Genomic DNA, 107885 nt, shown 5'->3' on the forward strand with positions numbered 1-107885 from the left:
GCGACAATCCTGGAGGGTGATGTCTCGCTCGCGCCCGATGGCGGCCCCAGCGAGCTGGAACGGCGGTTGGCCAACCTGCGCCGGCTGCCCGAACGCGTCATCCTGCGTGACATCAAGGTTGGGATGCGCAGCGGTAGGCGGCTGGTCGTGATGCCCTTTGGCAAGACGATGGGGAGCCTTTATCCGTTCACACTTGAAGACAAGCTGGCGGCGATCACCGAGCCGTCGCCCTGGTATGAACCCGGTGGAACCTCCCCCTGGGGGCACCCGATCATTCCGCTGGAGATGGCCAGCGTGCTGATGAAGTACACGGACGAAACGCCGCCTTTTTGTGTACCTCAGCAGGTGGTTCGGCTGATCGCCGACCAGGAGATCCGGTATGTCGAGGGACCGCTCTTCGTCGGCCAGGCCTACGAGATCGACCAGGAAGTGATCGCCTTTTCAGGCAGCAGGCGCACTGAAAGCATGTGGATCCGGACCAGCCTGTATGAAGCGGGAACCGACCGGCTGGTGGCGGTCATGCTCATCAACGAGGCAAGCCTAAAGGAGACGCTCGCGGCCGCGGATCAGCCGCCGGCATAGGCCCTGCGGACCAGATCCCTGCCGCACAGTGCGCGGTCGGCCCGTCGCCGGCGATCCTTCCAGAGATCATGGCATAGGCATGATCGGCGATGTCGTGGGCGCGCTCGACCAATTGCTCCACCAGCAGGATCGCCGCACCGCGCTTCTTCAGCGTCAGCAGCACGTCGAACACTTCGTCGATGACGATCGGTGCCAGACCGAGAGAGGGTTCATCCAGCATGACAACCTTGGGCGAGCGCATCAGCGCCTAGCCGATAGCCAGCATCTGCTGCTACCCGCCAGACAGTGAGCCGGCCGGCAGGTTCGCCTTCTCGGCAAGACCGGAGACAGCGCATGGCCGTCCTCCAGCCGCGCCCTCTCTAGGCTTGTCAGCAGGAAGAGCATATCATTGCTGCCGATCGGCACTGGCGCTGCGGCAATCAAGCCGGCCACCGACGGGACGGAGAGGCACGGGCAGGTTGGTATCTTAGGCGCGAGCTACAGCGAACGGCCCTGCAGGTCGCCTTGGCCAAAGTTGAAGATGTTGGTCGGGCAGTGGACCATGTTGAAAGACGCGGTGACGAGGGTGTAGACCGCCACCATCGTGACGCGTTGTATGACAATTTCATCCGCGCCGGCTCTGCCCTTCCCGGATGGCGAAACCGGTCCGCATCACCGGCGCATTCGCATCAAGCCCCCGGTAATGACCGGACTCCGGCGTTCCAGAACGCTGCACCTGAAGGCGATGCGGTCCTCGCCTGCGTCCCATATCTCGGTGCGGATTGTCTCTCCCGGATAGACCGGTGCGGAAAAGCGGACTCGCATCGATTTGATCTTCGCGGGATCGTAGCTGCACACTGCTTTCAGCAGCGCGTGGCCCGCCACGCCGAACGTGCAGAGGCCGTGCAGGATCGGCATCGTGAAGCCGGCTCCAGCTGCGACCTCCGGCTCGGCATGCAGCGGATTGTCGTCGCCGTTGAGGCGGTAGAGCAGGGCCGCTTGCGGCAATGTCGGTAGGTCGACGATGTGGTCGGGTGTCCTGTCGGGCGTAGGATGCACGGGCGGCCGCGAGCCGCCCGGCCCGCCGAAGCCCCCGTCGGTGCGATTGAAGGCGGTTGCGTAGACCGAAGCGATGTGTTCGTTGGTCCGTGCATCGTATAGGTCGTTGCAGGTTGTGAGCAGCGAGCCCTTGCCGGGGCCCTTGTCGATGAGGCTCTCGACATGCATGCGCCCAACGATAGTGCCGGTCGCAGGCAGGGGGCGGTGCAGGACGATCTCTTCCTCGCCGTGCAGCGAGTTGGCCCAGTCGATCCCGGTGGCCGGATCCCGGATCCAGAAACCCGGTCCAGCCAAGACTGCGGCCATGGTCGGCAATGCCTGCAACCACGGTTCGTAGACAAATTTGAGTTCATCGCGCGACATCGGATCGGCGCCCAGCCCGATCCCCAACGCGTACAGCGCGGTATCCTTCCAGTCATAGCTCTGAACCTTCTCCGGAAAGTGCCAGTTGGCGAGCCTCTGTTGGTCGATGGTCATTTCGATAGAACCTTCCAAATGCCGGATGCGGTTGCCACCACCCGGTCCCCGACGAGGCAGGTGGAACGCATGAAGACGAGAGAGCGGGTCGACCTCACTACCTCGCAAACGACTTCGACGAACTCGCCGTGCTGCGCGCCGGAGATGAACTGGCAATCGAAGGCGACGGTGAAGAGTTGCTCGCCCTTGCGGGCGGCCTGCGCAGCATGGCCCATTCCGTCGTCGCAGAGCGTCATGATCATTCCGCCATGCGAGCGACGCTGCGTGTTGTCGTGTTTTTCCTCGACCACGAAACCCACGCGAAACCCGTCTTCGCCGGGCTTCATCCAGATCGGACCGACGTGATCGAGAAAGTTCGATGCGAGTGGACGGGTCCATCCCTGGGCTTCTAGCGAGGATGGAGCGCGCAAGGCAGGGGCAGTCTTGGGAGTGATTGACATGCGGTGCTTTATTGAGTTCTGCTAATTATATGATGGCGCAGTGTTGCCTGAGGTCTTCGTCTAGATGGACAGTCCGCCGGACACGGTGACAACCTGGCCACTGACGTAGTTCGATTCGGGAATGCAGAAGAGGTAGGCGCCGTCTGCCGCCTCCTCGGCAGTACCGATGCGACCCAGCGGGATCATCGCCTCGGTGTTTTCCTTGAACCTGCGCGACAGGCCGAGTTCAATTTCGTGCCCCTCAATGCGGACAACGTTGCCGCCGGTTTCGCGCAGCATGTTGAGCCGAGTTTCGATCAGGCCATAAGCGACGCAGTTGACGTTGACCTTGAGGCGCCCCCACTCTCGACACAGGGTCCGGGTGACGCCGATCAGTCCGGCCTTGGCGGTGGAATAGGCGAACTGCCCCGCAACGCCGCCCGTTCCAGCCATGGACGAGATGTTGACCACCTTGCGGAACACCTCCCGCCCTTCCGCCCTTTCGCGTTCATGCATTTGCCGGATTGGAGCGTGCGCGGCGCGCAGCAAGCGGAAAGGCGCCATGACATGCACCCTGAGCATAGCCTCCAATTGGGTGTCACTGGTTTGCGCCGCTGTGCCGAGCCAAGTATAGCCCGCATTGTTGACGATGATGTCGATGCCCCCGAAGCGCTGCAGGGCGAGGTCCACGAAGCTCTCGGCGAAGCCGTCCTCGGTGACGCTTCCGGCCAGTGTCGCAACCGTTCCGCCGCGCGTCTCGATCTCCGCGCCGGTCTCGGCCAGCGGCGCGGCATCCAAGTCGTTGATGACCAGATGCGCGCCTTCCGCGGCGAGCTTGAGGGCTAAAGCACGTCCGATCCCGCGCGCCCCGCCCGTGACGAGCGCAGTCTTTCCTGCCAGCTTGGGCACGTGCCATCTCCTGCGCTAATGAGTGGTCATCATTAACACGAGATGTGCTTGCGCCGTCAACCGCCCACGGCTTAGCTCCGCGTTACTGCACGCATTCTACGCATGCGTGAAAAAGCGGCACCTCCACGGGGGGAAGGCAACCTTCGCCTTACGAAGTTCTCGGCACGGTTCAGGAGGAGATCGGTTCTCGTGGGGCTTGTGCATGACGCCCGCTGCGAGGCGTTTCCTGCTGGCCTGGCGCGTGTAGAGCGTGGTCTGGTTTCGTCGTCCAACCGAAAATTGCCATCAACTCGTCGTCAGTCGCGCCGTTCTCAGCAGCGATCGTTGCGCCTGCCTTTCGCAGTCCGTGCATGGTGCAGTGGGACAGCTCGGCCTGGTCGCACCACTGGCGCATCTTGTTTCCGAGACCGTCGACGGAAAAAGGCCGTCCCCAGTCCGTGACCAGGAAAGCAAGGTCGCCTGTTTGCGTCGCGTCGATCGTCGTCTGCAGTTCGGAGAGCACGGGAATTTCGACGGTCACGCCAGATGAACCTGCCGTCTTTCCTGGCCTGATCTTCAGCCAGCCGTCCTTCACATGCCGGCGGCCGACGATGTCGATATCTGACAGGCGCAAGCCAGTGAAGAGGCCGAGGTGGAGAGCTAGGCGTGCCTTGCTTCCGGCCAGATGACGAGCCTCGTACTGCTCCACTTCAACGAGTGTCCACGTGTGGAAGCCCTCGCCAGCCTTGAGGCGCGAGATGCCGGTGCACGGGTTGAGCGCGACCAGTTGTGCGTCCATCGCCCATGCGAGCATGGCTGAGAGCGCCTTGACGACGTTGTTTTGCGCCCCGGGCGTATTCCTGATCACCCCAGCTCTCACAGAGGGTTTCGACCGGCAACTTCAGGCTTTCATGCAGGCGATCCGCACGGTCGAAAGCAGCGGAAACTACGGCGCTGTAGGCCCTACCCATCCCCGCTATGGCCGGGCGCTGGGTGGTTATCAGATCATGGAGGCCAACCTACCAGCGTGGTCGCAGCAGGCACTTGGCAGGTTCGTAAACGCTGGCGAGTTCCTGAAGGACGCGGCGCTGCAGGGCCTCATTGCGTCCAAGCAGATGGCGAAGCTGTTCCAGAAGTTCGGCAACTGGCACGATGTGGCGTCGGCTTGGCTCTCCGGTCGCTCCATGGCGGCGGCGGGGAATGCCAGCGACAGTCTCGGAACGACTGTTCGCGAATACGTCGCCAAGGTCAATTCCGCGATGGGGCAGATGTCCGACGCAGTGAAAACCGGCGCTACCGCGGGTACGCAGTGAGGCGTTGAGGGAGGGTTGATTAAAGCCGGACAGGAAGTCGCGGCATCGCAGGAGCGCAAGGCGGCGGCGGGTTCGGTCAGGCTGCATTCGGATTGCTCGGCGCTGGCCTCGGCGGCTTTTCGATGGGCTATCAGTCTGGCAACGCCGGCATGGGTGCGTTGGGCGGCGGCCTGCAGGGCTGGGGCGCTGGCGCGAGCATTGCCGCGACCCTCGGTATGACCAGCTTGGCGCTTCCTGTCATTGGCGCATTCATCGGCGCTGCGGCCGGCCTGATCGGCGCCATACTGGGTGCGCGCAAGAAGGTGAAGGCGGCGCAAAAAGAACTCGAAAAGCAGATGCATGCCATCGAGCAACTGCTGGCGGTTGGCGAGGGAAGGGGTGTCGGCAACAATCAGACGCGTCTCGACGACTATTTGACCGAGGTGAACAAGAGCCTGGAAAGCCCGCGACATGGACCTCGTGAAGAGGCTCCAGAACTCCTACCATCTCTACCTGACACGCCTGCGCACGGATTTCGAGAACGGTTTCGAGGGCATGTTGAATGCCTACCGTTCCGGCCGCGGCGAGGACGACCCCCACCTGCAGGGCCAGCGCGCGGTTGAGGAGATGCGCGAAGAGGTGCGCGGCCTCATCGCCGATGTGCGCTTCTTCGGGGAAGAGGCGGTCAATTCACCGCTCAACGAGACGAACAAGAAATGGTGGATCGACAATTACGGTCAGGAACGCTGGAGCAGGAAGTCGCTGACGCACGCGAAACGGCAGACCGGACACTCGCCGAGGTCACCGAGGCCGCCAAGCGGATGGCGCTGTCGTTCATCGGTGGCACGGAAAAGCTGACCGAGATGGACAGGCGGTGCTGTCGCTCGACGGCGCGGCCGATGCGATGAAGGTCGTTCTGCTCGAACTCGGAATGTCGGCCTTTGCGGCGGCCGAGGCGATTGAGAAGCAGCTGGATGGGACGCCTGAGACGAACCTGCGCTGGATCGGCCTGGTCGTCGACCACATCTTCCCGCACCGGGGCGACGAGGCGCTGTTCTGGGATAGATCGAACTGGCAGCCGCTCTGCCACGACGACCACGACATCGTAAAGCAGCGCGAGGAGCACGGGCGGGTGACAAACGGCAGTGACGCTAGGGGCGCCCGCTGGATCCCACCCACCCGTGGAATATGAGAGGCTGACTATTTCTTTTTCGATTCGCTCGAGCTCCCCGAACCGCCGCCCGAGGTCTTCGAACCGCTGCCCGAACCTTTCGAACCAGACGAACCGCTCTTGGATTCGCCGGACTTCTTGTCGCTGCTGCCTTTGGGTTTCTCTGCCATTGGTTTCCTCCAAGGGCCGCGAAATGGCGTTTCTGCCGGACCTCCACCGGCTGAGGGCCTTGATCGCCCTTCGCGCGTCGGCCGATGCCGTCGAGACGGCGGAAGCAGACCTAAACCGAGCGCTCCGCTAGCTCGGGATCAGGAGTCGCCGTCATTGGAGTTGCGGGCGGCGCGCGACCTCGCATGGCTGTGGGGCGAACGCGGCGAGAGGCTGCGCGCCCGCGATCTCCTCGCCCCGATCTATAGCTGGTTCACCGAAGGGTTCGCCATCCGGACCCGCAAGAGACAAAGCGTCTTATCTTAGGAAGAAGCGAGCCGTCGTTTTTGCGGAACGCTAGACGTGCACCTGCGGCTGTGACGGCTCTTTGCCGTTGGCAAATCGCGAGCGTTGCACGGGCTTTTAGATGGCCTTCGAAAGCACAGCCTCGCGAATGTCCACTCGAGGCGGTCCGCTAGGGGATCGAGCTGACACCTTGCCATTTGAAGCTGCCGATCAGGTCGGCGACCAGATTGCGGATTTCCTGCGCAACGATGGCGCTGGCGTCCGACGATTCTTCGGGCGGACGGGCATACAGGTAGTTGATCCGCTCGAGCCGGCAGTCGCGGATCGGAACGGCGGTCCATTGCGCCGAGTTCGCGCTGCCATGGATGTTCAGGGCGGAGCGTGGCTTGATCGTGCCGCCAACGCCGCGGCCTACGCATTGCATGAGAACCGAGAGCGAATCGATCTCGGCGACCGGCCGCACCTTCAGTTCGAGGCGTTCGAACTCGATGTCGATGCGCCGGCGAAGCCCGTGCGCGCGGCTGGGCAGAAGCAGCGGAATGTCGGCCACCTCTCGCAAGGTAATCCCCTCTTCGTCCTGCGGCAGCAACCGTGCATCCGGCGCATGGACGAAGAACAGCTCCTCGCACAGGAGAGGCAGATGCTGCCACCCAGGGATGGCCTCGGCCGAGAACAGGACCAGCAGGTCAAGCTCTCCGGCAAAGGCCTGCGTCTGCAAGTTGCCGCTCAGGCCTTCGACGAGGTTCAGCGTGATGCCGGGGTGGCTGCGCTGCAGGCGTTCGACGATAGGCACGCCCAGCTGGCAGTTGGTGGTCGGCGGAAGGCCGAGGATGACGTGGCCCGACACCTCGTCGCGGGTCTCCTGCGCGGCCAGAAGCGCGCGGTCGAACTGGCGAAGGATGAACTTCGCATGTCGGTATAGCGCGAGTCCCTTGGCCGTGACCGTCACTCCCCTGTTCGACCGCAGGAAAAGGGGTGCTCCGACCTCCTGTTCAAGCCGGGCAATCTGCTGGCTGAGAGCGGGCTGCGCCACGTTCAGCTGGCGCGAGGCCATCGAGACGCTGGCGCACTCGACGATGCTGGTAAAATACTTCAGTTGCCGCGCGTCCACCCGCCACCCCCCGTTTGGTCGTACCGACGACTGCAGGCTATTGAAATTCCTGCTGGCCAGATTTCCTTCTCTGGCGGTTTCCTCCCGGAATCAAGGCATTTCGAAACTCGCCCCGACGAGCATTCTCGTCCTGCCATACGCTAGCGTTATGGACCCCTCGCAAAACAGTATTTTCGCGTCGTGACGACGCCGGCTAGGACACCGAGCGAGGGCGGTCGCGGCGCGAGCCGTGTCGTCCGGAGCACGAACGGATACCGCCATGACGATCGAGCCTTTGATCCATGCCTTCGAAACGCCGGACCCAGATGGCCTGCCGGTGTGCGGTTCCCTTCTGGCCGAGGGCTGGGTGGCCGGAGATGGGCGGCGGACCGTGGTGCTGGACAAGTATCGCCTCGAGCCGATCGCGCAGGTGGCTGCCACCTCGGCCGCACAGATCGCCCGCATGATCGACGCTGCATCTGGCGCCCGGGCGAGCAATTCCCACAGTCCGCATGACCGTGGCCGCGTCCTGGAGGAGGCGGCCCGCCTGGTCGAAGCGAAGGCTGACGCCTTCCTGGCAGTCATGCAGGCCGAAACCGGCTATGCCACGAGCGATTGCCGCAACGAGATTGCGCGCTGCGTGCAGACGCTGCGCCTTTCGGCCGAGGAGGCGCGGCGCCTTTCCGGCGAGATGGTGCCGCTGGCCGGCGCGCCGGGGCAGGGCGGACGGCTCGGCTTCACCCTCCGGGTGCCAGTCGGCGTCGTGCTTGCGGTGACGCCCTTCAATGCGCCGCTGAACACGGTCGCGCACAAGATCGGTCCCGCCCTGGCGGCGGGCAACGCAGTGCTGCTGAAGCCCGCAAGCCAGACGCCGCGCACCGCCTGCCTTCTGGCGCAGTGCCTGGACGAGGCAGGGCTGGAGACGGGCCTGCTGCAGGTGTTCCATGGCGGGGGCGAGGCTGTCTCCACCGTGCTGGCCGATCCGCGGGTGCGTTTCATCGCCTTCACTGGCTCGACCGAGGTTGGGGCGAAGATCCAGGCGCAGGCCGGGCTGCGACGCACCCAGATGGAGCTCGGCTCGATCGCCTTCACGGTGCTGTGCGACGATGCCGACCTTGACTATGCGCTGCCCCGGGTCGTGGCGGCCGCCTATCGCAAGGCGGGACAGGTCTGTACCTCAATCCAGATCCTGCTGGTCGACGAGAGAATCCGCGCGGGCGTGACGGAACGACTTGCCGCCATGGTGGCGGAACTGCCGCATGGCGACCCCGCGGCGCCGGGCTGCTTTACGGGGCCCATGATCTCGCTGGCCGAGGCCGAGCGGGTCGAACGCTGGATCGCCGCAGCCGTGGAGGCGGGCGGGCGACTGCTCGCAGGGGGGCGGCGCGAGGGCGCAGTCGTGGCGCCGACGCTTCTGGCGGGCGTGCCGCGCCGCGCCGATGTCAGCTGCCGCGAGATTTTCGGGCCCGTGATGTGCATCGAGGGCTTCTCGACGATCGATGAGGCCATCGCCCGGGTGAACGCCACGCCCTACGGACTGGCGACGGGCCTGTTCACCAACCGGCTGGACACGGCGCTGCAGGCGGCGCGCCGGCTGGACGTCGGGGGCGTTCACATCAACGAAACCTCGTCCTCGCGCGTCGATCTCATGCCCTACGGCGGCACCAAGGACAGCGGCTTCGGCCGGGAGGGTCCGCGCGCCGCCATCCACGAGATGACCGAGGAGCGGGTGATCAGCCTTGCCCTGCCACAGAGGCTGGCAGGAGGCTGAGCCATCGCCCTCTACAGGGGGTGACCGCCACTTGCGGCGGCATAACGGGAGGAGACAGCAATGACGGACTTGATCAAGAACCGAAACCTTGCGCTGGGGCGGCCCAGCCGCCGCAGCGTGCTGCAGGGGCTCGGACTCGCCGCAGGTGGAATAGCGCTGGGGGCGCCGTTCGTCTCGCGCGCACAGGCGCAGGGAGGCCCCCTCGTATGGTACGGCACCCCGTCCGTGGAATCGATGGACGGCTGGGCCAAGCAGTTCCAGGCGGCCAAGGGCATTGCCGTGGAGACCTTCCGCGCCGGCAGCATCAAGCTGACCCAGAAGTTCGAGACGGAGCTGGCTGCGGGGCAGCTGCGCTGTTCGGTGATCGACAATGCTTCCGTCGGCATCTTCATGGACTGGGTCGATCGCGGGCTCATCGAAAAGTACGAAAGCCCCGAAGCTGCGGCCTATCCCGAAGACATCCGCGCCCCCGGCTTCTGGACCCCGGTAAAGGGGCTTTTGCCGCTGATCTCGTACAACCTGGACAGCATTCCCGCCGAGGAAGCTCCCAAAAAGTGGGAAGACATTCTCGACCCCAAATGGCGGGGCAAGATGGTCATCGCCGACGCCACGGAAAGCGGCTCGGCCATGCACTGGTTCGCCGCGATGATGAAGCATTTCGGCAAGGACTTCATGGTCGAACTGTCCAAGCAGGACGTGCTCATCCGCCAGAGCTCCGGCGCGGTGGCCGAGACCCTGACCTCAGGCGAGCGGCCGCTGTCGCCGATGAGCCTGGAGTACGCAAGTTTCGAGGCGATCGAGGCGGGCGCGAACCTGCAGCTGGTGATCCCGGAAGAAGGCGTGCCGATGACCTATGTCGTCATGGGCATTCCCAAGGGCGCGCCCAATCCGGAAGCCGGCAAGCAGTTTCTCGATTTCGCCCTGTCGGCCAAGGCGCAGGCCTGGTGGCAGCAGGAATTCCATACGCCGTCGATGCGTAACGATGCGGAGCCGATGAAGCACGCGCGCGGTTGGCGTCCGATCAGCGAGATCAAGCGCATCGCGTCCAGCGTCGACGACCTGCGCGACTTCCACGCCCGACAGTCCGAGCTTCTGGATACCTGGATCGAACTGTTCAAGTGATCCCCGCCGGACCCTGGGGTCCATCCTAGCCACGATCCCCGCGGCGGCCCGACAGGCCGCCGCAGCCTCTAGGAGCAATCCGATGGCTCTTGTCCAACAAGATTCCTTGCGGCCCGCGCGCAGAGCGGGACCTTTGCGCGGCCTGCTGGCGCGGCATCCGCTGCTGCCGGTCATGGTCCTGGCGCTGATGGTCCTGGCGGTGCTGGTGCTGTATCCCGCAGCCATCCTGATCCGGGATTCGCTGACCGGGCCGGAGGGGGAATTCACCCTGCGCTGGTATGCCGAAGCCTATTCGCGCACGCGCACGCTGACGGCGCTGTGGAATACGCTGATCATCGCCTCGGCCACCGCGCTGCTGGCAACCATCTTCGGCACGCTGATGGCCTGGGCCGTCGTGCGCACCGACATGCCGATGCGCCGACTGATAGAAGCCGCGGCGCTGGTCCCCTTCATCTCGACACCGTTCATCGGCGGTCTCGCCTGGATTCTGCTGGCCAGCCCCGAGACGGGGCTGATCAACCAGGCGTGGAAGGCTGTCACCGGTCTCGGGACGCCGCTATTCGACATCCACGGTCTCTGGGGCATCATCATGATCGAGGCCCTCTACGAGATGCCCTACGTCTTCCTGATCGTGGCCGGCGCGCTGCGATCGATGGACCCGACGCTGGAAGAAGCCTCGTTCGCCTCCGGCGCCGGTCTCACCCGCACGACGCTGCGCGTGACGCTGCCCGTAGTGATGCCGGCCATCATCGGCAGCGGCCTCCTCGTCTTCGTCCTGGCGGCCGAGCAGTTCGGCGTTCCGGCGGTGATCGGCGGGCCGGCGCGGATCACCGTGCTGACCACCGCGATCTGGGAAACCCAAGCCGTCTATCCGCCCCGCTACGGCCTTGGCTCGGCCCTGTCGATGACGCTTCTGGTCATCGCGATGATGGGGCTATGGGCGCAAAGGCGCATCCTGGGCGACCGCTCGTTCACCACGGTCGGCGGCAAGGGCGCGCGGCCGCGCCGCGTGGCGCTCGGACCCTGGCGGTGGGTCGCTCTGGCGCTCAGCCTCGGCTATCTCATCCTCTCGGTCGTGCTGCCCTACGCGACGATCATCCTGTCGTCGGTCCGCACGATCTGGACGCAGCATTTCGACCTGTCGCAGCTGACGCTGGAACATTACCGGTGGGTGCTGTTCGACTATCCGATGACGCAGCGGGCGATGCTGAACAGCCTGTTGCTGGCCACCGGTGGTGCGACCGTCGGCATACTGTTCTGTGCTGCGATCTCGTTCTTGGTTCAGCGCAGCCGGGTGCCGGGGCGGCGGGCGCTGGACTATCTGGCGGTGCTGCCCATGGCCTTTCCCGGCGTGGTGCTCGCCTATGCGCTGCTGCGCGCCTACATCACGCCGCCGCTGGTGCTGTACGGCACGATCTGGATCCTGATGATCGCCTATGTCACCCGCTACATCCCCTATGGCGTGCGGTCGACCTCGGCGACGCTGCTTCAGATCCATCCCGAGCTCGAGGAATCGTCGCTGTCGTCCGGCGCCAGCTGGTTCCAGACCTTCCGACGCGTGACGCTGCCGCTGCTGAAGCCAGGGCTGGTGGCGGGCTGGATCATGCTGTTCGTCTCGTTCATGCGCGAGCTCAGCGCCTCGGTCCTGCTCTACTCGCCGAGCAACGAGGTGCTGTCGGTCGCCATCTACGACCTGTGGGCACACGGCAACTTCCGCCCGCTGTCCGCGCTTGCGGTGATCCAGATCGTGCTGTGCCTGTTCATGCTGGTCCTGGTCAAGCGCCTGGCCCGGATCGACACCGACCTGAAAGTCTGAGGACAACATGACCCAACAGAACCCAAAAGCGCTGAAGGTCGAGGGGCTCGAAAAGTCCTATGGGGCGGTGCGCGTCGTCCGCGACGTCAGCTTCGAGGTGGAGCCGGGCGAGTTCCTGTCCCTGCTGGGGCCGAGCGGTTGCGGCAAGACCACGACATTGCGCTGCATCGCCGGCTTCGAACGGCCGGACGAGGGGCGCATCCTCTTCGGCGACACCGCCGTGACCGACATGGCCGCAGGAATATTCGTGCCGCCGAACCGGCGCGGCTTCGGCATGGTGTTCCAGTCCTACGCGGTCTGGCCGCACATGACTGTGGCCGACAACGTGGCCTATCCGCTTTCGGTCAAGGGCGGGATTGGGCGGTCCGAGATTGCCGGGCGCGTCGGTGCGGTGCTGGAGCTTGTCGGCCTGGGCGGACTTGATAAGCGCTATCCCAACCAGCTTTCGGGCGGTCAGCAGCAGCGCGTCGCACTGGCCCGCGCCCTGATCATGAAGCCGGGCGTGTTGCTGTTCGACGAGCCGCTGTCGAACCTGGACGCCAAGCTCCGCGAAAGGATGCGGTTCGAGCTGATCGAGCTGCAGCGCAAGATCGGCGTGCCGGCAGTCTTTGTCACCCACGACCAGGCGGAGGCCATGGTGATCAGCCGCAGGATCCTCGTGATGGACAAGGGCCGCATCGGCCAGATCGGCAGCCCGGCCGAGATCTATGAGCGGCCGCGCAGCCGCTATGTGGCCGATTTCGTGGGGCTGACGAATTTTTTCGACGTCACCGTGACGGGACCGGCTGGCCACAACCGGCATACCGTTTCCGGTTCGCTTGGCGCGATGGAGGCGAGCGCCGACGATCAGCCTGCGGCCGGAGAACGCCGGGCCCTGGCCGTGCGGCCCGAGCGGGTGCGCATGTCCAACACGGCGCCCGACGCGCCCAACGTGTTCGAGGCGGAGCTGGTGAGTTCCTACTTCCTCGGGCCATACAGCGAGTATTTCCTGACCGTTGCAGGTCAGACGCTGCGGGCGCAGGCGACCGAGCGCCTGGCCGCGGAGCCGGGTGAGGCGCTCTACGTCCACATGCCGCCCGAAGATTGCCTGCTGCTGGATGTGGGGGAATAAGAAAAAGGGGCCGGCAGCGGCCCCTTTCGTTTAGATCGATGCGGCGCGCCACATCACATTGATATGGCGACGCCGCCATCTACATGCCAGACAGCGCCGACGACGAAGCTGGCGATCGGCGAGGCAAGGAAGGTCACGACGGCCGCCACTTCCTCTGCCTTGCCCAGACGCCCCAGCGGGACCGTCCTGATCCGCTCGGCCACGACCTGATCGACGGTCTTGCCGGTCATCTCAGCCCACTTCTGCATGGTCTCTTCCTGGCGGTCGGTGTTGATCATGTGCGGCACCACGGTGTTGATGCCGATACCGCGCGGCGCGTACTGCGTGGCCAGCGCCTTCGACAGGCTGAGGACAGCCGCATTGTTCAAGTTCACCGGAATGGTGGTGACATGGGGCTGCCGCCCGCCCAGGCCGGCGATGTTCACCACCCGGCCCGAACCGCGCGCAGCCATCCGCGGCAGCACATGGCGCAGCGCACGGGCATAGCCGAAGAGCTTCTGCTCGAATATGCCGTCACGGAAGGCGTCTTCCTCCAGTTCGAGGAAGTCTGCGGGGGTGACTGTTGCGCCGGCATTCACCAGAATGTCCGGCACGCCCAGCCGCGCCTCGACCCGCTCCACCATCGCGCGCATGGCCTCGTCGTCGCGGAAATCGGCGGCCTCGGTCGTGACGCGGTCGCCATGGGCTTCCGCCAGGCGGGCGCGTGCCGATTCCAGCCGCCCGGGATCACGGGCCACCAACACGACGCGCGCGCCCTCGTTCAGGAGCGCCTTCGCGCAGGCATGGCCGACGCCACGGCTGCCTCCGGTGACAAGGGCCAGCTGGCCCGCCAGATTGAGGTCCACTTCAGTCTCTCCTTGCTGTCTTGGATGGCGACGCGGCTCAGACGCCGGCGAGAGCGTCGTTCAGGACGGCCGTGTCCGGCAATTCCGGCAGGCGCAGAAGCAATGCGGCGAGCCGTTGGGCCCGGTCGGCGCCGAACGCTGGCCCCGCCAGCGCGGCGCAGGCGTGGAACTTTTCCAGAAGATCGTCCCGGTTCATGCGCCGGTCTTCCTGCCACGCCGCCTTGGAACGTCTGGCGCTGAGCACTCGTCCATCGCGCAGGCTGACCTCGACGCGCGCCTCCCACTTGCCTTTCAGCGCAGGGTCGAGATTGACCGTGATGGCATCGGCCGCCGTGCGGGAGGCGGGGTCCAATGTGCGCTCCGGCGCCAGGTCCGCCAGCGAGAAGTTTTCGCGCGCGTGGATGGTGGAGAGGCAGTAGGACAGGTTGAACTGCGCATCCACCTCGGGATTGGCGCCCGGGCGGAAGGGGCGGCCGACCATGTCGACGACGAATTTCGAGCCGTGGACGGCGATCTGCGCCACATCGTCGGGTGCGAAACCGTTTTGCAGCTGGAGGTCGCGCAGCGCGTCCATCGCGGGCTGCGCCATGCCGCAGACCGGATAGCGCTTGAAGCACACATTGTCGATTTCGTAGCGACCGTTCAACGGCGCGTTCAGCGGGGCAGGATCGTAGTCGCCGCCCTCATAGAGGCGATAGTAGCCATACTTGCCCTCGAGCGGACGGGTCGCGCCCGTGACGCCGGCCTGCGCCAGCCAGGCCGCGCGCACGCCGGCTTCGGCCACAAGGCCCGGCTGCATGCGTTTCACCAGGCCGCCGTCCTCGATGCATTGCTGGTTGCCGCTGGCCTGGGCGTAGGACAGGCCCATGGCGCGGGCGATGCCCTCGGCATCCAGGCCGAGGAGCCGGCCCGCCACCGCCGCAGCCCCGAAGCCGGCCACCACAGCGCTCGGGTTCCAGCCGCGGAAGCCCGCGCTTCCGGTATAGCTGCCCGTCGCCCGCGCGAGGCGGCAGATCACCTCGGTCCCGGCGATGATCGCGGTCAGGATCTCGCGGCCGGTCAGGTCAGGCCGCGTTGCCGCAACGGCAAGGGCGGCCGGCACGACGACGATGCCGGAGTGAACCGGAAGGGAATCGTGCAGGTCGTCATATTCCAGCGCGTGCGCGGTGGACGAATTCACCAATGTTGCAGCGGGCGCGGACAGGCGCTGTCCCGTGGCCCAGACCGGCGCCACGCCGCTCGCCATGCCGTCCATGACCGTGCGCAACTCGGGAATGCCGGGCGCATGCACCCCGGCAAGGGCGGATCCCACGGTATCCAACGCCAGGTGCGCGGCCGCGCCGAGGGTGGCTTCGGGGATCTCGTCGGGGTCGAGGCCCCGGACAAGGCGCGCGAGGGCAAGTGTGGCGTCCAAGATTGTTTCTCCTGCGGGTAACGACGGGGCCGGCGTGCGCCGGCCCCGCGAAGATCATTTGGCGAGGTTGAACTTTTCGACTAGCGCCTGCATCTCCTTGGTCATCGCCCCGATCAGCTCGGCCGAGCGGGCGCTATCGTGGAAGACCGGCGGCGCGCCGCCTTCGTGCATTTCCTTCTGGTAGTCGGCGTTTTCGCTGACCTTGGCGCAGACGTCGGTCCAGTAGGACATGACTTCAGGCGCGGTGCCGGGCGGGGCGGCAAGGGCGCGGTAGCGCTCGGACACGATGTCGATGCCCAGTTCCTGGAAGGTCGGTACGTCGGGAATGGTCGGATCGCGCTCGGCGGCCGCGATGGCAAGCGTGCGCATTTTGCCCTTCTGGGCCACCGCGAAGATGGCGCCGGCGACCATCATGTCGGTCGTTCCGGCCAGCGTCCCCTGCAGCGCCTGCGAGCCGCCCGTGAAGGGCACCTGGGTGAACTTCACGCCTGCCTTGTCCTCGATGAGGAGGGTGGTCATGAAATCTGCGCCGAGCGTGCCGGTGTTGGCGGCCTTGACCTTCTCGGGGTTGGCCTTGGCGTGGTCGAGCAGATCCTGCAGCGTCTTGTGAGGGCTGTCCTCGCGCACCAGGAGAACGTCGGGCACCGCTGCGAAGATGCAGATGTGCTGGAACTGATCCAGCTTGTAGCCGGTGGCCGACGGCTTGGTCAGCACCGGGATCACGTTGAACGGAGGCGTCTCCAGCGTCAGCACGTAGCCGTCGGGCGTGGCGCGAACGAATTCGGCCCACCCGATGGTGCCTCCCCCACCCGGCTTGTTGACCACGACGACCGGCTGTCCCGCCAGTTTCTCGGCATATTTGCCGAAGGTGCGCATCGAGGTGTCGGCGCCGCCGCCCGGATCGAACGGCACGATCACCTCGATGGGGCGTTCGGGATAGTCCGCTCGGGCGGCAGTCGCGGCGGCCAGCGCGGCAATGCCGGCCAGCAGCACTGGGTGCAATCTGAAAGTCATTCTCTTCCTCCTCCGTTGGATGGTGGCGCTGGGCTGCCTGCCCTTCGCACAGTCCTGCGACGCTCCGTGGCGCTTCTTCGGACGCCACTTCACAAATGCGGCCTTATCGCCCTTCGCATATCAGCCGATATCCCATTTATTGATCCGCAATAGCACGATAATTGGGAGATGTGAAGACGACTCTTGGCTTGCTGGTCGCCGGTGGCACAATGGGGCAGCATCTTCTGGAGCATCCGCCGCGCTGGCCGGCTTTCTCAGCGAAAATGCATTCGCGATGCGCGCGTTGAAGGCTCCGATCGCAGAAAAGCGCTCGAATCTTTCTTGACAATCTCAATAGTGGCACTCATACGATCCAATAAATGGGAAATGCGCTGATGATCGTTCATCGCTCGCGCATCCCCAGGGCTTCATTCCCAAGAAGGGCTGCAGATGATCGTCGAAGAGCGCATTTATACCGTTCGGGCCACCATGACGGGGGCCTTCCTCAAGATCGTGGAGTCGGGCGGCTACGCCATCCAGTCCGAGCATCTGGGCAAGCCCTTCGGCTACTTCTCGACGGAGTTCGGGCCGCTGAACCAGATCGTCCACATGTGGCGCTACACCGACATGGAGGACCGGGCGCGGCGTCGGGCGGCGCTCGTCGCCGATCCGCGCTGGGCCCCGATCCGCGACCAGCTGTCGGCGCTGATTGTCAGCCAGGAGAACAAGCTGCTGATTCCGGCAAAGTTCGCGCCGGTGAACTGACCGAAACGGCCGCAATACCAGATAGAGTGGAGGAAAGCGGTGGAGACCGTAGCATTTTTCGGACTTGGCAACATGGGCGAGCCGATGGTCGCCAATCTCCTGGCCAAGGGGTTCGCAGTGCACATCGTGCAGCACCGTAGGCCAGACGCGGTGGAGCGCCTGCGCGGCGCGGGAGCCAAGGTGTTCCCCGACGCCGCTGCGGCGGCGCAGGGCGTGAAGCTGGTCATCCTCGCGCTTCCCGGGTCTGCCGAGTCGGAGGCGCTGCTGACTGGTCCCGGTGGACTGATCGAGGCGTTGCCGCACGGGGCGGTGGTGGTTGATTGCTCGACCGGCGAGCCGCCGGTAACGCGGCGGCAGGCAAAACTGCTGTCCGGGAAGGGCATCGGGCTGGTCGACGCCGGGCTGACCCGCGGCGTCGCCGGGGCGAAGCAGGGCAAGCTGGCCTATTTCATGGGCGGGACCGAGGCCGACATGGCCAAGGCGAAGCCAGCGCTGGACGCCATGGGCGACACCTTCTTCCATATGGGGCCGGTCGGTTCCGGGCACGAAGCCAAGAACCTGTCCAACGCGCTGAGCTATGCGACGGTCGCGCTGGCCTGCGAGACGCTGATCCTGGGGCGCAGCCTGGGCCTCGATCCAGCTCGCCTGCAGGAGGCGCTGATGGCGGGAGCCGGCAGCAAGGCGCTTGAAGCCTACGGCCCGCGCATCGTCAGCGGCGACTATGCGCCGGTCCGCGTGTCGATCGGCAATGCCTGCGCGCATCTCCAAACGACGGAGCACATCGTGCCCGAGGGCCTGGGCCTGAAGCTTCTACCGCAGGCGCTGCAATCCTATCGGCGGGCCGACGGCCAGGGGCTGGGCGGACAGGACATCTCGGCAATTGCCGAGCTCTGGCCCCGGAGCTGAGGCGCGGACATGGCCGTGATCGACTTCCGCCTGCGCCCGCCGGTCGGGGGCTACCTGGACATGCTGATGTATGCCAACGCCCCTCGTCGCGACCGGGCGACGCGGATGCACGGGATGGAGCCCGCTCCATCGGCCAGCAAGCAGTCGATCGACCTGCTGCTGGCAGACATGGACCGGGCCGGGGTGACGCTTGGCGTCATGGTCGGTCGCTCCTCGCGGGTCTACGGCTCGGTGTCGAACGAGGACCTCAAGCGGATCGCGGCGGACTATCCGGGGTGGTTCCTCGGCATCCCGGCGCTGGACCTGTCCGACTGGCGCGCGGCGCGGCGCCAGGTCGATCAGGCCGTGTCCGACGGCTTCCGCGCGATCGGCATGGAGCCGGGCGCGGCCGAGCAGCCACTTCATACGGACGACCGTCGCCTCTATCCGCTTTACGCCCGCATCGAGGAGGCCGGCTTGCCGGTGGTGCTGATGGCCGGCGGCGGGGCAGGGCCGGACCTTTCCTATACCGATCCGGTGCATGTCGACCGCGTGGCGGCCGATTTCCCCGATCTGCGAATCGTTATCACCCATGGCGGTTGGCCCTGGGTGCACCAGATCCTGCACGTCGCCTATCGTCGCCCGAACGTCTACCTGTCGCCCGACCAGTACATGGTCAACATGCCGGGGATGGCGGACTGGATCAGCGCGGCCGACGGCTTCCTTGCGGACCGGCTGATCTACGGAAGTTCGTATCCATTCCTGCCCGTCGACGCCTGCGCTGACTGGTTCCGCGCTCTGCCGATCCGGCCTGAGAACATGCGTCGTGTGATGCACGACAACGCCGCGCGCCTTCTCGGATTGTAACAGCAACCCCCGCATGCGGGGGTTGCCCATCGCATGGCAAATGGTGTGTTGTCTGGCGCGATTGCCCCCCGGGGCGCTGCATGAAACGGAGCGACGGAACGATGGCCCGGAAAGCGAAACCGGCTGATGGAGGAGATGCGAACGCGCTCATGGCGGCCGATCCCGAGTCGGCAACGGGCGAACTCTTCGCACCCAGCCCACATGACGGCCCGCTGGACCGGCGAGAGTTCGGCTCGGCCCTCGGGCGGGCGCTCGACATGCTGGAAACCGTACTGGAAACCGATGGTTCGCTGGGCATGCAGGAGATCTGCACCCGTCTCGACCTGCCCCGGCAGTCGGCGCACCGCATCCTCAACCAGTTGCTCGACCTGAAGCTTCTGCAGCGCCATGTGGCGCGAGAGCAATTCACCATCGGCCCGCGGCTGAAGGTCCTGTCGTTGAAGGCCAGTTTCAGTTCGCATCGCACCGGGCCTTGGCATGTGCTGTTGCAGGATCTCGCCATGAAGACCCGCGAGACCTGCCACCTCGGCATCCTCGATCAGGACAGGGTCCTCCTGATCGACCGCATCGAATCGGAATTCGCGCTGCGGGTGAACTCGGAAATCGGCCGCCGGCTGGAGCCGCATTCCTCGTCGATCGGAAAGCTGCTGATGGCGCACCTGCCCAGGGCGCGCCGGCAGGCCTTGCTGCAGAACGCCATGCCGCTCAAGCAGTACACGCCCTACACGCTGACCGATCTCGACGCGCTGGAAAAAGACTTCACCCAGATCCGCCGCCGTGGGTTCTCCTATTCCGACCAGGGCACGATGCTGGGCATGTTCAGCCTTGCCGCCCCCGTCAAGGACGCGCAGGGGCGGGTCATGGCCGGCGTGGGTGTGCAGGCCCCCTTCGTTCGCACCACGCTCGAACGCGGGCTCGAAGAGTTTGCTCCGACCCTGATGGACTGCGCCGCCCGCATGTCCGCCCTCCTGCAGCAGGAAGAAGCCGAAGCGGCCGCCAAACCGGTTTGATCCCGCCGTTTGGCGATCGCGACGCCCGGTCCTTGGCCGGGCTTTCAGGTGCAAGTATGCGTCGCCTATAAGTATTATATTTCCCGAAATAAGAATTGAATATTTGCGCAAAATGGGAAATGCGAATAATATCCGTGTGAAGGGCTTGGAGGAGACGAACCGATCCACCCGACAAATGGTTCGCGACAGGCTGGGCCAGATCCAGCCTCAACGGAGGGGAGCCGGCGCCCGGCTGACGCGCTGACGTAGGGCGGTTGCCTTGCGCGGCGGCAGGCGGGGAGCGCAGGCAGAAGACAACATGATCGATGCATTGCTTGAGGGATTGGCTGCGAACCTGCAGCTGACGAGCCTGACCGTGGTGCTGATCGGCACGCTGGCCGGAACGATCATCGGGGCATTGCCCGGACTTTCGGCGGTCAGCGGCGTGGCGCTGCTTTTGCCCTTCACCTTCACCATGGAGCCGGCCCAGGGCCTGATCATGCTCGCCTCGGTCTACATGGCCGCGGAATATGGGGGGTCGATCTCGGCCATCCTGATCAACACGCCCGGCACGTCAGGCGCGGCCTGTACGGTGCTGGACGGCTATCAGCTGACCCGCCAAGGCAAGGCGCGGCAGGCGCTGTATCTGTCGCTGTTCGCCGGCACCGTGGGCGGCCTGATCGGTGCGCTGGTGCTGATCTTCTTCACGCCCGCCCTCGCCGAAGCGTCTCTGCTGCTTGGTCCGCCCGAGATCTTCTGGATCGCGGTGGCGGGGCTGGCGCTGGTGGCAAGCTTGTCGGCAGGGCACGTGGTCAAGGGTCTGATCGGCGTGCTGATCGGCATCGGCATCACGCTGATCGGCCAGGATTTCACCACCGGCGAGATGCGCTATACCTTCGGCGATTACCGGCTGGCCGGCGGGATTCCGCTGGTGCCGATCCTCCTGGGGCTTTTCGCGGTCTCCAGCATCCTTGCCCTTCTCGAGCAGCCGAACCGCCCGGTGGCTCCGCTACCGCCTTCGCCGAATGCGCTGCGCGAGGCCTTGACGGCGATGCTGGGCATGAAACGGCTGACGGCCATCAGCGGCGTGATTGGCACCCTGGTCGGCATCCTTCCCGGCGCTGGCGCCTCGGTCAGCGCCTTTGTCGCCTACGCCCAGGCCAAGCGCATGTCGAAACGCCCCGAGCAGTTCGGCAAGGGCAGCTATGAAGGCGTCGTCGCGCCGGAGTCGGCCAACAACGCAGTGGTTGGCGGATCGATGGTGCCGCTGCTTGCGCTTGGCATCCCGGGGTCGGGTTCGGCAGCCGTGATGTTCGGCGCGCTGACCGTGCATGGCATCATCCCCGGCCCGCGGCTGTTCACCGAACGGGCCGACATAGTGAACGCATTCTCGGTCGGCCTCCTCTTCTCGGTGCTGGCGATGCTGATCCTCGGCCTGCTGACCATCCGCTGGTCCAGCCTGATCGTGAGGGCGCCCCGCAAGGCCATGATTCCGGGCGTGCTGATGCTGTCGGTCGTGGGCACTTATGGACTGTCGAACAATCTGCTCGACGTCTACGTCCTGCTGATCGCCGGCTTTCTGGGCTACTTCTTCGAAAAGCTGCATGTCGCGCCCGTCACCATCGCGCTGGGCGCCGTGCTGGGCCGCATCATGGAGGGCAGCTTCCAGCAGGCGGTCATCGTCGGCCGGGTCGAGTCCGGTTCGACGCTGATGTATTTCCTGTCGCGACCGATCTCCCTGGCGCTGATGGCGCTGGCGCTCTTCGTGCTGGTCTCGGGCGTGGCGCAGGCGCTGCGCAGCCGCAAGGCTGATGAAGGCGAGGTCGTGGCAGCCGGCCCGGACCGGGGGCCATCGGGACGCCAGCTGAACCTCGCGCTCGGCGCGGTGATCGTGGCGCTTGGCGTTGCCGTGCTGGCAGGGGCTACCGAATTCTCCGCGCAGTCCGGACTGTTCCCGCGGATCGTCGGCGTGGCGCTTGCGATTTGTGGCGCTGTCCAGCTGGCGACGGCCTTTCGTCCCGGCGAAGTTTCGGCGCAGGAGAAGCCTTTCGCCGAAGTGCCCTGGGTCCTTGCCGTCAGCATCGCGGCTGGTTGCGTGCTGGTGGCCTATGCGACCCCGCGGCTTGGCTACTACGAAGCCGCCTTCGTGTTCGTCGGCTTGGTCTACTGGGCGCTCTCGACGGGCGTCGCTTCGCGCCTGCACCGCATCGGCGCAAGCGTGGCGTTCGCCGCCGCCTTCGTCGCGCTGCTCTACATGGTCTTCGGGCTGGTGCTGCGGATACCCACGCCGCCGGGCCTGCTTCTGTGACCGGTCGGAGGCCGGCGGCCCCATCCCGCTCCCGGCTTCGAAACAGATAGCGATCGGCATTGCCCGATCATTCCAGTCGCGGTTTCTGGGCGCCGTTTCACGCCGGAGCCCGCCCGCCAATCAACGCACACATCTTTTTGGAAGGAGCCGTCGGATGTCGAAGAGGAAGGGAGGCGAGATCATCGCTTCGGGGTTGGTGAAGGAGGGGATCGACCATGTTTTCGGGATCTGCGGTCACGGGAACATCGGCCTTCTGGACTGTCTCTACGAAGTCCGCGACAAGGTTCGGCTGGTGTCTCCGCGGCATGAACAGACGGCTGTGCACATGGCGGACGGCTATTTCCGCGTGTCGCACCGACCTGCGGCCACGCTGACCTCGACGGGACCGGGCTCGGCCAACCAGATCATGGGCCTGGCGGTCGCGCAGACCGATTCGTCGGCGGTCCTGTCGATCACGGCCAACGTGCCCACCTCGCAGTTCAACCGCGGTCCGTTCCAGGAGCTGAACCAGCACAACCAGGCCGATTTCAACAACGTCGTCCGTCCGGTGGTGAAGCGCAGCTTCCAGCCTACGCGGGTCGAGATGCTGCCGCTGGCCATCCGCCAGGCCTGCTCGACGATGACCACAGGCCGGCCTGGACCGGTGAATCTCGATATCCCCTACAACCTGTTCCAGGAAAGCGCCGAAGTCGCCGACGAACCCGTGGGCAGCTCTTTCGGCCAGCGCCGCAGCGGGGCGAGCGGCGAGGACGTGAACACCGTGGCCGACTGGCTTTTGGCCGCCGAACGACCGGTTATCTTCGTGGGTCATGGCGTGGCGCTGTCCGAAGCGGGACGGGAGCTCACCGCGCTTGCCCACCGGTTGTCGGTGCCCGTCATCTCCAGCCCCAACGGCATGGGCACCATCGATATGAAGGACCCCTTGTCGCTGGGCTTCATCGGGCGCAACGGCGCCTATCAGGCCAATCAGGCCGGGCGCCACGCCGACCTTGTGTTGGCTGTCGGCGTTCGCTTCGATGACCGCTCGGCTTCGTCCTGGATACCGGGCTATTCGTGGAATTTCCCCACCACCCGTCTGGTTCATGTCGATCTGGACCATGCCGAGATCGGGCGGAACTACCGTCCGGATCTTGGCATCCTGGCCGATGCGCGCGCCTTCCTCCGCCAGATCCTCGCCGAGATGGACCGCCGTAGCGTCGGGCAAGGGGGCCGTCTGGCTGGCTGGCAAGCGCAGATCGCCGGCTGGCGGGCTGAGTGGGAGGCCTATCTTGCGCCCAACTGGGGCCAGCACTCTACTCCGATTTCGCCCTGGCGCATCGTCGAGGACTGTTTGAAGGTGCTGCCCGAGGACGCCATCCTGTCGCTGGATTCGGGCGTGCATCACAATTGGTACATGCAGTACTGGCAGGCGCGGCGGCCGCAGAGCATGTTGAACACCTGGGGCTATTCGGGGATGGGTTTTGGGCCTTCGTCGATCCTGGGCGCTAAGCTGGCCGCGCCGGACCGGGTTTGCGTCTCGGTCTGCGGCGACGGCGGCTTCACCATGGTGCCGCATGTTCTGTGCACGGCGGTGGAGTACGACATCCCGGTCGTGTGGGTGGTCTGGAACAATTTCGCCTGGGGCGCCATCCGCGACCTGCAGTACGCCTATTTCGACGGGCGCGAATACGGGACCGGCTTCTACCAGGGCGAGAACCGCGAGCCCTACAACCCGGATTTCGCAGTCTGGGCGCGGGCGGCGGGCGTGGCGGGCTTTACCGTTACGCGATCTGAGGATTTCGCGGCGACGCTGGAAGAGGCGATCCGCCTGAACCGCCCGGCGCTGATCGACGTCCATGTCGACGCGAACATCCGCCCCCCGGGAACGGGTTCCTGGGAACTCCCGCCCCTGAAGCCCAAAGAGCCCGTCTTCGGCAAGCCCTGGCGTCCCTGAAACCTGATGCTTGAAGGAAGGAAGGCCCGGGCAAGGGCCATCGGGCTGGCCGCGCTCGCGGCGACCATCCTCATCGGCGCCGCCGGTGGGGCGGGCGCTGGCCTCGCCGGCCTGCCTATCCCCTTCCTGCTGGGCTCTCTCATCGTCACCGCGGTGCTTGCTCTGGCAGGCGTCAAACCTCTCGGGCGCGCGGCCTACGTACCCCCGCAGTTGCGCTCGCTCGCCATGTCCGTGATCGGGGTATCGATCGGCGGGACGATCACGCCGCAGGTCGCCGGCCAGATCACCAACTGGGCGCCTACGCTTCTGGTGCTTCTGGTCTTTCTCCCGGTCACCCAGGCCGCGGGATATGGCCTCTTTCGATTGGGCGGCATCCCGCGGGCCGAAGCCTGGTTCGGCTCGGTTCCGGGCGGCGTCATCGAGAGCGTGCAGATGGCGGAGGAGGCGGGCGTCGAGACCCGCACCGTCATGGTGTTGCAGTTCCTGCGCCTGATCCTGTCGGTGATGGCGGTGCCGCTGATATTCATGGCGGTCACCGGCAATGCCGTCGGTTCAGCCGCCGGCGTACAGCTTCCTGGCGCGACGGACGACGCGGGATTGCCGAGGCTTGCCGCTCTTCTCGCCCTTGGCGGGCTCGGCGCATGGGGCGCAGGACGGTTGGGTCTTCCGGCTGCGCCGATGCTCGGGCCGATGCTGCTGTCCGCCCTGGCGCATGGTTTCGACATGCCGCTCTCGCACCCGCCCGGCTGGCTGATCGGCGCAACGCAGGTCGTGATCGGCTGCGCGTTGGGAGCGCGCTTTGCGGGTATCCCGCGTTCGGCGCTGTTCCGGGCCGCGGGCCTTGCGGTCGCCAATACGGCACTTTCGCTGTCGATCGCGCTGATGTTCGCGCTGGGGTTGCGGCCCTGGACCGACCAATCGCTGCAGGCCGTCTTTCTGGCTTACGCGCCCGGTGGATTGGCCGAGATGAGCCTCGTTGCGCTGAGCCTGCACATCGAAGTGGTTTTCGTCTCCATCCACCACCTCGCGCGCATCTCGCTCGCGGTAATGACGGCGCGGTTCGGCGCCGCCTTCCTCAAGCGCAGGCCGGGTTGACCGGGCATCGTCCCCGGTCTCCCGACCGGCGTCAACTCGAATGAAACTTCACCCCTACGAGCAGGATTGACCGCGAGAGAATCCGATCGTATCCAGATGTATACAAGAGGCCTGAGTGATGACCGAAACCTCCGATCCCAACCCGCAAGGCCAGATCGCCTATGCCCGCCTGATCGACGAGATCCGCCGGGGAAGCTTGCCGCCGGGCAGCCGGCTTCGCGAGACGGAACTGGCCGAACGGTTCGAAATTTCGCGCACTCCGATCCGCGAGGCGCTGCGGATGCTGGAGGCGGACGGGCTGGTGGTCCATCAGCCAAGGCTTGGCGCCGTGGTGCGCAGCCTCGACTACGCGGAGGTGATCGAACTCTATGAAATGCGCGCCGTGCTGGAAGGCACTGCTGCCCGGCTGGCCGCCCGCACCGCCTCCGACGTGGAGCTGGCGGACTTGCAGGCGCTGAACGAAGAGTTCGGCCAGGTCCTGCATGATCCGTCGCAATCAGCCGAGGTGAACCGTCAGTTCCACGCGGCGCTGATGAACGCCGCACGCAACCGGTTTCTGAGCAAGTCGGTGGCGGGGCTGGCCAAGACGATGTTCATCCTTGGCCGCTCGACCCTGATGGAGGCAGAGCGGGCCGAGGTGGCCTATGCCGAACATGCCCATGTCCTGGCCGCCCTGGCCGCTCGCGACGGGGTCGCTGCCGAGGCAGCCATGCGCGCGCATATCGAGGCTGCCCAGCGATCACGCCTGAAGGTGCTGCGCCTGCAGGAGCGGGAGGCCGAAGCCAGGTTGGAGATTTCAGATGGCGAATGACCTGCAGGGCCCCTGGGACGTGATCGTCGTGGGCGGGGGCAATGCCGCGCTTTGCGCGGCGATCACCGCAGCCGAGGCCGGCGCCCGCGTGCTGATCCTCGAGGGTGCGCCAAAGCCCTATCGCGGTGGCAACTCGCGCCACACCCGCAACTTTCGCTGCATGCACCGCGGGCCGCTGTCGGTCCTGACCGGCAGCTATGCCGAGGACGAGTATTTCGACGACCTGCTGCTGGTCACCAAGGGAAAGACGGACGAGGCACTGGCGCGCTTTGTCATCCGCAGCTCGGAGGAATGCCTGCCCTGGATGGAGGCGCATGGCGTGCGCTTCCAGCCCTCGCTGTCCGGCACGTTGAGCCTGTCGCGGACCAACGCCTTCTTCCTCGGCGGCGGCAAGGCGCTGGTCAATGCCTACTACAATATGGCGCAGGACCTTGGGGTGACGGTCGTCTACGAAGCGCAGGTTACCCACGTGGTGCTCGAGGGCGACAGGTTCACCCATGTCGAGGTTTCGGTCGCCAGTGGCCCGACGGAGTGCGTCTCCGGCAAGTCGGTGGTGCTGGCCTCGGGAGGGTTCCAGTCCGACGTCGACTGGCTGGCGCGCGCCTGGGGGCCGGCGGCGCGGAACTTCCTGATCCGCGGCACCCCCTACAATCGGGGCGTCGTGCTGCGCGACATGCTTGACCAGGGATGTGAAAGCGTCGGCGATCCGACACAGTGCCACGCCGTCGCCATCGACGGCAGGGCGCCGAAATACGACGGCGGCATCGTCACGCGGCTGGACTGCGTGCCGTTCGCCGTGGTGGTGAACAAGCACTGCGAACGCTTCTACGACGAAGGCGAAGATGTCTGGCCGAAGCGCTATGCGATCTGGGGCAGGCTGGTTGCGGCGCAGCCCGGTCAGGTTGGCTATGCGCTGATCGACGCCAAATCCTACAACCTCTTCATGCCGTCGGTATTTCCGCCGGTGAAAGCCGACACGATCGGGGAACTGGGCCAGAAGCTTGGCCTCGACCCGGCGAAACTGTCGGCGACCGTCGGCGCCTTCAATGACGCCTGCCGCCCCGGCAAGTTTCACCCGACCGAACGCGACGGCCTGGCGACCGAAGGCCTGACCCCTCCCAAGACCAACTGGGCCCGTCCGCTGGAGACGCCCCCCTTCTACGGCTACCAGCTGCGCCCCGGCGTGACCTTCACCTATCTGGGCCTGCGGGTGACGCAGGATGCGGCAGTGCAGACGCGGTCCGGCCCGCTGCGCAACGTCTGGGCGGCGGGAGAAATGATTGCGGGCTCCATTCTGGGGCAGGGCTACCTGGCCGGGTTCGGAATGACCATCGGTACGGTTTTCGGCCGCGTCGCGGGACGCCAGGCCGCCGCCCATGCCCTGACCAAGAAGGAAACACTTCGTGTCGCTTGACCTCTCTGCGCACCTGACCGCCACCGCCGAAGCGCGCCGCCAGATCGAGATCTGCAACGCCTGCCGCTATTGCGAAGGGTTCTGCGCGGTCTTTCCCGCAATGACCCGCGAAAAGGCCTTTGCTGACGGCGACCTCACGCACCTGGCGAACCTGTGCCACAACTGCCGGGGATGCTACTATTCCTGCCAGTACACGGAGCCCCACGAGTTTGCGCTGAACATTCCGGCAGCCCTCGCCGAAGTGCGACAGGAAAGCTGGGAGCGGCTGGTCGGACCCGCTGCGTTCTCGCGTGCCTTCCATGAAAACGGGGTGGCCATGGCGGGGGCCATGGTTCTGGGCATCGCGGCCCTGTTCGGCCTGATAGCCACGTTGCCCGAGGGGGAGGGCGCGGGCTTCTACGCCTTCATGTCCCACAACGCCATGGTCGCGCTGTTCCTGCCGGCGTTCCTTCTGCCGCTGGCTGCCGTCGGGGTCGGTGTCGGCCGCTACTGGCGCGAGGTCGGCGCTGGACGCGCGACCCTGGGTGACCTGACAGCGGCGCTGCTGGCGGCGGGGCGGATGAAGAACCTCTCGGGCGGCCAGGGCCAAGGCTGCAACTTCGAGCGCGAGGACCGCTATTCCGACGCCCGGCGTCATTGCCATCAGGCGGTGATGTGGGGATTCCTGCTGTGCTTCGCCGCAACGTCGACGGCCACGCTGATGCATTATCTCCTGGCCTGGCCCGCTCCCTATCCGCCGCTCAGCCCTCCCAAGCTGCTGGGTGTCCCGGGCGGGGTGCTCATGGTGGCCGGCGCGCTGGGTCTCGTCTGGCTGAAGACCCGCGCCGACCGTGCGCTTGGCGCCGCCCGCGTCTGGGGTGGGGAAATGGCCTTCATCCTGCTCCTGGCCTTCGTCGCCGCATCGGGCCTTGCGCTTTATGCCGTCTCCGGGACTGCGGCCGTTCCAGTGCTTCTGGCCCTCCACCTCGGCAGCGTGCTGACCTTGTTCCTATTGCTGCCCTACACCAAGATGGTGCACGGCTTCTTCCGCCTCGCGGCGCTAGTCGCGGAAGAAGCGATGAAGCGCAGGACCCCCGTCAGTTCAGGAGGCGAGTAGCCACAGGGACGCCGGGCCGAACCGCATTGACTGCGGAGAAACGTACCGGCGTCGCCCACGGTACCTGCTGCGAGGCGACATGGGCGGCGGCGCCGTTCCCTCACACCACCGCCGGGCCGTCGTCCTGTCCGCACCAAGACGACGCGATCGCAATGCGCAGCCGGCTTCGATCGCAAATCCCGATGAACTCAATCGTCCAATTTCGTTGGATCGCGGAAGAAAAATGATCCTAACACTCGGGAGCAAAAGAGAACGAGGAGCGGCACGGCGTCAGGCTCTTCGAGCGGACCGGCCGCAGGATCGTGCTGACCGGCGAGGGCAGGCTGTTCCTGCCGAAGGCCGCGGCAGCCTTGGTCAGCGCACGCAGCGCCGAGCAGATGCTGGATGATCTGAGCGGCACCGCGCTCGGCTCGATCGCCATATACAGCAGCCAGACCATCGCCACCCAGTGGCTCCCGCGCCGCCTGGTGGTCCTTTGGCGACGCCTATCCCAGGATCACGCTCGGCTTGCATGTCGGCAATACGGAACAATGCGTCGCCGCCGTGCAGGGCGGCACCTGCGACATTGCGTTCATCGAGGCGACCGTTCACACGCCCGCTCTGGAACAAACCGTCGTGGGCAGCGATCGGTTGTGCCTCGTAGCAGGAACCCGGCATCCGTGGCGCGACCGGACACCACTCAGTTTCCGCGAACTGGCCGGTTCGCAAAGGATCCTTCGCGAAGCCGGGTCCGGAACCCGCAGCACGTTCGAGGCCGCGCTGGAAGCGAACGGGCTGTCGCTGAAGGATCTGAACATTTTTCTGGAACTGCCGTCGAACGAGGCAATTTGCGCGGCGATCGGCGAAACAGATCTCTTGTCGGTCGTGTCGCGGTTGGTGGCCGAACCTACATCCTCGCCGGCCGACTGGCGGAGCTTCCGCTGCCCGTCGCAGAGCGGCCATTCTACATGATCCGCAACCCTGCCCGCCATCAGACCCGTGCGCTTCGTGCGCTGGCGAAGCTGATAGGCGAAATGGCCTGACAGAACACTGGGACGCTATGAGAGGGAGAGAGGGTGCCCCCATCCCTGCGCAGGGCTGACGTCCCCGCCGATTTCCTGTGACTAACGCCGCAGGAAGGTTCCGAGGCGCAATGGTGGCTATCGTCCCGAGGGGCTGCCACGTCACTTAATGCAGAGCGATCTTGCCACGCCGCGACGGCATCATCCTCCGCGCCAAATTTCACAAATCCAGCAGCACAATCGATCGGCCCTCGCTCAGCCGTGAGCAGCCCCGCCAGTTCCCCGCAAAGCTCGTTGGGCACGGTGAACCGCACTTCCACTAGCTGACCAGGCTAGACGACAGCCCTGCCAACCATGCGGCCAGGCACGGACGCCATCCCCCGTGGTTGGATACGCGACCATCGTCGCATGCAGGCAAGCATTCGCTGCAAAATGTTCTGACCAACAGGCAGAAAAAAACAAAACAAGTTCAATGGCTTGTCCAGCAATTGTGCGCGCAAGGCCAGGTCATATTGACAGGTCATGGATGGTGGTAGTAGCTATACATACTAACAGGCTTAGTTATGCCTGCTACTACCGATCCCAACGGAAGGAAAAGCCGATGAACGTACATACCCGAGACACCGCGGATCTTGAGGGCCTGACGCGCCGCTTCGCCAAAATGGCGGCGAAGCTCCGCTATGAAGACCTGCCGGCCGCGGTGCAGGAGAAAGCCAAGCTCATCATCCGAGACGGTGTTGGCAACCAGATTGCCGCCTCCGCCATCAGCGAGGCCGCCATCGCAATCACCCAACTTGTTCAGGAATGGGGCGGCAAGCCCGAGAGCACGATCATCGGTTTTGGCGACAAGGTGCCGGCGCCGCTCGCCGCATTCTGCAATGGCGCGATGGGTCACGGCGTGGAATTGGACGACGCGCATGGCTCCGGGCTCATCAAGGCTGGCTCGGTTCTCATCCCATCGGCCTTCGCGGCCGCCGAAATCAGCCACGCGAAGGGCGATGACGTGGTGGCCGCAGTTGTGGCGGGCTATGAGATAGCCGTCCGGGTGGCCAAGGCAATCAATCCCGGACACCGGCACCGCGGCTACCATACGACCTCGACCGTTTCGCTGATGGGCGCCGCAGTCATCACCGCAAAACTGCTCGGGTGTGACGAGGAAGGCATTGCAAATGCGATCGGTCTTGCGGCGATGCAGTCAAGCGGCATCCAGTCCTACCTCGATGATCCGTGCATGGCCAAGCCGTTCGGTCCCGGTAAGGGGGCATTCAACGGCGTGCTGGCCGGCATCATGGCGAGCCGCAACTTCACCGGTCCGAAGAAGGTGCTGGAGTCCAAGGAGGGCTTTTTCAACGCATTCACCGACAGTGTGCGCATCCCCGACCTGGTAGACGGCTTCGGCACCGATTTCGCGATCATGGAAGTCGGATTCAAGCCACACGCCGCGTGCCGCTACGCGCACGGCCCGATCGATCTTGCGCAGGTCTTCCACAATGAGGGTGTGAAGCTTGAGAATGTCACGTCAATCACCGTGAAGATGAGCGGCCTTGCCATCCGGCAGGCCTCGAAGTTCCCTTGCACCAGCCTGAACGCTGCGATGGGCAGCACGCAATTCGGCGTCGCGCTCGCGCTGGCCCGCGGTGGCAACGGGCTTCGCGACTATTGGGACGGATATGCCGACCGCGCGATTCACGATTTGGCGGCTCGCGTTGTCCTGGAGACGGAGCCCGAGTTCGGCGTCGGCGGCCGCCAGGCCGTGGTTTCGCTGGGACTGGATGACGGCCGCACACTCACGCATCGCAGCGAAGAGCCGCGCGGCGAGCCGACGAATCCGCTCAGCGCGGAGGAACTGGAGCGCAAGTTCATGACGACCGCCGGCCTCGTACTTGACAATGCAACAATAGCCGCCATCAGTCGTCGCCTGATGGCGCTGGACAAGGAAGCGGACGCCGCCGTCATCCCGGCGATGACCGTAGCGCCCGATCGCAAGCCCGCGCTGCGCGCGGCGTAATCCAGCCATGCTGCACGTTCCCGCCCAAAAGACGGCGAACCTGGTGAGCGACCCGCAGCAGGTCTCGGTCCGCGCCCTCTTCATGAGGGGTGGATCGAGCCGTGGGGCCGTCTTCCTCGAGGAAGACCTGCCCTCGGACCCGCAGGAGCGCGCCGCGCTTCTGCTGGCTTGCTACGGCTCGCCCGACCGGCGCCAGATCGACGGGATCGGAGGCTCCGATCCCTTGACAAGCAAGGCGGCCGTCGTCGGCCGCTCTTCCCGCCCCGATGCGGATCTCGACTACACTTTCCTGCAGATCGGCATCGATCGGGCCATGGTCTCCTCAGGTGGAAACTGCGGCAACATGCTCGCGGCGGTTGGTCCATTCGGCGTGCTGCGCGGTCTGATAGAGCCGCAGGAGCCTGAGACCTCGGTTCGCATTCATACCACCAACACCGGACAGGTGGTCACCGCCCGTTTCCGAGTGGCCGGAGGCTACCCCTGCGTTGACGGTGAAGCGCGAGTGCCCGGAGTACCTGGAACGGGTTCATCTATCGCGCTCGATTTCGGCGACTGCGCGGGGGCTGTGAGCGGAAAACTGCTACCGACCGGATCGGTGCGCGATCTCGTCCGCTTGGGCAACCGCGAGGTGTCGGTTTCCTTGGTCGATGCTGCAACCCCTTTCGTCTTCGTTCCGGCCTACGCCCTGGGTGCGACAGGTGCCGAGACGCCGGCTGAAATTCTCGCCAATTCAACGCTCATGCCGGAGCTGGAGGCGCTCCGCGGCTGGGCGGCCACGGTACTCGGCTTGGTAGAGCGGCGGGAAGATGCGGGGCGCGTTTCACCAAACGTTCCGCGCGTCATCATGGTCGGTTCGCCGCAGAACTACGACAGCCAAGACGGACCGGTGAGGGCCGACGCAATGGATGTGTGCGTTCGCCAGATGGCGATGCAGAAGCCGCACAACACGCTGGCGGTGACCGGCGCGGTCTGTGCGGCGGTGGCAAGCCGTCTTCAAGGCAGCGTGGTGGCCGAACTGTCACAGGGGAAGGGTGAGCGGACGCGGCTCGGGCATCCGGCGGGTGTGCTGGGGGTTTCGGCCCGTGTCGCGACCGACGGAGACGGGTGGCGGATCGAACGGGCAGCTGTAGAGCGCACAGCGCGGCTGCTGATGGCGGGTGAATTGCTCGTGTCACGTCGCAGGCTCGACGAGGTGCGCGGCATACTGGAGCACTGAAAGAACATAGCAACGGAAGTCCGGCAAAGAGGGCTGAGACAGCTTCGGGAGGATCGAGTGGAAATATCGAAGGCGGCACGGAAGCGCGCCGATGTTGTCGTGGTGGGTTCGGGTTTGGCGGGCCTCGTCGCTGCGCTTACAGCGAGCGATGAGGGGGCAAGCGTGACGCTTGTCGCGCAGGGCGAAATCGGCAAGGCTTCCAACAGTTGGTTGGCAAGCGGCGGTCTTGCCGCCGTTACTGGAGTTGATCCCCACGATTCTCCCGAGATTCACCTGCAGGATATTCGGCGCCAAGCGCGTGGCCTGATGCTGGATGACATTGGTCGAACCTTCGTAGCTGAGGCAGGTCCCTCGATCCGCAGGCTGGAAGAGTTTGGAGTGCGTTTCCACAAGCGCGACGGCCAGCTCGCGCTGTTCCCCGCGCCGGGACATGCCCGTGCCCGCTCCGTGCGCTGCGAGGGCGGCGGTGCAGTGGCGATGATGACGACGCTGATCGATCGAGTCGCTGAACGCGGGGTTGAGATGATCGGCGGCGCCACGGCGATCGAGGTGCTAAAGGATGCCTCCGGCGCCGCCTGCGGCCTACTTTGCCGGAAGGACAACGGCTGGCTTGTGGTCGAGGCGAAGGTGATTGTGCTGGCGTGTGGCGGGATGGGCCAGCTCTTTCCGGTTACCAGCAATCACGCGTTGGCCGAGGGCAGCGGCTACTACCTCGCGCTGAAGGCCGGGGCAACGCTGACGGATCTCGAGTTCGTGCAGTTCACACCCACCTCGCTTGCATGGCCGCCGGAGGTCCGCGGCACCAGCACAGGCGGCGGGCTGATGGCCCAGCCCGGTGTGAAGCTTCTTAACGCGAATGGCGAGCGCTTCATGTATCGCTACGACGCCGAACGGATGGAGGCCGCCACCCGCGACGTGCTGGCGCGCGCCATCTTCCGCGAAGTGAGCGAGGGCCGCGGCACCGAGCACAATGCCGTCTATGTCGACATTTCCGAAACCGATCGCGCTGCGGTGGCGCAGGTTTCGGGCCGCTTCCTGAGGGCGATCGCCGCCGTGGGAATAGACCCGTACAAGGACCGCGTCGAGGTAGCCCCCGACGTGCATTTTGCGATGGGTGGCGTGGCCGTCGATGTGAACGGACGCACCGGCGTCCCAAATCTGTTCGCCGCCGGCGAAATCACTGCCGGCCTGCATGGTGCGACAAGGCTGAACAGCAATGGACTGACTGAGGCTGCGGTCTTCGGCATCCGCGCGGGGCGGGCCGCCGCAACTGAAGCTGCTGCCGCGGTGCCACGCCGGGGCGAAAACCGCGTTCCCGAACGAATGATCCGATCGCTGATTGCGGCCGATCCGCGGCGTCTGAACGGGCAGCCGCGGACGGATGTTTTGCGAACCCAGGCGCCGGCTCCCGATGGTCGGGGTGGGGCCGACGTGGCCGCGCTCAAGAACGAAATCCGTGCAATCCTTGTCGACGGCGCCGGAATTGAGCGCAGCGGGGAAAATACGGCTCGAGCGCTGGCGCGACACGAATCGCTGTCTCCCCAGATCCTGACGGCAGTCGCGGGGGGCGGTCCCGAGGAAGCCTTCACACTGGAGGCGATGTATGTACTGTCGCGCCTGATTCTCCAGGCGAGCGGCGCCAGACGAGAGTCTCGCGGAGCGCATTTCCGCACTGACTCTCCCGCTCAGGACGCTGGATGGGAGCACCACATCGCTTTCGTCAGCGAGCCAATTTCCCAGACAATCCAGGACTGATGAGGACAGACAATGCTCCAGATGCTCAGTCTCGATCGCCTGATCGCGCTGATCTGCATTTTGATCGCCGCCATCTACCTATCCGCCTCGTTCTCCATAGTGCAGGGTAGCTTCGGCGACCCGATGGGCCCGCGAGTATTCCCGGAGATCCTCGGTACGCTGCTGATCCTTTTGTCCGTCGTCATGCTTGTGAATGCAGCGCCGGAGCAGGAAGAGGAACCGCAGCGGCAGGAGGGAATGCCGAGGCGCACAGTGATCGCCATCGCCGTCTGCGTCGGGCTGGTCGTCGGCTTCATCGTGTTGCTACCGCTGATCGGCTATCCCTTGACAACGTTCATTGTCACGCTGGGCTTCCTCCTGGCTCTGCGCGAGCGACTGATCCACGCGTTCGGCTATGCCTCCGGGCTGACAGCGCTCTTCTACGTCGTCTTCGACCTGCTGCTTCGGACGCCGTTTCCAAAGTCCGCGATCGGAGGACTATTCTGATGGAGACTGTCGACTTTCTTGCTTCCGGCATCGCCACCGCTTTCACTGGCTGGAATTTTGCCTATGTCGTCATCGGCGCCTTTGTCGGCACCTGGATCGGAATGCTGCCTGGCCTGGGCCCCTCAACCGGCATCGCCTTGCTCCTGCCTCTGACGTACGGACTGGATCCGACGGGGGGCATGATCATGCTCTGCGGCATTTATTTCGGCTCCATGTATGGGGGCTCGATTTCATCGATCCTGCTCAACACGCCGGGCGACGTCTCGTCGGTGATTACCATGCTCGACGGCAATCCCATGGCGCGGCGCGGGCGTGGCGGAGCGGCGCTGTTCTGCTCCGCCGTTGCCTCGTTCATCGGCGGCACTGTGGGCCTGATCGGTTTGACTTTTCTCGCGGAGCCCATCGCCCGCTTCGCCTTGCGCTTCGGCCCGGCGGAATATTTCGCACTGATGACATTCGCCCTCATCGCGACAGCCACTCTTCTGCAGGGCGCTGTCGTGAAAGGGCTCATTGCCACCGTGATCGGCCTGATGGTCGCCACCGTCGGCATCGATCTACAGAGTGGGTCGCCGCGTTTTACAATGGGCTCCCCCGACCTGTTCGACGGCATCAGCCTGATCGCGGTCATTATCGGCCTCTTCGGCATATCCGAGGTCTTCTCCAACATCCAAGAGATCATGGCCCGACGCTGGGGCAAGGTGCAGACAACGGGTCGACTGTGGATGGACGCGACCGAATGGTGGCGCTGCCGTTTCGCCTTCTTCCGCGGCTCCGTGATCGGCTTCATCGTTGGTGTGGTGCCGGGGGCCGGCGGCGCTGTCGCCACGCTGCTCTCCTATGCGGCCGAGAAACGCAGCAGCCGCCATCCCGAAGAGTTCGGTAAGGGTGCAATCGAGGGAGTTGCGGGACCGGAAGCAGCGAACAACGCAAGTGTAGGCGGCGCGTTGATTCCGCTCTTCACCCTTGGGCTGCCTGGCTCCTCGGCCACCGCAATTCTGCTGGGCGCCCTGATGATATTCGGCATCCAGCCGGGGCCGCGGCTGTTCGTCGAAAACCCCGGCCTCGTCTGGGGCATCATCGGCAGCCTCTATGTTGCGAACGTCGTGCTGGTGATTCTCAACATCCCCTTCATAGGCATCTTCGTACGCATGCTTATGGTGCCGGGGGCGCCGCTGAACGCGATCATCCTGCTCTTGGCGATGACGGGCGCCTATTCGCTAAACAACAACCTCTTTGACGTTCAGGTGGCGCTGATCTTCGGCGGGATCGGCTTCCTTCTTCGCAAGGCGCACGTGCCATTGGCTCCGCTTGTGCTGGCCGTGGCACTCGGCGGCAATCTCGAACAATCGCTGCGGCAGGCCCTCTCGCTCTCGGATGGATCCCCGCTAGGGCTCCTGCCGAGTGCCATTGCCGGCGTTTTCCTTGGGTTGAGCGCCATTCTCGTGCTGATGGCGACGCTGCTGCCCGCGCTCCGCTCGATGCGGCAACGCTCGGCTCCCGCCCTGGAGCGCGGGCGTGCAAACAACCTATGACCAAGAAACAAAGGAGGAGAATATGACTTCAACAGGCCGCTTCCTCGCTCTTGCCTTCGCGGCACTTGCGAGTGTCACTGCCGCTCCGGCCGCCGAGCCCGAACGGATGATCGAAATCATCGTTGGCGCCTCTCCTGGAGGCGGCTTCGATCGCACGGCCCGCGCTATGGAGCGAGTTCTGGAAGGGGGAATCGTCTCTCAACCGATCAACGTCACCAACCAGCCCGGGGCAGGAGGCGCGGTGGGCCTGGCTTCGATGAACCGTCACAAGGCGGACATGCACTACATCTCGATTACTTCGCCAAACATTCTCACCGACGAACTGCGCGGCACCTCGCCCCTGACCTTCGAGACGCTGACACCCATCGCTACACTGGTTTCGGAATATCTTTGCTTTGCCGTCAATGCCAATGGCTCGCTGCAGTCGGCCGATGATCTGGTCAAGGCACTCCAAACTCGCCCACAGGAACTGCGTTTCGGCTTCGCCACCACGCCCGGCAACCACAACCACGTCGCATTCGCCCAACTCGCGAAGGCCGTGGGCTTTGACGTCATGTCGCCCAAAACGGTGGTCTTCAAAGGGGCCTCCGAGTCCGTGACGGCATTGCTCGGCCAGCACATTGACTTCTCAATCGCCCCGGCTGCGAGCTTTGCCGAATATGCGCGGTCGGGTGACCTGAAGTGCCTCGCCGTCAGCGCACCCAAGCGCCTCGGTGGTGCGTTTGCAGAGGTCCCCACTTGGACCGAGCTGGGATACGAGGTGGTTTACGGTCCGTTTCGCGGCGTAATAGGACCCGAAGGTATGGCACCCGAGCAGGTCGCCTACTGGGAAGAAGCGCTGCGTGCGATGACGGAAACCGAGATCTGGAAAAAGGAGATCGAGGACAATTACTGGACGGAGAATTTCAAGACTCGCGAGGAGACCATGAAGTTCCTCGCCGCTGAACGCGATACTCTGAAGGCGTCGCTCGCCGATCTCGGCCTGCTGGAATAATTTCGGCTGGGAGCGGAGGTTTAGATCTCCGCTTCCGCCTTCCCGACGAGCGCCCTCAGCGACTCGACATGGACGCGAGGCAGATACTTTTTTCTAAGCTCGAACAAGGCGGGGCCGAAGCGGCTCTGAATCTCCTCCCCAAAGACCGCGAAGATCTCGCAGAAGTAGATCTCGTGGCGGATGAGGCTGTCGAAAATGTTCACGACCGGCTTGTTGCGGGTGTAGGCACCGTAGGGTTGATCGCCGAGTTCGGCGACAAGCGCCTCCTCGAAGTCGCGTGTCATGCTTACGAGATACGGTGCCATCGCCACAGGGATGCCGTTGCCCTCGTGCAGCATGACTGTGATCGTTCCGTCGAAGGAGAAGTGCTCGACCTTCGTGCCGAACAGCACGATGAGAATTTCCACCCCCCGGTCGGCCGCCGCCTTCAGCCGGTCTCGATGGGACTCGAGGTGGTTTTCCGCCCCCTTGATCCAAAGGTGGGTCGTCGAGGCATCGATCATCTGAGATATGCGGTTGTTGATCGCGTGGGCGCCCGTCATCGACCAGACAAACTCGTGCTGCGGTACGTCGCCGAGTCGGTTCAACCCCTCTTTGAGGCGGGCTGCTCGCCGTTCCGTCGCTTGGACGATGCCAGAAAGCAGAACCTCCGGCGGCGTCGCCATGTAGCGTACCGGGCCCTCCGAGACGGGCTGGACGGCTTCCTTTCGACTAAGGCTTTCCAGAACGGAATAGGAGTTCGCTTTGGGAAGTCCTGCCTCCTTAGCCACTTCGTAGGCGGTGGCCGGTTGGACCTTCAACAGCGCAAGATAGGCCCGCGACTCGTAGTCGCTGAAATGCAGGCCCTGAAGGTCGGCAAGCAATTGCTGCTGCGGATCTGCGGTCTCCACGTCGCTTTCTCCTCTTATCCCACCAGCGGTTCGTGCTGGCAGTTAAAGCAGCTACCATCGATCAAGATCGAAAACAATTCTCCGGAAGGCGGCCAATCCGACTCAGGCGACGGCCTCAATGGGGCCGAACCAGCACCGCCAAGAGTATCGTGCCGGCTAGTAGAAACAGTGCCGCTTCCAGCCGAGCGGGGTGAGGTCCTGGACCAATGTCCGGGCTCCGACGTCCGCTAAGCGGACCGAATCGCGTGGTCGAGCCTCGTTCGTAACCTTCCAGCGAGCGTTGCACGTACCCGTTTGAAGGGTTGCGGGCTTCTCATTTGCCTGCTCGGCTTGGCGAGGTCTTCGAAGGGCGGAACGCGGCAGTTTTGACAACGGAGGGGCTGCAAACGATGGTATCAATTCCTCTGCGCGAGCCGAGAACAATGCGCGTCAGATTCCGCGATCGTCGCACTGGAAATCCTCACACTTCTGGAATTGTTTGGATGGGGCAGGACCCTACATCGGCGTTTGGATCTCAACGGTCCGCTATCTTGCTTCCATGACCAAAAAGCGGACCCACTTCTTCCGGCCCCAAGCGGCGAGTGCCCTGCACCGTTGCTCCTTCGGCCAATCACGGCCGAGGAGAACTCACATGGGCCATTCTCAATTCGATGATGCCATCCGCGAGCGCGCAGCTTGGAATCCCGGAAAGAAGGTCGGCACCAAGCGTGTGGTCGCAGGACCGGAAATCAGAACCCGAGCGATCGTTGTTCAGCGGAAGACCGCTCGTCCCGTCCAGTTCGAGATCACGAGCGACGTGAGAGCCAGCCTTCTCTCACTTGGCTCGAATGGCGTGGCGGCACGGTCGAGGATTATGCATTTCCGAGTCGGATCCATTACGCGCACCACATGAGCACAAGGCAGTACGCCCGCCTGGTCGACGAGTGGGTGACCGCGATCGGTCTGCGCCCAGAGGAATATGGAACTCACTCGCTTCGCCGCACGAAAGCATAGATGATCTACAAGGCGACGGGCAACATCCGCGCCATCCAGATACTGCCCGGTCACTCCAAGATCGAGAACACGGTCCGATATCTTGGTGTCACGTGGAGGACGCGCTGCTCTTGGCGGAGCGAACCGAAATTTGACGTTGACCGGGCATCCGACGCAGCGCGGATGGCCACTTAGTCGCGGGCGATGCCTTGCGTGCTCTGTCCGTCGGGGGTGGTTTTCTGTCCGTCAGCTTTTGGACAAGCCATTCTCTGGATTGCCAGCTTTGGCCGATGGTCCACGCTCACTTAAGGCACTGCTTGGGCGGCGAACGGCTCTCACTTTTCCACTGTTCCCGCCTCCGCAGAAAAAGCGTTCCCTGCCATCGGATTCAAGCCCAGAAACGCCGATTCCGGCCGGCATGTCGAGTCGCTCGAGCACTTCGCCCGTTTCGGGATCGATGCGGCGGAGATCGCTCCCGCTGTCTTCCCAGGTCCCATGCCAAAGCTCGCCATCGACCCAGGTGACGCCGGTGACGAATCGATCGGATTCAATCGTGCGCAGCACTTTTCCGGTCTCAGGGTCCACCTGATGGATCTTGCGGCCACGATGCTGCCCGACCCAGAGCGACCCCTCCGCCCAGGCCAGCCCCGAGTCGCCGCCATCCCCGGGCGCCGGGATTGCGGCGATCACCTCGCCGGTCTTGGGATTGATCTTGCGGATCACGGCATCCCCGATCTGGAACAGGTGCTCACCGTCGAATGCGGTTCCCGCATGGGCGGCGACGTCCAACGATCGCAAGATCTCTCCGCTTTCGGGATCGAGGGCATTCAGCTTTTCGCCGGTTGCGAACCAGACTTGATTGCCGTCGAAGCTGACCCCGGCCACGTCGTCTACATCGGGAAAGGGACCATATTCTCGGATGATTTCGGCGGTTGAATGTTTCATGTCCTCATACTAGCCGGAAATGCCCGTGGCGGGGAGCAACAAGCTTGTCGGGAATCCGGGCACGCTCGACGCTATCCAACGGCAGGCCCGCCCGCGCCCGAAGGCCTCGACCTTGCCGTCATGGGCAAGCTCTTCGAGCGCCCGCTGTACCGTCCGCGGGCTCACGCTCAACGCGAGCGCCAATGCCGAACTCGACCAGGCTTCGCCGTCGCCGAGCAGAGCGAGCACTTCGCCGTGATCGCTTTCGACGGGCGGCGCCAGCACGGCAACACCACTCGTGGCGTGAGGCCGCAGAACGAAACCTTGCTGGGTCGCGCTCAGCGCCGCCAGCGGCTTGATCGCCTCGCGCAGCCGGGCGATTTCGACGCGCAGTCGCGCACGGTGCGACTCGTCGGCATGCCGTGCCCGGAAAGCGCGTTTGAGAAGCGTTTCGCGCGCTACATCTTCCGGCCATGCCTCCGCGAGGGCACGCATGAGTGCGAGTAATACCGGACGGGTGGCGAGCGGAACCATCTTTTTCCCTGCACGCACCATGTTGCGGCAGGCGTCCACGATAAGCGTTTCGGAGGCCAACAGTTTTTCGACCTCTTCGAGATGGAGGAGCCGCCCGACGTCGCGGGTGACGAAGCGCGCCGCCGGCGCCCCGAATGCTCGCACTGCCTGGTCGACCTCGGCCGCGAGCGCTGGAATGCGCGCGTCTTCCGCCGCTCGTCTTGCCCGTTCCAGAGCGATTCTCGCTAGCTCCGTCTTGATGCGTCGGATGGCTATGCCCGCCACCACCAATTCGCGCCCGACCAGCGAAGCGGGCGGCAGAGCGCCGGCATCGAACTCATCGAGCACCCGTTCGGCTTCATCGAGACGGCCGATCAGGAGAAGGTGCCGGGCTTCGAGATAGCCGGCGTGGGCGGCATTCCTTCGGTCACCGGACGCTTCGAGTACCGTCCGTGCTGCATTGAGCGTTTGCAAGGATCGGCCCAGATCACGCGAAACAAGCGCGATTTCGGCTTCCGCGACGGCACAACGCGCACGGGCCATAGGCTCTTTCGGGCCGAAGGTACGCGCCGCGCTTCGCAGAAGCTCCCTGGCGCGCGTGAGGTCGCCAAGTTGCGCCATCGCGATGCCACGCAACGCCAGTGCCGGTGGGTCATCGCGCAATGCGACCCATTTCAGCGCGGCGAGGGGGGCGCCAGCCGAGAGAGCGTGTGCGGCGGCAGTGATCAGCGAGTCCATTGAAATCCCGTCACACTTGTAACTCTCACCCGATCCTGTGCTCGAGCTAGCCTCTTCGTATCGCAGCCGCTGAAACGGCGAATTCGATGAGAGGCCCGGAAATGACGATGCGCACAGCAACAGAAAAGCTCGCTTCGTCGCCCAAGGCGACGATCGATGCGGCCGATCGGCTTGGGCTCGCCGTTGCTCCGACATTCGCGCTGATGGCCTGGATTTCTGCTGTCGGCTCGCCCGGCATAACGATGTGCTCAGCAGCCTCGGCTTTCGCGCCGATCAACGAAATGGCCCTCATGTACGTGCTGATGAGCCTCTTTCACCTATCGCCGTGGATGAAGCTCCTTTCTACCCGTTCGCGGCGCCCTAGTATCCCCGTCACCCAATCCGAAGGAGACTAACAATGCAACACGCTGTTGCTTCGCGCGATGACTGGCTGACCGCCCGCCGAGACCTCCTGAAAGCGGAGAAGGAACTCACGCGTCTCCGCGACAAGGTCGCCCGTGAGCGGCTCGCCCTACCTTGGGTGCGCATCGACAAGGAATACGTGTTCGATACGCCGGAGGGTCCGCGCACTCTGGCTAATCTCTTCGACGGCCGATCGCAACTTATGGTGCAGCATTTCATGTTCGCGCCGGGGTGGAAGGAAGGCTGCCCCAGCTGCTCCTACATGGCCGATCACACAGATGGCATGAACAAGCATCTGGCGCACCACGACGTCACAATGATCGCCGTCTCGCGCGCGCCGCTTGCACAGATCGAGCGCTACCGCAAACGCATGGGCTGGCAGTTCAAATGGGTGTCGTCCTTCGGCAACGACTTCAACTACGACTTCCGCGTCAGCTTCACACCCGAGGAGGTCGCCAGCGGACATATCGACTACAACTTCGGCGAATGGCGGGAAACCGGCGAGGAATGGCCCGGCGTCAGCGCCTTCTACAAGGACGACACGGGCGAGCTCTTCCGCACCTACTCCACCTACGGACGCGGCGTCGAGGTGATGATGGGCGCCTACAGCATGCTCGATCTTGCTCCGAAGGGGCGCAACGAGTCCGAGGGAATGGACTGGGTGCGCCGCCACGATCGCTACGAGCAATCGCCCCAGAGCGAAGTGGCACGATGACCGGATGGCAGCGAGGTGATCGCCGGACTCCTTCGGGATCCGGCAATTGCCTTTTTCGTTTCTGTGAAGCCGTGGCTCGGTCTTGTCCAGCAGTCGCTACGACGTGCAGGCGGGACATGATCTGGCTCCTGCGGATGCAGTCAGCAATCGGTGCCAGCACGATCTGCCACGTGGCAGGACGATCGAATGCGGTGTAACAGCTATGGTTAGCGTAGTCGTCGAGTCCGCTTCCAAGAAACAGCGATACGATCTCGACGTCCGACATCGGATCGGATGCTGAACGTCGGCTTGTTTGCATATCCTGACCGAAAGCCGACCGTCCGGTGACGGCCCCGAAGCTACCGTTATGTCCGATTCGCGCCACCATGTCGGTCATGAACCAGGCGTCGACAGGCTCCAACGGCAGCCTTTCCGCAGTTCAAGCCTTATGAGCTTCACGGCAGGCGAGGAATGCTGAGCCTACCGGCCTACTTACGCTATCGTGCGAAGGTCGTGGCAATTCTTCACACCAGTTCGCAGGCTTTGATCTTCGAAATCAGGCCCTTTGCCGACGGAACCACCCGTCCGAAGTTAAGCGCGAAGGAGCGAAGCGTCGCTTCGTGGATCGACGCTTCGTAGTCGGCCGTGGCATCTTCGACCACCACGCAGTCGTACCCGCGATCAGCCGCATCCCTGGCCGTCACGTCGATGCACGCGCTTGTGATCACCCCGGTTATGATCAGGCTGGCTATGCCCATGCGCTGCAGGATCGAATCCAGCGCGCTCCCGTTGAATGCCCCGTTCGTCGTCTTCTGGACGACGGTCTCCCCGGCGAGAGGACGCAGTTCCTCCAATATCTGGAAATCGGGATTCTGGGACCACCAGATGTCCTGGACGCCCGCCGCGCGCTCCAGATTGCGTGTCCAGGTCCGGAACCTCGGCGGACAGTCGCGCAGATCGCGATAGTCTGATCCGAGGGTCAGGTGGATCACCTGCATTTCCTCAGACCGGAAGAACTCCAGCAATTCCTTGATCGCGGGCACGGTCTGCGTGCGGAGCCGGTTCGAATAGTAGTCCATCGAACCCGGCGAGATCCGCTCGAAGGCGAGCGTCAGGCCGTGGTCCGGAGAGGCGTCGTGGTACTGCATGTCGATGATCAGCAGCGCAAGCCGCTCCCGCGCCGACAGGTCCACCGAGGGCACGAGGTCGCTGAACTCTATCGTCGCGGTCTTGTCGGAATGGTTCATCGTAGTTCCTCCGTTCTGTCACGCATCAGAAGCCGCGTGCCAATGAGAACGAGGCAGATCGACAGGCCGACGGTGATTGTGGCGATGGCATTGATCTCGGGCGTGATGCCGGTCCTGAGCATGGACCAGATGTGCATCGACAGCGTGTTCTGCGCCCCGGTGAGGAAGATTGTGACGGGAAGTTCGTCGAAAGACAGCGTGAAAACCAGAAGGGCGCTGCCGATCACCGAGGTGCGGATCAGCGGCAGCGTGACGAGGAAGAACGTCTGCAACCGGTTGGCGCCCAGGTCGTGGCTAGCTTTCTCCAGGTTCTGATCCATCCGCGTCAGACGCGCATGCACCTGGGTCACCACGATCGGCATCCATACCAAGCTTTGACCAGCGACGATGGTTGCAAGCGAGAGTTGGACGCCGAGCCGGTTGAAGGCCACGAGCAGCGCCAGGCCGGTGATCATCTGCGGCACGATCAGCGGGAGCAGGAACGTCCGCTCCAGAAAGCGCCCGAACGCTCCCCTCATCACGCGCAGCCCCAGCGCCAACGGGACGCCGACGCACACGGTCACGCATACGCAGGACGTGGCGACGATCAGGCTGTTGATGATCGCCTGCTGGATTTCGTGGTTGGCGGCCAGTTGCCGGTACCAGTGCAGCGACCAGTCGCCGAGCGGCCAGGCGAGGACGCGGCTACTCTGGAACGAAAACACGACGAGCACGGCGATGGGAAGGTAGAGGAAAAGAAAGATCAGGCCCGCCGCCAGGCCGAAAATCCGTGCTGGCCAGCGCCTGCTCATTCTCCGCTCCGTGCTCTGCCGGCCATATTCCCGAGCCGTTGCGAGAACGTCACCAGCGCCACCACCACACACAGCACGCCGATGGCGAGCGCGCTGCCGAACGGCCAGTCGAAGGCCGCGCCGAACTGGGAGATGACGACATTGGCGATCATGATGTCGTCGCTTCCGCCGAGGAGCGCCGGGGTGATGAAATCTCCGAAAGACAAGCAGAACACGATCGTCACGCCGGATAAAAGGGCGGGAACGCTGAGCGGGAACACGACGTGGAAGAAGGTGGCCAGGGGAGGCGCCCCGAGATCGCCGCTGGCCTCGACATATTCCCGGGGAATCCGCTCCAGCGCCGCGTAGACCGGCAAGGCGACGAAGGGCAGGAAAATGTATGTCAGCGCGAGACAGATTGAAAACTGGTTGTAGAGAAGGAACGACAGCGGCTGTTCAATGACGCCGGCAGCCATCATCGCCGTGTTGAGGATGCCGTTGCGCCCGAGGATGATCTTCCAGATATAGGCGCGCAGGAGGAAGCTGGTCCAAAGCGGAATCATGAGCAGCGCTAGGAGTAGGAACTGCCACCGTCGCGCATAGGTCGCCATGAAGTAGGCCAGCAGGTAGCCGAGCACCGACGAGGCCAGGGTGACATAGGCCGCCGTCGCCAAGGAGTTGGAGACGACCTGCGAATAGACGCTGCGGGCGAAGATTCGTTCGTAATTGGTGAAGGAGAAGGCCGGACGTATCGAATAAAGGTCTTTCTCCCAGAAGCTCATCACGCCGACATTGGCGTAGGGCAGCGCGATGAAAAGGAGGGCATAGGCGGCGACGGCCACCGCCGACAACCATCCGATGCGCGCTTGCGAGAACAGGCCCTGGCCCTGCATGCTGCTCATTGCCGCGCGGGGTTGGCGAACACCGGCGCTGAAACCGGAACCCTGATCGCGACCGGACGTCCGACGTGATCTGAAATTCCGCCAGGAAGGCGGTCGTGGCGCTCGTCGATGTCGATCCTCTGACCGTCCGCCAGAGTCAGTATTAGCTTGTGACTCTCGCCGAGGAACAGGATCTCGTCGAGGACGCCCGTGAGTTCGTTCGCGGCGCCGGCTGGCTGGAGCGCTATCTCCAGCGTCCCCGGTCGGACGACGATCCTAACCCGCTGCCCGGTCGTCATGCTCCCGGTCGGGGGATCGAGGCTTAGTCGCTCGCCGTTGGCCGTCTCCACGACCAAGGCGTCCCGCCCCGATTGCACGACCGTGCCTTCCAGCCTCACGGACGCGCCGACGAACTCCGCCACGAACAACGATGCGGGTTGCGAGAATATCTCGGCAGGAGTGCCGATCTGCATCACGGAGCCCGATTCCATCACGGCGATGCGGTCGCTCATGACCATCGCCTCGTCCTGGTCGTGCGTGACGAATACGAAGGTTGTGCCGGTCTCCCGCTGCGTGCGCTTCAGTTCCAATTGCAGGCTCTTGCGGAGTTTGGCGTCGAGCGCCGACAGCGGCTCGTCCAGAAGTAGGACCTGCGGCTGCTTGATCAAGGCGCGGGCCAGGGCCACGCGCTGCATCTGGCCGCCGGACAGAACGGTGGGTTTGGCGGAAAACCTGTCGGCCAATCCGACGCGCGCGAGCATCTCTTCCGCGCGCTTCAACCGGACAGGCTTGGCGACGCCATCGAATCTGAGACCGTAGGCGACGTTCTCGCCGATCGTCATGTGGGGGAACAATGCATAGCTTTGGAACACGGTGTTGACGTTGCGCTTGTGCGCCGGGACGCCATTCATGCGGCGGCCGTCGATATAGACGTCGCCCTCGGTGGGCTCCTCGAAGCCGCTCACGATGCGCAGCGTGGATGTCTTTCCGCACCCGCTGCCCCCGAGCAGGGTGAGAAACTCACCCTGCTCGACGTCAAGGTCCAGCCCATCGAGCGCGGTGACCGCGCCGTGGCTTTTCCGGATGCCGACCAGCCGGACAACCGCGTCGGAGGTCATTCGGCGGCCGCCGCCTTGATCTCGTTGAAAACCTCCAAGTATTTCCCGCGTTCCGGAATCTCTTCCCAGAACCGGATGGAGTTACGGAACTCGGTATCGCTTTCCATGATCGTGCCCTGCAGCGCGCCCGCCGGCAGGTGATCCTTGATGGCGGGCACGGTGACGCCAAAACCGCTTTTCTGCTGCAGTTGCGCGAGCACGTCCGGTCGAAGCATGTAGTTGAGGAATTCATGCGCCAGATCCATGTTCCGGCTACCCTTCACGATGAAATGCGAGTCGACCCAGCCATTCGGATTTTTCGGCGCGCATTGGGACGCGGCGACTCCTTCGGCCTTGAGCGCCTGCGTGACGTAGCTCCATGAGTTCGTCGCAACGACTTCGCCGCTCGTGAAGAGTTCAATGATCTCGCCGCCCGTCGACCAATAGCGGCGAATGAGCGGCTTCTGTTCGAGCATCTTCGCCTTTACGCGGGCAAGCTCCTCGTCCGTCATCGTCCAGATGTTCTCGATGCCGAGATAGGTGGCGACGTCTCCAAGCGTCGACACGTCGTCCCACATCGCGATCCGTGCCTTGTATTGCGGATCGAACAGCAGGTCGAAACTGCATTCCTTGACCACGTCGGTGTTGAAGGTAATCGGCTGGATATCCCAGAATGTAGGCACGCCGAACTGCTTGTCTCCCGACTTCAGAAACGCGACATTGGCGAATTCCGAATAGATGTTCGAGAAATTGGGAAGCTTCGAAAGATCGAGAGCTTCCACGAAACCCGCGTTGATGGCGGTTTCAGCAAGCGAGGATACGATGACGACCGTGTCGTAGCCGCTGTTGCCCGCCGCGAGCGCAGCCATGTATTCGTCGTTGGACCCGACATAGGTGCGCTTGACGGTTACGCCGTGCTCTTCCTCAAACGGCTTGATCCATGCGTCGTCGGCAAGGCCTTCCCAGGTCAGTATGCGAAGCTCCGCGGCTCCCGCCTGGAGGCTTCCCAGGCAAAGCGCAAGCCCTGCTGCGCAGCCGGCGAGGAACCGACGCATTGCGCCCGCCTTGTTTGTCATCGAGATCCCCTTCTTGTTGTCAGACCTGAGTCGCCCCGATGGTCGCACGACCCAAATACCCTCACAATGAAGATGACAGGCGTGCGGTGACGTGATCTGGTGCAAGGAAAGCGACAAAGAGCGACACACATGGCATCAAGCGATCTCCCTGCCAACCTGAAGCTTCTATGCAGCTACGCCCCGTCGATCAAAGCGGCATGCGCCCGCATGGGCATGAACCGGCAGCAATTCCATCGCTATTTGTCCGGCGACGCGGAGCCGTCCCTGCAGGGCCTGCGCAAAATCGCCGACCATTTCGGCCTCGACGACGCGGAGCTGCTCTACGATCACGAACGGTTCCGGCAACTCGTCGCCATCAAGCGGCCGATCAGCGGAGCCTTTTCGTCGGTTTCAGCGCGGGCCCGGGAAATCCTGATGCTGAATGCCGAAAGCCGGGAACGGCTGATCCATCACACAGGCTACTACCATAACTATTTCTGCCCAGCGGAATATCCGGGGATGATCCTGCGAGGGCTGATCCGCGTCTTCGAGGAGGACGGCATCGTTTTCAGTCGCAACTTCGAACGCTATCCGAGCGATAGGAGCCGCTACACCAAGAAATTCAACGGCATCTTCGTGCATTCGGGCGACCGCGTCCTGATGTTCGAACGCGAAATGGCGGTCGGTAAGATGGCTTGGCTGACCGTGCTCTACCCGCATGACCGGGACCAGCCGTCGCTTCTGACGGGCCTGTCGCTCGGCATCACAAGCTCATCGCAGCGCGACATCGCCTGCTACCGCGTGATCTTGCAGCACCTGGGGGAGCGGATAGACATGCGAACCGCATTAGGCCGATGTGGTCTCTACGATAAGGATGACTCTAGAATAGATCCAGCAATTGCAACCCGCGTCCGCAACGAGATGAGGCCCGACGAGTTCGCATTCTCCGTTCGAGCTTGATCGTAAGGTCGAACCAACAGGGATTTTGAGATAGACAACTCAAGGAGATCTGCTCGGACTTCTCCGGCCTGTTGGCGCGACCGCATGCAACTTCACGACCCCAGCCAGTGGCTTCTACATTCATTTATCGCACAGAAAGGGCCCCCTCGACAGTTGACCGAATTGTCCTGTGCCGCTGATGTACTGCCACGATCCGCCGTCCTCAGTCCGTTTCGGGGGGATTTCCGCCGAACAACCAACGAACCGCTTACGGCGCATCCTCTGCTTGGCCGCCATGTCAGAGCGGAAATTTGGAGGCTGACCGAAGCTAAGCGGCTATTCGGTCCAGGCGTTGTGGCGCATCGGAGCGTCACTCCTGCTCACGTCTGATTAGCTGGGTCGGCGATAAGCGCTCCAGAACCCGATGTGAGGCTTTCTTGCCTCCTCCTCCAGGAGTGGGCCGGTGACAGCAGTCTCATGCGATCCACCGGCAGCAAACACTTCTCTGCAGGACAGTTTGAGCACGGCCGGATTTTCGCGGCCCTGGGTCGTGATGCCATAGAGCCCCTCCTCGGAGAGCCCGTAGACGACGGTCCGAATCCCCGCCCAGAACGTCGCGCCGGCGCACATCGCGCAAGGTTCGGTGCTCGCATACATCACGGTCTGCCGACGCTCCTCAGCGCTAAACCGCCTGCATGCCTCGCTGATCAGGTTCAACTCCGCATGGGAAGTCTCGTCGTTGTCTTCCGTGACCGTGTTCTCGGCTTCCAGGATGATGGTTCCGTTCCGATCGACCAGGATGGCCCCAAACGGGTGGTTGCCCTTTTCTCGCGCATTTTGGGATAGATCGATTGCCCGGCGCAACAGTGCGGCGTGATCGAGATCGGACAAGACGTCTTCGCTTGGGTTCTGCATGGGTTGGTCTCCGCACAGCGTTGGATCAGACCTTGTGGATGATGTGGGCGCCGGCTGAAGACGACGCCCATCCGGCCTATTTGGACTTCACGCCGGGATTGAAGTCGTTGGTCATCACTTCCGACGCTGGGATGACGCGCGGGACCTGGCCATTCTCGTGGTAGAACCGCATCTGCTGTTCCCAGACCTCCGGCTGCATCCAGAGAAAGCCCTTCTCCTGGGTGTCTGCGCTGGCGTTCAAGCCGTTCTGGACCTGCAAGCTCCAAGCGAGCTTGTCGATCGTGTCCAGCTGTCCCTCATACGCCGCGGACAGCTTCGCGGTTTCCTCTGGATTCTCCTGCATGAATTGGAGTCCGCGAGCGACCGCCCTGAGGAATTTGCGAGTAAGTTCCGGCTTCTCCTTGAGGGTGGCGTTGGTCGCGAAAATAAGATCGTTGTAGGAGGGAACGCCATGGTCCGATAGAAGCAGGGCTTTCCAGGTCTTGCCCTTCAGGTTCTCGGGCGCGTCCGGCTTTGCTGCTTCCAGTTCGAATTGATAGGGCTGATTGTGCACATGGCCGGAGATGAAGTCGACGGCGCCTGTCAGCAACGGTTCAAGCCCGCCCTGCACAACCTGGATATTCATCTTCGACATATCGAGATGATTTTTCTCTGCGACGCCCTTCAAGAATATCTCGCCGTCGGTCTGGATACCGATGGTCTTTCCTTCCATGTCCTTCGGCGTCGGATCCGGGTCCGTGGAATTGACGAGCGTGATGTAGGCATAGGGCGATTTCTGGCGAATTGCACCGATCGCCACCACATCGACGGGATCGGGCGCAACCCGAGCCGAGAAGATGAAGGTGCCTCCAGTGATGCCAAAGTCGGCCTGCCCTGCGCCGACTGTCGACACTGGATTCTTGCCCGGACCACCGTCGAGCAATTGGAGCTTCAGGCCCTCGTCCTTGAAGTAGCCATTGACATCGGCCGCATACAGCGGAGCGTATTGCGCGTTGCGCAGCCATCCGAGCGAGACCGTTACTTCGGTATCAGCGGATGCAATGCTGACCGATGCGGCGAGTGAAGCCGCGGCGACCATGGATGCAAGCCAGTGCCTTGTCATTTCATTCCTCCCGTTGTTGATTTCCGCTATCGTGCAGCGACATCACCTCCTCGTGCTGGAATTGCTCTCCCAGTCGAGGCGTGAGCCGAAATGGTGGATGAGGGTGTAGGCGCCGAAGGACATGAGCGCAGCGGTCAGCGCCACCGCATAGACCAGGTCTCCCCGATACTGCATCATGCCCTGGTTGATCACATAGCCGAGGCCGGTCCTGGAAATCATCCACTCGACCGCGATCGCGACCACGATGCTTGCGCTGCCGGTGATCTCCTGGGCAGCGACGATGTACGGAATCGAATAGGGAAACCGCACCTTCGAGAAAACCTGCCACCAGGATGCGTCGAGGATGCGCATGCGGTCCAGCACGATGGTGTCGACCGCAAGCAGGCCCCGATAGGTGTTCACCAGCACAGGAAAGAAACCGGCGAGCGTCACCACAACGATCTTCGTGGCGATGCCGTCGCCCATGGCCAGCGCCAGCACAGTCACCAATGCCACGTAGGGAATATTTCGCAGCGTGATGGCAGCCGGCATGACGATCAGCCGCCCGACCGGAAAGCTGACGAACAGGATCGCCAGCCCGATGCCGACGACATTGGCCATGATAAAGCCGATGACCGCAACTTGCAGTGTGTACATCAGATGCAAGCCGATGAGCTGCCAGTCTCCGATCAATGCCTGCAGCACGCGCTCGGGGCGCGGCAGGACGAAGGCTGGCAGGCCCGACGAGTAGATCGCCAGGTACCAGATGCCTAGGATCGAAAGGATGGGCAGCGCGACCCGGATGGCGATGCCGAAGACCCGCCGCCAGATACTACCGGTTTCCCGAATGTTCGGCATGGTGGTTGCAACTGCGGACTGTTCCTCTACGGCGCTCATGCGGCTGCTCCCTGGCGTTCGAAAAGCAATCCACGCAGATGCGTCGTGATGTCGACGAAGAGTGGATCGCTGCGGAAGCTGCTTCGGCGCGGCCGCGGCACCGGGATGACGACGTCCTCTCGGATGCGGCCGGGAGCAGCGGAAAAAACAATGACGCGATCGGCCAAAAGCACCGCCTCGTCGATGTGGTGGGTAACGAACAGCACGGTCCGCGGCCGCACACTGAGTTCACGGCTGAACCATTCGCCAAGTTCTTCGCGCTTCAACTCGTCGAGCGCCGAGAAGGGCTCGTCCATCAGGAGAAGCGCTGGATCATGGGCGATTGCGCTGGCGCAATTGACGCGCTGCAGCATCCCTCCGGAAAGCTGCGACGGCCGCTTCATTTCGTGCCCGGCGAGGCCAAAGTCGTCCAGGAGCTTTTCGGCCGGCAGACCGGCCTTTCCTGCGATGCGCTGAGTGAAACGAACGTCATCCAGCGCGCGCTTCCAGGGAAGGACCGCCGGTCGCTGGGATACGAGACCGAACATCTTCTTGCGCCTGGCCTGCAACGGGGGCTCTCCTCCCACGAGGACGGAACCTGTGCTCGGCGTCTCGAGATCAGCGACGATCCGCAACAGTGTGGTCTTGCCGCATCCCGACGGGCCGACCAAGGCGATGAACTGCCCAGCCTCGATGTCGAGGTCTACGGTTGAGAGAGCCGTGGTGGGGCCGAACGACCGGCTTACCCCGCGGATAGAGATCGGAACAGACATTGCGCTGGCTCCCGGTTGGGGCGGAATGAGCCGTTCCCGAGGCCCTCATTCTCCGCCGGACATGGTGGATCGCGTTTCAGCTTGCCGTGGACTCGGGCTGTCGGACCATCTCTTTCGAAAACTATTGCCTAAAGAGGTCGTTGCCGATAGTGCTATTTAATCGACATCTTGTTGCTATTTTTGGATCGGCTCCCTCCAGAGAGCAAGGACAGGCGATGAAGGTGGAACTTTCGCCCGCGCGGATGGCGGAGGCGATCTATTCGCGATCGCTGATCTATTTCGCATCTGTCGCCGAAACGGGTTCGATCCGGGAAACGTCGCGCCGGCTGAATGTCGCCCCTTCTGCCGTCAGCCGCCAGCTTGTCCACCTTCAGGAGCGGCTCGGGGTCAAGCTGTTCGACAATCTGGGACATTCACTTCGCCTTGCCCCGGCCGGACAAGAATTGCTCCAATACTATCGGTCGATCGTCGAGAATCTCGACGTCACGGTGGGGGCTATCAGCGCTCTGCACGGTTATCGGACCGGAACCGTGCGTATTGCCACGGTGGACAGCTTCGCAACAGGCGCGCTCGCACAACTCATTGGCGAATTTTCGGCTGCCTTTCCGTCGATCCAGATTTCGTTGTCGATCCACTCGGCCGTCGATGTGGCAGCCCATGTAACCGACGGGCTGGCCGATATCGGATTCACATTCAACCTGCGCAGCCGCGAAACGCTGGATGCGCTGTTCAAGGCGGACTGTCCGATGGGGGTCATCGTGGCGGCGAGCCATCCCCTCGCGTCCAAGGCGATCGTGACCTACGAGGAATGCGTTGCCTATCCTATAGGACTGTTGAAACCGGGTTCATCGATCCGCTCGGCATTGGAGCGCGCATCGGCATCGGCTGCCATGCCTTGGCCGAAATATGTCGAGGCCACGTCGATGCGGTTTCTGGAGGAACTGGCAAGAACTGGGCGTTTTGTCACCTTCCAACCGCGTTACCGCTTCATGTCTGACTTCCGGAAAGGAACGCTCGTTTTCGTGCCGATTGACGACACAACCAAGGATAGCGACGAATTCGTCATGGTGATCGATCGCCGACTCAACCTGCGGCCGGCGCCTGCCGAGTTCGCCCGATTCGCAGGGCGTTATCTTGCGGAGCTCGCCGCAATGGCCGGATGACGTTCCATCGGCATGGAGGTCAGGCCGGTCTCAGCACTGCGGCAAGGGCTTCTGCTGTCCGTAGGTTCGATGCTTCTCGATGACCTCGGCAATAGCCTCTGGGGAAAGGCGCGGCGGATCGCCCATCGGTAGACACAGAAGATAGAGCGTCGCCAACTCCTCGACGATTTCCGCCATGCTAAGAGCGCCGGCCAGGTTGGCATGAGCGGCAATCACGCCGTGATGGGCGAGCAGGCAGGCTTGCCGACCCTCCATCGCCTCCACTGCCAAGTCGGCCAACTGCTGCGTTCCGAAGGTGGCATAGCCCGCGCAGCGGATGTTTGGGCCGTGGGCAGCGGCGATCCGGTAATGAATGGGCGGGATTTCGTGGCCCAGGATGGAGACCGCCGTCGCCTTCAGCGAATGGGTGTGGACGATGGCGTTGAGATCGTCGCGGCGGTTCAGGATATCCCGATGGAATCGCCATTCGCTGGACGGCAGCATGTCGCCGTCGAAACTGCCGTCCCAGCGCATGCGGACGACCTGCTCCGGTTGCAGCGTTTCGTAGGCAACGCCTGTCGGTGAAATCAGGAAGCCATCCTCCACACGAACACTGACATTCCCGGACGTGCCCTTGGCGAGGCCCTTCTGCTGCATACCGCGGCATGTCTCGACGAGAGCACGGCGCAGTTCCATTTCGTCAATGCTTGTCATGCTTGGCGCCTCGTCTCCCGTTTGGTGTTTCCAGCGTGCTAGGCGAGTTCAGGCGCCCACGCTGGGCTGAGCGGCAAAAACCGCGAGGATTTTCACGACACGCTCGAACGCAACGAGACGGGTCCGAGTGATCTCTTCGCGGCTGATTGCGTGCTTGCTGTCTCCCAGGCCGGCCGCGGGGTTGACGATCGGGCAGATCGCTGCGTACTCGATCCCGAGCTCGCGCGCGAGCGCCGCCTCCGGCATGCCGGTCTGGCCGACCAGGTCGCAGCCATCCTTCGCAAGCCGCGCAATCTCCGCTGCAGTTTCCAGCCGCGGCCCGTTGAAACAGCCGTAGCAGCCACCGTCATGGACCTTCTCCCCTGCAGCCTCGGCAGCCGCGATGATACGCCGACGCACCACCTCCGAATAAGGCGCCGTGAAATCGATATGGCGCACCGGTTCACCGTTGGTGCCGTCGAAATAGGTGCTCTCCCGATCGTAGGTGTAGTCAATGATCTGGTCCGGTACGACAAACACGCCCGCCCCGAACTCCTGACGGATACCGCCGCTGGTCGCGATCGAGAGAATGTGAGTGACGCCAAGTTCCTTAAGCGCCCAGATGTTGGCGCGGTAGTTGATCTTGTGCGGTGCGAGTGCGTGCGGGTTGCCATGTCTCGGGAGGAAAGCAATCTCCCTGCCGCCGCACAGGCCGATCGAGACGGGGCCGGAGGGATCGCCGAATGGCGTGGACACCTTTTCCTCGCGTATCGATTCCATGTTCGGCAAGCTGGTGAGTTGGGTGCCGCCAATGACTGCGTCCATGCTGTGGATCTCCCTCTGTCTAAAGATGTTGTGCTGGAAAGCTCTGCGGCAGCGCCGCAGCTGCGAATATGCCGCGCTCGGTGACGACGCCCGAAACCAGTTCGGGCGGAGTCACGTCGAAAGCCGGGTACCAGCCTTTGGCGAGCGGACTGGCGGTGCGGATACCCAGGCAATACAGCGTTTCATCGCCGTCGCGTTCTTCGATCGGAACATCGGCCGGGGTGGGCGCCTTGGGGTCGGGCCTGAGGACCGTGGCGAAATAGGGCACCTTGAAGTGACGCGCCGCTATGGCCGCGTTGAGCGTACCGACCTTGTTGATGACGTGACCGCTCATCGTCACCCGATCGGCCGCCGTCATCAACATGCTGACGCGGCCGCTTGCCATGGCATGCGCGACCATGCCATCCGCGATGACCGTGGTGTCGATGCCCATCTCGGCAGCGCTGTGGGCGGTGAGGCGTGCGCCCTGCAGATAGGGTCGGGTTTCGGTGCATAGCAGTTCGATCCGCTTGCCCTCATCCTTGGCTGCGGCAAGGGTTTCGAGCAACGCGCCCTCAGACCAGCAATGGGTCAGAATGCGTTCGCCGTCCGCAACGAGCGAATTGGCGTGCCGGCCGACTGCGCGCGCCTGGCTGCGCCGCCCCTCCCACTGATCCAGCACGAATTTCTCGACAGCGTCCGCGAAACCGTTGCCGGCGGCGTGTTCCTCGGCGAATACAAGAATCGATCGGATGGCGGTGGAAATGTTGTTGTTGGTCGGGCGCGTCCTGACCAGTCTCGCACCGGCAGCCTTCATCATGTGGAGGCGGCGCACGGGATCGCGCTCGCGCTCAGCTGCACGGGCCTCGAGCACCATTCCGCCCCCCGCGGCATAGAAGGGCCCATTGCTCTGGGTCACCATCTGCTCGATTGCGATCGCGACCTCTTCATGGTTCGCGCAGACGACGAATTCTTTCGAGAAGGGAAAGACGCGACGATCCAAGATGCGCACTGCGCCGGAGTCGAGAAGGACGCTTTCAACGTACAGGGTCGGGAGGGTCGTCTTGCGCTGCAACATTCTTTTCCCCCAATTCGGCCGCAGGTCCGGCCCGGCCGTCCATCAAAGGCCGGCGCGATGGCTGGAAGGGCTTGTGAAGCTCGCAACAGGAGATCCCGCTTGCGAACACCTGAACCATATCGGCATCCGAGCCGTTGCCGATAGTGCTATTTGGCCGACATGTCGTTGCCAAGAAGAGGACACGAAACGGCAACACCCCGGTCTTTTTCTCGATCCTGCCGAAAGGTTGACCCGCGAGCACCAGATGCCCTTCGCAGAGGCGCCTAGTGCGCCTGACCGGTGGCCGAGCGCCTTGCCGATCTCACGCGCGGCGTCGATGACGTCGGCGGAGAAGGCTTGCACCTGACGACGCTTCATCCGGCTGTCCGGCCCGGGCATACCGATGGCACCGACCAGTCCGCCGCTCCCGTCGAGCAGTGCGCAAGCAACAGCCGCAATGCCTTGGCGCCACTTCCCGTGATACACTGCGGAATAGCCCTGGAGCCGATCAACTCGATATTCTTGGGGAGGTCTCCAAAAACGCCTTCGAGGTTTGCGTGAACTACTGGAAATGCCCTTCAAATCGCTCGAGGTAGTCGTCTGGCATCTGGGCGACCATTGCCTTGCCAGCCACGGCCCAAGCCGGAGCGCGAGAATCGCCACTGGTGTGCGCCCGGATATGGGCCAGGACCAGATTGCCGACCATCGCTCCTTCGTAAGCGAAGGTTCATCTCGAACGGGCCCGGTTCGGCGCGGCTGCAAATTTCGACACGTGGTGACGATACGTGCGTTTTGCCTTCGCATGGCGTAGCAGTTGCAAGTCTGCTCACGGCATAAGTCTGCGCCCAACCCATGCCGAACGAATGGCAATTTGGAACCATTTCCGAAGCGCTATGAGCGAGGGGCAATTGGTCGGTAGCGGAACGGCAGCTATACATTGGCTACAGCTAGAACCGGACTGTCCGGAGACGGCCCCTGAGTTGCCGAGCAGCAACGCGCCCTCTATTGGGTCCTTCAGGACCCCTCAGCGGTTTCCTGCAAGCGGCCATTCGCCTGAAGCACGCGGAGGGACAACATGGGGCGGTTGCGTATGGGAAGCTGACGAACGTCGTTCGTGACAGCGGACAATGTTTGCCTGAACGCTTCCCTTAACTTCGTGCTGTTGATCATGTGCGCCGGCTAGACGGCAGGGTCGAACCGATCCCAGCTTCCCTCCGACACGACCACATGAACGCCGTCGACGGCCTTCATGGCCAGTTGGTCGTCCAAGGCATAGGCGGCAGTGGAATAGACAATATCGCGCTCGAAACCCTCAGCCGCGACATTCCGGGAGCCTAAGCTGCGGCTGCGCATCCCACTCTGGACCTCCGCAATGATCGCGATTGCAGCCGCACTGGCCGCGTGCAAAGAGCGGGGCCGCTATCCTCCAGGGACCGATACGATCATCGCTCGAAAGCGTGGCCAGGGCGCTGACGTCAACGCCAGAGAGCTTTTCGAGCCCTGCCGGGGTCATAATTTCCGGCAATGTCGTCTACAACGCCGGAAAGATCGCGGATTGAGCCATCAGCGGCGAGGAGTGCAGGCTATTCAGCGCCCTTGCCGCCGACACGCGGCAGTTTCATGCAAGATCTCCCGAGGAAATCGAGCCTTAGGCGGTCCAGCCGCCGTCGATGATGTGGACTTGGCCGGTCGTATAGGTTGCGTTGGCCAGATAGACGGCGAGATCAGCGACTTCTTCCGCTCGCGCAATGCGACCGATCGGTTGCCGGGCAATGAAGGCCTGCCTTGCCGCTTCGAAGTCGCCGGTGGCGTACCATCTTCGTGCAGGCTGGGGCTGTCCACTGTGCCGGGACATATCGCGTTCACGCGGATATTGCTGGCCGTATAGTCCGCAGCGAGCGACTTGGTCAGTCCGATGACAGCGGCCTTGGAGATGGAATAGGCAGCCCGATTGGGTACGGCCTTCAGCGAAGACGCCACCGTCGCCATGTTGATGATGCTGCCGTCCCGGCGTTCAAGCATCTGCGGCAGGACGTGTCTTATCGTGCGCACCTGCGCCTTGACGTTGAGATCTAGCGCAAAGTCCAGATCGGCATCGCTCATCTCGAGTACGGTCCCACTGTGCACGACCCCGGCGCAGTTGAAGAGCACGTCAATGCGGCCGATCTCGGCAATCGTTTCGCCGACTGCCGCGTCGGACAGAACATCGAGGGCTCGTGTTGCAATGTTGGGCATGCCCAACTCGCTGAGCTTTTCGAGGTTGACGTCCGTCGCGACGACACTGGCTCCAGCTTTTGCAAATGCCAAGGCAGCGGCCCGGCCAATACCTTGCGCAGCGGCGGTTATCAGAACCACTTTCCCGTGCATTAATCTCACTCCCTTGACGCCCTGTGCCCTGCAAACAGTTGTTTATATCTGATAACTCAGTTCCGCCTATGAAAATTTTTTTGCATGACGATTTGGCCGATTGGACTGAAAATCAGGCTTTCCGGCCACTTGAAGTAACTTTCGCTTACAAAAGTTGGTGTTGACAGGTGATATCACCTATGCTGATCATGGAGGTGCGAATAGGGGGCGGAGTTGGAAAAGACACACGCTGGACAGGTTGCGGTCATCAACGGTGGAGCTGCGGGCACAGGATTGGCCGTCACCAAAAAGCTCGCCGAATGCGACGCCAAGCTTTCCATCTGGGACCTCAGCGAGAAGGCCAATGCTGAAGCCCGCGCCATTTTTCCTGACGCACCGTTTCTGCAGGTCACTCTCGCTGACTACGCGTCCGTCGAGGCTGCCACCAACGCCACCGAGAGCCATTGTGGCCGCATCGATATCGTCGTGAACTCGGCCGGCATCGCTGGCAAGAACACCCCCTCGATGAGTATGAGCTCGCCGAATGGCAGCGGGTTATCGATATCGATCTCACCGGCGCGTTCCACGTCAACCGTGCCGTGCTGCCGGGAATGAAGGCGCGGGACCACGGCCGCATCGTCAACATTGCCTCCATCGCCGGTAAAGAGGGCAATCCCAATGCCAGCGCCTATGCGGCCGCGAAAGCTGGCGTGATCGCCACGACCAAGGCGGTCGGCAAGGGATGCGCGAAGTACAATATCTCATCAACGCCGTGGCGCCCGCGACAGCCAAGACGGGCATCCTCAACGAGCTCAAGCCCGAATTCATCGACTACATGCTCAGCCGTATCCCGCGGGGCCGTTTCCTTGAGGTCGAGGAGGCCGCCAGCATGATCGCGTGGCTCGTCAGCGCCGAAAACAGCTTTACCACCGCCTCGGTCTTTGACCTGTCCGGCGGCTGCGCAACCTACTGAGCTAGAGAGCAACCATGGGCGCCGTCAGCATTCAATCCATCACCAAGGTTTACAACAAGCTGACGGTCATCCCCGACCTGTCGCTCGAGATCAACGACGGTGAATTCCTCGTGCTGGTTGGGCCATCCGGCTGCGGCAAGTCGACCCTTCTGCGCATGATCGCGGGCCTCGAAGACATTAGCGGCGGGACGATCTCCATCGCCGGGCGCGTGATCAATGAGGTGGCCCCGAAGGATCGCGACATCGCCATGGTGTTCCAGTCCTACGCCCTCTACCCGCATATGACGGTTGAGCAGAACATGAGCTTTGCTCTGCGGCTCAAGGGTGTTCCCAAGGAAGCACGGGATGTTCGGGTGGCCAAGGCTGCCGAAATTCTGGGGCTGACATCTCTCCTTCAGCGGCTGCCACGCCAGCTTTCGGGCGGTCAGCGCCAGCGCGTCGCGATGGGGCGCGCTATTGTCCGAGATCCCTCGGTCTACTTGTTTGACGAGCCTCTCTCAAATCTCGATGCCAAGCTGCGCGTGCAGATGCGCAGCGAGATCAAGCTCAACCACGCTCGTCTCAAGACCACGACGGTTTACGTCACGCACGACCAGATCGAAGCGATGACCATGGCCGATCGGATTGTCGTCATGCAGTCCGGACGTATTGAACAGGTCGGCACGCCACTGGAGCTCTATGACCGCCCCGCAAACACGTTCGTCGCAGGCTTTATAGGCTCCCCAGCCATGAACTTCCTCCCGGGTACGGTGACGGGATCTGGCGTGGCACTCGAAGATGGCACCCTGCTCCCCGGCCTGGCAACCACTGCAGCCGTCGGCACCAAGGTTACCGTTGGCATCCGGCCTGAGCACTTCGAACCCGCCGCGCATGGCCTTTCCGGCGAGGTGCTGACGATCGAGCCGACTGGGGCCGAAACCCAGGTGCTGGTGAAGTTCGCAGGCTCCGACGTGCTGGCGTCTTTCCGCGACCGCCTTGGCGTCGCCCCTCGCGACACGATCACCCTTTTGCCCCAGGCCGACAAGATTCACCTCTTCGACGCCACCTCGGGCCTCCGCATTTCCTAACGAGGAACACACATGGATATCTCGCGTATTGAACCCGGTCAGCACTTTGCAGCGGCCGTTGTCGGTGGTGGTCACCTCTATATCTCGGGCACGATTGCAAAGTCGGTTGACGCTTCGATCGAGGTGCAAACCCGCGAAGTGCTCGAACGTCTCGACGAACTTATGAGCAAGGCCGGAACCAACAAGTCCCGCCTGCTCTCGGTCACCATCTACCTGCCCCACATTCGCGATTTTGAAGCGATGAACCGCGTGTGGGACACGTGGGTCGACCCCCAGAATAAGCCAGCCCGCGCCACTGTTGAGGCGCGATTGGCTATCGAAAGCCTGCGTGTGGAGATCGCCGCAGTGGCGTTGGTGCCTTAGGCCCAGCGCGAGCTGCTGGCGGAGCTGCAGACGGGGTGAGGGAACGCTCGGAGGAACGACAGCTTCGACGGCCCTGATAATGTCACGGAGGGAAAATCATGACACATATCGACAAGACGACCACCATCGGGATGAGCAGGCGCTCGTTCCTTCGTGGTGCAACTGCCACGGCAATCGGCGTCGCAACTCTGCCGGGCCTGATGTCGAGCACTGCATATGCAGCCTTCGACGGCACCCTTGAGATGCTGGCCTGGGATCACCGGCCGGACATGATCAAGACGCTTGTGGAATCCTGGACTGCCGCGGGCAATGCCCCGGTCGACCTGGCCGTCATCCCCAACCTGGGTTATTCCCCAGCCCTGCAGACGCGTCTGCGCGGCGGCGACAAGATCGACCTCTATTATAACTTCGCCTACAACAGCCAGAAGTTCGTCAACGAAGGTTGGGCCGGTAAGCTCAACGGACTTCCCGGTGTTGATGATCTGATCGGGGAAATGTTCGAAAGCGCTCGCGGCCGGCACGTGAATGCCGATGGCGACATCATCTCGATCCCGTATTTCTCGGCAGTCCACACCCTGCAGTATAACGAGCAGTACCTCGCTGACGCTGGCGTCGAGAAGGTTCCGGGAACCCTGAGTGAGATCTATGAAGCGTCCGTCAAGATCAAGGAAGCGGGTCTCACTCCGTCGCCCTACGTTGCCTACTGGGTCAAGGAATTCTGCGAAGAATACCTCCACACCTATCTTCTGAACGAAGGCATTGAAGCATTCGACGCTTCGGGCAAGCCCATCTTTGCAGACGACCCGCGTACCGCTGGCGTCTTCGAATGGTGGCAGAAGATGTATCGCGAGGGCCTGGTGCCCGCTTCCGTTCTGACCGACGACCCCGGCAAACTGGCCAACGAGATGGCGCAGGGTAATGCCGCCTTCTACGTGCTGCACCACTACTTCCTGACCTCCATCCGCTCGCTCGAAGGCCCGCAGTCGGCCAACGTCAAGCAGGCTCCGATTGGCGGCGAGAACTATACCCTCCAGATCGGTGAAGTGCTGCAGCTCGGTCAGATCGACGATGAAGAGCGTCGCCTCTCGGCATGGGACTTGGCAAAGTACTATGGTTGGAAGGATAACACGGGCAAGTTCACCGTGTTCCGCGCCTGGGCAGAGTCGGCGGGCCTTGCAGCTCCCTACCCTGGCTTCTTCACCGATCCTGACGTCGTTGCAGCGTTCCCGGACTATTACGACCTCCCTGCACTTTCGAAGATTTTCGAGACGGGATCGAAGGTCGTGCCGGCTCGTACGCTTCCTTGGTACCCGGACTTCCAGGCACGCGTTGGTGATGTGATCCACGCACTGCTTCTGGGTCAGGCAACGCCGCAGGAAACGGTTGACGCGCTCACTCAGGCCGCTCTTGCCGCACAGGATGGCCCGAGCCTCTAACCAAGAGCCCCAGACGGCCAACGGCCCGTACGGAATAACAAAATGACAGCATCATTTAAAAACGGGTCGTTGGCGCGTTCAGATGCCTGGTTCGGCTTAAAGATGACCACAGTGGCCGCGATCATGATGGCTGTTCTGTTGCTCGTCCCATCGGCCCTCACAGTCATCTACTCCCTTCATAATGTGCCCGCGAATGGCTCCAGTTTCGGAGAGTTCGTAGGGTTCAGGAACTACCAGATCATCTTTGGAAGCGCCGTGTTCTGGCGCTCCGTCTGGGTGACACTCTGGTTTTCTCTCGGTTTTGTCGTTCTTTCGACACTGATCGGCTTTGCCATGGCCTTGCTCCTGAACCAGGAGTTTTTCGGCCGCGGCCTCGCTCGTGCGCTGCTGATCGTGCCGTGGGCTACCCCATGGCTGGTCATCGGCATTCTCTGGAAATGGTATGCAGATGGCAGCGTCGGCGGCCTCAATGCCCTGCTCGTCGGCCTCGGCATAACCAGTGACTACCAGAACTTCCTTGCGGACCCCAATTCCGCGCTGATGATCACTATCATCGCCGCTGCCTGGCGCCAGGCCAGCTTTGCCGGGATCCTGCTTCTGGCGGGCCTGCAGACGCTGCCAAGCGAGCTTTATGAAGCGGCCGAACTCGACGGCGCCAACTGGTGGCAGCGATTGCAGAACGTGACCATTCCTTGGCTTCGCCCGGTGCTGGTGACCGTTACCGTCCTCAACATTATCTACGCCTTCCTGCAGTTCGACGTGATCTTCGCGATGACGCAGGGCGGACCGGGCGACGCAACCCAGGTGCTGTCGATCCTGATCTACCGCCAGCTTTTCGTGGTCACCCAGATTGGTCTCGGGTCGGCACTTGCCGTCGTTCTGGGCGTCGCCGCGCTGATCGGCGGACTGGTGACTGTAAAACTGCTCTATCGTGGGGAGGCTGCAAATTGACCGCTTTGCGCAAATTCTTCGTCAGACCAGCTGGCCGCGGCTCGCGTAGTCCTCTGCAAACGATCGCACTTTACGCTGCCGTCGTCGTCTTCGCCCTCTGGGTCCTGCTGCCGGTTTGGTATCTCGTCGTCTCGAGTCTGATTACGCCGCAGCAATTGGGCTCGCGATCGTTCACCTATTTCCCAACCTCGATCACCTTCGACAATTACCTTTCCATTCTCACCGGCAGCACCGCCAGTGCAGGGTTTGGTACGACGGATGTCGGTGCTCGACTCGTGCCCGCAATCGCCCAGAGTTTCCTGGTTTCGACGGTGCTGGTGGTTCTCAACCTCATCATCGCCGGCTCGGCTGCTTACGCGCTGTCGCGCTACCCCTTCCCGGGCTCGCGCCAGTTTGAGCTCGCGGTCATCGCTACCCGCGTCGTGCCGGCAATTGCCATTGTAGGCCCGTTCTTCGTGGCCTTCCGCGTGATCGGGGTTCTGAATTCGCCCTGGGCGCTGATCATCAGCTACAACGTCTTCACCCTGCCGCTAGCGGTCATGATCCTCAAGAACTACTTTGATCAGTTGCCGCAAGAGATCGAGGAGGCGGCCAAGATCGACGGCGCGGGACGCTTGCTGACCCTTGCCATCATCATCCTGCCGATTGCCAAGCCGGGGCTGGTCGCCGCAGGGGTTCTGATCTTCCTCGAAGCCTGGAGCGAGTTCTTCTATTCCCTCGTGCTGACCAACCAGCTCACCGTTCCCCCGCTCCTTGCGGGCTTCCAGTCGGTACAGCAGTTCAATTGGAACGCACTCGCGGCCGCCACGGTCATTTCGATGATCCCGCCTGTACTGCTCGTCATGATTTTCCAGCGCAACGTTGTTGGCTCCCTCACCGCAGGTGTCGGCAAATGACAAAGATCAAAGCCGTTGCCCTCAGCGCTGGCGCATGGTCCCAGTCCAGTCACCTCCCTGCACTCGCGGAAGATCCCGAGGTTGAGATTGTTTGCATCACGAGCCCTGATGCGCAAAGCGCCCGGCGCTCGGCCGAAGCATTTGGCGCGCTGAACTGGTCGACCGACTGGCGCGATGCGCTGAAATATGCGCCGGACATTGCGGTCGTATCTTCCCCTCCCGTCGCCCACGAGGAGATGGTTACTGGCGCCCTGCAGGCTGGGGCACATGTCCTCGTTGAGAAACCCTTCGCGCTTCATGCTCAGTCTGCTGCGCTTATGCGCGATGCCGCCAAAGCTGCAGACCGGCATTTGCTGATCGGATTTGGCTGGCCAGCCGCTCCGATCTTCGCAAAGGCCAAAGAGCTGATCGCCATTGGCGAGATTGGCCTGGTCGAACACGTCAACTTCCACCTTGCCGTCAATACGCGTGCTCTGCTCTCGGGCAGCACCGATGGCGGCTGGGGCGGCGAGACGGCGTCCGACACCTCCACCTATACCGATCCACGCATTTCAGCGGGCGGCTCAGCTGCCGTGTCGATGTCCCACCAATTGGGGCTGATTGAGTGGCTCACCCAAGATGAAATCGTCGCGGTGCACGCCAATACCTATCCGGCTGGTGCGCCAATTGATCTCCACGCGGCGGTCAATGCCCGATTTGCCGGCGGCGGCTCTGGAGTGATCTCCAGCGCCTCGACGCATCCCTACCTTGCTCGCCCACAGTGGCATCTCGCCCTTTATGGGGACAGAGGGCAGATCTGGCTCGACTCGATCTCCGATCACCTTCGCCTGATCCGTGCGGACGGCGATGTAGTTACGTTCGACGGAAGTGAAGCCTCTGGGGTCTACGATGCAGGAGCTCCTACGAAGACGCTGATCGCTTGCGCTCGTGGCGCAGTAGCCCCGGCGGGTGTCTCCGCACATCTGGCGACGCGTGTCGTTGCCATTACCGACGCAATTTACGAAAGCGCCCAAAGCGGCAGCCAAGTTCGGATTTCCAACCCATGACCACGAGCATCCTCTTCGCCGGCGGCACGATCGTCGACGGCTCCGGCAACGTCCCCTTCCGCGGCGACGTGCTGGTCGAAGGTGACAAGATCACACGCGTCACTGACGGCGCCGTCTCGCTGACCGCCGATCGCGTCATCGACATCTCCGGGCTGACCATTGCGCCGGGATTCATCGACATGCACACGCACTCTGACCTGCAAGTGCTGTGTACGCCTGACCATACTTCAAAGCTTTCGCAGGGCGTGACCACCGAAGTGCTCGGTCAGGACGGGCTTTCCTACGCACCGGTCAACGACGAAACTCTTCTCGAACTGCGTGCCCAGATCAAAGGCTGGAATGACGACCCGGCCGGCTTCGACTGGAACTGGCGCACCGTTGCCGAATATCTGCAGCGTCTCGACGGCAAGACGGCGACGAACTGCGCCTATCTCGTGCCGCATGGCAACCTGCGCATGATGGTAATGGGCAATGCCGCGCGCCTGGCGATGCCTGACGAACTTGAACAGATGAAGTCGCTGCTGCGGCAGGCGATGGAGGAAGGCGGCGTCGGCCTTTCGACGGGCCTGACATATGTCCCCGCCATGTATTCTGATACCGACGAACTGGTCGCCTTGTGCGAAGTGGTTGCGGAGCATGGCGGGTTTTACTGCCCCCACCACCGCAACTATGGTGCCGATGCCCTCGGTGGATATCGCGAGTGCTTCGAGATCGCGCGGCGTTCCGGCGTTGCTCTCCACCTGGCGCATACCCACCTCAGCTTCGACTGCAACAAGGGTAAGCTCCCCGAGCTCATCTCGATGATCGACGAAGCCATTGCCGATGGTGTCGACGTCAGCTTCGACAGCTACCCCTACCTCGCCGGAATGACCACACTCTTGTCCCAGCTTCCGAGCTGGGCGCTCTCAGGCACCGGTGAAGAACAGATGGCCCGCCTGAGGGACCCTGAAATGCGGGAACGCATCATTGACGCTCTCGATGTCACTGGTTCTGACGGCCATCAAGGCCTGACGGTCAACTGGAGTAATGTCCATATCGCCGGCCTGCCGGGTGCTCCCGAGCTTGAATGGCTTATGGATGACAATCTCGCAGTCTGCGCCGAAAAGATTGGCAAGCGTCCCGCCGAACTCGCGCTTGATGTTCTCATCTCCACCGACCGCGCGGCGCCGTGCGTGTTCTTTATCGGCATCGAGGACCATGTTCGCACCCTCATGCAGCATCCAGTTCATACCGTCGGCAGTGACGGCATTCTGGTTGGCGAACGCCCCCATCCCCGCAGCTGGGGAACTTTCCCGCGGATGCTCGAAACTTACGTGCGGATCGAAAAGGTCCTCACGCTGACTGAGTGCGTCCGTCATATGACAAGCTCCGCAGCGCGCCGTTTGCGCCTCACCGATCGGGGATTGGTCGCCGAAGGCATGCTGGCCGATCTGGTGGTCTTCGATCCAGTAACCGTGTCCGAAAAGGCCACCTACGCAACCCCGCGCCAAGCGGCGACGGGCATCAATCATGTCATGGTCAATGGCGTTTTCGCCCTCTGGGATGGCCAGGTATCCGGCGATCGTTCGGGCCGTGTCATCCGTCTCGGCTCCCTCAACTAAGGCCCGCATCTATGTCTACCCAGCGCGAAACCGTTGCAGCCCGTGATTGGTCTGCTCTTCCAGTCGCCACCCCGGGCCTTGTTCTGGACCGCGATGTCTTTGACGCGAACATGAAGGAGATGGTCGACATCGCCCGCTCCGCCAATGTCGAGCTGGTGCCGCACGCAAAAACCCATCGCATGGCCGCAGTGGGTCAGCGCCAGATTGAACTGGGAGCCACCGGACTTTGCGTGGCGAAGATCGGCGAAGCCGAGGCCTTTGCCGACGCTGGTATTAGCTATCTCTTCGTCGCAAATCCCGTGATGGGCGAAGACAAGCTGGAGCGCGCTCTGAAGCTCTCCGCGCGTGCAAACCTCATGCTTGCCGTGGACGGCATCGAAGCGGCGCAGGCGGCCGGCGCGCATTTCGCCAAGGCCGGAAAGACCGTGAGGCTCATGTTGGCTGTCGACTCCGGTTTGGGTCGCGAAGGCGTAAACCCGGCGGAAGCCGCTGATGTCGGCGCTGCAATCGCTGCCCTCCATGGCGTTGAGCTCGTCGGCGTCTATACGCATGAAGGCACCACCTATGGCGCCAAGGATCAGGCCGATCTCGAAGCGCGCGCCCGTGCCGCTGGCGAACTCATGGTCAGCGTTGCTGAGAGCATTCGCGCCAAGGGCATCGCCCTTCCTATCGTCTCGCTGGGCGCTTCCGCGTCAGCGCGCGCGGTCGCCCATGTCCCCGGTGTGACGCAGATCCGCCCCGGCATCTTTGCCTTCAACGACGTCGGTCAGATCGCTCTCGGCAATGCCACACTTGAGACCACCGCGGTGCGCGTCATCGCGACTGTCACGAGCCATCCCGACCCAGACCGCGCATGCATCGACGCCGGATCAAAGTCTCTGTCGACGGATCTTGTGCCCGCTGGCGCGCATCGTGACGAGTATCCGGGCCACGGCATTCTGGTGAATGCGCCCGGCTGGGTTTTGGAGCGCATGTCGGAGGAGCATGGCTGGCTCCGCTACAAGGGCGAAGGTGAACCCACGCCGCTGCCTGTCGGGACCCGACTTGAAATCATCCCAAACCATGTTTGCATGCCTTTTGCTTTGCTGAGAAAAGCTTCTGTGCTCGCGAATGGCGAAATCGTGGCGACGTGGGAAGGCTTTGGAGCGGGCTCATCGGAGTGAGAGCATGAGTGGCGGAATCCTAGACAATAGCGAAGTTCTCCTTGTCGCCTCGCGCGGCGCGGCCGAAGAGCATGGCCTCTGGCTGTGGACCGAAGGCGAAGGTGGTTGGACCGGTCGGCAGATCGACACTGTCCGCCAATTGTCTTCGCTTACCGCGCATCCCAAACTGCCTGTGGTTTACGGCACGGCAGGCGTCGAAGAGGGCTGGCTCTACTCCTGGCACATCGATGCGAAGCGAGAAGAACGCCTCTCGGCGACACTCAGCATGGGCGTTGAGCCCTGCGATCTGACTGTGGATCCGAGCGGCCGCCTGCTTATTGCGACCAACTACACAACCAGCACACTGGCTCTCCAGCCGCTCGGTCCCGACGGGGCATTCGATGGCCCACTGTCCCTTTTCAGACTGTCTGGCAGCGGGCCAGAGGTTGCCCGACAAGACGATGCGCATCCGCACCAGGCCTTCTTCAGGGACGAGACACTCATCGTCATCGACTTGGGCGCAGACTGTGTACGCGAATTCAGGCTGGACTTCTCCAAGACAGGCGCGGAGGTTCTCATCGAAATCCGGACAACGCCCGTCCCGCCGAGCACAGGTCCGCGACATGGCGTCATTCTCGATGACGGACGTCTGGCCGTGAGCGGTGAACTGGGTGAAAATCTCATCACCGGACACCTTGGTGGATCGGCCGCGGACTGGGCGAATATCCGCAGTACGCTCTGCACCGGTCCTGCCAAAACGCGCTGGGAGCGCAATTATCCGGGCGACATCCGCCGCAGCGGCGATGGCCGGTATGTTTATTTCGCCAACCGCTCCTACGATACACTCGCCACGTTCGATGTCACCGAGGCAGAGCCGAAGCTCATTGCCGAACTCGATACGACTGTTCATTGGCCGCAGCACATCGTCGTGCGGCGCGATTGCCTGATGGTTGCTGGCTGGGATTCCTCCCGCGTTGTCACGTTGCGGCTCAGTGATGGCATACCCCAGCGGGTCGTACCGATTTTCGACTGCGCGGGCGCCGGCTGGTTGCATATTCACCAGATCCCCTGACGCCAAGGCTCGCCAAGCGGGCAAGTACTACGCTAGGGCAATATGCAGATCGACACGAGTAAAGGGACGACTCGACCAAGTGACATCAGAACAGGGCAAGATCAGCACTAAAACGAATACCAATGCGGCGGCTAGAACGCGCAGAGGAAGTACAGGGGCGTCTTACTCTGTTCCCGCCTTGGAGAAGGCGCTCGATGTCCTGGAGATGATGTCGGACCTTTCCCAGCCCGTGACCCCGAGCCAGATTGCCCAGCAGCTTGGTCGGTCGCTGCAGGAAGTCTATCGCATCGTACTCGTGCTGGAGGCGAGGGGCTATATCGTGCGCCCGCCCGGCACGGAGGCCCTCGTGCTGTCGACACAGCTCTACGGCTTGGCAACGCGCTTTCCACCATTCCGTCGGGTTGTCGACGTTGCCCAGCCGATTATCAACAGCTTGGCCGTCAGCACCGGTGAGGCTGTCCATCTTGCCGTCCTCGATGGGCTTCGCATGTGCATCATGGCGCAAGTCGATAGCCCCCAGGCCATCGGTGTTCGGCTGCGCGTTGGGGCCCACAGCTCTGCAGTTTTGGGCTCTTCGGGCAGAACCCTCGTGGCGTTCCAGGCCGAAAACGTCCGTGAATGGTATCTGGATCAGGCGAAATCCCAGCTCAAGGAAGATGAGCTCACCTATCTTCACGCGCGGATCGAGACCATACTCGCCAACGGCTACGAGTTGGTTGAAGGACGCCTGTTGCCTGGCGTCGTCGACATCAGCTTCCCAATCTTGGATAGCAATGACACAGCCCTGGCGGCAGTGACCGTTCCGTATCTCAGCAGTTACGGAACGCCCAGGCCACTGGCGGAAGTGGTCGGCATGCTCCACGAAGCTGCGGACACAATCTGCATGGCCATGGGGGGCAAGCTCGCCCCACTCAGGAAGCCGATCCCGGCCCCCGGTCCTCGCTTGGACCCACAGTGAGTGCATCTGCCATGTCGACGACGCTGCATCTATTCAAAGACATGTTCAGCCGCGAGCGGCGACTGGTGCTTGAACATGGTGCGATCCGGGTCCACGCCTTCAAATATGCCTCAGGTATAGAGGCGCTGGAGATCTCTACCGGGGCGGCCCGTTTCACTCTATTGCCCTTCAAGGGCCAGCAGATCTGGGACGCCTGGGTGGGCGACAGACGACTGACGATGCAGTCGGTGTTCGACGCGCCGATAGATACACGCGAGTTCCGCAAAACCTACGGTGCCTTCTTCGTCCACTGTGGAGGCACCGCCATCGGCTCCCCACAGGCCGGCGAACACCACTTGCCGCATGGAGAGCTTCCCAACATTCCATTTGATCGCGCACATTTGCTCCTGGGGACCGAAGACGGAGAGCACTTCGTCGAATCAAGTGGGGTCGCCAGCGATCGCGAAGCTTTTTCCCACGCGTTTGAATTCAGACCAACGCTGCGATTCTTCGAAGGGCGCGCTGACGTATATTGCACCGTCACCATCGAAAACGTGGGCGGCGACCACATGCCCTGCATGTATCTCGGACACGTCAATTTCGCGCCGGTTCCCGCTGCGCGCTTGAGCGATGGTGGCAATGACGCTGCCTACACGTGGGCAAAGCCCTCGCTTCCGAGCACAGCACCGCAAAGCGTTCATGACTGGCACGACCGTGTCAGCTCAGATTTCAGTCAGCACCGTCTGGTCGGCACAGACGACCGCGTCGAGCCCGAGTTTGTGAAGACACTGAAATTGCCGTCCGGCGCAGATGGTTGGACGCATAGCGCGCAGCTACTTGCTGACGGAAGCGCAGATTTCGTGAGTTGGCAGCCAGCAGACCTACCCTACGCAGTTCGCTGGATCACGCGGGCTTCGGAGCGTCAGGCCATGGGCTTCGCTTTACCAGCTACAGCCGGGCCTGAAGGCCGGGAAGCTGCTCGCCAGAAAGGTGATCTGTTCTATCTCGACCCCGGCGGACGCTTTACAACCCAAATGCGCTTCGGCGCCTTACGGCGCGATGAGGCAAATCAACTCCTCCAGCAGATCACATAATTCCGACATCGACGGCGCCTGGTTTTCGGTTAAGTTGAGTTCAATTGCCGCTCGGCGACCTTTCCCTACCACTCAAATTGCAAGACTTGTCGGCCAGTTGCTGATGGCTATCCCTCGAAGGCCGAAGGCGTATGCCACGCATTTCTTCCGGTACCCGATGCGACGCTCTTCAACAGGGGCAGGAAAAGGACGCTTCAGAAGCCAATTCTTAGACTTGCACCAGGCGACGGAGCGGCGCTCGAGGATCTCGAAGCGGCGGTGGGGCGAGCCAGAAGGAGAACGAGCGCCTACGCCTCCAGCGCAAGCTTGACGACCTGCGCATCGGCGGTCGCTACTCGGCGGCGCTCACCACCATCAAATCCCGGGCATCGGGTAGTCGGCGGGCTGGCGATGCGTCGCGGCCCCAACACTTTGCGCTATGGCCAAAGCACCGAGCCTGGACCGTCGCGCCCTCGTCCTAATTGACCATCTGCAGCTCGCTGTATGCAGGAGCAACGGTGTCTGCACGGACCGTATTTCGCGAGCCCGAGAAGCGCATCTTCGAGTGCAGGTGCGGCTTCGAGGCCAGCGACCGGCTTCAGGGCCCGAGACCCACCTAACCGAGACGTTTGCACATCACAATCGAACGGCTGCTCTCCACGTGCGTTCGCTAAGAGCGGACAGGCCGATACCGGCCCCTGAGCGGCGATGCTGGCGATCCCTTTTCTCCTCGCGCTCTTTCTCGTTGTCGGTTTCTTCGACGTTCGACGGATCTTCGATCCCCCAGCGAGCAGACATCGGATGGCCGGACATGCGTTGAGAACATTGTCGCAGCGAGCACGAGACCGAATAGCGTGCACACCAAACCAGCCGTGCCTCCAGCAACGACGGACGTGATTTTTTTGCGGCAAGGAGGCCATTATGGGGTCTGGCAATTTCAGTGATGAGTTCAAGCGTGATGCGGTCGCGCAGATCACCGAGCGGGGTTATCCGTTTGGATAACATTCGGTCTCGGCATGCATTCTACAAACATGATGCGAGCATCGTCCAGGAATGCTTCGGTCTGGTGGACGTCACCAGCGCGATCTCGGAACTCGTTTTGCGGCGCCTGGCGTGATCTCATCAGAGCCGTTCCAAATGGCGCTCATCTCTTGGGGCGACGGACCCATCACAGTTGTGAATCATTTGGCAAACAACGATTCAGCAAACTCGTTGGACGTCGCATCCGCCTCCGGCCAGAATCGCGCATGTCAAAACCCGCGAAACCACCGCTCTATCTTTGCCGCATCAATCCCGCCTGCAATCTGGCGCGGTTCTATGTGCTGTCAGTGCAGCCAACCTTGTTCGGCGGCGCCTCGCTCGTCCGCAATTGGGGGCGGATCGGAACCAAAGGCCGGGCCAAGGTGGAGACGTTTGACGAGACTGAAATGGTCGATGCCGCGTTCAAGTCGCTTGAACGCGCAAAGCGCCGGCGGGGCTACGTCCACCTCCAAACCGCCGGTTCCGGGTTGCCCGGGTGAGTGTTCCTTGCTGTCCAACGAAATCGAGCCGCAGGGTCATCAAGACGCATCGGCATTCGCTGAACGAGCGAGCGGCCAAGCTGTCAAACCGTGCTCCATGCTCACGGCCGAAAACAACACGGCGTGACTTCGATATCATCGATTCAGAACCATCGAGTAACGGGGGCAAATCGCCATCTCTCAGGCCCGTTGCATGCGGGCGCGGATCCGCGAAAGTTCCGTGAGATCGCCGAGATCACGCCTGCCCTGATGCGTCAGGAGGCGGCGCAGCACCGCTAGCGCTTCCACCCGGTCATAGCCTTCCGCAATGAGCAGGCTGAAGGTGGCGCGCATAAGCAACTTGGTCTGCGGTTCTGCAGATGTCGTGGTGAAACCATCGCTGACGGCATCGATGTAGCAGATCGTTGCGGCCGCGAGTGCGGCGTCCACGCGGTCGACCTCGGGCGCGCGCTTGGCGGCCAGTCGCAAGCGGTATTGACGCTGACGCTGCTGATGGTTGCTGTTCATCGGTTCCGGACGGTTCTGGAAATCTGCGCCGGTGCGGGAGGCCAGGCGCTCGGGCTCGATGCCGCCGGTTTCCTCCATCTGGGGCTAGTTGAAGTCGACGAGGACGCGACCGCTACCTTGCGAGTGAACCGTCCGGAATAGCCAGTCATCCACGACGACGACCTGCGCGAGCTCGATCTCGGCGCTGTGGCCGGCGAGCGCCGAGGCGCCCACGATGAACGTGACCTGTTTCCTGAGGCGCTGCGTCTCGTGCGTGAGCTTAAACCGAAAGCAGTCATGCTCGACAACGTGACGGGCATGCTACATGCGCCGAACAGCGTCAACCGGCTGCGCATCCTCTCGGAATTGACACGCCTTGGCTACGATGCGGAATGGCGCATTCTTGAAGGGCCGGACTGTGGGCTGCCGCAGAAACGCCGCAGAGCCATCCTTGTTGGCTTCCAGCCGGGTATCATCCATCGTTTCCGTTGGCCTCGTCAGCGTCGATCGTGTCATGTCTCCAGGGCTGGTCGCAAGTTGGGCCTCAGGCACATGCGCACAAAACCCTACACTCTTAAAACCACTGCAAGGCCGAGCGGCTCATCCAGACCGCGCTGCGCAAATGGGCCTATGCCCTCGCATACACGACCTCGGGCCACCGCGCCGCCCCGGCTGCATCGCTACAATTGGCACAGGCCGGCAGCCTAAGGGCAGAAAAAACCAATCGGCACTCTCTGCCGAAGCGAGGACAACCTATTGAGGCTCCACAGCTAGCTGTTCAATCCCGCGCCGTCTTCTCCACCCGTGGCCGGTTCAGGCTGAAGCTCGCCGGACGATCGCCATCGTCTCGTCTTGCGGCGGCGACAGGTCCACGTCGTTGCCAAGCATCTTCAGCAAAGGGGTGCTCCAGATATCGGCCCATTTTTCGATGTCGAGACGAACCGTCGTCACCCCGATGTTCGAGATCGGGCGGTCACCGATTCCCATCAGACCGATGCGGCCGGGGCCGAAGCGCTCACGGCCTATCGTTGCGAGAAGATATGCCGCGACCTCGTCCGTATGTGCGCAAAGCCCGTCAAGAGCGTCCGGGCCTTCCAGGTGATCTTGCTGAAATTGTCGAAATCCCGTTTCGTCATAAGGCAGGCGCAGGATGCGCGGTTCCGGCAAACCGTGATCTGTCGCGATCCGGCGTATGGTCTCGATCCGGGGGGTTACAAGGGCCTGCGGCATCGGATGAGCGGGCATGACATAGGCAAGGCGTTCGAAGCCGTGTGAAACCAAGTATTCCGTCTGAGTGCGGGCCGCGAGCCGGATGAAGGCGTCCAGATCCGTATGATGATAGAGAATGCCCGCGGCCGACATGTGCCGGATCGTCTCTCGCGGCAGCGGCGACAGGGACACCACAAGAGCCGGCGTGATGCTGGAAAGCAGGCCAGTGATCCGCGGGAGCGTCTCGGCCCCCGATTGCAACACGAATTCATAGCCGGACCGTTCAAGGCGGTCGCCAATTCCACCATAGATCTGCGGATAGGTGGGGCCGAGATCCCAGCTCGGCAGGATGCCGAGCACTAGCCGGCTGTTGCCGGAACGCAGCAGCCGGGCTGCGGCGGAAGGGACGTAGCCCATGTCCCGGGCGGCCTTCTTCACACGGGCGACCGTATCATCAGGAATTCCGCTGCCGGGCGTACCGTTCAGGGCGTAGCTGACCGTCGCCCGCGACAGGCCGACGGCCCTGGCGATGTCGCTGGTCGTAACTCGTGTCGTTCTTTTCATCAGTGCATGCCCGCCATCCTGCCGCGCCCCGCCGACGCTCACGGCCGACGTTCTAGCAGAGCGGCCACGTGAAGATAGGAGAAGATTCCGCTTGCATAATGCACTTACACGAGTAAGTTGTCGCGCGGAACTTACACGAGTAAGTTACCAGATTATCAGCGAAGGGAAGAGTCTTGTTGAGCGATAGGGTTGAAATAGGCGGCGCGCGGGCCGACGGAAAGCTGACGGGAGGGCAGCGGCGCGCGATGTTCGCCGCAACGCTCGGCACGCTGATCGAATGGTATGACTACGCGCTTTACGGTGTTGCTGCGGGTCTGGTCATCTCCCCGCTGTTCTTCCCGCAGGCGATCGGCGACACGGCGGCGATCGTGGCTTTCGCCACCTTCGCAGTCGGGTTCCTGATCCGGCCGCTCGGCGGCCTGGTGATCGCCCATATCGGCGACACCATCGGCCGCAAGCCTGCGCTGATTCTGACGATCCTGCTCATGGGGATCGCCACGACCGCCATCGGCGTACTGCCAACCGCCGCGCAGATCGGCATCTGGGCGCCGATCCTGCTCGTGTTCCTTCGTGCGCTTCAGGGCTTCGGCGCCGGCGCCGAGCTTTCGGGTGCGCTGACGGTCGCGGCGGAATACACGCCGGCGAGCCGTCGCGGCTTCTTCACGGGCGTCATCAACGGCGTCGGCGCTGCCGGTTCCGCCATTGCGATGATTGCCTTCATGCTCGTGTCGCAGATGGACAACGAAGCGTTCCTGGCCTGGGGCTGGCGTATCCCGTTCCTGTTTTCCGCCGTGCTGTTCGTGCTTGCGCTCTATATCCGGCGCACGCTGGAGGAATCGCCGGAGTATCTCGCGGCGAAGGAGAAGAGCGAGCTTCAGGCGAAGGAAGCCCACATTCCGCTGGCGCAGGTGTTCAGGAGCAGCCCGCGCCGCATGGTCCTCGGCATACTGCTGTGGACCGGCCACAACGCGAACGCCTATATCGTGCTGGCCTTCGCGCTGAGCTATCTGACCAACACCGTCGGCTTCACCCGTACCGAAGGCCTGACGATCACGCTGGGCGCGACCCTGCTCGGCTGCTTCGCCGCTCCGTTCTGGGGCGCTGTCGCCGACAGGCGCGGGGCAAAGCAGGTCTATGGCTGGACCATGGTCTTCGGCGCTCTCTTTGCCATCCCGCTGTTCATGATGATGAGCACGGGGCAGTTCTGGATCGCCATGCTCGGCTTGTGCATCGCTTCGGGCATCGTGCTCGGCGGCACCAGCGGCTCGGCGGGTGCGGTCACGACGAACCTTTTCCCACCGGAATTCCGGTTCTCCGGGGTCGCCGTCTCCAAGGAAATCAGCGCTGCCGCCATCGCCGGCCCGACCCCTTTCATCGCCGCCGCCCTGGTTGCAGCCAATGGCGGGCAACCTTGGTACACCGCGACCTATGTGGCCGCCTGTTGCCTCGTCACCGTGATCTCGCTGCTGCTGATGGGCCGTGGGGTCGGCAATGTCGGTATCGAGAAAATCCGGTAGGGGCCGACGATGAACCGCCGCTTGCCGCGTTACAGAGATCTGAAGGATCTGATCCGCTTCAGGGCGTTTGATTTTGCAGGAACGAGACGCAGGCTCGCCTCGGCCTGGACGATCGACGACCTGCGCACAATCGCCCGGCGGCAGACTCCGGCCGGCCCGTTCGACTATGTCGATGGCTCGGCCGAGGACGAGGTCACGATCCGCAAGGTTCGCGACTATTTCCGCGAGGTGGAGTTCCAGCCGGGCATCCTGCGCGACGTGTCGGCGAACGACCCGTCCACGGAACTCTTCGGCAAGCGGATGCACTTGCCGTTCGGCTTCGCGCCGACGGGCTTCACGCGGCTGATGCATACGGCGGGCGAACGTGCCGTGGCGAAGGTGGCGGGCGAAAAGGGCATTCCCTATGCGCTCTCCACCATGGGGACCACCAGCATCTCCGATCTCGCCACCGCCGCGCCGGCCACCCATAAATGGTTCCAGCTTTACCTTTGGAAGGACCGTGACTTGTCGCGGCAGTTCATCGAGACCGCGAAGCGCTGCGGCTACGATGCGCTGGTCGTCACGGTCGATGTGCCGACGGCGGGCAACCGGTTGCGCGATTTGCGCAACGGCATGACCATGCCGCCGCAACTGACGCTGAAATCGCTGATCGACGCATCGCTCAGGCCGCGCTGGTGGTTCGACCTGCTGACGACGGAACCGCCCCGCTTCGCTTTCGCCTCGGAGGATTCCGGGGCCGGCGCGGCCGCGCTCGTCGCCCGGCTTTACGACCCGGCGGCGAAGCTGGAAGACATCGGCTGGATGCGCGAGGCCTGGGACGGTCCGCTTGTCGTCAAGGGCATCCAGACCCTGGATGATGCCAGGCGCGTCGCCGATTTCGGCGCGGACGGCATCGTTCTGTCCAATCACGGCGGGCGTCAGCTCGACCGTGCCCCGCTGCCGCTGCGCCTGCTACCCGAGGCGGTCGAGGCCGTGGGACGGCGGACGACGGTCATGATCGACACTGGGATCACCAGCGGCGCCGACATCGTCGCCGCGCTTGCGCTCGGCGCGAAATTCGCGTGGGTCGGTCGCGCCTATCTCTACGGCCTGATGGCGGGCGGGGAGGCCGGCGTGATGCGGGCGGCAGAGATTCTCGAATCCGAAATCGTGCGCACCATGAAGCTGCTCGGCGTCCAGCGGATCGATCAACTGAATCCTGACCATGTTCTCCTGCTGGAGGACGTGCAGGCAAGGGCGACCGCGCGGGCACAACGGCGCCTGGCCGTAAACGCGACGCGGGAAAGAAGCGAAGTATGAGCTACGGCGTAGAGAAGATTTCGGGCTCCCGGCGCACGCAGGCCAACGACATCCGCGGCCAGCTTCGTCACCGGGCCTTGCGGGGAACCTTCCAGATCATTCCGGATCCGGTGGTGACGGAGATCCTCGCGGCCGCCGGGGCGGATTTCGCGCTCGTCGACGGAGAGCACGGCGCGATCGGCATCGAGCGCCTCGAAAGCCTCGTCAGGGCGGGGGACGCGCGGGGGCTGCCCATCCTCTACCGCGCGGCCTCGGCGAGCGACGATATCTCCAAGGCGCTGGACACCGGGATCGCAGGGATTGTCGTCCCACGGGTCGAACGCGCGCAGGAAGCGCGGCAGGTCGTGCAGGCGGTCCGTTTTCCGCCACTGGGCGCGCGCGGGATCGGCCCCGGCCGAGCCGCGCTGTTCGGGCTCGACATGGCAAGTCTACGCCAACGCGCCAACGACGACCTGCTGCTGTGCTTGATGATCGAGACGCGAACCGGTCTCGAGGCACTCGATGCCATCCTGGCGGTGGAAGGCGTCGACGCCATCATGATCGGCCCGGCAGACCTTGCCTCCAGTCTGGGCGTCGCCGCGGGCAGCGCGGAACATTCCGCCGCCATTGAGATGATCAGGAGCCGCACCCTTGCGACGGGCAAGATATGCGGCATTCATTGCCGCGACGCACAAGACGCCGCATCCCGCGAAACCGATGGCTTCCATATGCTCGCAATCGGCCTCGATACTGCGTTTCTGGCCGAGGCAGCGACGCGCAATTTCACCGAACAGCGATAAGCCCGCCAGCCCTCAGATGTTTGAGCGACCTGCTGGGCGGTTTTTGCGGCAAGCTCCGAGAAAGGTGAAGGCGATCGTCTTGCGGGCGCACTTTCAGCATGCGCTGTCGTTCGCAAGTTCCTGATCCGAGTCGCTGCAGAACTGACTGTCCACTCGCTATCGCGTCGGCGTGACCCGCCAGATCCTGTTGCCGACGTCATCAGCCACGAGGAGCGCCCCATCCCGGGCGATCGCGACGCCGACGGGCCGGCCGAGCGCCTTGTCATCGGGGCTAAGAAAACCGGTGAGGATGTCCTCGGGCGGCCCTGATGGTTTGCCGTTGGCGAATGGCACGAAGATCACCTTGTAGCCGCTCCGCGGAGCGCGATTCCAGGAACCGTGCTGGCCCACGAAGGCGCCGTTCTTCATCTTGGCGCCGAACAGGTCACCCGTATTGAAGGTCAGGCCGAGCGAAGCAGTGTGCGGGCCGAGCGCATAGTCGGGCTTGATCGCTCGTGCGACCAGATCCGGTTTCTGCGGTTTGACGCGCACATCCACGTGCTGCCCGTACCAACTGTAGGGCCAGCCGTAGAAGCCGCCGTCCTGGACCGAAGTCATGTAGTCCGGCACGAGGTCGGACCCGATCTCGTCGCGCTCGTTAACGACGACCCACAACGCGCCGCTGTCGGGTTGCCACGAGAGCCCGTTGGGGTTGCGGAGGCCGGACGCGAACAGCCGCATCTGCCGGGTGGCAAGGTCGATCTCGTGGACAGCGGCACGTCCCTTCTCCTCGTCCATGCCGTTTTCGCCGACGTTGGAATTGGATCCGACCGTCGCGTAGAGCTTGGTGCCGTCGCGGCTGGCGATCACGTCCTTCGTCCAGTGATGGTTGCGGCCGGCCGGCAGGTCCACGATCTTCTCGGCCGGCGCGGCGATCTCCGTGGCGCCCCCCTGGTATGGGAAGGCGACGACCGCATCGGCATTGGCGACGTAGAGGGTGCCTCCAAGGAGCGTCATTCCGAAGGGCGAGTTGAGGCCGGTCAGGAACGCAGTCCTTGTCTCGGCCACGCCGTCGCCGTCCTGGTCGCGCAACAGGGAGATTCGGTTGGCGCTCTCGGTCCGCGCACCCGCCTGGCTCTGGAAGAGGTTCATGAAATAGCCCCGAAGCGAGAAGCCCTCGTCGGGCTTGGGCGGCGCGTTGCTTTCTGCAACGAGCACGTCGCCGTTCGGCAGTACGTGCAGCCAGCGCGGATGGTCCAGCCCACCTGCGAATTCGTTGACCGCATAGCCCTGCGCCGCAGTCGGCAACGTCCCTTCGGGCCAGGGCGTCGCCTTGGCCACGTTGATGTTCGGTATCCATTCCGGCCGCGGCTTTGCGAGTGTGGGGTTCGGACCATAGGTCTGCTCGATCGGTACGGTCGCCTCGTCGCGAAAAAATGCGCAACCGCCGCCGGCGGCGACGAGGACCGCAACGGCAGGAAGGATGACAAGGTGCTTTTTCATGGAGGCCTCGCGCTTTATGTTATCGAAACGCCCTCAAGGCCCTAGTGTTTCCCGCCCCCGTCGCAAAGTTGAGAAGTAGGCGGATTCGGCGTCGATCTGGTGGTCGGAGAGCGTCTTCGGAGCGCGTCGATGCCGCCGGGCGGCAGCCACGAGACCATGGAAAAATTCACCCCGCTTGTCCGCATCATCGAGGAACTCCCCGACGGCGGTGTGAGCAGGACAAGCCCGGTTCGAGCCGCCGCTTGTCGGTCAGGACACAAGAGTTTCGACCCGGCGGCTGGTCATTTTAGTATCGTTGTGACATAAGCCACCCTCATCGCAACGAACCTCCTGGTTCCGCGCGGATCAATCTTAGTAGAACAAAGGAGAGCGCCCCGCTCCCGGAGCCGGGCCCAGCATTGTATGCATTTTGCGACTGAAAGCGACCTTTCGGAGAACCACCGGCCGGTCAAGATCAGGGTCAAGAACGTTTTCAAGGTTTTCGGCGAGCGGCCGGAAAAAGCCCTCGACCTTCTGAAAACCGGCAAGACCAAATCAGAAATTCACGCCGAGACCGGCTGCACCATCGGCGTCAACGACGCAAGTTTCGATATCCGCGCCGGCGAGATCTTCGTCCTCATGGGGCTTTCGGGCTCTGGCAAATCCACCATGCTGCGCCTGATCAACCGACTGATCGAGGCGACGTCCGGATCGATCGAGATCGAGGGTCGCGACGTCGCGCGCATGCCGCGCAGCGAGCTGATCGCGCTTAGGCGCCGCGACATCAGCATGGTTTTCCAGTCATTCGCGCTACTGCCGAACCGCAGCGTCATCGACAATGCCGCGTTCGGGCTTGAAATCGCCGGCGTCGGCGAGACCGAGCGCAGGCAGCGGGCCCGTACTATACTGAGGGCCGTCGGACTGGACGGTCATGACGATAGCCGGATCGACGAGTTGTCCGGCGGCATGAAGCAGCGCGTGGGCCTTGCCCGAGCGCTGGCAGGCGAGCCTAGCGTGCTGCTGATGGACGAGGCCTTTTCTGCGCTCGACCCGCTTATCCGGACCGAAATGCAGGACGAACTGGTGCGCCTTCAAGCCGAACACAGCCGCACCATCGTGTTCGTCAGCCACGACCTCGACGAGGCGATGCGGATCGGCGATCGCATATGCATCATGCAGAACGGCGAGGTCGTTCAGGTGGGCACGCCTGACGAAATCGTGCTCAGGCCCGCCAACGACTACGTCCGCTCCTTCTTCCGCAACGTCGACGTCTCGCAGGTCTTCCGCGCCGGTGATGTGGCGCGCAAGACCCAGGTGACGATCATCGAGCGCCAGGGCGTCTCAACCGCAGCGGCGCTGGAACGCATGGAGCATTTCGATCGGGACGTCGCCATCATCCTCGGCCGCGACAAGACCTTTCATGGCATGGTGAGCCGCGATTCGCTGATCGAAACCTGCCGCGACGGGGCGGGCGACCGCTATCGCCGCGCATTTCTGCCCAACGTCGAGCCGATACCCGCGTCGGAAAACCTGGCCAACGTCCTCGGCAAGGTCGCCGCCAGCACCTGGCCGGTCCCGGTCACCGATGACGCCAATCGCTACCTCGGCTCCATCAGCAAGTCCGCGCTGCTCGAAGCACTCGATCGCACCGCCTGATCCCGGCCGCCGGAGAAAAATTCCATGACATTCGATATCGGTGACGGCGTCGACAGCGCCGTCAACTACATCCTTGACAATTTCGCCCCGCTTCTCGACCTCATCGCGGCCGCGATCGGCGCTGTGACGAACAGCATACAGGCCGCGCTCCTGGCAACGCCCATGGCCCTTGGTCTTGCCATCCTCGTGCTGCTCTCGCTCTGGCGCGTCGGCTTAGGATTTGCGGCGTTCACCGCAGCTTCGCTTCTGCTCGTCGACCACATGGGCCTGTGGTCCGCAATGATGGAGACGCTGTCGCTGGTTGTCGCCTCGACGTTGGTCGCCATGATCATGGGTCTGCCGCTCGGCATCGCCATGGCGCGCAGCGACCGGGTTGCGTCCGTCGTCCGCCCAGCGCTCGACCTCATGCAGACCATGCCGGCCTTCGTCTACCTGATCCCGGCGGCCATGTTCTTTGGGCTCGGCGCCGTTCCCGGCACCATCGCGACCGTCATCTTCTCGATGCCGCCCGTCGTGCGCCTCACCAACCTCGGCATCCGCCAAGTGCATGCGGAACTTGTTGAGGCCGGCAATGCCTTCGGCTGCACAGGCCCGCAGCTGCTCTTCAAGGTGCAGCTTCCCAACGCCATGCCCTCCATCATGGCCGGCATCAACCAGACGATCATGCTGTCGCTGTCGATGGTGGTGATCGCCTCGATGATCGGCGCGGGCGGCATCGGCAACACGGTGCTGACCGGCATCCAGCGTCTCGACGTCGGCACCGGCTTCGAGGGCGGCATCGCCGTCGTCATTCTCGCGGTGATCCTGGACCGGATCACCCAAAGCCTCGGAAAGGAACGCGCCAGCTTCTGGCGCACCTTCTTCCGACCCCAGGCGCAGGCTTCGGCAGTCTCTCCAGCCACGGCCATGCGCTGAAAACGGGCGGCGTCCGCGTTGCCCGATGCGAACCTTCCAAAAAAGGAGCAAAGATGTTCAAGACACTCGCCACTTTCGGCATCGCGGCCGGAATGATCATGGGGGCGGCCGGCGCGACACTGGCCCAGGACAAGTCGCCGGTGAAGATCGGCTGGGGCGCCTGGTCTGACGCCGAGTTCGTGACCAAGCTTGCCGCGAAGGTCATCAAGGACAAGCTCGGCCACGAGGTGGAACTTGTCCAGACCGACATAGCGCCTCTCTACCAGGGCGTGAGCCGCGGCGACCTCGACTTCATGATGATGGCCTGGCTGCCCGAGACCCACGCGGACTATTTCGCCAAGGTGAAGGACAAGGTGACGACGCTCGGCACCGTTTATGACGGCGCGAAGCTCGGCTGGGTGGTCCCGACCTACGTGCCGGAAGACGCCATTGCCTCCATCGAAGACCTGAAGAAGGAGGACGTAAAGGACAAGCTCAAGGGCCGCGTCGAAGGCATCGATCCGGGCGCCGGCCTCACCCGCCTTTCGGAACAGGCCGTCAAGGACTACGAACTGGACAGCTACACGCTGCAGATCTCCAGCGAGGCCGGCATGTTGACGACGATCGATCGGGCGATCCGCAAGGAGGAATGGTTCGTCGCCACCGCCTGGAGCCCGCACTGGATGTTCGGCAAGTACAAGCTGCGCTACATCGACGACCCGAAGGGCTCGCTCGGCAAGGCCGAGCATGTCGACGTGATCGCCCGCAAGGATTTCGACAAGGAGAACCCCGACGTCGCGGCCTTCCTCTCGCGCATGAAGCTGCCCATTGCTGACCTCGAGGCCGCGATGTTCGAAGCGCAGGAGACCTCCTACGAGAAGGCCGTCGACAACTACATCGCGGGCCATCCCGACCAGATCAAGGCCTGGCTTGGCGGTAACGAAGGCTGACACGGCACCTCTGGTCAGGGCAAAGATGTCCTCGTGGGTCACCCTCGCGAGGACGCGAGAGCATGTCACGACCTGGCCGCCATCCCCCGGCTCCAGAACCGGAGCTTGCGGCAGGCTTCGAGGGATTCGGTCGCTGGTCAAGTCGCCAACGCGCTCGATCACTCCGAACGCGCGCGGCAGGCCTCCGTCGTGGCGGCCTGCCGTTCTACGATTTTAACGATTGAGAATTCATCTGGGCAGCGATCTCCGCTGCCCCGATGAAAAGCGGCTACGTCAGTTCACAAGACGTTCGATGCGCGCCTGCATCGCGCCTGCCGCGTCCTCGGCCGACTTGAGGCCCAGCACCGCAGCCTGGGATTCCTCACGGAAGATCGCCGCCGCCTCAATCGAACGATCGAATGAGGACGGGATAACCTGCGCGATCTTCAGCGCCTCGGATTCGGCCTGGGTGTAGGGCAGCTTCTCCTGCAGCCGGGCATCGGAATAGGCTGTCGGATCCACCGGTCCGTTGGCATTGAGCGCAATGCGGATCGTCGCCTCCTTCCCGGAAAGCGCCCGCATCAGCGAATAGGCAAGGTCCTTGTTCTTCGCGTTGCGCGGAATCGCCATCGACCAGATTTCCGTTATCGCCGTGCCTTCGGGATTGACCGCCGACGGCGTTACCACGACGTCGATCTGGCCGGGAAACTTGGAGCTTTCCGGATTGTTGTAGACAGCATAGCGCGCGAAGGGATCGATCGCCATTGCGGCCTGGCCGTTCTGCACGGCGGTGATGACGTCATCGATGGTCATGGTCGCATAATTCTGCGCGAGCACGCCTTCCTTGTAGAGTTCCGCCATCGTGGACAAACCCTTGATCATCTCGGGGCTGTTGGCCACGACCTTGCCCTCGTCGTCGAACAGTCGCGCGCCGAAAGCCGAGAGCAGCGTCAGCACGGCGACGTGCTCGTCGCCCGAATTCATGACCAGGCCTGCGACCCGCGTGCCGTCGGAGCGCGTGTAGCTCATCTTGCGGGCGTATTCGATCAGCTCGTCCAGCGTCTGGGGGGCGCGGTTCAGGCCCTGCTCCGCGAAAAGGGCCTTGTTCCAGTGCAGTCCGGTGGTGGCGTGGCGGAACGGGATCGCCGTCAGCTTTCCCTCATGCGTCAGCGCCTTCTTCAACGGCTCAGGAATCGAATCCAGGATTTCGATCGGCTCGGCGGCGATGCGATCGTCCAGCGGCTCGAGCAGCGCTGCGATGCGCGGCGTATGAAACTTGTTGATGACAAAGGCGAGATCGACGGAACTTTCGCCCAGCGACAGTTCGCGACCAAGGCGGTCGTGAATGGGATCGATATTGCCGGTAACCCAGTTCAGGGTTGCGTTGTTGGCGGTCGCCCACTCGCCGGCGACGTCGCCTCCCGTGGTGCCGGCCACAAGACCGCGGGCCACGTTCTCGTGCACCTTGTGCGACAGGACCGTTACCGTCGTCTGCGCGCCTGCTGGCAAAGAGCCGCCAAGACATAGCGCCACCCCTGCGGCAAGCACACTCTGCTTTACGAATTTCATGTTCTTCCTCCCTGGAAAACGGAACTACGAAAAAAAATTGGATCCATTCGATTGGATCCAAACAGGAAACCGATCCGGGGTCAACTCCGAGCGTGAGATCGACCTCCGCCGGGACAACGGAGAGGCCCCGCCTCCGGGGATCCATCGAGCACTAGCCCTGTTCTGGACAAAGTCGGCGTCCGCGCTTAGGATTTTTGGATCCATGATCGCGGATGACCGGCGTCCGCAGCGAAACCCGGAGATATCTGCGTGGCACGCACTGTTCGGTTCAAGAGTACGGCGGACTACGCCACTTCCGAGATCCAGCGGATGATCCTGGCCGGCGAGTTGCCCGCCGGGGAGCGGCTCGATCAAGTTCGGCTTTCCGAGCAGCTCGATGTCAGCCGCCATCCCGTCAGGCAGGCGATCGAGCGCCTGGCCGAGCGTGGTTTCGTCCTGTTGAGTCCTCATCGCAGCGCAGTGGTCACCGGGCACTCGGTCAGCGATCTCGTCGAACTCTATTCGCTGCGCGAAAGTCTCGAGGAAATGGCGTTGCGAGCGAGTTGGCCTCGCCTTTCGACCGAAGGCATCGAGGAGTTGGAGGCAATCCACCAACGGCTGGTCGCCCAGGATTCGGAAACCGACATCGAAGGCTACATGCAGGAGAACCGTGCATTCCATCTCGCTTTCTATCGGGATTGCGGCAACCAGCATCTGCTGCGCACCATCACCACCCTGTTCGACCTATCCGAACGCTACCAGCGTACGGCACTGAACTCGGCGCGACGGCAGACGCGGTCGCGCGACGAGCATGGCGCGATGATGGACGCGTTGCGCGCGGGCGACCTCGAGCTTCTGAGCCAGCGGCTCAAGGCGCACAACCGGGGCACGCAGGAGCAGGTTTGCGCGATGCTGACGTCGCCGGAAACGGCGGACGCCGAAGCCTGATCTCATTGCGGGATGAAGACATCGGCCGCGGCCAGCGTCCATCACCTGGTTCCTTCGAGGATCGCGCCTTGATCCTTCAGGGTCTGGCGCAGCCGGGCCACAGAAATGTCGCGCAGCCTGGCGTGGTTGCTTTGGGTGACCGCCATCGCGGTCAGGCTGCCCGCCGCCTGGCCCATCGCCAGGCAGCTGCCCATGACCCGCGCCGACCCCTGCGCCTCGCGACTCGCCGACAGGCAGCGCCCCGCAATGACCACGTTCTCCAGACCTTGCGGCAGCAGGCTGGCAAGCGGAATGTCGTATGAACCGCCGTCGGCGACCGGGATGCGGATCTGTCCGGTCCCGTCCTGATGGATGTCGACGTGATGGCAACCCTTGGCCACACCGTCCCCACGCTTCCTTGCCTCCAGGACGTCCTCTTCCGTCAGGATGTAGTCGCCGACGACGCGCCGGGTTTCGCGGATCCCGATCCGCGGCGACATGCCGGATATGCTGGCTGCACCGAAGCCGGGCACGGACTTGCGCAGGAATTCGGCGCACTGGAACACCTGTGCGGTCAGGACGCGCAACGCCGTCGCCATGTTGTCGGGCCGGGTCGGCTCGTCGAGGGTTATGCGCGTCGCGTTGATGCAGACCTCGCGACGGGTGTCGGAGGTGGGCTGGATCATGATCAGCGCGGTCGCAAACATCTCGCCGCGCTCGATCGCGCCGCCGAGCAGCGGCCCATCGCCCTTGAAGAAGACGCAGGGCTGGCCCTGCCGGTAGATTTCCTCGGTGATCTCGCGATCTGTCCGCCCGCCACGGATCGCTTGGCTTTCGCCCACGGCGACGCACTCGGGGTGCTCGCGCACGAAGCCGAGAAGCCCGGCGGTGTCGACATTGGCCATGCGGAACATCATCGACATCGGTTGGGGCTTCTCGTCCCGGCCCACGCTCAGCATCTCGGCGCCGGCCATGGCGCAGAGGTCGCCGTCGCCCGAAGCGTCGACAAAGGCGCGCGCCGTCAGCAGCTGCCGGCCGCCCTTGTTGCGCACCACCAAGCCCGAAATCCTGCCGCCGTCCTGAACCGTTTCCTCGGCGAAGGTCTGGAGATAGACGGTGACCCCGGCCCCGAACACCAGTTGCGGGATCGCGATCTTCATGATCTCCGGATCGTAGGCGACGTACTGGATCAGCCGCCAGTCATTCAGCTTGGCGACGAAGCCGCCCATGTCTCGGCAAAGCTGGAGAAGGTCGGTCAGGACGCCGCCCACCGTGTCCTCGCCGCGTCCGTTGATCGCGCCATCGACGGTCATGCCCGTCAACAGCTCTCCACCCAGCATCGGACCGGCTTCCACCAGGGCCGTGCGCGCGCCGTTCCGGGCCGCAGCGACCGCCGCCGCAATGCCGGCGCTGCCGCCCCCCAGAACGATCACGTCGTAATCCTGACACTTCACGATCAATCTCCCTAACTCGTGTTCTCGAAAGTCGTTATTGCAATATTGGATCCATGATGCAATATGCACTTCGAGATATGAGAGGAGAGGAACCGGATGGAGTGGGGAAGGCTCACCCTTGCCGGCGCGATGGCGGCGCAGGAGGACGAAAATTGGACACCGGTCGGTGACCCTGCCACCGGCGAGACGATCGGCTATGTCCGCATGTGTTCAGAAGACGATACGCGGGAAGCGGTTGCCTCGGCGCACGCGGCCTTCGCAGGCTGGTCTGGCGAAGCGCCCCAGGCGCGCAGTGCTGTCCTTCGACGGTTGGCGGGGCTGATTTCAGACCATACCGAAGAGCTGGCCACGCTGTTGACGACGGAACAGGGCAAACCCCTCGCCGAGTCGCGTGCCGAAATTGCCTCCGCAGCCGGCTATTTCGACTTCTTTGCGGAGGAAGCGCGCCGGGTGAATGGGGAGATCGTCGCTTCGCCGCGCGCCGACAGCCGCATCCTTGTCATGCACAAGCCTATCGGCGTGGTGGCAGCGATCACGCCCTGGAATTTTCCTGTCTCGATGGTCGCGAGAAAACTGGCCCCTGCCCTGGCGGCGGGGTGCACCGTCGTGCTGAAGCCCGCTCCGCAGACGCCTCTCTGCGCGCTTGCGCTGGCGGCGCTATGCCGCATGGCGGGCCTACCAGAGGGCGTCCTTCAGGTCCTCACGGGAGATGCCGCCACTATCGGTGCGGTGCTCACGCAGGATCCTCGCGTGGCCTTCCTGAGTTTCACCGGATCGACGGCGACCGGACGGCTTTTATATGGACAGTGCGCCATCACGATCAAGAAACTCGGCCTGGAGCTCGGGGGGCATGCACCATTCATTGTCCTGCCCGACGCGGATTTGGACAAGGCCGCCACGCTGGCGGTCGCCGCAAAGTTCCGGAACGCCGGCCAGACGTGCGTGTGCCCCAACCGCTTCTTCATCCACGATGAGGTCTACGACGACTTCCTTGGCCGCCTTCTCCAGCAAGTCGATCGCCTTGTACCTGGCGACGGCCGCAACCCGGAAAGCACGCTTGCGCCGCTGATCGACGAGGCGGCGCTGACCAAGGTCGAGCGGCATGTCGCCGACGCGGTTGCCAAAGGGGCGACCCTCACACGGGGCGGCAGGCGGGCGGCCGTCGGACGCACGTGGTACCAGGCGACGGTTCTGGAAAATGTCGGCCCGGACATGCTCGTATCCTGCGAGGAGACGTTCGGCCCCGTTGCCGCGCTGTCGCGATTCACCGACGTAGAACAGGTGAAGTCAGCGGTGAACGCCTCGCAATACGGGCTTGCCGGCTATGTCTTCGGACGCGACATTTCGAGCTTGCTGAAGACCGCCGAATCTCTCGATCTCGGCATGGTTGGCATCAACGCGATCCATCTCGGGCTGGAAATGGCTCCAATCGGCGGCGTCAAGCAATCTGGCCTCGGCCGCGAGGGCGGACATGCTGGCATCCTCGACTACTGCGAGCAGCAATATTTGCTTGTCGGCCTGTGAGATCACACAAGAGCCGCGCCCGACCAGCCGGAAGAACGACGAATTGGAAATGACATGCACCGTCGGCCTCGCCTGACAACCTGGCTTTACCTGTCACCTTTGCACCTTTTGCTGCTGGCTATTTTGACGGTGCCCTCCCTGTACGTCTTCTGGCTGAGCTTGAACCAGTCGAGCTACGGCACCGGCCTCACATGGGTGGGGCTCGAGAATTATCGCGCCGTCTTCGAGGATCCGTATTTCTGGCGCGCTGCGGTCAACACTTTTCTGGTCGTCAACGGTGTCGTCTATGTCGAGCTTCTGCTTGGGCTTGCGCTCGCCGCGCTGTTCGTGTCCGGCGTGCCGTTTCGCGGGCTGATGTTCGCCTGTATCCTGATGCCCTACGCGATCTCCGAGGTGGTGGCGGTCCTCGTCTGGAAGATGATGATGGACCCAAATATCGGCGCGATCGCGCGCACGATCGAGGAAATGGGTTTTGGCCGGGTCAACTGGAGCGCGTCGCCCACGACCGGGCTTGTGCTGGTTGGCGTCATCAACATATGGACGCACCTGCCCTTCACCTTCCTGATGATCTATGCCGGCCTGCTCGCCATCGACGGCTCGCTTTACGAGGCGGCCCGCATAGATGGCGCGACGCGCTGGCAGCGTTTCCTGCGCATCACACTGCCGCTTCTGGTCCCGACCCTTTTGATCACGCTGATATTCCGGCTCATCTTTGCTTTCCGGATGTTCTCCGAGGTCTGGCTACTGACCAAGGGCGGTCCGGCGCGCTTGTCCGAGGTACTGGCGGTGTATCTCTATCAGCACGGTTTCCGCTACGGGGACTTCGGCACGGCGTCGGCGACAGGATGGATGATGGTGCTGGGTTCGCTGCTTCTGGCGTCCGTGTTTCTGTTCGCAATGCAGCGCAGCATGAAGGGGGGCGAATGATGAACGACGCCTACTCACCGCTCGAGCGCCTCGCACGCGGTCTCCTGCTCGGCTTCATCCTAATCTGGTCGGTGGCGCCGATTCTCTTCATCGTGTCGTCGTCTTTCAAACGCCAGGTCGACATCTTCGTCTATCCGCCCAGGCTCATTTTCACCCCGACCGTCGACAACTATCTCAAGCTGACGAGCCAGTGGCAGGACTTCTTCACCTCCATGGGCAACAGCCTGATCGTGGCGCTCGGAGCAACCGTGCTTGCAGGGGTCGTCAGCTTCTTTGGCGGCTACGCCTATTCGCGCTACCGCAGCCGGATCGCCGCCTGGAGCGCCGTCTACATGATCGCAGTGCGCGTCCTGCCGCCAATCGTCGTCACGCTGCCGCTGTTCCCGGTCGCCGACCGGCTCGGGCTCGGTGACACGCATCTCCTGCTGATCCTGCTTTATGCGACCTTCTGGGTTTCGCTCAACACCATGATCATGAAGAACTTCTTCGACCAGATCCCCTATGAACTGGACGAGGCGGCCTATGTCGACGGCGCATCGGAATGGCAGCTGGTCTCCCGCATTCTCGCCCGGCTCACCTTTCAGGGCATGGCTGCGGGCTCGATCTTCGTGTTCGTCTTCTCGTGGAACGAGTATCTCTTCGCCATGATCTTCGCCACCAATCAGGCAAAGACGGCGCCGCTGATCCTCAGCGAGCTGATGGGCGCCGTGGACGGCACCGAATGGGGCGTCCTCTTTGCCGGCGTCACCTTGCAACTGATGCCCGTGGTGTTGCTGGTCACGCTGGCGCGTCGCTACCTCATCGCCGGGCTGACCGCGGGCGCAGTGAAGGGATGAGCCGCAGCGGCGGGATGACGACACTCATGAATGAACCCGACACATACGACTACATCGTCGTGGGCGGCGGCTCGGCCGGCTGCCTGCTCGCCACCCGGCTGAGCGAAGATCCGCGTCTCTCCGTGCTGCTGGTCGAGGCCGGGCCGGCGGACCGGAATCCGTGGCTGCACATTCCTTCCGGCTTCTTTAAAACGATCAACAATCCGCGCTACGACTGGCGCTACGAGACCGAGCCGGAACCTGCCCTCAACGGCCGACGCATCGCCTGGCCGCGTGGCCGGGTTCTTGGCGGATCGAGCGCAATCAATGGCCTGATCTACATCCGCGGCCAGGCGGACGACTTCAACGATTGGGCACAGCGCGGCAATCCCGGCTGGAGCTGGTCGGACGTGCTGCCTGCCTTCAGGGCCGTCGAAGCGCAGGGACGCGGCGAGAGCGAATTTCACGGCGCTCAAGGCAACCTCGGCGTCGAGGATCCACCGGTCGACCTCGAGCTCGTCTCGCGCTTCGTGGAGGCGGGCAGACAGGCGGGACTTCCGCTCAACCCGGACTTCAACGGGCCGACGCAGGAAGGCGTAGGCCCGTTCCAGCTCACCACGCGGAACGGGCGGCGCTCATCCAGCGCGCGTGCCTTCCTTGGCCCGGCGACACGCCGGCCGAACCTGCGCATCCTAACCGGGGTCACAGTCGAGCGCCTCGAACTCGACGGCAGGCAGGTACGGGGCGTGCATGCCCGAAAGGGCGGCGGCGGGCTTCATTTTCGTGCTCGCAGCGAGATTGTGCTGACCGCCGGAGCCATCGGCTCGACACAGATCTTGCAGCTTTCCGGCATCGGCGACCCACGGCAACTGGCAGCCGCTGGCGTCACGCCGGTCCACGCGCTTTTGGGCGTTGGGCGGCACCTTCAGGACCATCTGCAATCGCGGCTAATGCTGCGCCTCAAGCTTCCGATCAGCCTCAACGACCTGACGCGTGGACCGTGGCGCAAGCTCCTCATCGGCATGAACTACGTCTTCCGCCGGCGGGGCGTCCTCAGCTTCGGCGCCTCGCTGGCCGGCGGGTTCGGCCGCACGCCGCTTGCCTCCGACCGGCCCGACGTGCAGTTCCATTTCCAGCCACTCAGCCTCGACAGCTATGATGGCGGTCTGCACCCCTTTCCCGGCGCCACGGTATCGGCATGCCAGCTTCGACCCGAGAGCGAGGGGACCATCTTCATCACTTCGCCTGACCCGTCCGCCCGCCCGGAAATCCGCGCCAACTATCTGGCGACTGATCTCGATCGGCGCACCATGATCGAGGGATTTCGTCTGGCGCGCCGCATCGCCGCCGCGCCCGCTCTGGCGGAGGTCGTCGCCGGTGAGCACAAGCCGGGTAGCGACGTGCGCAGCGACGACGAGATCCTCGACTACATCCGCGCCACGGGCAGCTCGATCTATCACCCCAGCGGGACCTGCCGCATGGGCCCCGACCCCGGCCGCGGCGACGTCGTCGATGCGCGACTCAGGGTCCATGGGCTGGCCGGCCTGCGCATCGCCGACTGCTCGATCATGCCCCGCCTGGTCTCGGGCAACACCAACGCTGCGGCCATCATGATCGGCGAGCGCGCCGCTGCGATGATCCGCGAGGATGCGGCGACGGCAATGGCCGCAAAACGCGACGACTGGAACGAAACGGAGAAGACCGCATGACCGAGGTCACGCTTTCGGGCATCAGGAAACGCTACGGCGGCGTCGAGATCATTCCCGGTCTCGACCTCCAGATCGAGGATGGCGAATTCGTCGTCCTGGTCGGGCCGTCGGGCTGTGGCAAGTCCACGCTGCTGCGGATGATCGCCGGACTGGAATCGATAGACGATGGAGAACTTAGGATCGCGGGGCGGTGCGTCAACGAGCTCTCGCCCCGGGATCGTGACATCGCAATGGTGTTCCAGAACTATGCGCTCTATCCGCATATGAACGTCCGCGAGAACATGGCTTTCTCCCTCAAGCTGGCCAGGGCCGACAAGGCCGTCATCGACAAGCAGATCAGCAATGCGTCGGCAATCCTCGGCCTCGATCCGCTGCTCGACCGGCTGCCGCGCCAGCTTTCCGGCGGCCAGCGTCAGCGCGTCGCGATGGGTCGCGCCATCGTGCGCGATCCAGCCGTCTTCCTGTTCGACGAACCGCTTTCCAACCTCGACGCCAAGCTCAGGGTGCAGATGCGCGCCGAGATCCGTGGCCTGCACGACAGGCTGAAGGCCACCACCATCTACGTTACGCACGACCAGATCGAAGCGATGACCATGGCCGACAAGATCGTCGTGATGCGAGACGGCAGGATCGAGCAGGCAGGCCGCCCGATGGATCTCTATTCGGATCCTGCCAATCTCTTCGTCGCGACGTTTCTCGGCAGCCCGGAAATGAACCTTCTGCCCGCCACGCGTCGCGAAACCGGTTTTTGTCTCGGTCAGGACGGCGTCGTCTCACCCGAAATAGTCCTGCCGTCCGCCGCACCGGATGAGGTTACGCTCGGCGTTCGCCCACATCACATCAGCATACTGCCCGTAGAGGAGGTCGCCTTTGGCGCCACTGTGGCGCTGGTCGAGCGAACCGGAGCGGAAACCGTCCTCACCTGCGCCCTGCCCAGCGGCCGCAAGGTTTGCGTCGTCGGGCCCGCCCAGATCGCAGCAAGAAGCGGCGAGCGTATCGGGCTCGCCTTCAACCCGGCCCATGTCCGCTGTTTCGATACCCGAACGGGACGGGCGCTCGCAGCATAGAACGCACATTAACGGAAGAACCGCGGCGTCCGTTGATCCACTCACTTGCTGCAGGAGTTGTGCCCCGCGCGGCCGCTATCGGTCGTGCAAGCGGGCGGGGAGAAGCCGCTCCTGCGCTCCGGGATATCAACGCCACTATGTCGCTGTGGCGCAATCAAACTGTTACCTTGGGACGACTTTACCGGGGCGTGGCAGCGGACGCCTGGATGGCGCTGGCGACGCGATCGACGTCCGATAGTTGAAGGACGCTGGTGGCCACGCGGATTGAGTCGATCGGCGTCAGGGAGAACTTCGAGCCTGGGTGAACGGCGATGCCGCGGGACGCCAGCGTGACCAGTGCAAAGTTTTCCGATACGACCGGGACAAGCACGCTCAGCCCATCGCCGGCATCGATTTCAATTTGGTGCTTGAGCAGGGCCGCGGCAAGTGCATGGCGGCGTTCTCGATAGACCGACCTCGCTCGACCGACGAGGGCATCCGTCTCCGAGTTCCGGAGAAGCCAGGACGTGGCAGCCTGCAGGATCCTGCTCGTCCAGCCTGCGCTAAAGCTTCGATAGGATTGGATCTGTTCGACCACGCGTGCTGAACCAGACAGCACCGCCAGCCTCAGGTCGGGCCCGAGTGTTTTCGAATAGGAAAGGATATGGATGACGCGGTCCGGAAAGCGCCGGCCGAGGGAGTGCCGCTTCGCTTCAGAGATATCACCCACGCCGTCGTCTTCTATGATGATCGCACCAGAGCCCTCAAGCACGTCACCCAGCGCTTCAAGGCGCTCTTCCGTCATGGAAGTGCCGGTGACCGAATGTATCCTCGGCTGGAACAGGAAGGCCACCGGCTTTGCCTTCAGCGCTTCCGCCAGCGCCTCCGGCATCGGTCCCAGCCGGTCACACGCGACGGGCACAATCGGGACGTCGAGATCCTCGAGAATATCCAGCAGACGCAAGGCTGTGGGGTCCTCGATCGCGACCGGCGCACCCGCAGGCACCAGTGCGTGCAGCAACGTGTAGACAGCGTTGTAGCCGCCGTTCGTTACCAGGAAGGCTCCCGGATCATAGGGCCACGTCGGCCGCACAACCGCTTCAAGCTCCGGGAGGATGCGGACCCGTTCGTAGCTGTTCAGCTGACTGGCGCTCGCTCCATGAGCCAGAGCCTGCGCGAGCGGGGGCAGCAACTCGATATCGGGCGAAGCGACCGCGAGGTTCAAAATGTCCGGGCCGTAGTCGCCGCCGCTCACGAGCCGGGGGAGCCTGGTCGGACGTGGCGCAAAGCGATCTCCCATCACCCAGGCACCATTTCTCCCGCGCCCGCCGATCATCTTGTGGCGGCGAAGATCGGCCCAGGCGATGGAAACGGTGGCCGGGCTTATCCCCAGCGTAAACGCGAGATCGCGTACCGAGGGCAGCTTGGTTCCGACTGGGAGGAGCCCTGAACGAATCATCGCTCCCGTCTCAAGCGCTATGCCTCGAGAGGTCCGAACGCCGAGGCGATCGGCAAACCATTGGGCGTCGTAATGATTCGGGATCATCCGGAACTATAAATGTTTAATGTCATATTAACATTTGATCGAAGCGACTTAAACATTTACGGACCCCTCGTCAAACAGGCAGAGGAAACTTCATGCGCGTTCCGATCAAAATCGCCACCCGCGATTGGGACTATCTCACGCCGATGATCCTTGGCGACGTCACGTCGGACCGGATTGATCTTCAGGTCGACCGAGTCGGAACGCTTATTCCCGATCTTGCGACGAGCGACGTCTACGATGCCGCCGAAGTTTCCTTCAGCCGCTACACCTCCGCGATGGCAGAGGGGACAGAAGCCGTGGTCGGCATGCCGTGCTTCATCATGCGCGGCTTTCGGCACAGATGTGTCATCACAACCGAAGCGAGCCCATTGACCAGGCTATCTGATCTTGCCGGCAAACGCATTGGCATTACCGGCTGGCGAGACTCGGGCAACACTTGGACGCGCGCTGCGCTGCGGCGCGAAGGCGTCGGTGTTGAAGACGCTTACTGGTTTGCGGGCCGTCTGACGGCCAGCCATCCGATTGTCGACCGGTTGGATGGCTTTGGTCGCCCCGGCCGTATCGAGGCTGCGCCTGGCGAACGTCCCATGATGGAATTGCTTGCCGAAGGCGAGCTCGACGCCGTTTTCACCCCGTTCATGCCGGACGGATATTTCGAGAATGGCTCGGGTTTTCGCCAGTTGCTGTCCGATTTCCCGGCGGCCGAGAAGGCCTATTTCGACGACGTCGGATATGTGCCCGGCATGCACATCGTCGCAGTCAAGGCCGGAATTGCCGAACAGCATCCCTGGTTGCCCGCAGAGCTGACGCGGCTGGTCGACGAGAGCCAGCGGCTGTGGACCACCAAGCGGCGCAAATATGCCGAAACAACGCCGTGGATGTTCGACGAGCTGTTGCGCTCGGCGCGCAACCTGCAGCCGACGTGGAACGACAGCGGACTGGATGCCAATTTCGGGATGATCGAGGCCTTCATCACGGAACTGCGCGAGCAGGGCATCTTGCAGTCCGACCTCACGCCTCAGTCGCTTTTTCCGTTTGAGTCTGAGCGATAGGCCAGGCCGAACCCAATCCATCCAAGGGAGTAGAGTACCATGAAGAAAGCGATCTGCATTCTGGCCTCACTGATGGCTGCGCTTGCTGCAAACACGGCCTCGGCCGAGGAAATCCAGAAACAGGCCCAGAACGAAGAACTCCGCGCGCGCCTGCCCCAGGAGATTCTCGACGATGGCAAGATGATTGCCGTCAACAATGGCTCGTTCCCGCCCTATGAAATCATCACCGGAACCGAGATGACGGGCGCGACCAAGGACATATCGACCGCGATCGGCGAATTGCTCGGAATCACCATCAACCACGCATCGGTTGCCGGCCTGCCGGCTCTGCTCAGCGGCGTCAATTCCGGGCGCTACCAGTTCGCAATGGGGCCCGTCGGCGACTATCCCGACCGCCAGAAGGCCAACGACTTCATCGATTGGGCGCGCGAGTACGTCGTCTTCGCCGTCGAGAAGGGAAATCCGTCGGGCATCTCCTCGCTGGACACGGCGTGCGGCAAGCGCATCGCTGTGATGGCAGGCGGCTCGGCAGAAAAGGTCATCAAGGAACAGTCCGAGAAATGCGTCGCCGCCGGAAACCCCGCCGTTGAGGTCCAGTCCTTCACCGACCAGCCAAGCTCCATCCTGGCCGTGCGGTCCAAGCGTTCCGATGCGTTTTTCTCGTCGCAGGCGCCGCTGACCTATTTCGTGCAGCAGGCCAAGGGCCAGCTCGAGCTGGCGGGCGTTGGCCAGGCCAACGGCTTCAAGGACATCTACCAGGGCGCCGTCGTGAAGAAGGACTCGCCGTTGGGCGGCGTGCTTCACGACGCCTTCAAGATCCTGATCGACAACGGGACCTACGGCCAGATCATGAAGAAATGGGGCCTCGAGAACAACATGATCGACGCGCCCGGCATCAACCAGGGGCAGTAAATGGCGATATCCACTTCCGCACCGATCCAGTCGGACGATACGCTGCGCGACGTCAAACGCGCGCACGTACCCTTCCCCATCGCGCGCCTGGCCCTGTGGGCCTTCACCTTGGCCGTTGCCCTCGGATTCGCCTATATCGTGGCGGTCAATCCGAACTTCGGCTGGCCTGTCGTCGCTGAGTATCTCTTCGACCCGACGGTCATCCAGGGCCTGTCGGTAACGCTGGGGCTCACCGTCGTGGCGATGATCATCGGCGTCGCGCTCGGCCTGGTCCTCGCCATTGCGCGCATGTCGAAGGACAGGCTGGCGTCTTCGCTGGCCAGTCTGTTCATCTGGTTCTTCCGCGGGACGCCGCTGCTTGTGCAGCTTATTTTCTGGTACAACATGTCGACGCTGTTCCCGCGCATTTCCATCGGCATTGCGAGCTGGGACACGAACGACCTCATCACACCCCTGACGGCCGCCATTGTCGGTCTCGCGCTCAACGAAGCGGCCTATATGGCGGAGATTATCCGAGGCGGCCTGCTGTCGGTGGAGAAGGGGCAGGCCGAGACGGCGGAAGCCTTCGGCATGACGAAAATGCGCGCCTTGTGGCGCATCATCATCCCGCAGGCGATGAAGTCTATCGTGCCGCCGACCGGCAACCAGCTGATCAGCATGATCAAGGCGACCTCGCTGGTCAGCGTCATCGCCATGGCGGATCTGCTCTATTCCGTCCAGTCGATCTACAACCGGACGTTCGAGATCATCCCGATGCTGCTGGTCGCCGTGCTTTGGTACCTGTTCATCACTTCGATCCTGAACGTCGCGCAGGGCGCCATCGAGCGCTACTACAATCGCGGTGATCGCGGTGCGGCGGTCGTGGACCGGCCAAAGGAAAAATTTGCACCTGCAGCAGGAGCCGCCGATGAGCGCGTCTGAAACCGCCCTCGTGCGCGCCCGCAATGTCCACAAGGCATTCGGGCCGCTGGAAGTGCTCAAGGGCATTGACCTTGACGTTGCCGCCGGCGAGGTGGTGGTGATCCTTGGGCCGTCGGGCTCCGGGAAATCCACGTTCCTTCGCTGCATCAACCATCTCGAGGCGATCGACCAGGGCTTCATCGAAGTTGATGGGGAGCAGATCGGTTACCGGCTCAAGAACGGCCGCCTCAACGAGCTTTCCAGCCGCGAGATTGCACTCCAGCGCCGCAAGATCGGCATGGTGTTCCAGCAGTTCAATCTCTACCCGCATATGACGGCACTGGAAAACGTCATCGAGGCGCCCATCGGCGTCCACCGGCAGAGCAAGGCAGAGGCGACGCGCTATGCCCGCGAGCTTCTCACCCGCGTCGGACTGGCAGAGAAAATGGACGCATATCCCCGCCAATTGTCAGGCGGGCAACAACAGCGAGTGGCGATCGCCCGCGCGCTGGCGATCCGTCCGCGGCTGATGCTGTTCGACGAACCGACCTCCGCGCTCGATCCGGAACTGGTGGGCGAGGTGCTGGCGACCATGCGCGACCTCGCCAAAGACGGGCTCACAATGATCGTGGTCACTCACGAAATCGGCTTCGCCAAGGAGGCTGCGGACCGCGTCGTGTTCATGGATGGAGGCGTGGTGGTGGAACAGGGTCCACCGGCCGAGGTCCTCACCAATCCAAAGCATCCCCGCACCAGAACTTTCCTCAGCCGCTTCATCTGATCGGCGCGCCTGACCAAGGAAGAACGCCTCATGCCTCAAGCCTCAAACCAGTTTGCCCAACTTTCGGATTTTGACGACCGGGCCGCCGAGCTCGTGGCGACGCGCAGACACCTGCATGCGCATCCGGAGCTGTCCTTCGAAGAGCACGAAACGGCCGCCTATGTCGCAGAGCGCCTCGAAGGTTGGGGCTATGAAGTGACGCGCAATGTCGGCGGCCTCGGCGTTGTCGGCCGACTGAGGCAGGGCGAGGGCGAACGCAGCATCGCCATTCGCGCCGACATGGACGCCCTGCCCATTCAGGAGGCGACTGGCCTTCCCTACGCCAGCGCGACTAGCGGCAAGATGCATGCCTGCGGCCATGACGGCCATACGACCATGCTTCTCGGCGCGGCCGAATATCTGGCCCGCACGCGGCATTTCAACGGCACCGTCAATCTGATCTTCCAGCCGGCCGAGGAGGCCGGAAAGGGCAGCGGCGCGCAGGCCATGATCGACGACGGGCTTTTTGAGCGCTTCCCCTGCGACGCAATCTTCGGCCTCCACAATCATCCCGGCGCGGCGGCGGGAACTTTCCTGATGCGATCGGGGCCCTTGATGGCGGCTGCAGACACCGCCAGGATTACGATCACCGGCCGCGGCGGCCATGCATCGCGTCCGCATTTGACCGTCGATCCGATTGTGGTCGCAGCCAACATGGTCATGACGCTGCAGACGGTCGTGTCCCGCAACGTGAACCCGACGGAAACCGCTGTAGTGACAGTCGGAACCATTCACGGCGGCACGGCATCGAATGTGATCCCTGAAACCGCCGAGATCGCAGTCAGCATCCGCTCCTTCTCGCCGGAAGTGCGCAACACGCTCGAGCAGAGGGTTCGTGACATCGCGACGTCGATCGCTGAGGCGCATGGCGCCAGCGTCTCCATCGACTATGAACACGGCTATCCGGTCGTCATCAATTCGGAAGAGGAGACAGCCTTCGCCACGGCCGTGGTCAAGGAACTGGTGGGCGACGACAAGGTGGGCATCTGCCCGATGATCCCCGGCAGCGAGGATTTCGCCTATTTTCTGGAACACCGGCCCGGCTGCTTCCTGCGCCTTGGCAACGGTGAGAACTCGGCGATCCTGCACAGCTCGAAGTACGACTTCAACGACGACAGCCTGACGACTGGCGCGGCGATGTGGGCCAGGTTGGCGGAACGATTCCTGTCGGTCTAGGGCGTGTCATCACCACGCTGATGCTGATCCCGACCACGACATCCGGCGTAGCGTACGAACCCACCGGGTTTGGGGATCTGCATCATTATCGCCGCGCCACGCCAGCGACACCCTGTGCATCACCGAATGCGGTTGATGAACGACGTCCAGCCAATCTGCGCGGAACTTTAGGAGCCCTCCATGCGCCAACATCACGTCGCCGTCGTTCAAGCCGGCACCAGTCTGTTCGACCTTCCCCGGACCCTCGAGCGCATGGCCGCTCATTGCCAGGCAGCGAAGCAGGAAGGCGTCGAACTTGCCGTTTTTCCCGAAGCCTATGTGGGGGGTTATCCGAAGGGGCTGGACTTCGGCGCACGTATAGGCACGCGTACGCCGGCCGGCCGCGACGAATATCTGCGTTATTGGCGCTCCGCGATTGAGGTCGACGGACCTGAATGTCGTACGATCGGCAGCTTCGCCGCCGATATGAAGGCGCATCTGGTTGTCGGGGTCATCGAGCGCGACGGCGCGACGCTATTCTGCACCGCCCTCTTCTTCGGTTCCGACGGCGCCTTGCTCGGCAAGCACCGCAAGTTGATGCCGACTGCCAGCGAACGGCTGGTCTGGGGACAGGGCGACGGCTCCACGATGCCTGTCCTCGACACCCAGGTGGGCAAGATCGGCGCAGCGATCTGCTGGGAAAACTACATGCCCCCACTGCGGCAGGCGATGTACGCACAAGGGGTAGAAATCTGGTGTGCGCCGACTGTCGATGAACGCGAAATCTGGCAGTCGTCCATGCGCCACATCGCCTATGAGGGCCGGATGTTTACGCTCAGCGCATGCCAGTACATGACGCGTGCCGATGCGCCGGACGACTATGCTGCCTTCGCCGGAGAAGCGCCGGGGACCGAGCTCATCAAGGGCGGCAGCGTGATTGTCGATCCGATGGGCGAAATCATTGCGGGTCCGCTGCGCGGCCAAGAGGGTGTCCTGGCTGCGACGATCGACCTGGATGATGTGATCCGAGGCAGGTACGATCTCGATGTTGCTGGTCACTACGCCCGCCCCGATGTGTTTTCACTGCATGTCGACGTCGCGCCGCGAGCGCCCGTGGCCTTCGATCCACCCAAGCCTATGCTCTCTCCGAGCGGGATCGGTGAACCAGCATCAGCGCCAGGCGAGGCCTGAAGTTTGTCTCAGGTTCGAAAGACAGCCCGGAGCGCTGTCTCGTAAGAGGTCGGGTCACGCCCCTGGCCGTGCCGGTCGTGCGAGATCATTGGGAAACAGAAGGTCGCGACTGGCTTCGCCGCGCGAAATCTGGAGATGAAGGGTCCCCTCAACCAACTCGTTGCACGCCAATGCCGGCTGGCGAGCGCGAATCCCCAAAATGCAAATCGCCATGCCGAAAGAGGCAATCAGCTCCGGCCCCGTGGCCACCGCCAGCGCCTGACCGATCACGGCGCCGCCACCATACCCAGCCGGTTGCGCCAAAGCTTGGTGGCCTCGAGTTGCAGGCGCGGCCATTGGGTGGCTGACGCTTTCCTTGCGTTCATGAGCGCCAGGGCGGCAGTGTCGACGACCTTCCTGATTGGCGCTTCGTCGCGCGCCTGTCCCAGCCAGACAGCCTTCCAATACTCGAAGCTCGACAGCCCAGTCGGGCGTTCGGTTGCGGGAAGCGTCGAGGCAGGTATCGTCATTTCCGAAGATGTGCCGTCGGCAACACGAAAAATGGTGGTCGATCGAAGGGGGGTCGCCTCTGCGACATCGCGATTTGTGGAGGTCACCAGCACATTGCGCCAGCAGAGAAGCTCGGCCGCTTCCCGAATGAGATTCCGGTGGGAGGACTGAACCGCACCGACCATGAGGCCCGAGGCGTTGAGCGGATTGATCAGGTGGACCAACTGGTTGATCGGCGACCGCATTTCGAACAGGGGATACAGCGCCATTAGGGCCGTCAGCTGATCCGAGAGCCGCAGGACCGGCAGGAAGGCCAGACCGGTTCGGTTGACCAGGGATCTTGCGTCCTCGACGTCGGCGGCGACAGGAATGCCGAGAAACTCGGCTGCCGTCTTCAGCCGTTCGCCTTCATTGAGCAGGCCTCTGCCGCCGTGCACCAGCACCCGCGTGCCAGCGGCATTGACGAGTTTGACGGCCATCAGGAACCACGGTTGCAAAGGCGCCTTGGGCGAGAGATAGGCGGGCCAATCGAGCAGAACATCGCCCGATGGCGGCGGCCCGGCAGCGATATGTTCGCGCAGTGCCGTCGCCATGCCCGCCAGTTCGGGAGCAGTCGCATGGCGAAACTGCATGATCGAGAGGAATGCGCCCACCTGTATCGGATCCGCTCGTCCCGCCAGGATGTGTGCAAAGGCCTCGCGCGCTTCATGCATGGTCAGGGGGCGGCTGCGGCCCGCCCCGGCGCCCATAGTTGCGATCGCTCTCGCGAGCCGCTGTTGCGGCAGGGCGCGCGGCCCGATGGCGGCGAGCTTCGCAGCGAACTCTTTCGAGGTGGGACCGCCTATGTCGATGACTGGAGCCAGCGACAATGCCGGCGCCGAGGACAGCGGCAGGCGGTTGGATGCACTTGCCTGTCCGGCGGAGGGCTCCGCGAGTTCTTGGGGCTGCAGGAGGTCGGATGCTTCTTCGGCGAGTGCGCGGAGGCGCAGTCGGAGGCGCTCGGCAAAAGGCGTTGAAGCCATGCCACGACCTGTCTTGCGCAGGATCGGATCGCCGTAGATCTCACGAATCTGCTTGAGCAGGCGACTCATCGCAGGTGCGGTGAGCCCCATCCGCTCAGCCGCGCGTCCCACCGATTGCTCGACCAGAAGGGCATCCAGGGCAACGAGCAGACGCAGGCGCGACAACGGCGGCGCATCGGGAACGGAAGATCTCCTATCGCTCGTCCCTGGCTTCGCACCGGGGGGCTGGTTCTTGGGGTTTGGGGAATTCCTCATGGGCATCTTGCGGTTTTCTGAATTTGGAATCGGTCAAAAACACGTCGGTTGACCTCATACGTCCGCTACATAAGAAGACCGAAATACTCAAGTTTTGGACGGGCGCAATGGGGTTCACATTCAAGGCATCAACCTTCCTGGCTTCGCATCGGAAGATGCTGGTCAACACCTGCGCGCTGCTCGTCGTCCAAGGACCAGCGCTTGCGCAGACGGCCGAGGAGAAGAAGGAGGAGGAAGCGAAGAAGTCCGGCGCCACCCAGCTCGACCGCATTGTGGTCACGGCAACGGGCTTCGAGCAGAACGTCAAGGACGCCCCCGCATCCATCACCGTGGTCACGCGAGAGGAACTCGAGAAGGGCACCTTCCGCGACCTGACCGATGCCTTGCGCGAGGTACAGGGTGTGGCGGTCACCGGCGTGGCCAACGAGAAGGACATCTTCATCCGCGGTCTGCCGGGGCAGTACACGCTGATCCTCGTCGACGGCAAGCGGCAGAGCACGCGCGACGCACGAACCAACGGCAATTCGGGATTTGAACAGAGCTTCATTCCGCCGATCGCGGCCATCGAGCGCATCGAGGTCGTGCGCGGACCGATGTCGTCGCTCTACGGCTCGGACGCGATGGGCGGCGTCATCAACATCATCACCCGCAAGGTCAGCAGCGAGTGGCACGGTTCGATCACCGCAGACGGCACTGTCCAGAATGACAGGAAGTTCGGCGATTCCGGACAGGTGTCCTTCTACGGCGCCGGGCCGCTGATCGACGACAGGATCGGTCTCCAAGTCTGGGGACGTGGCCTGCGGCGCGGCGAGGACAGCTTCCTTTCCGGCGTCACGGGTTCCGAGGAGCGCGACATCACTGGCCGGCTCACCTTCACGCCGAACGAGAACCACGACGTCCTGCTTGAAGCGGGAACGACACGGGTGGAGCGCGAAGCCAGCGCCGGCGAGACGCTCGCGGCCGATGCGAACGGCACCTACAACCAGAACAACCGCGACCATTGGTCGATCAGCCACACCGGGCGGTGGGGCTGGACGACTTCGGAGTTCTCGCTGTCCCAGGAATGGGCGGAGCGGACCAACTACACCTGGACGCCCGCAATGGGCGACTTCGTGGCGAACCCGCGATCGCCCGAAATCCGCAACACGGTGCTCGACGGCAAGTTCATCACGCCATTCACGGCGCTTGGCGACCACATGCTGACGGTCGGCGGCCAGGTTTTCGACGCCAAGCTGACCGACCAGAACCCGGGCCGCCGTGCGGGTGTCGACGAATCGTTCGGTGCGCTTCAATGGGCGCTGTTCGCCGAAGACGAGTGGCGCATGACGGACACGTTCGCGCTGCATGGCGGCCTGCGCTACGACAAGCACGAATTCTACGACGCCCAGGTCAGCCCGCGTCTCTACGGCGTCTGGACGCCGATCGAACAGCTGACCATCAAGGGTGGAATGTCGACTGGTTTCAGAGCGCCCGACATCCGCAGCATCTCGCCCGACTACGCCTACACGACCGGGGGCGGGGGCTGCTCCTACGGTCCCGAAGGCACCTGCGGCGTCATCCTCGCCAATCCCGACCTCAAGGCCGAAAGCAGCACCAGCTACGAGATCGGCGCGATCTGGGACAACTATTCGGGCATCACCGTCGGCGCGACCTACTTCTATACGGACTTCAAGGACAAGATCTCCAACGCCCTCGTCCTCGACGAGAACGGCGTTCCGGTTCGCTGGTCGGAGGACCCCAACTATCGCCTCTGGTACAACTACAACATCGACGATGCGACCATTCAGGGCGTCGAACTCACCGCGACATGGGATGCGACGGATACGCTGACCTTCCGGGGCAACTATACCTACACGCATTCGCGTCAGGAAACCGGAGATTTCGCCGGGTTTCCCTTGGCGCGCACTCCTGAACACATGGCCAGCCTGCGCGTGGAGTGGACGCCGCTCGAAACCCTGCAGACATGGGCGGCGGTCAACTATCATGGCGAGGAGATCGCCTCGGGCGCCCGCATCGGCACCAACGGGACGCCCGTCGTCATCAACGGCAAGACGGGCCGCAAGTACGACGACTACACAACATTCGACCTGGGCGCCTCCTATGCGTTCGGGGAGCAGGACAACGTCATGCTGAAGGGCGCAGTCTACAACCTCTTCGACAAGCAACAGGACGCGACCGACTTCAACACGGTCGGCGAGGGCCGCCGCTTCTGGCTCAGCCTGACAACCAACTTCTGATGAACAGGGCGGGGGGACGGGACGTCCCGTGCGCTCGCCAACGAGGAAAGAACAGATGATCAATCGCCGCAAATTGCTGAACGCCGCCTTGGGCGTGGCCGCCATGCTCGTCCCACTCCAGGCTGCTTCCGCGGAAGAGTTTCGGATAGAGCACACCAAGGGCGAGATCGTGCTGCCGGAACGCCCGAAGAAGGTGGTCGTCTTCGATCTTGCGACGATCGATACGCTGGATGCGCTCGGCGTCGACATCGCCGGCGTGCCCAAGGCCAGGTTCCCGGCCTATCTCTCGAAGTACAATGGCGAGGACTATGCCAAGGTCGGCTCGCTGTTCGAGCCGGATCTCGAGGCCCTCAACGCCTTGCAGCCCGACCTGATCATCGTCGGCGGACGCTCCAGCGCCAAGTATGACCAGGTTGCGGCCCTTGCGCCGACGATCGACCTGACCGTGGACCAGAAGGACTTCGTCGGCAGCGCGAAGAAGAACATCGACACACTTGCGCGTCTCTTCGGCAAGGAGAGCGAGGCGGCCGAAAAGCTTGCGGCACTCGATGCGACCGTCGCCGGGACGCGCGAAGCAGCCGCCAAGGCCGGCAAGGGGCTGATCGTCCTGACCACCGGCGGCAAGATGAGCGCCTATGGTCCGGGTTCGCGCTTTGGGGTGCTCTATTCGGACTACGGCATCACGCCGGCGCGCGAAGACCTGAAGACTTCCAACCACGGCCACGCGGCTTCGTTCGAGCTGATCCTGGAAACCAATCCGGACTGGCTGTTCGTCATCGATCGCGACGCAGCGGTAGGGCGCGAAGGCCAGTCGGCCGCGCAGTACCTGGACAACGAACTCGTCGCCCAGACCACGGCATGGAAGAACGGCCAGGTCGTGTATCTCGACCCGGCGAGATGGTACCTGATCGGTGCCGGACTGCAGGCCATGCAGCTGAACGCGGACCAGATCGCAAAAGCGCTCCGCAAAGAATAGACGCCGCTGCGCACATATCGTTTCGGAGGGAGTGCCGGCCCGTGCGGCCGGCACTCTACGATCCTCACACAGCCCGAATGAACCCCACGCAGATCACACCGGCCCATTCACCCGCTACCGAGCGCGTCTGGTTGCTCGCGGCGGTCGCTGTCGTGCCGATACTGGCTGCGGCAAGCCTTTTCGTGGGCGTCAGCAACGTTTCGATCGAAACGCTTTTGTCCGACGATACCTCGGCCCGCGCTGCACAAGTCCTGATGATCAGCCGCGTGCCCCGCACGCTTGCGCTGATCCTGGCCGGAGCCGGCATCGCGGTCTCGGGCACGATCATGCAGATGCTGGCGCGCAACCGTTTCGTCGAACCCTCGACGGCGGGAACGGTGGAATCCGCGAGCCTGGGCATCCTGGCGGTGATGCTGCTCGCGCCGGATTTGCCCGTGTTCGCGCGCATGATCGTCGCCGCCCTCTTTGCGTTCCTTGGAACAGCCCTGTTCCTCGCGATCCTGCGGCAGATCCCGTTGCGGTCGGTTCTCGTGGTGCCGCTTGTCGGCATCATGCTCGGCGGCGTCATCAGCGCGGTGACGACCTTCTTCGCCTACCGCCACGACATGATGCAATCGCTTGGGGCGTGGACCATGGGCGACTTCTCCGGCGTGCTGCAGGGACGCTACGAGTTGCTGTGGATCTCCTTCGCGCTCACCCTGGTGGCCTACGTCGCCGCAGGGCGCTTCACGGTCGCCGGAATGGGTGAGGCGTTCGCGACCAATGTCGGCCTGAACTATCGCCGCATCGTGGCGCTCGGCCTCGTCATCGTCTCCATGGTCACCGCGACCGTCGTCGCCACGGTGGGCATGGTTCCGTTCCTGGGGCTCATCGTGCCCAACGTGGTGAGCCTCGCGATGGGCGACAACCTGCGACGCACCCTGCCTTGGATAGCGATCGTCGGGGCGGGCTTCGTGCTCGCCTGCGACATCGTCGGACGAGTCGTCCTCTACCCATACGAGGTGCCGATCGGAGCCGTTACCGGCATCATCGGCAGTGCGCTGTTCCTCCATCTGCTGCTCCGGAAGAATGCGCGTGTCGGCTGATTCCCGGATATCGCCCGGGCCCGCGCGGGCAGCGTTCGGGCAGCGGACCGTACTGGCGCTGCTCGGCCTTCTCGCGCTCGCGGCAGTCATCGCTTTCATGACGCTCGGCGCCAATGGGCGCTGGGACTTCGTGCTGCCGTTTCGAGGCGTGAAGCTGGCCGGCATGGTCCTCGTCGCCTATGCCGTGGCCGTCTCGACGATCCTGTTCCAGACGGTGACCCACAATCGCATCCTGACGCCGTCCATCATGGGGTTCGATGCGCTCTACGGGCTCATCCAGACGCTGCTCGTCTTCCAGCTCGGCCCGACACTCGTCCAGAACACCGATTCGCGCCTCCTCTTTCTCGGCGAAGTGGCGGCGATGGTGCTGTTCTCGGGTCTGCTCTATCGCTGGCTGTTCGCCGGGGGACGGCGCAGCCTGCACCTCCTGCTGCTCGTCGGCGTCATCACCGGCGTCCTGTTCCGGTCGATCTCCGGCTTCCTGCAACGCATCATCGATCCCAACGAGTTCGCGATCCTGCAGGACCGATTGTTCGCCAGCTTCAACATCGCCGAAACCGACCTGCTCACCGTTTCTGCGATCCTGATCGGTGTGGCGAGTGTTGCCGGCTGGCGGATCATGCACAGGTTCGACGTGCTCGCTCTCGGGCGCGAGATGGCCGTGAACCTCGGGGTGGACTACACGCGGACCGTTTCGATCGTCCTGGTGATCGTGGCGATCCTGGTCTCGGTCTCCACGGCGCTGGTCGGCCCGGTGACCTTCTTCGGCCTGCTGGTCGCCAGCCTCGCGTGGCAGATCATGCCGAGCCACCGCCATGTCCACGTGCTGCCGGCGGCAGTGCTCATCGCGGTCATCTGCGTCGTGGGCGGCCAGGTCGTGCTCGAGCGCATCCTGGCCTTCGATTCGGTGCTCAGCATCGTCATCGAGTTCGTCGGCGGCCTGATCTTCCTAGGCCTGCTTCTAAAGGGTTCCGCACG

At 63.2% G+C, this 107885-nt stretch carries 98 protein-coding genes and 6 pseudogenes (1 of these 104 cut by a window edge); 66 read left to right on the plus strand and 38 right to left on the minus strand.

Annotated features, from left to right (window positions below; all coding sequences use genetic code 11):
- Positions 1–582, plus strand: partial view of a hypothetical protein gene (locus tag PD284_RS25750; RefSeq protein ID WP_274631201.1) — the 3' portion only. It extends 360 nt beyond the left edge of the window; the window shows 582 of its 942 coding nt (coding positions 361–942); the start codon falls outside the window, past its left edge; it ends in the stop codon at positions 580–582.
- On the opposite strand, the gene PD284_RS25755 is transcribed toward PD284_RS25750, so the two are convergent.
- The 5 genes from PD284_RS25755 to PD284_RS25775 all read right to left on the minus strand — a co-directional run bounded on the left by PD284_RS25755 (position 527) and on the right by PD284_RS25775 (position 4218).
- Positions 527–823 (minus strand): ATP-binding cassette domain-containing protein, encoded by a 297-nt coding sequence (locus PD284_RS25755; protein ID WP_274631202.1) that lies wholly within the window; start codon positions 821–823, stop codon positions 527–529. The two genes, PD284_RS25750 and PD284_RS25755, sit on opposite strands and share 56 nt — an antisense overlap.
- 410 nt (positions 824–1233) lie before the next feature.
- Positions 1234–2097: a MaoC/PaaZ C-terminal domain-containing protein gene (locus PD284_RS25760; protein WP_274631203.1), complete on the minus strand. Its 864-nt coding sequence runs from the start codon at positions 2095–2097 to the stop codon at positions 1234–1236.
- Positions 2094–2537 carry a PaaI family thioesterase gene (locus tag PD284_RS25765; protein ID WP_274631204.1) on the minus strand — a complete coding sequence of 148 codons (444 nt, stop codon included), beginning with the start codon at positions 2535–2537 and terminating at the stop codon, positions 2094–2096. The genes PD284_RS25760 and PD284_RS25765 overlap by 4 nt, the downstream gene beginning before the upstream one ends.
- Before the next feature lie 60 nt (positions 2538–2597).
- Positions 2598–3425, minus strand: a complete 828-nt coding sequence (locus PD284_RS25770; protein ID WP_274631205.1) for an SDR family NAD(P)-dependent oxidoreductase — start codon at positions 3423–3425, stop codon at positions 2598–2600.
- A 169-nt stretch (positions 3426–3594) separates the two neighbouring features.
- A complete protein-coding gene (locus PD284_RS25775) occupies positions 3595–4218 on the minus strand; it encodes a tyrosine-type recombinase/integrase (protein ID WP_274631206.1) in 624 nt (207 codons plus the stop codon).
- A gap of 13 nt (positions 4219–4231) precedes the next feature.
- Here PD284_RS25775 and PD284_RS25780 point away from each other — a divergent pair, with 13 nt between their 5' ends.
- The 3 genes from PD284_RS25780 (at position 4232) to PD284_RS25790 (ending at position 5888) form a co-directional block, all read left to right on the plus strand.
- Positions 4232–4717 carry a hypothetical protein gene (locus PD284_RS25780; RefSeq protein ID WP_274631207.1) on the plus strand — a complete coding sequence of 162 codons (486 nt, stop codon included), beginning with the start codon at positions 4232–4234 and terminating at the stop codon, positions 4715–4717.
- Positions 4718–5167: 450 nt separating this feature from the next.
- Positions 5168–5554: a hypothetical protein gene (locus tag PD284_RS25785; protein ID WP_274631208.1), complete on the plus strand. Its 387-nt coding sequence runs from the start codon at positions 5168–5170 to the stop codon at positions 5552–5554.
- A gap of 16 nt (positions 5555–5570) precedes the next feature.
- On the plus strand, positions 5571–5888 hold the full coding sequence (locus PD284_RS25790) for an HNH endonuclease signature motif containing protein (protein ID WP_274631209.1): 318 nt from the start codon (positions 5571–5573) through the stop codon (positions 5886–5888).
- Positions 5889–5896: 8 nt separating this feature from the next.
- Here PD284_RS25790 and PD284_RS25795 read toward each other — a convergent pair whose 3' ends face one another.
- Positions 5897–6037 (minus strand): hypothetical protein, encoded by a 141-nt coding sequence (locus PD284_RS25795; RefSeq protein ID WP_274631210.1) that lies wholly within the window; start codon positions 6035–6037, stop codon positions 5897–5899.
- Between the two features lie 452 nt (positions 6038–6489).
- Positions 6490–7431: a LysR substrate-binding domain-containing protein gene (locus PD284_RS25800; protein WP_274631211.1), complete on the minus strand. Its 942-nt coding sequence runs from the start codon at positions 7429–7431 to the stop codon at positions 6490–6492.
- Between the two features lie 259 nt (positions 7432–7690).
- On the opposite strand from PD284_RS25800, the gene PD284_RS25805 reads away from it, so the two are divergent.
- The 4 genes from PD284_RS25805 to PD284_RS25820 all read left to right on the plus strand — a co-directional run bounded on the left by PD284_RS25805 (position 7691) and on the right by PD284_RS25820 (position 13230).
- Positions 7691–9181, plus strand: a complete 1491-nt coding sequence (locus tag PD284_RS25805; RefSeq protein ID WP_274631212.1) for an aldehyde dehydrogenase family protein — start codon at positions 7691–7693, stop codon at positions 9179–9181.
- 60 nt (positions 9182–9241) lie between these two features.
- Positions 9242–10303, plus strand: coding sequence for an ABC transporter substrate-binding protein (locus PD284_RS25810; protein WP_274631213.1), 1062 nt, complete (start codon positions 9242–9244; stop codon positions 10301–10303).
- 133 nt (positions 10304–10436) lie between these two features.
- Positions 10437–12119, plus strand: a complete 1683-nt coding sequence (locus PD284_RS25815; protein ID WP_274631214.1) for an ABC transporter permease — start codon at positions 10437–10439, stop codon at positions 12117–12119.
- Positions 12120–12126: 7 nt separating this feature from the next.
- Positions 12127–13230, plus strand: coding sequence for an ABC transporter ATP-binding protein (locus PD284_RS25820; RefSeq protein ID WP_274631215.1), 1104 nt, complete (start codon positions 12127–12129; stop codon positions 13228–13230).
- A gap of 53 nt (positions 13231–13283) precedes the next feature.
- Here the strand turns inward: PD284_RS25820 and PD284_RS25825 are convergent, their stop codons facing one another.
- The 3 genes from PD284_RS25825 to PD284_RS25835 are packed head-to-tail and all read right to left on the minus strand — an operon-like array spanning position 13284 to position 16503.
- Positions 13284–14075, minus strand: a complete 792-nt coding sequence (locus PD284_RS25825; RefSeq protein ID WP_274631216.1) for an SDR family oxidoreductase — start codon at positions 14073–14075, stop codon at positions 13284–13286.
- Between the two features lie 37 nt (positions 14076–14112).
- Positions 14113–15489 (minus strand): MmgE/PrpD family protein, encoded by a 1377-nt coding sequence (locus tag PD284_RS25830; protein ID WP_274631217.1) that lies wholly within the window; start codon positions 15487–15489, stop codon positions 14113–14115.
- A gap of 54 nt (positions 15490–15543) precedes the next feature.
- Complete coding sequence (locus PD284_RS25835; protein WP_274631218.1) at positions 15544–16503, minus strand: tripartite tricarboxylate transporter substrate binding protein; 960 nt, start codon at positions 16501–16503, stop codon at positions 15544–15546.
- Between the two features lie 429 nt (positions 16504–16932).
- Between PD284_RS25835 and PD284_RS25840 the strand changes: the two genes are divergently transcribed.
- The 10 genes from PD284_RS25840 to tcuB all read left to right on the plus strand — a co-directional run bounded on the left by PD284_RS25840 (position 16933) and on the right by tcuB (position 28645).
- Positions 16933–17247, plus strand: coding sequence for an NIPSNAP family protein (locus PD284_RS25840; protein WP_274631219.1), 315 nt, complete (start codon positions 16933–16935; stop codon positions 17245–17247).
- Positions 17248–17286: 39 nt separating this feature from the next.
- Positions 17287–18153 carry an NAD(P)-dependent oxidoreductase gene (locus tag PD284_RS25845; protein WP_274631220.1) on the plus strand — a complete coding sequence of 289 codons (867 nt, stop codon included), beginning with the start codon at positions 17287–17289 and terminating at the stop codon, positions 18151–18153.
- Positions 18154–18162: 9 nt separating this feature from the next.
- Entirely contained in the window at positions 18163–18999 is an 837-nt protein-coding gene (locus PD284_RS25850; RefSeq protein ID WP_274631221.1) for an amidohydrolase family protein, read from the plus strand.
- A 149-nt stretch (positions 19000–19148) separates the two neighbouring features.
- The gene (locus tag PD284_RS25855) at positions 19149–20009 is read left to right on the plus strand and encodes an IclR family transcriptional regulator (RefSeq protein ID WP_274631222.1); all 861 of its coding nucleotides are present in this window, start codon (positions 19149–19151) and stop codon (positions 20007–20009) included.
- Between the two features lie 298 nt (positions 20010–20307).
- On the plus strand, positions 20308–22296 hold the full coding sequence (locus PD284_RS25860; protein WP_274631223.1) for a tripartite tricarboxylate transporter permease: 1989 nt from the start codon (positions 20308–20310) through the stop codon (positions 22294–22296).
- A gap of 154 nt (positions 22297–22450) precedes the next feature.
- On the plus strand, positions 22451–24229 hold the full coding sequence (locus PD284_RS25865) for a thiamine pyrophosphate-binding protein (protein ID WP_274631224.1): 1779 nt from the start codon (positions 22451–22453) through the stop codon (positions 24227–24229).
- Positions 24230–24235: 6 nt separating this feature from the next.
- Positions 24236–25324, plus strand: a complete 1089-nt coding sequence (locus PD284_RS25870; RefSeq protein WP_274631225.1) for an AbrB family transcriptional regulator — start codon at positions 24236–24238, stop codon at positions 25322–25324.
- Between the two features lie 118 nt (positions 25325–25442).
- Complete coding sequence (locus tag PD284_RS25875; protein ID WP_274631226.1) at positions 25443–26135, plus strand: GntR family transcriptional regulator; 693 nt, start codon at positions 25443–25445, stop codon at positions 26133–26135.
- On the plus strand, positions 26125–27549 hold the full coding sequence (gene tcuA, locus PD284_RS25880; protein WP_274631227.1) for an FAD-dependent tricarballylate dehydrogenase TcuA: 1425 nt from the start codon (positions 26125–26127) through the stop codon (positions 27547–27549). Before PD284_RS25875 ends, tcuA begins: the two co-directional genes overlap by 11 nt.
- Positions 27539–28645 (plus strand): tricarballylate utilization 4Fe-4S protein TcuB, encoded by a 1107-nt coding sequence (gene tcuB, locus PD284_RS25885; RefSeq protein WP_274631228.1) that lies wholly within the window; start codon positions 27539–27541, stop codon positions 28643–28645. Before tcuA ends, tcuB begins: the two co-directional genes overlap by 11 nt.
- 229 nt (positions 28646–28874) lie before the next feature.
- On the opposite strand, the gene PD284_RS25890 is transcribed toward tcuB, so the two are convergent.
- Positions 28875–29090, minus strand: coding sequence for a hypothetical protein (locus PD284_RS25890; RefSeq protein ID WP_274631229.1), 216 nt, complete (start codon positions 29088–29090; stop codon positions 28875–28877).
- Positions 29091–29131: 41 nt separating this feature from the next.
- On the opposite strand from PD284_RS25890, the pseudogene PD284_RS25895 reads away from it, so the two are divergent.
- The 7 genes and pseudogenes from PD284_RS25895 to PD284_RS25925 form a co-directional block, all read left to right on the plus strand.
- Positions 29132–29596: pseudogene (locus PD284_RS25895) on the plus strand (LysR substrate-binding domain-containing protein); the annotation flags it as partial.
- A 432-nt stretch (positions 29597–30028) separates the two neighbouring features.
- On the plus strand, positions 30029–31654 hold the full coding sequence (locus tag PD284_RS25900) for an MmgE/PrpD family protein (protein ID WP_274631230.1): 1626 nt from the start codon (positions 30029–30031) through the stop codon (positions 31652–31654).
- A 7-nt stretch (positions 31655–31661) separates the two neighbouring features.
- A complete protein-coding gene (locus PD284_RS25905) occupies positions 31662–32870 on the plus strand; it encodes a 2-methylaconitate cis-trans isomerase PrpF family protein (protein WP_274631231.1) in 1209 nt (402 codons plus the stop codon).
- Between the two features lie 57 nt (positions 32871–32927).
- Complete coding sequence (locus PD284_RS25910) at positions 32928–34625, plus strand: L-aspartate oxidase (protein ID WP_274631232.1); 1698 nt, start codon at positions 32928–32930, stop codon at positions 34623–34625.
- A gap of 12 nt (positions 34626–34637) precedes the next feature.
- Positions 34638–35111: a tripartite tricarboxylate transporter TctB family protein gene (locus tag PD284_RS25915; protein WP_274631233.1), complete on the plus strand. Its 474-nt coding sequence runs from the start codon at positions 34638–34640 to the stop codon at positions 35109–35111.
- The gene (locus PD284_RS25920; RefSeq protein WP_274631234.1) at positions 35111–36643 is read left to right on the plus strand and encodes a tripartite tricarboxylate transporter permease; all 1533 of its coding nucleotides are present in this window, start codon (positions 35111–35113) and stop codon (positions 36641–36643) included. The genes PD284_RS25915 and PD284_RS25920 overlap by 1 nt, the downstream gene beginning before the upstream one ends.
- Positions 36627–37637, plus strand: coding sequence for a tripartite tricarboxylate transporter substrate binding protein (locus tag PD284_RS25925; RefSeq protein WP_274631235.1), 1011 nt, complete (start codon positions 36627–36629; stop codon positions 37635–37637). Before PD284_RS25920 ends, PD284_RS25925 begins: the two co-directional genes overlap by 17 nt.
- A 20-nt stretch (positions 37638–37657) precedes the next feature.
- Here the strand turns inward: PD284_RS25925 and PD284_RS25930 are convergent, their stop codons facing one another.
- Positions 37658–38527: a TrmB family transcriptional regulator gene (locus PD284_RS25930; RefSeq protein WP_274631236.1), complete on the minus strand. Its 870-nt coding sequence runs from the start codon at positions 38525–38527 to the stop codon at positions 37658–37660.
- Between the two features lie 631 nt (positions 38528–39158).
- Here PD284_RS25930 and PD284_RS25935 point away from each other — a divergent pair.
- Positions 39159–39654 (plus strand): annotated as a pseudogene (locus PD284_RS25935) (tyrosine-type recombinase/integrase).
- Between the two features lie 91 nt (positions 39655–39745).
- On the opposite strand, the gene PD284_RS25940 reads toward PD284_RS25935, so the two are convergent.
- The 3 genes from PD284_RS25940 to PD284_RS26915 are packed head-to-tail and all read right to left on the minus strand — an operon-like array spanning position 39746 to position 41951.
- Positions 39746–40444 carry a Vgb family protein gene (locus PD284_RS25940; RefSeq protein WP_274631237.1) on the minus strand — a complete coding sequence of 233 codons (699 nt, stop codon included), beginning with the start codon at positions 40442–40444 and terminating at the stop codon, positions 39746–39748.
- Positions 40445–40453: 9 nt separating this feature from the next.
- Positions 40454–41674: a helix-turn-helix domain-containing protein gene (locus tag PD284_RS25945; protein WP_274631238.1), complete on the minus strand. Its 1221-nt coding sequence runs from the start codon at positions 41672–41674 to the stop codon at positions 40454–40456.
- Between the two features lie 46 nt (positions 41675–41720).
- Positions 41721–41951 carry a hypothetical protein gene (locus PD284_RS26915; RefSeq protein ID WP_338036699.1) on the minus strand — a complete coding sequence of 77 codons (231 nt, stop codon included), beginning with the start codon at positions 41949–41951 and terminating at the stop codon, positions 41721–41723.
- Positions 41952–42071: 120 nt separating this feature from the next.
- On the opposite strand from PD284_RS26915, the gene PD284_RS25955 reads away from it, so the two are divergent.
- Positions 42072–42791, plus strand: a complete 720-nt coding sequence (locus PD284_RS25955) for a DUF899 domain-containing protein (RefSeq protein WP_274631240.1) — start codon at positions 42072–42074, stop codon at positions 42789–42791.
- Between the two features lie 503 nt (positions 42792–43294).
- On the opposite strand, the gene PD284_RS25960 is transcribed toward PD284_RS25955, so the two are convergent.
- Genes PD284_RS25960 through PD284_RS25980 form a run of 5 tightly spaced genes read right to left on the minus strand, consistent with a single transcriptional unit; the run spans position 43295 to position 47841 of the window.
- The gene (locus tag PD284_RS25960; protein ID WP_274631241.1) at positions 43295–44017 is read right to left on the minus strand and encodes a cysteine hydrolase family protein; all 723 of its coding nucleotides are present in this window, start codon (positions 44015–44017) and stop codon (positions 43295–43297) included.
- Positions 44014–44808 (minus strand): ABC transporter permease, encoded by a 795-nt coding sequence (locus tag PD284_RS25965; protein WP_274631242.1) that lies wholly within the window; start codon positions 44806–44808, stop codon positions 44014–44016. Before PD284_RS25965 ends, PD284_RS25960 begins: the two co-directional genes overlap by 4 nt.
- Positions 44805–45689, minus strand: coding sequence for an ABC transporter permease (locus PD284_RS25970; RefSeq protein WP_274631243.1), 885 nt, complete (start codon positions 45687–45689; stop codon positions 44805–44807). Before PD284_RS25970 ends, PD284_RS25965 begins: the two co-directional genes overlap by 4 nt.
- Positions 45686–46786 carry an ABC transporter ATP-binding protein gene (locus PD284_RS25975; protein WP_274631244.1) on the minus strand — a complete coding sequence of 367 codons (1101 nt, stop codon included), beginning with the start codon at positions 46784–46786 and terminating at the stop codon, positions 45686–45688. The genes PD284_RS25970 and PD284_RS25975 overlap by 4 nt, the downstream gene beginning before the upstream one ends.
- On the minus strand, positions 46783–47841 hold the full coding sequence (locus PD284_RS25980; protein ID WP_274631245.1) for an ABC transporter substrate-binding protein: 1059 nt from the start codon (positions 47839–47841) through the stop codon (positions 46783–46785). The genes PD284_RS25975 and PD284_RS25980 overlap by 4 nt, the downstream gene beginning before the upstream one ends.
- Positions 47842–48048: 207 nt before the next feature.
- Between PD284_RS25980 and PD284_RS25985 the strand changes: the two genes are divergently transcribed.
- On the plus strand, positions 48049–48780 hold the full coding sequence (locus PD284_RS25985; RefSeq protein WP_274631246.1) for a helix-turn-helix domain-containing protein: 732 nt from the start codon (positions 48049–48051) through the stop codon (positions 48778–48780).
- Between the two features lie 369 nt (positions 48781–49149).
- Here PD284_RS25985 and PD284_RS25990 read toward each other — a convergent pair whose 3' ends face one another.
- The 4 genes from PD284_RS25990 to PD284_RS26005 form a co-directional block, all read right to left on the minus strand.
- Entirely contained in the window at positions 49150–49650 is a 501-nt protein-coding gene (locus PD284_RS25990) for a nucleoside deaminase (RefSeq protein WP_274631247.1), read from the minus strand.
- A 100-nt stretch (positions 49651–49750) separates the two neighbouring features.
- Positions 49751–50752, minus strand: a complete 1002-nt coding sequence (locus tag PD284_RS25995) for an ABC transporter substrate-binding protein (RefSeq protein ID WP_274631248.1) — start codon at positions 50750–50752, stop codon at positions 49751–49753.
- A gap of 66 nt (positions 50753–50818) precedes the next feature.
- Positions 50819–51652, minus strand: coding sequence for an ABC transporter permease (locus PD284_RS26000; RefSeq protein ID WP_274631249.1), 834 nt, complete (start codon positions 51650–51652; stop codon positions 50819–50821).
- Positions 51649–52404, minus strand: a complete 756-nt coding sequence (locus tag PD284_RS26005) for an ABC transporter ATP-binding protein (RefSeq protein WP_274631250.1) — start codon at positions 52402–52404, stop codon at positions 51649–51651. Before PD284_RS26005 ends, PD284_RS26000 begins: the two co-directional genes overlap by 4 nt.
- Before the next feature lie 149 nt (positions 52405–52553).
- Here PD284_RS26005 and PD284_RS26010 point away from each other — a divergent pair, with 149 nt between their 5' ends.
- Positions 52554–53567 carry a LysR family transcriptional regulator gene (locus tag PD284_RS26010; protein ID WP_274631299.1) on the plus strand — a complete coding sequence of 338 codons (1014 nt, stop codon included), beginning with the start codon at positions 52554–52556 and terminating at the stop codon, positions 53565–53567.
- A gap of 30 nt (positions 53568–53597) precedes the next feature.
- Here PD284_RS26010 and PD284_RS26015 read toward each other — a convergent pair whose 3' ends face one another.
- The 6 genes and pseudogenes from PD284_RS26015 to PD284_RS26035 all read right to left on the minus strand — a co-directional run bounded on the left by PD284_RS26015 (position 53598) and on the right by PD284_RS26035 (position 58467).
- Complete coding sequence (locus PD284_RS26015; protein WP_274631251.1) at positions 53598–54260, minus strand: class II aldolase/adducin family protein; 663 nt, start codon at positions 54258–54260, stop codon at positions 53598–53600.
- Between the two features lie 48 nt (positions 54261–54308).
- Positions 54309–55064, minus strand: coding sequence for an S-methyl-5'-thioinosine phosphorylase (locus PD284_RS26020; protein WP_274631252.1), 756 nt, complete (start codon positions 55062–55064; stop codon positions 54309–54311).
- Between the two features lie 19 nt (positions 55065–55083).
- Positions 55084–56121: a s-methyl-5-thioribose-1-phosphate isomerase gene (locus PD284_RS26025; protein ID WP_274631253.1), complete on the minus strand. Its 1038-nt coding sequence runs from the start codon at positions 56119–56121 to the stop codon at positions 55084–55086.
- A 42-nt stretch (positions 56122–56163) separates the two neighbouring features.
- Entirely contained in the window at positions 56164–56904 is a 741-nt protein-coding gene (locus PD284_RS26990; RefSeq protein WP_411956297.1) for an IclR family transcriptional regulator domain-containing protein, read from the minus strand.
- A gap of 375 nt (positions 56905–57279) precedes the next feature.
- Positions 57280–57453 carry a hypothetical protein gene (locus tag PD284_RS26030; RefSeq protein ID WP_274631254.1) on the minus strand — a complete coding sequence of 58 codons (174 nt, stop codon included), beginning with the start codon at positions 57451–57453 and terminating at the stop codon, positions 57280–57282.
- A 295-nt stretch (positions 57454–57748) separates the two neighbouring features.
- Positions 57749–58467 (minus strand): annotated as a pseudogene (locus PD284_RS26035) (SDR family oxidoreductase).
- Positions 58468–58680: 213 nt separating this feature from the next.
- Between PD284_RS26035 and PD284_RS26040 the strand changes: the two are divergent.
- The 12 genes and pseudogenes from PD284_RS26040 (at position 58681) to PD284_RS26095 (ending at position 71024) form a co-directional block, all read left to right on the plus strand.
- Positions 58681–59419 (plus strand): annotated as a pseudogene (locus tag PD284_RS26040) (SDR family NAD(P)-dependent oxidoreductase).
- A 14-nt stretch (positions 59420–59433) separates the two neighbouring features.
- Positions 59434–60486, plus strand: a complete 1053-nt coding sequence (locus PD284_RS26045) for an ABC transporter ATP-binding protein (protein ID WP_274631255.1) — start codon at positions 59434–59436, stop codon at positions 60484–60486.
- 12 nt (positions 60487–60498) lie between these two features.
- Entirely contained in the window at positions 60499–60849 is a 351-nt protein-coding gene (locus PD284_RS26050) for a RidA family protein (protein ID WP_274631256.1), read from the plus strand.
- Positions 60850–60947: 98 nt separating this feature from the next.
- Positions 60948–62285 carry an ABC transporter substrate-binding protein gene (locus tag PD284_RS26055; RefSeq protein ID WP_274631257.1) on the plus strand — a complete coding sequence of 446 codons (1338 nt, stop codon included), beginning with the start codon at positions 60948–60950 and terminating at the stop codon, positions 62283–62285.
- A gap of 42 nt (positions 62286–62327) precedes the next feature.
- The gene (locus PD284_RS26060) at positions 62328–63236 is read left to right on the plus strand and encodes a carbohydrate ABC transporter permease (RefSeq protein ID WP_274631258.1); all 909 of its coding nucleotides are present in this window, start codon (positions 62328–62330) and stop codon (positions 63234–63236) included.
- Positions 63233–64132, plus strand: a complete 900-nt coding sequence (locus tag PD284_RS26065; protein WP_274631259.1) for a carbohydrate ABC transporter permease — start codon at positions 63233–63235, stop codon at positions 64130–64132. The genes PD284_RS26060 and PD284_RS26065 overlap by 4 nt, the downstream gene beginning before the upstream one ends.
- Complete coding sequence (locus tag PD284_RS26070; RefSeq protein ID WP_274631260.1) at positions 64129–65178, plus strand: Gfo/Idh/MocA family protein; 1050 nt, start codon at positions 64129–64131, stop codon at positions 65176–65178. The genes PD284_RS26065 and PD284_RS26070 overlap by 4 nt, the downstream gene beginning before the upstream one ends.
- Positions 65175–66779, plus strand: coding sequence for an N-acyl-D-amino-acid deacylase family protein (locus tag PD284_RS26075; protein ID WP_274631261.1), 1605 nt, complete (start codon positions 65175–65177; stop codon positions 66777–66779). The genes PD284_RS26070 and PD284_RS26075 overlap by 4 nt, the downstream gene beginning before the upstream one ends.
- A gap of 11 nt (positions 66780–66790) precedes the next feature.
- A complete protein-coding gene (locus PD284_RS26080; RefSeq protein WP_274631262.1) occupies positions 66791–67942 on the plus strand; it encodes an alanine racemase in 1152 nt (383 codons plus the stop codon).
- 4 nt (positions 67943–67946) lie between these two features.
- On the plus strand, positions 67947–68993 hold the full coding sequence (locus PD284_RS26085; protein ID WP_274631263.1) for a lactonase family protein: 1047 nt from the start codon (positions 67947–67949) through the stop codon (positions 68991–68993).
- Positions 68994–69171: 178 nt separating this feature from the next.
- Positions 69172–69951, plus strand: a complete 780-nt coding sequence (locus PD284_RS26090; protein WP_274631264.1) for an IclR family transcriptional regulator — start codon at positions 69172–69174, stop codon at positions 69949–69951.
- An 11-nt stretch (positions 69952–69962) separates the two neighbouring features.
- Positions 69963–71024 (plus strand): DUF4432 family protein, encoded by a 1062-nt coding sequence (locus tag PD284_RS26095; RefSeq protein ID WP_274631265.1) that lies wholly within the window; start codon positions 69963–69965, stop codon positions 71022–71024.
- Between the two features lie 615 nt (positions 71025–71639).
- Here PD284_RS26095 and PD284_RS26100 read toward each other — a convergent pair.
- On the minus strand, positions 71640–72008 hold the full coding sequence (locus PD284_RS26100) for a hypothetical protein (protein WP_274631266.1): 369 nt from the start codon (positions 72006–72008) through the stop codon (positions 71640–71642).
- Between the two features lie 242 nt (positions 72009–72250).
- On the opposite strand from PD284_RS26100, the gene PD284_RS26105 reads away from it, so the two are divergent.
- Positions 72251–72523: a WGR domain-containing protein gene (locus tag PD284_RS26105; RefSeq protein ID WP_274631267.1), complete on the plus strand. Its 273-nt coding sequence runs from the start codon at positions 72251–72253 to the stop codon at positions 72521–72523.
- A gap of 180 nt (positions 72524–72703) precedes the next feature.
- On the opposite strand, the gene PD284_RS26110 is transcribed toward PD284_RS26105, so the two are convergent.
- Positions 72704–73108: a hypothetical protein gene (locus PD284_RS26110; RefSeq protein WP_274631268.1), complete on the minus strand. Its 405-nt coding sequence runs from the start codon at positions 73106–73108 to the stop codon at positions 72704–72706.
- On the opposite strand from PD284_RS26110, the pseudogene PD284_RS26995 reads away from it, so the two are divergent.
- A pseudogene (locus PD284_RS26995) lies at positions 73016–73444 on the plus strand (DNA cytosine methyltransferase); the annotation flags it as partial. The gene PD284_RS26110 and the pseudogene PD284_RS26995 sit on opposite strands and share 93 nt — an antisense overlap.
- Before the next feature lie 75 nt (positions 73445–73519).
- A pseudogene (locus PD284_RS26115) lies at positions 73520–73783 on the plus strand (IS481 family transposase); the annotation flags it as partial.
- Between the two features lie 39 nt (positions 73784–73822).
- On the opposite strand, the gene PD284_RS26120 reads toward PD284_RS26115, so the two are convergent.
- Positions 73823–74824, minus strand: coding sequence for a LacI family DNA-binding transcriptional regulator (locus PD284_RS26120; protein WP_274631269.1), 1002 nt, complete (start codon positions 74822–74824; stop codon positions 73823–73825).
- Between the two features lie 134 nt (positions 74825–74958).
- Here PD284_RS26120 and PD284_RS26125 point away from each other — a divergent pair, with 134 nt between their 5' ends.
- The 3 genes from PD284_RS26125 to PD284_RS26135 are packed head-to-tail and all read left to right on the plus strand — an operon-like array spanning position 74959 to position 78377.
- Positions 74959–76299: an MFS transporter gene (locus PD284_RS26125; RefSeq protein WP_274631270.1), complete on the plus strand. Its 1341-nt coding sequence runs from the start codon at positions 74959–74961 to the stop codon at positions 76297–76299.
- Positions 76300–76308: 9 nt separating this feature from the next.
- A complete protein-coding gene (locus tag PD284_RS26130) occupies positions 76309–77598 on the plus strand; it encodes an alpha-hydroxy acid oxidase (RefSeq protein WP_274631271.1) in 1290 nt (429 codons plus the stop codon).
- Positions 77595–78377 (plus strand): HpcH/HpaI aldolase family protein, encoded by a 783-nt coding sequence (locus tag PD284_RS26135; protein ID WP_274631272.1) that lies wholly within the window; start codon positions 77595–77597, stop codon positions 78375–78377. Before PD284_RS26130 ends, PD284_RS26135 begins: the two co-directional genes overlap by 4 nt.
- A 156-nt stretch (positions 78378–78533) precedes the next feature.
- Here PD284_RS26135 and PD284_RS26140 read toward each other — a convergent pair whose 3' ends face one another.
- A complete protein-coding gene (locus tag PD284_RS26140) occupies positions 78534–79859 on the minus strand; it encodes a PQQ-dependent sugar dehydrogenase (RefSeq protein ID WP_274631273.1) in 1326 nt (441 codons plus the stop codon).
- Between the two features lie 402 nt (positions 79860–80261).
- Here PD284_RS26140 and proV point away from each other — a divergent pair, with 402 nt between their 5' ends.
- From proV to PD284_RS26155, 3 genes are read left to right on the plus strand one after another with little or no spacing between them, the layout of a single operon-like run.
- Positions 80262–81494, plus strand: a complete 1233-nt coding sequence (gene proV, locus PD284_RS26145) for a glycine betaine/L-proline ABC transporter ATP-binding protein ProV (protein WP_274631274.1) — start codon at positions 80262–80264, stop codon at positions 81492–81494.
- 24 nt (positions 81495–81518) lie between these two features.
- The gene (locus PD284_RS26150; protein WP_274631275.1) at positions 81519–82409 is read left to right on the plus strand and encodes an ABC transporter permease; all 891 of its coding nucleotides are present in this window, start codon (positions 81519–81521) and stop codon (positions 82407–82409) included.
- Positions 82410–82462: 53 nt separating this feature from the next.
- The gene (locus PD284_RS26155) at positions 82463–83338 is read left to right on the plus strand and encodes a glycine betaine ABC transporter substrate-binding protein (RefSeq protein WP_274631276.1); all 876 of its coding nucleotides are present in this window, start codon (positions 82463–82465) and stop codon (positions 83336–83338) included.
- Positions 83339–83611: 273 nt separating this feature from the next.
- On the opposite strand, the gene PD284_RS26160 is transcribed toward PD284_RS26155, so the two are convergent.
- The gene (locus PD284_RS26160) at positions 83612–84886 is read right to left on the minus strand and encodes an extracellular solute-binding protein (protein ID WP_274631277.1); all 1275 of its coding nucleotides are present in this window, start codon (positions 84884–84886) and stop codon (positions 83612–83614) included.
- 249 nt (positions 84887–85135) lie between these two features.
- Between PD284_RS26160 and PD284_RS26165 the strand changes: the two genes are divergently transcribed.
- Positions 85136–85813, plus strand: coding sequence for a GntR family transcriptional regulator (locus tag PD284_RS26165; RefSeq protein WP_274631278.1), 678 nt, complete (start codon positions 85136–85138; stop codon positions 85811–85813).
- A gap of 41 nt (positions 85814–85854) precedes the next feature.
- Here PD284_RS26165 and PD284_RS26170 read toward each other — a convergent pair whose 3' ends face one another.
- The gene (locus tag PD284_RS26170) at positions 85855–87246 is read right to left on the minus strand and encodes an FAD-dependent oxidoreductase (RefSeq protein ID WP_274631279.1); all 1392 of its coding nucleotides are present in this window, start codon (positions 87244–87246) and stop codon (positions 85855–85857) included.
- A 96-nt stretch (positions 87247–87342) separates the two neighbouring features.
- Here PD284_RS26170 and PD284_RS26175 point away from each other — a divergent pair, with 96 nt between their 5' ends.
- The 5 genes from PD284_RS26175 (at position 87343) to PD284_RS26195 (ending at position 93288) form a co-directional block, all read left to right on the plus strand.
- The gene (locus tag PD284_RS26175; protein WP_274631280.1) at positions 87343–88770 is read left to right on the plus strand and encodes an NAD-dependent succinate-semialdehyde dehydrogenase; all 1428 of its coding nucleotides are present in this window, start codon (positions 87343–87345) and stop codon (positions 88768–88770) included.
- Between the two features lie 129 nt (positions 88771–88899).
- A complete protein-coding gene (locus PD284_RS26180) occupies positions 88900–89697 on the plus strand; it encodes a carbohydrate ABC transporter permease (RefSeq protein WP_274631281.1) in 798 nt (265 codons plus the stop codon).
- Positions 89697–90533, plus strand: a complete 837-nt coding sequence (locus tag PD284_RS26185) for a carbohydrate ABC transporter permease (RefSeq protein WP_274631282.1) — start codon at positions 89697–89699, stop codon at positions 90531–90533. Before PD284_RS26180 ends, PD284_RS26185 begins: the two co-directional genes overlap by 1 nt.
- 26 nt (positions 90534–90559) lie before the next feature.
- Positions 90560–92221, plus strand: coding sequence for a GMC family oxidoreductase (locus PD284_RS26190; RefSeq protein WP_274631283.1), 1662 nt, complete (start codon positions 90560–90562; stop codon positions 92219–92221).
- Positions 92218–93288 carry an ABC transporter ATP-binding protein gene (locus tag PD284_RS26195; RefSeq protein WP_274631284.1) on the plus strand — a complete coding sequence of 357 codons (1071 nt, stop codon included), beginning with the start codon at positions 92218–92220 and terminating at the stop codon, positions 93286–93288. The genes PD284_RS26190 and PD284_RS26195 overlap by 4 nt, the downstream gene beginning before the upstream one ends.
- Before the next feature lie 178 nt (positions 93289–93466).
- On the opposite strand, the gene PD284_RS26200 is transcribed toward PD284_RS26195, so the two are convergent.
- The gene (locus tag PD284_RS26200; protein WP_274631285.1) at positions 93467–94813 is read right to left on the minus strand and encodes an aminotransferase-like domain-containing protein; all 1347 of its coding nucleotides are present in this window, start codon (positions 94811–94813) and stop codon (positions 93467–93469) included.
- A gap of 92 nt (positions 94814–94905) precedes the next feature.
- Here PD284_RS26200 and PD284_RS26205 point away from each other — a divergent pair, with 92 nt between their 5' ends.
- From PD284_RS26205 to PD284_RS26230, 6 genes are all read left to right on the plus strand, one after another.
- On the plus strand, positions 94906–95865 hold the full coding sequence (locus PD284_RS26205; RefSeq protein ID WP_274631286.1) for a substrate-binding domain-containing protein: 960 nt from the start codon (positions 94906–94908) through the stop codon (positions 95863–95865).
- A 39-nt stretch (positions 95866–95904) separates the two neighbouring features.
- A complete protein-coding gene (locus PD284_RS26210) occupies positions 95905–96777 on the plus strand; it encodes an ABC transporter substrate-binding protein (protein WP_274631287.1) in 873 nt (290 codons plus the stop codon).
- Positions 96778–97698, plus strand: coding sequence for an amino acid ABC transporter permease (locus PD284_RS26215; RefSeq protein WP_274631288.1), 921 nt, complete (start codon positions 96778–96780; stop codon positions 97696–97698).
- Positions 97685–98458: an amino acid ABC transporter ATP-binding protein gene (locus tag PD284_RS26220; protein ID WP_274631289.1), complete on the plus strand. Its 774-nt coding sequence runs from the start codon at positions 97685–97687 to the stop codon at positions 98456–98458. The genes PD284_RS26215 and PD284_RS26220 overlap by 14 nt, the downstream gene beginning before the upstream one ends.
- Positions 98459–98488: 30 nt before the next feature.
- Positions 98489–99673 (plus strand): M20 aminoacylase family protein, encoded by a 1185-nt coding sequence (locus PD284_RS26225; RefSeq protein ID WP_274631290.1) that lies wholly within the window; start codon positions 98489–98491, stop codon positions 99671–99673.
- A 180-nt stretch (positions 99674–99853) separates the two neighbouring features.
- Positions 99854–100843: a carbon-nitrogen hydrolase family protein gene (locus tag PD284_RS26230; RefSeq protein WP_274631291.1), complete on the plus strand. Its 990-nt coding sequence runs from the start codon at positions 99854–99856 to the stop codon at positions 100841–100843.
- A gap of 266 nt (positions 100844–101109) precedes the next feature.
- Here PD284_RS26230 and PD284_RS26235 read toward each other — a convergent pair whose 3' ends face one another.
- Positions 101110–102519 (minus strand): glycosyl transferase family protein, encoded by a 1410-nt coding sequence (locus tag PD284_RS26235; protein ID WP_274631292.1) that lies wholly within the window; start codon positions 102517–102519, stop codon positions 101110–101112.
- A 245-nt stretch (positions 102520–102764) separates the two neighbouring features.
- Here PD284_RS26235 and PD284_RS26240 point away from each other — a divergent pair, with 245 nt between their 5' ends.
- From PD284_RS26240 to PD284_RS26255, 4 genes are all read left to right on the plus strand, one after another.
- On the plus strand, positions 102765–104846 hold the full coding sequence (locus PD284_RS26240; RefSeq protein ID WP_411956298.1) for a TonB-dependent receptor domain-containing protein: 2082 nt from the start codon (positions 102765–102767) through the stop codon (positions 104844–104846).
- Between the two features lie 55 nt (positions 104847–104901).
- The gene (locus PD284_RS26245; protein WP_274631294.1) at positions 104902–105822 is read left to right on the plus strand and encodes a siderophore ABC transporter substrate-binding protein; all 921 of its coding nucleotides are present in this window, start codon (positions 104902–104904) and stop codon (positions 105820–105822) included.
- 77 nt (positions 105823–105899) lie between these two features.
- Positions 105900–106907 carry an ABC transporter permease gene (locus PD284_RS26250; RefSeq protein ID WP_274631295.1) on the plus strand — a complete coding sequence of 336 codons (1008 nt, stop codon included), beginning with the start codon at positions 105900–105902 and terminating at the stop codon, positions 106905–106907.
- Positions 106897–107885, plus strand: a 989-nt coding sequence (locus PD284_RS26255) for an iron chelate uptake ABC transporter family permease subunit (RefSeq protein WP_274631296.1), incomplete at its 3' end; no start/stop codon positions are given. The genes PD284_RS26250 and PD284_RS26255, both read left to right, overlap by 11 nt.

This window comes from Mesorhizobium shangrilense, from assembly GCF_028826155.1.
GTDB classification, from domain to species: Bacteria; Pseudomonadota; Alphaproteobacteria; order Rhizobiales; family Rhizobiaceae; genus Arvimicrobium; species Arvimicrobium flavum.

Excerpts from the sequence above, each read along its gene's own strand:
- PD284_RS25755 (WP_274631202.1), bottom strand. The coding sequence starts at position 823 with ATGCGCTCGCCCAAGGTTGTCATGCTGGATGAACCCTCTCTCGGTCTG.
- PD284_RS25760 (WP_274631203.1), bottom strand. The coding sequence starts at position 2,097 with ATGACCATCGACCAACAGAGGCTCGCCAACTGGCACTTTCCGGAGAAG.
- PD284_RS25765 (WP_274631204.1), bottom strand. The coding sequence starts at position 2,537 with ATGTCAATCACTCCCAAGACTGCCCCTGCCTTGCGCGCTCCATCCTCG.
- PD284_RS25775 (WP_274631206.1), bottom strand. The coding sequence starts at position 4,218 with ATGCTCGCATGGGCGATGGACGCACAACTGGTCGCGCTCAACCCGTGC.
- PD284_RS25785 (WP_274631208.1), top strand. The coding sequence starts at position 5,168 with ATGGACCTCGTGAAGAGGCTCCAGAACTCCTACCATCTCTACCTGACA.
- PD284_RS25795 (WP_274631210.1), bottom strand. The coding sequence starts at position 6,037 with ATGGCAGAGAAACCCAAAGGCAGCAGCGACAAGAAGTCCGGCGAATCC.
- PD284_RS25805 (WP_274631212.1), top strand. The coding sequence starts at position 7,691 with ATGACGATCGAGCCTTTGATCCATGCCTTCGAAACGCCGGACCCAGAT.
- PD284_RS25810 (WP_274631213.1), top strand. The coding sequence starts at position 9,242 with ATGACGGACTTGATCAAGAACCGAAACCTTGCGCTGGGGCGGCCCAGC.
- PD284_RS25820 (WP_274631215.1), top strand. The coding sequence starts at position 12,127 with ATGACCCAACAGAACCCAAAAGCGCTGAAGGTCGAGGGGCTCGAAAAG.
- PD284_RS25835 (WP_274631218.1), bottom strand. The coding sequence starts at position 16,503 with ATGACTTTCAGATTGCACCCAGTGCTGCTGGCCGGCATTGCCGCGCTG.
- PD284_RS25840 (WP_274631219.1), top strand. The coding sequence starts at position 16,933 with ATGATCGTCGAAGAGCGCATTTATACCGTTCGGGCCACCATGACGGGG.
- PD284_RS25850 (WP_274631221.1), top strand. The coding sequence starts at position 18,163 with ATGGCCGTGATCGACTTCCGCCTGCGCCCGCCGGTCGGGGGCTACCTG.
- PD284_RS25855 (WP_274631222.1), top strand. The coding sequence starts at position 19,149 with ATGGCGGCCGATCCCGAGTCGGCAACGGGCGAACTCTTCGCACCCAGC.
- PD284_RS25860 (WP_274631223.1), top strand. The coding sequence starts at position 20,308 with ATGATCGATGCATTGCTTGAGGGATTGGCTGCGAACCTGCAGCTGACG.
- PD284_RS25865 (WP_274631224.1), top strand. The coding sequence starts at position 22,451 with ATGTCGAAGAGGAAGGGAGGCGAGATCATCGCTTCGGGGTTGGTGAAG.
- PD284_RS25870 (WP_274631225.1), top strand. The coding sequence starts at position 24,236 with ATGCTTGAAGGAAGGAAGGCCCGGGCAAGGGCCATCGGGCTGGCCGCG.
- PD284_RS25875 (WP_274631226.1), top strand. The coding sequence starts at position 25,443 with ATGACCGAAACCTCCGATCCCAACCCGCAAGGCCAGATCGCCTATGCC.
- tcuA (WP_274631227.1), top strand. The coding sequence starts at position 26,125 with ATGGCGAATGACCTGCAGGGCCCCTGGGACGTGATCGTCGTGGGCGGG.
- PD284_RS25905 (WP_274631231.1), top strand. The coding sequence starts at position 31,662 with ATGCTGCACGTTCCCGCCCAAAAGACGGCGAACCTGGTGAGCGACCCG.
- PD284_RS25915 (WP_274631233.1), top strand. The coding sequence starts at position 34,638 with ATGCTCCAGATGCTCAGTCTCGATCGCCTGATCGCGCTGATCTGCATT.
- PD284_RS25920 (WP_274631234.1), top strand. The coding sequence starts at position 35,111 with ATGGAGACTGTCGACTTTCTTGCTTCCGGCATCGCCACCGCTTTCACT.
- PD284_RS25940 (WP_274631237.1), bottom strand. The coding sequence starts at position 40,444 with ATGAAACATTCAACCGCCGAAATCATCCGAGAATATGGTCCCTTTCCC.
- PD284_RS25945 (WP_274631238.1), bottom strand. The coding sequence starts at position 41,674 with ATGGACTCGCTGATCACTGCCGCCGCACACGCTCTCTCGGCTGGCGCC.
- PD284_RS25955 (WP_274631240.1), top strand. The coding sequence starts at position 42,072 with ATGCAACACGCTGTTGCTTCGCGCGATGACTGGCTGACCGCCCGCCGA.
- PD284_RS25960 (WP_274631241.1), bottom strand. The coding sequence starts at position 44,017 with ATGAACCATTCCGACAAGACCGCGACGATAGAGTTCAGCGACCTCGTG.
- PD284_RS25965 (WP_274631242.1), bottom strand. The coding sequence starts at position 44,808 with ATGAGCAGGCGCTGGCCAGCACGGATTTTCGGCCTGGCGGCGGGCCTG.
- PD284_RS25970 (WP_274631243.1), bottom strand. The coding sequence starts at position 45,689 with ATGAGCAGCATGCAGGGCCAGGGCCTGTTCTCGCAAGCGCGCATCGGA.
- PD284_RS25975 (WP_274631244.1), bottom strand. The coding sequence starts at position 46,786 with ATGACCTCCGACGCGGTTGTCCGGCTGGTCGGCATCCGGAAAAGCCAC.
- PD284_RS25980 (WP_274631245.1), bottom strand. The coding sequence starts at position 47,841 with ATGACAAACAAGGCGGGCGCAATGCGTCGGTTCCTCGCCGGCTGCGCA.
- PD284_RS25985 (WP_274631246.1), top strand. The coding sequence starts at position 48,049 with ATGGGCATGAACCGGCAGCAATTCCATCGCTATTTGTCCGGCGACGCG.
- PD284_RS25995 (WP_274631248.1), bottom strand. The coding sequence starts at position 50,752 with ATGGTCGCCGCGGCTTCACTCGCCGCATCGGTCAGCATTGCATCCGCT.
- PD284_RS26000 (WP_274631249.1), bottom strand. The coding sequence starts at position 51,652 with ATGAGCGCCGTAGAGGAACAGTCCGCAGTTGCAACCACCATGCCGAAC.
- PD284_RS26005 (WP_274631250.1), bottom strand. The coding sequence starts at position 52,404 with ATGTCTGTTCCGATCTCTATCCGCGGGGTAAGCCGGTCGTTCGGCCCC.
- PD284_RS26015 (WP_274631251.1), bottom strand. The coding sequence starts at position 54,260 with ATGACAAGCATTGACGAAATGGAACTGCGCCGTGCTCTCGTCGAGACA.
- PD284_RS26020 (WP_274631252.1), bottom strand. The coding sequence starts at position 55,064 with ATGGACGCAGTCATTGGCGGCACCCAACTCACCAGCTTGCCGAACATG.
- PD284_RS26025 (WP_274631253.1), bottom strand. The coding sequence starts at position 56,121 with ATGTTGCAGCGCAAGACGACCCTCCCGACCCTGTACGTTGAAAGCGTC.
- PD284_RS26990 (WP_411956297.1), bottom strand. The coding sequence starts at position 56,904 with ATGCGAAGGCAAAACGCACGTATCGTCACCACGTGTCGAAATTTGCAG.
- PD284_RS26030 (WP_274631254.1), bottom strand. The coding sequence starts at position 57,453 with ATGCGCAGCCGCAGCTTAGGCTCCCGGAATGTCGCGGCTGAGGGTTTC.
- PD284_RS26045 (WP_274631255.1), top strand. The coding sequence starts at position 59,434 with ATGGGCGCCGTCAGCATTCAATCCATCACCAAGGTTTACAACAAGCTG.
- PD284_RS26050 (WP_274631256.1), top strand. The coding sequence starts at position 60,499 with ATGGATATCTCGCGTATTGAACCCGGTCAGCACTTTGCAGCGGCCGTT.
- PD284_RS26055 (WP_274631257.1), top strand. The coding sequence starts at position 60,948 with ATGACACATATCGACAAGACGACCACCATCGGGATGAGCAGGCGCTCG.
- PD284_RS26060 (WP_274631258.1), top strand. The coding sequence starts at position 62,328 with ATGACAGCATCATTTAAAAACGGGTCGTTGGCGCGTTCAGATGCCTGG.
- PD284_RS26070 (WP_274631260.1), top strand. The coding sequence starts at position 64,129 with ATGACAAAGATCAAAGCCGTTGCCCTCAGCGCTGGCGCATGGTCCCAG.
- PD284_RS26075 (WP_274631261.1), top strand. The coding sequence starts at position 65,175 with ATGACCACGAGCATCCTCTTCGCCGGCGGCACGATCGTCGACGGCTCC.
- PD284_RS26080 (WP_274631262.1), top strand. The coding sequence starts at position 66,791 with ATGTCTACCCAGCGCGAAACCGTTGCAGCCCGTGATTGGTCTGCTCTT.
- PD284_RS26085 (WP_274631263.1), top strand. The coding sequence starts at position 67,947 with ATGAGTGGCGGAATCCTAGACAATAGCGAAGTTCTCCTTGTCGCCTCG.
- PD284_RS26095 (WP_274631265.1), top strand. The coding sequence starts at position 69,963 with ATGTCGACGACGCTGCATCTATTCAAAGACATGTTCAGCCGCGAGCGG.
- PD284_RS26100 (WP_274631266.1), bottom strand. The coding sequence starts at position 72,008 with ATGTTATCCAAACGGATAACCCCGCTCGGTGATCTGCGCGACCGCATC.
- PD284_RS26105 (WP_274631267.1), top strand. The coding sequence starts at position 72,251 with ATGTCAAAACCCGCGAAACCACCGCTCTATCTTTGCCGCATCAATCCC.
- PD284_RS26110 (WP_274631268.1), bottom strand. The coding sequence starts at position 73,108 with ATGGAGGAAACCGGCGGCATCGAGCCCGAGCGCCTGGCCTCCCGCACC.
- PD284_RS26130 (WP_274631271.1), top strand. The coding sequence starts at position 76,309 with ATGAACCGCCGCTTGCCGCGTTACAGAGATCTGAAGGATCTGATCCGC.
- PD284_RS26135 (WP_274631272.1), top strand. The coding sequence starts at position 77,595 with ATGAGCTACGGCGTAGAGAAGATTTCGGGCTCCCGGCGCACGCAGGCC.
- PD284_RS26140 (WP_274631273.1), bottom strand. The coding sequence starts at position 79,859 with ATGAAAAAGCACCTTGTCATCCTTCCTGCCGTTGCGGTCCTCGTCGCC.
- proV (WP_274631274.1), top strand. The coding sequence starts at position 80,262 with ATGCATTTTGCGACTGAAAGCGACCTTTCGGAGAACCACCGGCCGGTC.
- PD284_RS26150 (WP_274631275.1), top strand. The coding sequence starts at position 81,519 with ATGACATTCGATATCGGTGACGGCGTCGACAGCGCCGTCAACTACATC.
- PD284_RS26155 (WP_274631276.1), top strand. The coding sequence starts at position 82,463 with ATGTTCAAGACACTCGCCACTTTCGGCATCGCGGCCGGAATGATCATG.
- PD284_RS26160 (WP_274631277.1), bottom strand. The coding sequence starts at position 84,886 with ATGAAATTCGTAAAGCAGAGTGTGCTTGCCGCAGGGGTGGCGCTATGT.
- PD284_RS26175 (WP_274631280.1), top strand. The coding sequence starts at position 87,343 with ATGGAGTGGGGAAGGCTCACCCTTGCCGGCGCGATGGCGGCGCAGGAG.
- PD284_RS26185 (WP_274631282.1), top strand. The coding sequence starts at position 89,697 with ATGAACGACGCCTACTCACCGCTCGAGCGCCTCGCACGCGGTCTCCTG.
- PD284_RS26190 (WP_274631283.1), top strand. The coding sequence starts at position 90,560 with ATGAATGAACCCGACACATACGACTACATCGTCGTGGGCGGCGGCTCG.
- PD284_RS26195 (WP_274631284.1), top strand. The coding sequence starts at position 92,218 with ATGACCGAGGTCACGCTTTCGGGCATCAGGAAACGCTACGGCGGCGTC.
- PD284_RS26200 (WP_274631285.1), bottom strand. The coding sequence starts at position 94,813 with ATGATCCCGAATCATTACGACGCCCAATGGTTTGCCGATCGCCTCGGC.
- PD284_RS26205 (WP_274631286.1), top strand. The coding sequence starts at position 94,906 with ATGCGCGTTCCGATCAAAATCGCCACCCGCGATTGGGACTATCTCACG.
- PD284_RS26210 (WP_274631287.1), top strand. The coding sequence starts at position 95,905 with ATGAAGAAAGCGATCTGCATTCTGGCCTCACTGATGGCTGCGCTTGCT.
- PD284_RS26215 (WP_274631288.1), top strand. The coding sequence starts at position 96,778 with ATGGCGATATCCACTTCCGCACCGATCCAGTCGGACGATACGCTGCGC.
- PD284_RS26220 (WP_274631289.1), top strand. The coding sequence starts at position 97,685 with ATGAGCGCGTCTGAAACCGCCCTCGTGCGCGCCCGCAATGTCCACAAG.
- PD284_RS26225 (WP_274631290.1), top strand. The coding sequence starts at position 98,489 with ATGCCTCAAGCCTCAAACCAGTTTGCCCAACTTTCGGATTTTGACGAC.
- PD284_RS26230 (WP_274631291.1), top strand. The coding sequence starts at position 99,854 with ATGCGCCAACATCACGTCGCCGTCGTTCAAGCCGGCACCAGTCTGTTC.
- PD284_RS26240 (WP_411956298.1), top strand. The coding sequence starts at position 102,765 with ATGCTGGTCAACACCTGCGCGCTGCTCGTCGTCCAAGGACCAGCGCTT.
- PD284_RS26245 (WP_274631294.1), top strand. The coding sequence starts at position 104,902 with ATGATCAATCGCCGCAAATTGCTGAACGCCGCCTTGGGCGTGGCCGCC.
- PD284_RS26250 (WP_274631295.1), top strand. The coding sequence starts at position 105,900 with ATGAACCCCACGCAGATCACACCGGCCCATTCACCCGCTACCGAGCGC.